This is a genomic window from Saccharopolyspora sp. ASAGF58 (assembly GCF_012277335.1).
Taxonomy (GTDB): domain Bacteria; phylum Actinomycetota; class Actinomycetes; order Mycobacteriales; family Pseudonocardiaceae; genus Saccharopolyspora; species Saccharopolyspora hattusasensis.
The window spans coordinates 2,244,209-2,357,293 of the sequence record NZ_CP040605.1 but is presented as its reverse complement, the minus strand read 5'-3'; the positions used below and the strand labels follow the sequence as shown (position 1 = coordinate 2,357,293).

The window sequence follows — 113,085 nt, the reverse complement described above, 5'->3', positions numbered from 1 at the left end:
CCGACGTCGGCGCCGGCCGCACCAAGGCCATCAAGCAGGATGACGGCTCCTGGCACCTGGACGGCGTGAAACGGTTCATCACCTCCGCTGACCAGGACATGACCGAGAACATCATGCACCTGGTGCTGGCCCGCCCCGAAGGTCCCGGCATCGAGTCCAAGCCCGGCACCAAGGGCCTGAGCCTGTTCCTGGTGCCTAAGTTCCACTTCGACTCCGAGACCGGTGAGCCCGGCGAGCGCAACGGCGCCTTCGTCACCAACGTCGAGCACAAGATGGGCCTGAACGCCTCGGCCACCTGCGAGCTGACCTTCGGCCAGCACGGCACCCCGGCCCAGGGCTGGCTGCTCGGCGAGGTGCACGACGGCATCGCGCAGATGTTCCAGGTCATCGAGTACGCCCGGATGATGGTCGGAACCAAGGCCATCGGCACCCTCTCCACCGGCTACCTCAACGCGCTGGACTACGCCAAGGAGCGCGTGCAGGGCGCCGACCTGACCAAGACAGCCGACAAGGCCGCGCCGCGGGTGACCATCACCCACCACCCGGACGTGCGCCGCATCCTGATGCTGCAGAAGGCCTACGTGGAGGGGCTGCGCGCGGTGTACCTGTACACCGCGAGCTTCCAGGACCAGGTGGCGCAGGGCCAGCACGACGGCACCGACTTCAGCGCCGCCGAGCAGGTCAACGACCTGCTGCTGCCCATCGTCAAGGGCGTCGGCTCGGAGCGCGCCTACGAGATGCTGACCCTGTCGCTGCAAACCCTGGGCGGCTCCGGCTTCCTGCAGGACTACCCGATCGAGCAGTACATCCGGGACTCCAAGATCGACAGCCTGTACGAGGGCACCACCGCGATCCAGGCCCAGGACTTCTTCTTCCGCAAGATCGTCCGCAACAACGGCGCGGCCGTCGGCCACGTCGCCGCGGAGATCCAGGCGACGCTGGAGGCCGAGGGCGCCGACGAGCGGCTCAAGGAGGAGCGCGCGCTGGTGGCCCGCGCGCTGCAGGACGCCCAGGGCATGCTCGGCACGCTGATCGAGTTCCTGACCTCTTCGCAGGAGGACGTCAAGAACATCTACAAGGTCGGCCAGCACGCCGTGTCGTTCCTGCTGAGCATGGGCGACCTGCTAGTCGGCTGGCTGCTGCTGCGGCAGGCCGAGGTCGCCCTCGCCGCGCTGGACGCGGGCGCGTCGGCCAAGGACCAGCCGTTCTACCAGGGCAAGGTGGCGGCGGCCCGGTTCTTCGCCAAGAACGTGCTGCCGGAACTCACCGGTCGCCGCAAGATCATCGAGGCGGCGGACAACTCCCTGATGGACCTCGACGAGTCCGTCTTCTGACGAGCCACGTGAACCGCAGTTTCGATTCGACGGCTTGCCGCTCGACGAGCAGCTCGACCTCCATCCAGCCGTGCTCGTCGGGCGGCCGCAGTCACCGACCTGCTGCGCCTCGGCAACGAAGCGGAAGTTCTCGGCCCGCCAGAACTCCGCGCCGCGGTCGCCGAAACCGTCACCGCGCTGGCGGCCCGCTACGCCTCCTGAGCGTGCGTCGATCAGCACCGGTCGGCAGCGCGCGGGCCCACGGCCTGGCTGATCACCGTTGCCGGGGCGTACTGGCTGGAGCGTCGTGGTCGGCGAGGTCCGGCAGAGCACGTGCTGCGCCGCTTGGTCTGCGGGGCCCGAGATCATCCACAGTGGAACGAGCGGCGAGGAACGCCACGAAAAGCCCGACCAGCAGCGCCGCCCGACCCCACACCCCGATCATCAACGCCTGCGCGGTGAAACCGTCGTGGATGCCGTTGGGCACACCCGACATGTTCAGGTAGAACCAGCGGAAGATGCTGATGCCCATCGCCACGTCCGCCACCAGGTACGCCACGATCCAGCCCCAGCGCACCGACACCAGCACGAAGAACGGCAGCAACCACAACGTGTACTGCGGCGAATGCACCTTGTGCAGCAGCAGGAAACCGCACAGCATCGCCGCCGACACCTGGATCCACGGATAGGTCCCGGCGCGCTCGTACCGCAACCAACCCACCGCGCAGGCGACCGCGGACGCCAACAAGATCAGCAGCGGCGACACCACGCCCATCGCCGACTGGAAGCCCTCGGAGTCGGTCCAGTGCCGAAAACCCCAGTACCAGACCGAGTTCGTGCTGATGTCCACCTGCCGGCGCGACTGGAAGTCGAACGACGCCAACCAACCGCCGAACCCGGCCAACATGAACGGCAGGTTCGCCAGCACCGCCGTCCCGACCGCCGCCCCCACGACCTGCAACGCACCGCGCACGTCGAACCGCCGCGCCTCGTCCCGGCCCTCGGTGAGCACGTACAACGCCAACGGCAGCACGAAAAGCGCCGGATACAACTTCAGCGCGAAACCCAGGCCCAACAACACCGCGGCCGCCGTCGCCCGACGGCGCAGCGGCGCCGACGTCCACCGATGCACGACGAACACCGCGCCGACTGCGCATGCCACGACAGGCAAATCCCAGTTGTGGAAGGCATAAAGCACCAGCGGCGGGCTGAGCGCCCACAACAACGCCCGCCAGCCGCTCAACCTGCCCAACCACCACGCGACGGCCAACCCGAACGGCGCCATCAACAACGCCGACGCGGCCAGGAAACCCGCGTCCGTGTGGGCGAAAATCGCGCCCACCCAGATCAGCACCCCGGTCAGCACCGGGTACTCGACCACCCCGCCGTACAACGTCCCGTCGGCCTCGATCCCCCCGTTCACGTAGGGGAAGACGTGCCGATCGATGTCCCGGCCGATCCACAGGTTCTGGATGTCCGAGTAGCACACATCGCCGTAGGCCCGCTCCTGGTAGGCGGGCTCCGAACGCCCCCGCTCGTCGTAGAGCGGGCCCGTGCAGCGCGCCTTGTTCGCGTAGCCCAACGCCAACGCCAACACGGTGAACATGCACAGCGCGACCAAACCGGAGATCGTCAACCCGCGGGTCGTCCTAGCGCTGATGCCGATCACTCCACCCGTTCGATACCCCGACAAGTCATTGTTTTCAGGCGACCTTGCCTCGGAGGAACGCGATGTCGTCGGCCTGGCCCTCGTCCGGGGTCTCCACCACCACCGGCGCCCCCGCGTTCGCGCACACCGCGACCAGCAGCTCCGGGTCGATGTTGCCCGCACCGATGTTCGCGTGCCGGTCCCGCGACGATCCGAACTCGTCCCGCGAATCGTTGAGGTGCACCAGGTCGATACGCCCGGTGATCGCCTTCACCCGGTCCACGACGTCCAGCAGCTCCTCGCCAGCGGCGTGCGCGTGGCAGGTGTCCAGGCAGAACCCCGCCCCGAACTCGCCGACCGCATCCCACAACCGCGCCAGCGCGTCGAACCGCCGAGCCATCGCATTCGTGCCGCCGGCGGTGTTCTCGATCAGGATCGGCACCTCGAAGCCGCCCTCCGCGGCCTGCCGCTCGAACAGCTTGCGCCAGTTCGACACGCCCTCGGCCGGCTCGTCGTCCTTCGTCACGTGCCCGCCGTGCACGATCAGGCTCTGCGCGCCCACCGCGGCCGCCGCCTTCGCCTGCTGCCCCACCGCCTTGCGGGACGGAATCCGGATCCGGTTGTTCAGCGAAGCCACGTTGATGACGTACGGCGCGTGGATGAACACCGCCACGTCGCTGTCCCGCAACTGCTCGGCCTGCGGGTGCGGCTTCGGGGCCTTCCAGCCCTGCGGGTCCGACAGGAAGAACTGCACGACCTCCGCGCCGCGCTCGGCGGCGGCGGCCAACGGGTCATCATCGCGAACGTGGGCGCCGATACGCATACCCGAAGTCTAGGCGGCGGGTGGGTCCGCCTCCCGTCGGCTTGACCAGCGGATCGCCCACCCGATCCCACCCCGATCCCACAGCGCGAGAATTCGTTCCGTTTCTCGGGCCGGGCGTCACCAACGGCGGTGTTCACGCGTTATTAATCTTGAGAGAGTGATCGGCATTCGCACTGCCTTGGGGAGGCGAGCCATGGGCGCACGGGGGAAACCCGATCCGCTGTACCGGTCGAACGCGCTCGGCCGGACCGTGTCCGCCGGACTCGTGGGCCTCGTCATCACCGCCAGCACCTTCCTCGGCGCGGGAATCGCGAACGCCGCCGATCCGCTGCTCGTCGACCAGCCCCTGGCGACGGTCAATGCGGTCCCAGGGCAGCAGATCACCATCGCGCCATCGACGCTGGACTTCAAGGTCCGCGAAGCCGTGCTGCTCGCCATGCCGCTGGCCTTCGGCCCGGCCGCCGACGCCGCGGAACGGTTCAAGGAGCTCACGCCGATCTCGCTCGGCACCGCGCCCGAGGGCCGCACCTTCTACTCCGGCAAGGACATCGCCAAGGCCGCCGCGCCACGGCTCGCCGAGATCGGGCTGCCCGCCGACAAGGTCGACGCGGTGACCTGGTACTTCACCAACTTGGTCAGCCTCGGCAACGCCCTCACGGTCAAGGCCGAGCGCCCGGAGGAACAGCCGCCACCGTCGTCCGGGCAGCCGACCCCCGGGAAGTCGAAGCCACCGACGCCCGAACCCAGCGCGACGCAGCCGCCGAGCCCGACCACGCCGCCACCGGTGGTCACGACGCCGGAACCGACCCTGACCCCCAGCATCGGGGCACCGGCCGAGATCAGCGTCCTGCCGCCCAGCCTGCGGGACCTCCAGGGGGGATCGCCGCCGTGGGGCCAGGCCCGCTACGGCCAGGTCCCCGGCCCGACCCCGAACGTCGGCGACCTAGCGAAGCAGGCCCAGGAGCAGCAGAAGGCCCGTGAGCAGCAGGAGGAGATCCGCGCTGCGGGCAGGGCGGAGGCGCTGCCTACCGAGGTGACCGAGCGGGTCGCCGCCCCGGTGCTGCTCGCCGCGATCTCGCTGGCGGTGGTCACCGCGGCCCTCGTCCGAAGCTGGGTCCTCCGCCGCAACTGACCCCGGCCTGCGGCACCGACCCACCCGACACACCCACCCCACTTGACACATCCACACACCCACCCCACCCGACACCCATCCCACCCCGAGCCGCGGTAACGGCCCCGGCCCTACCCGGTTCCGGCCCTGGCCCTGGCCCCGGTTCCGGTTCCGGTTCCGGTTCCGCAATTTCAATGGAAATCGGACCTTCGATTTCAATGGAAATTGCGGAACCACGAGCGGCGGATGGCGGAGCAGGGGTGATGCCGGTGCCGTCGGTGCCGCTTGCTAGCCTTGTCCAGTTCGTCGACGCGAACGACCCTCCTGCCACGGAGAGCCCGTGGCCGTGAGTCCACAGGAGGTGAATGGTCTTCATGCGTCACTACGAGCTCATGGTCATCCTGGACCCGAGCCTGGACGAGCGCACCGTCGCTCCGTCCTTGGAGAACTTCCTCAACGTTGTCCGCAACGACGGTGGCACCGTCGAGAAGGTCGACGTCTGGGGCCGCCGGCGTCTCTCGTTCGAGATCGAGAAGAACGCCGAGGGCATCTACGTCATCCTGGACCTCAACAGCGAGCCGGCCACCATCAAGGAACTGGACCGGCAGCTGAACCTCAACGAGTCGATCCTGCGGACGAAGGTCATCCGAAAGATCGTCGAGCCCCGCAAGGCCGCGCGCGCCGCCAAGGCCCGCGCCGCTCAGGCGTCCGCCTGACCTGCCCGATTCCGCTAAACGACCAGACTGGAGTCCCAGGTCATGGCTGGTGAGACGGTAATCACGGTGGTCGGCAACCTGACCGCCGACCCGGAGCTGCGCTTCACCCCGTCGGGTGCCGCGGTCGCGAACTTCACGGTGGCCTCCACGCCCCGGACCTTCGACCGCCAGTCCGGCGAGTGGAAGGACGGCGAGGCCCTGTTCCTGCGCTGCAACATCTGGCGGCAGGCCGCGGAGAACGTGGCCGAGTCGCTGACCCGCGGCATGCGGGTCGTCGTGCAGGGCAGGCTGCGGCAGCGTTCCTTCGAGACGAAGGAAGGCGAGAAGCGCACCGTCGTCGAGCTCGAGGTCGACGAGATCGGGCCGTCCCTGCGCTACGCGACCGCCAAGGTGAACAAGGTCAGCCGCGGCGGCAGTGGCTTCAGCGGTGGCGGGGGCCCGTCCGGTCCCCCGGCCGACGACCCGTGGGGTTCCGCGCCGCCCGCCGGTTCCGGTGGTGGGTTCAGCGACGAGCCGCCGTTCTAAACGGCGCAGCAACGCTTACGAAGTTTTCGCTCAGGAGGAAGACCGATGGCCAAGGCGCCCGTGCGCAAGCCGAAGAAGAAGGTCTGCGTGTTCTGCAAGGACAAGGCGGCGCAGATCGACTACAAGGACACGACGCTGCTGCGGAAGTACATCTCTGACCGCGGCAAGATCCGTGCCCGTCGCGTGACCGGCAACTGCAGCCAGCACCAGCGCGACGTCGCCATCGCGGTGAAGAACGCTCGCGAGATGGCTCTGCTGCCCTACACCTCGACCGCTCGCTGATCCGGAAGGAGACACGTCGTGAAGATCATCCTTACCGCTGACGTGACCGGTCTCGGCGAGTCTGGCGACATCGTCGAGGTCAAGGACGGTTACGCGCGCAACTACCTGCTGCCCCGCAGCCTGGCCATCGTGGCCACCAAGGGCGCGCAGAAGCAGATCGAAACGATCCGCCGCGTGCAGGAGAACCGCCGGGTGCGCAACCTGGAGCACGCCCACGAGCTCAAGCAGCAGCTGAAGGACCTGGGCTCGGTCACGCTGACCGCGAAGGTGTCCTCGCAGGGCAAGCTGTTCGGCTCGATCACCAGCGGCGACGTCGTCGCCGCGGTGCGCAAGGCCGGTGGCCCGAGCCTGGACAAGCGTTCGGTCTCGCTGCGCGGCCACATCAAGTCGCTGGGCAAGCACATCGTCGACGTGCAACTACACCCGGACGTGACGGCCAACGTCAGCGTCCAGGTCGCCGGCGAGCAGTGACCCGGTAGTACCGGTTTCCACAACGCAGCATCGTCCACTCCGACATTCGTGTGACGGGTGGACGATGCTGCGTCCGGTGTGCGCACCGGCGGTCATGGCGGTTGCCGAGCCCCGCCGATTCCGACACGCCGACGAGCACGACACGCCGGGACTTTTCCACGGATTTCTTCCACAGCCTGCGCACAGCTGTTGACCTGGGGTTTGTTGTCGATCACGCCCACTTGTCCCCAAGTTGTCCCCAGCCATGCGGACGGCTGACGCGAGTTATCCCCAGCTCGATTCGATCTATCCACAGGTTGTCCCGAGCTTTGTCCACAGCTTGATTTGCTTGCTCCGAGCGGGCGATCTAGCTTCGCGCGCGGGCGGTCGCGCCGACACGCGTGATCGTCTTGGCGCCGGAGGAGGTGACGGGTCCGGTGGCGGTGCCCGACGAGCGGGAGGATCCGTACTTCGCCGACGACGGCGGGTCCAGCGGCGGAACCTTCGAGCGGCAGCCCCCGCAGGACCTCGCCGCGGAGCAGTCCGTGCTCGGCGGCATGATGCTGAGCAAGGACGCCATCGCGGACGTCGTCGAGGTGCTCAGCCCCAACGACTTCTACCGGCCGGCGCACCAGGCGATCTACGACTGCGTCCTTGACCTCTACGGACGCGGCGAACCGGCGGACGCGATCACCGTGTCGGCCGAGCTGGAGCGCCGCCAGGAGCTGCTCAAGGTCGGCGGCGCGCCGTACCTGCACACCCTGATCGCCACGGTGCCCACGGCCGCGAACGCCGGCTACTACGCGGAGATCGTCTCGGAGAAGGCGATCCTGCGCCGCCTGGTGGAGGCGGGCACCCGGATCGTGCAGCTCGGTTACCACGGCTCCGAGGGTGCGGCGGTCGAAGAGGTCGTCGACCGGGCCCAGTCCGCGATCTACGACGTGACGGAACGCCGGGCCAGCGAGGACTACCACGTCCTCGAAGAGCTCCTCCAGCCGACGATGGACGAGATCGACGCCATCGCCTCCCGCGGCGGGGAGTCTCAGGGCATCCCGACGGGCTTCGCCGACCTCGACGCCCTGACCAACGGCCTCCACCCCGGCCAGATGATCATCATCGCGGCGCGTCCCGGTGTTGGGAAGGCACTGTCGCTGGACACGCCGCTGCCGACCCCGGACGGCTGGACGACGATGGGCGAGGTAGCGGTCGGGGACTACCTGATCGGCGCGGACGGCAAGCCGACCAAGGTTGTCGGGGCAACCGAGGTGATGCACGACCGCCGTTGCTACGAGGTCGAATTCTCCGACGGCACGATCATCACCGCCGATGCCCAACACCAGTGGCTGACCGACACTCGCGCGTCGCGGAAGTCGGCTCAGGCCGCCGCGGTCGGATACAACCGCACCCGCAACCAGCGAACTTTCGCGGAAGTGCGGGCGACCGAGGAAATCGCGGCGACCCTGCGCTGCAACACGGCCGATCGACGGCTCAACCACTCGGTGAACGCCGCACAGGCACTCGACTTGCAGGAACGGGATCTTCCCATCGCGCCCTACGTGCTGGGCGTCTGGCTGGGTGATGGCACGTCGATGGCGGCGGCCTTCACGAGCGCGGACCCCGAGATCGCGATGTACGTCGAAGCGGAGGGTTACCGCGCTCCGCTGGTGCACGACCGCTACTACAGGATCCAGTTTCCCGAGCCCGAGCTGGTTGCCGAACGAACGTGCGTCGTCTGCGGTGCCACGTTCGTGCCGGAGACCAGTCAAGTGCGGACCTGCGGTAGGAGCTGCGGTGGCAAGGCCCGCCTCATCTCTGAACCGGTTCCGCAGCCGACGTGTCCGGACTGCGGAAAACCGACGTGCGGGCTGCGCCAGTGCCAGGCCTGCCGGAATCAGCGCGGAACTGTTCAGGCCCTGCTCCGGACGATGGGAGTGCTGGGCAACAAGCACATCCCGGCCGAGTACCTCCGGGGTTCCGAATCTCAACGCCGCGCCGTTCTCGCGGGTCTCCTCGACACCGGCGGCACGGTGGCACCGAGCGGATCCGTTCAGTTCAGCGTGACCAGTGAGCGACTTGCACGCGATGCATACGAACTTGTCGTCGGCCTCGGCTATCGCTGCACGTCGACGACCAAGAAGGTCCGTGGCCGAACGGAAGCATCGTCCACGGCCTTCACGCTCACGTTCACCACCCAGGACGATGTTTTCCGGCTGAACCGCAAGAAGTTGGTTCACAAGGAGCGCAACGCGCGTACCCCGAGGATGGTCGGCACTCGCTTCATCACTGACGTGCGGCCGGTGGCGAGCGTGCCGGTTCGGTGCGTGGAGGTGGATTCACCGGATCACCTGTATCTGGCCAGCCGGTCGATGATTCCGACTCACAACTCGACGCTGGGTCTGGATATTGCCAGGTCAGTGTCGGTGAAGCATGGGCTCGGGAGCGTCATCTTCTCGCTGGAGATGGGGCGCACCGAGATCGTCATGCGCATGCTCTCCGCCGAGGCCCGGATCCGGCTCGGCGATATGCGCGGTGGTCGGATGACCGACGACGACTGGACGCGGCTGGCGCGGCGGATGAGCGAGATCAGCGAGGCGCCGCTGTACGTCGACGACTCGCCGAACCTGACGATGATGGAGATCCGTGCGAAGGCCCGCCGGCTCAAGCAGCGCCACGACATCCAGCTGATCGTCCTGGACTACATGCAGCTGATGACGTCCGGCAAGCGCGTCGAGTCCCGTCAGCAGGAGGTCTCGGAGTTCTCCCGAAACCTCAAGCTGCTGGCGAAGGAACTCGAAGTCCCGCTGATCGCGATTTCCCAGCTGAACCGAGGCCCGGAACAGCGAACGGACAAGCGGCCGCAGCTGTCGGACCTGCGTGAGAGTGGTTCGCTGGAGCAGGACGCCGACATGGTGATCCTGATCCACCGGCCGGACGCGTTCGAGCGGGACGACCCGCGGATGGGCGAGGCGGACCTGATCCTGGCCAAGCACCGTGCCGGCCCGACGGCCACGATCACCGTCGCCCACCAGCTGCACTACAGCCGCTTCGTCGACATGGCCCAGGAGTAGCCGCGGGGTGTAGGTTCTCGGCTCTGATGTCGCTTTCTCAAATAGCTTGTCGCCTACTTGTCGCTTGCGTCGGATCGATGAGAAAGGTCCTAGCCGACAACGATCGAGGGTGCTGTCGGCTAGCCGGTGGCGCCTGAGTTGTCAGATCGTGCCGTTCCTCCGCACATGTTGCGGTGGTCGTCTTCGCGTTCGTCCCAATCGCCTCCGTCGCAGTTGTGGCAGGTCGTGGTGCCGAACCGCGCTGGCTGACGCATCCCCTGTGTTGTGTTCATGCGGGGAAGAATCAGGAGAAAGAGATGATCATGGAATTGATGGAACAGGTTCTAAATGCTGCGACTTGATCGAGTTATTGCGCGTCCAATGAGCTCCAGTCCTGCGACATCCACGACAAGGACGAGATCGTTCTGCTGGTCAACGTCGCCGGCAGCAACCTTGATCGCACCGACGACGAGGTCGAGACGCTGAAACGGTTCGTGCAAGGCGTGAAAGAACATCCGTGGTCCGCGCACTGGCATGAACCGACCGGCTACATCACCGACTACAACAGCGGACGACCAGCCAAAACTCGGCGTAAATCCCTGCCCCTGTAAATCGTGGTGCCGGGCTACATCGACGATCAGCGTGTTGTCGAGGAGACCGGCCGGGCGGTGAGGCGCTGCGCCAGCCAGCAAGGGCAGCTCGGCGATGCGGGCGTCGGTGTCGATGCGGTAGCGGCGGCTGACTTTGACGGGTTGAAGTGACGTTCCACCACAGTCACGCCCGGCGTGCTCTGTGCACTCGCGAGTTCAGTTTTTCGGGCCTCGTGTCGGTGCGGGCAGCAGCAATGGCGCAGCTACCTGCGTGAATACAGCGGACTGCAGTTGCGCACGGCAAGCGACGCCGACGAGGGTTTGTCGTCGCCTGGTGTTAGGACTACGGGGATTCGTCCCCGATTCGATGAGGTGTCTGCTGATGCGTCCTCCGCTTCCTTTACCCCCCGACGACGGTGAGTCCCGTGTGCCCGGGATCCTGCTGGTGCGCACCGACAGCGACGACGACGTCTGGGAAGACGTGCTCTGGCGCATGGGCGAGCTCCCCGGCATGTACCGGTCCGATCAAGGGGACGCGGCCGATGCGGTGGCGCGGGAGTCGATTCCCCGGCGCCTGATCGTGGCGGAGGATCCCGCGTGGCGGGGCGCCACCTCCGAGGATGTCTCCGCGGCCCTGGAGCGGCCCGGGATCTGGGTGCCCGACCTGGTGGTGCTGACCGACGACCGCACCGTGCGCAATGCGGATTGGCGCCCGCTGCTGGCCTTCTGCGGCAGCGACGGCTACGCCTTCTGGATCACTCCGCGTCAAACAGCCATGACCTACCTGGTGCTGCATCGTCCGAACCTGGACTCCACCATCAACCACTTCACGGACACGGCTCCCGCCGAGGTGGAGTGGCTCCTTGCGGAGGACAAGGAGCGCGACGAGGAGGACCTCTGCCTTGACCCCGTGGGAGTTGAACTGGAGTCGCTGAAGGCCCCGCCCCGCTACACTCGGCCGGCCCGCGAGCTGCCTCCGCTCATCCAAGAGAACGATCTGCTCGTGCGCACCGACTTCACCGACGATGCGGCCTGGACCTCCCTGGTCGAGCGCGTGTGCCGCCCGGGCCGGGGCCACAACGACGTGATCGACGACTTCAGCGACTACGTCGACTTCGTGGACGATCCGGCCTTTGCCGGCGCCACGCCGGAGCAGGTGATGGCGGAGGTCCGCGACAGCGACACGGAAGAGGAAGAGATGATCTCCGACGTGGTGCTGATCGCTGACGCCACCACGATGCGCGAGCCCGGGCACCGCGTCCTGGTGGTCCCTCTGGTAGACCAGGTCGGGTTCGCCTTCCGGGTGGACCCCGAGGTCGTGGGGGGCATGGTGGTCAACCTGGCGCTGGGCAACATGGACATCGACGACTGGCGGGACGACGAAGCGTAGGCCGCCGAAGGGGAGCCGTGCCACCGGGACGTCGGTTGGTGAGCGGTGAGACCGCCTCTTCGGGGCGGGGCGCGGTGGTCGCTGTACGCGTGGTGTACAGCGACTACAGCCGCACCACACCTACCGGACTGTGGAGATCACCCGTGTGGAGTTAGCGGTTTGGTGCTCTCTGCTGCCGCCGTATTGACGGCATGGCTTTCGTGCGCAAGGACGGCGTGGACCAGGCTCGGGTGCGCTACCGGCGCTGCGACGGCGAGTTCCAGCACACGACCTTGGATCGGGTCGTGGTGGACGATATGGCGAGCGGACTGCCCGTTCGCGAGTTCCGCTGGTACAAGGGCAGGCGTCACTACTCGGGCTGGTACTACTCCTCGACGGTCGAGGGTCTCGTGGTGTATGAGAGCCGCCTGGAGCTGGCGCGGATCATGCTGGCGGACTTCGACCGCGACGTGATCGCTCTGGCTGCGCAACCCTTCCAGCTTGCTGGGCCGGATGGAGCCGGAATCCGCAGGCATGTGCCCGACATCCTGCTCGTCAACGCTGATGGCAGTGTCATGGTGGTGGACGTCAAGGCGCCGTCCAAAGTCGAGGTCCTGAAAGCGCCAAACCGGCGAGGAAACCCACGCGCCACGACAATGAGAAACCTCGTCGAACGACCAGCTCGCAAGCCATCCAAGGCGTCAGGAACGACGAGAACCTCCAATTGGGCATCGGACTGAGAATCGGGTTGTCGGCCGTTCTTGGAGCTGCCGCGCAAGAATGACCATTTCCGCATTTAGCTGATAGGCGTCCGATCATTTGATCAGATACTGCGGAAATCCGTTGTCCTGTCATCGCCAGATGGCCGATGACAGTACCCGGGACGTGGTGTCGCAACGTCTGCTGATGTTCTCCAGCAGCTGGCTCGCATTGTATTTTCCGGCCCGTTTTTGCGCGGCGCTGTAGCGGGTGCAGCCGATGGGGTTCTACTCGCCGCGGTCGCTCATCGCCGACGCCCCCTGCACGGGGCGCGGATCCACCGTGGCACCATCACCACCTCGCTCGCCCCGTGCTCACCACACCCAGATGGAAGCCCTTGCCTCCGCCGGAGCGCTCGCCGACCTCGAGCCCGACCGGCGATCGGCGCGCACACCGCGAATGTCTGCGGGTACAGCCTGAGCACGACGCAGTATGTCCCATAAGGACATACACGTATGGCTGATCGCGCAGGGTCTGCTCTGTGCCTGTTTTTTCATCCTGTCCAACATCGACGCTGTGGACTAGCGGCTGCGTGGTACACGCTACGCGTCATCGGCTCCGGCTGTTCCGCGGGTCACGATGTCCCGGCGAAAGTGGCCGCGCGTTTGGAGTCCCGACCGGGGGAGCGCTGGATAATTGACCATTGACTGCGAAGAAAAGGGTCGGCGGCACATACGCGAAGCCTGGGTGACCGACGTCCTGGCGGGCTACGAGAACGACCACCGACCCGCCCATGAATACCTTCGCGAAAACGGCGAATGGACCGCGGTCAGCCGGCACGACCTCCTCTGGGGCGTCCAGTCGGCCGCACGGGGGTGGCGCGAGGCTGGCCTGCGGCCCGGCGACCGGGTCGCCGTCGAGGCGACCGACCCGCACGTCTTCGTCCCGGCCTTCCTCGGCGCCCTGTGGGCTGGCGTGGTCCCCGTTCCCCTGCCACCGCCTCCCGCGGCGGGGCGTCACGCCGCGTGGAGCGCCCACGTGACGGCGATGGCGCGTACCGCGCAGCCCCAGGTGATCGCGCTGCGAGGTGACACCGAACCGCCAGCGGACAGTGGGAGGCCGGTCGCCCTCGACAGCATCGTCGCCGCGCCGCCGGAAGAGTCACCACCCCACAACCCCGAGCCGGACGCGACCGCGTACCTGCAGTTCAGCAGCGGCAGTACCGGAAATCCCCGTGCCGTCCCGGCGCGCGTAGCAGCGGTACTCGCCAACGGCCGGGCCATCATGCACGACGGCCTGCGCAGCGACCCGGCCATCGACCGAGGTCTTTCCTGGCTCCCACTCCACCACGACATGGGACTGGTCGGATTCGTGCTGGCACCCCTGCTGGCCTGGGTCCCCGTCTCCTTCATCCCGACCCGCTTCTTCGTGCGGGATCCTGGGCTCTGGCTGCGTTCGATGTCCGAACGACGCGCCACGATCAGCTTCGCGCCCAACTTCGCCTTCGCGCTGAGCGCCCGCCGGACCTCGGCCGAGCAGACCGCTGCCCTGGACCTCGGCCACGTGCGCGTGCTCGGATGCGGCGCCGAGCCCATCAACCATTCGGTGCTGGAAGGGTTCTTCAGTACCTTCGCCCCCACCGGCCTCGCTCCCGAGGCCCTGATGCCGTGCTACGGGCTGGCCGAGGCCACCCTCGCGGTCACACTCTCCCCACCGGATCGCCCGTACCGCGTGGACCATGTCCGGACGGCCGCGTTGTCCGCCGGGCAGGCCACCCCCGTCGGCGCGGATCCCACCGGTGAGACAGACCCCGCCGACAGCGGGGCCGGGCTGCCGGACCCTGCCGACGGCGTGAGCACCCTCGTCGGGTGCGGACCACCCCTGCCGGGCAACGAGATCGTCATCCGCGACACCCACGGCGACGCCCTCGGTGAGCGCGCCGTCGGTGAAGTCTGGGTGCGTGGCCCCTCCGTCGCTCGCGGCTACGTGGCGGCTCCACAGGAGACCCGCACGTCCTTCCTGCCGGGCGGCTGGCTGCGCACCGGAGACCTCGGTTACCTCGCCGAAGGGGAGTTGTTCGTCACCGGACGCGTTAAGGATCTGCTGATCCTCAACGGCCGCAACATCGACCCACAGCGCGTGGAGTGGCTCGCCGAGACCGTTCCCGGCGTCCGCGCGGGCGGCGTCGTCGCCTGCACCCGCCCCGGTCCGCAGTCCGAGGAATTGGTGATCGTCGCCGAGTGCCGCACCTCGGCCGCCCCCAGCTTGGCCCCCGCCCTGCGCGAGGCGGTGGCCGCCGCTCTGGGCATTCCCGTCCACGACGTTGTCGCCGTCCGGCCCGGCACCGTCCCCAAAACGACCTCGGGAAAGCCACGGCGGCAGGAAACCCGCCGTCAGTACCTGGAAGGTGCCCTCCATGTCCAGCAGGGCTGACATAGCCGTCAGTTACGACCTCGATCCGGAGTTCTTCCGGTTGTGGCTCGACAGCCGGATGAATTACACCTGCGGCGTCTTCGACGACACCGACGACCTCGACACCGCCCAGCTCGCCAAGCTCGGCATTCTGCACGACTTCGCCCGCATCACACCGCAGAGCCGGGTGCTGGACATCGGCTGCGGCTGGGGGAACAACCTCGCTTACCTCACCGAGGAACGCCACGTCGCCCAGGCGCACGGCATCACCCTCTCCGAAGCCCAGTACAACGAGATCCTGCGCCGCGACATGCCGGGAGTAAGCGTCTCCTGCGTCGACTACCGCGACTTCACGCCGTCCCACACCTTCGACGCGGTGCAGTCCATCTGCATGATCGAGCACGTCTGCACTCCCGAAGAGGCCCGCGCGGGCCGCGCTGTCGCGCGTTACCGCGACTACTTCCACAAGGCGTGGACGTGGACCAGCCCCGGCACCCACTTCGCGCTCCAGACCGGGCTGCGCGACCGCCTGCCCCGCCGTCCCGAGGAGGCGCGGGAGCTCCAGTGGCTCGGCAGGACTATCTTCCCCGGGGGCATGACGCCCCGTGCCGAGGACATCATCATGGCCGTAGGTCCCTACTGGGAGGTCATGCAGCTGCGCACCAGGCGCGAGGACTACGAGCGGACCACCACCCACTGGCGCACCCGGCTGCGCGCCCACGAAGAAGAAATCCGCGACCGCTGGGGCAACGATCTCTTCGAGACCTATGACCGCTATCTGACCTGCTGCGTCAACTCCTTCGCCCGCCGGCACATGACCCTCTCCCAGTGGTGCCTGCGCCGGGTCGACGATCCCGAGTGAAAGCGCTGCGGCCCACAGCCGTCGAACAGGGCGGTGGTACCCACACCGTCTCCCGGAACACCGGTACTACCGCACAGGAAAGGGAATCCCGATGACACAGGACGACCTGCTGGCCCTCCTCGGCCGTGGTCTGCGCCAGATCACGGCCGCCGAGCGACCCCCGCTCACCCCGGAATCCGACCTCCACTCGGCCGGCATCGACTCCCTGCAGCTGCTGGAGCTCGTCACCTGGACCGAGACGGAGCTGGACGTCCGCCTGCCCGACGAAAAGCTCTACTCCGTGACGGATGTCCGAGGGCTGTGCGACCTGATTTCCGCCGAACTCGCGAACCGGACCGCCTCATGAACAGGGATCTGCGCGAATCCTTCCACCGCACCTACATGACGTTCTTCGAGAACGCCGAGCGCACCCGCAGGTGGAATCTGTTCAACGACATCGACTGGGACGTGCTCGACAGGTCGAAGAGCGATCCGCAACTTGCCACCAACGCCGAGACGTTCTGCGGCGTGGAGATGTTCCTCCCCGACTATCTCAACGCCCACCTGGAACTCTTCGGCCGCAACTACGCCCAGGCCTGGTTCGCGGCTAACTGGGGGTACGAGGAATCCAAGCATTCCCTCGCCCTGCGGGAGTACCTGCATCGCAGCGGTCAGCGCACTGAAGAACAACTCCACGACTACGCCGACACCGTGCTGGCCAAACGCTGGGAGCGCCCGTACGAGAGTCCCCGCGAAATGCTGATCTACGGCATGATTCAGGAACTCACCACCTTCGTGGTCTACCGCTCCCAGCGCACCCTGGCCCTGGAGACCGATCACCAGGTCCTCGCCGACATCTACCGCCTCATCGGCCGCGACGAGATGGCCCACACCAAGTTCTACCAACAAATGGTCGCCCTCCTGCTCGACGACGACCGAGAAGGAACCCTGGCCGATCTGGCACATGTCCTGCGGACGTTCCGCATGCCCGCGGAACAACTCCTCCCGGACCCCGATGCCCGCACCGCCCTCATGCGCTCCACTGGCATCAACGGCCAGGTCTACCTCCGCGACATCGTGGCTCCCACCCTCAAGGCCCTGCACCTGACCCGCCACGACCTGCCCGTCGCCAAACCCGGCACGACGGCCCGGCCGCACGGCCAGGAGAAATGACGGTGCCCGAACCCGGAGCGCCTGTCACCGCCTTTCTCGACGAGCCCCTCTTCGATCCGCTCGCCCGGTACGAACTGGGGGTGGACGAGTTGATGCTCCTGACGGTCGAACGCGCGAAGGCATTGCACGCCAAGGGATTGGTGGGGAGCGAGGCCTGGTGCGGGGGAAGCCGGGAAACCCGGTTCCCCGACCTGGTGCGCACCCTGGGCTGGGTCAGCGCCTTCGACATCTCGCTGGTCTCCACGATCGGCAACCAGCAACTGGCCGGCAATGCACTGCTCTCGCACGGCAGTCCCGCACAGCTGGCGGAGTACCGCGACGAGATCGATCGGATGGAGCGGGTGTACGCCTTCGCGGTGACCGAGATCGGCCGGGGGACCAACCTCCTGTCCATCGGGACGGAAGTCCACTACCGGCACGAGGACCGGTCGCTGCGCGTGATGACACCGACCGATGACGCGGCGAAGTACTGGATCGGCAACAGCCTGTTCTCCGCGACGCACGCGATGCTCCTCGCCCGGTTGGTGGTCGACGGTGCCGACGAGGGCCACCACTGGTTCCGGGTACCGCTGCGGCCGACGGAAGGCGCGCTGCCGTTCCCCGGCGTGCGCATTCGCCGTGCCGACCCCAAGGGCGGGATCGCGGGGAACCAGACGGGAATGATCCATTTCGATCAGTACCGGATTCCGCCGGACTCCCTACTGAGCGCCTGGGCGCACATCGATGACTCCGGCAGGTACGTCTCCGAGATCGCCAGGCGAGCGCGTTATCTGCGCTGCCTGGAGACGTTCTCTCAGGAACGCATCTTCCCCGTGACGGGAGCGGCCGGGGTGTTGCGGCGCTGCGCGGCGATCACTCTTCGCTACAGCACTCACCGAGAGACCTTCGGCAGCACTCTCCTGAGCTACCAGCACTACCGCGAACGCCTCATGCCCGTCGTCGCCGGGGCACTCGCCCTCCACCACCTGACCGAGCACCTCGTCGAGGAATGGACCAGTCGCTACGCGGCAGAGCCGGTCGCTCGCCACCGGCAGACGCTTTACGGACTGACCTCCGGGGCCAAGGCCCACGCTTCGTGGGCGGCCAACGCGGCCCTGGTCGTTCTGCGGGAGCTCTGCGGGGGCCACGGGTTCCACAGCCACAACGAGATCGTCACGGCACGCGTGGACGGCGAGATCAACACCACCTTCGGCGGCGACAACACCGTCCTGTGCTACGAGAGCGTCCGTGTCGCCGCGAAAAACGCGCCAACTGACGACGCCTCTCCCACCGTGCCCGCCGTCACCGAGGACGGCCTGCGCTCGTGTGGCCACGGCATCGACCTGCTGGAAGCGCTGGCGGAGCGTCTTCTCCGGCGCTGGAGGACGTCGCAGCGCGGCGCACTGTGCCGACCGCAGGTCGACGCGCGCTGCGCCGCCCTGCTGCTCCGCCGGTGGACGGCCCGTTCCCGGGGCGACGTCGACGACACCGTGCGACACCTCTACGCCGTGACCTGCCTGCTGGGCCTGGCTGACCATCTGGTGGCGGAGGGACTGCTGGACGGCGCGGGGATCCGGGGACTGATGGCGCAGCGCGGCGTGCTCAGCGACCGGTGCGCCGACCGGCATGCCGAGGTACTCGATCTGCTGGACGTGCCCGCAGCACTGCTCGAGGTGCCTCTCGCGCACGCCGACTACGTCCGTCGCACGGTCACAGCCGCCCGCGACACCGACGATCGGGTACAGCCGGCCTGACGGCGCTCGCCGGCCCACCCGGTCTGCACCACTAAACCGCAGTCAACGAAGATCGACAGGTCACCAGCGGTGAGACCCTACAAGGCTGTTGTAGGGTCTCGCGGTTGACGTCGTAATCTCACGAACGATGTCGTACGGATGTCATATCCGACATCACGGTGTGTGGTCATGTAGTGCTCTTTCAGATGAGATCATCTACAACATGACCAGCAGTCGCGGCGCGGTTCTTAAAATGCGCAGATGGCCATTGATATAGCGGAGTACGATGCTTCCTGGCCCGAACAGGGAACCCAAGCCAGCGCGGAGCTGATCGACGCCGTGCCCGGGCTGTTCCTGAACGTCGAGCACGTGGGCAGCACCTCCGTACCGGGTCTGGCCGCCAAGCCGGTGATCGATTTGATGGCGTCGGTTGCGAGGCTGGACGACGTTACCGCCGACCGGGAAGCCGTGCTGGAGCGGCTGGGCTACCGGCCACAGGAGACCGGGATGACCGAGCGGTTGTTCTACTACCGGAACACTGACGTCGGGTGGCGCAGCCACCACCTGCATGTCGTTACCGCCGACACCTGGGGCACTCGTAACGAGCGGCTGTTCCGCGACCACCTGCGGATGCATCCGGAGGTGGCGGCCGAGTACGGAGAGCTGAAGCGGCGCGTCGCTGCCGAGGAAGAGAACGGACTCGCCTACACCAAGCGCAAGACGGAACTGATCCAACGCGCAGTCGACCACGAGCGTGCCGCCCGCGGCCTGCCCCTCGTGCCGGTTTGGGAGGAGTGAGCCCGGTGGGGCGGAATCGGTGACCGTCAAGGCGGTGGTGAGGTCCGGGCGTGGTGCCGCACGCGTGCTGCTTCGCGGGTGAGGTGGTCGCGTTCGGCCAGGCTGGTGGCGGCGCGGGCAGCTTCGGCGTACAGGTCGGCGGCGTCGCTGAAATCGCCTGCGCGTTCGCGGAGGTATGCCGCCACCGCGGTGTACCGGGGCAGGGCGGGGTCGATGTCGGCGAGCGCGGCGAGGCCGGCCTGTGGTCCATCGGCTTCGCCGACTGCCACGGCACGATTGAGCCGCACGATCGGGCTGCCGGTGAGGAGCAGCAGTTCGTCGTACCACTCCACGATCTGCACCCAGTCCGTCTCGGACGCGGTGCTGGCGTCGGCATGCAGGGCGGCGATCGCGGCCTGGGCTTGGTACTCGCCGAGCCGGTCGTGGACCAACGCGGTCTGCAGGATCGTCACTCCTTCGGCGATCAGATCGACGTCCCAGAGCGAGCGGTCCTGCTCGGCTAGCGGCACCAGGCGACCGCCGGGCCCGGTGCGAGAAGCCCGGCGCGCGTGGTGCAGCAGCATGAGTGCGAGCAACCCGGCCGCTTCGGGCTCGTCGGAGAGGGCGGCGAGTTGGCGGGCGAGCCGGATCGCCTCGGCCGCCAGGTCGACATCCCCGCTGTATCCCTCGTTGAACACCAGGTAGAGCACTCGTAACACGGTCGTCAGGTTGCCGGGCTCCTCGAACCGGACCCCGGCGATGCGCCGTTTGGCCCGGCTGATCCGCTGGGCCATCGTCGCTTCCGGAACCAGGTATGCCGTCGCGATCTGCCTGGTCGTCAAGCCGCCAACCGCGCGCAGGGTCAGCGCGACTGCCGAACTCGGAGCCAAGGTGGCATGCGCGCACAGGAAGTACAGGCGCAGCGTGTCGTCCGTGGCAGGCACCGGGCCGCCGGGTGGTTCGGCCTCCACTGCGAGCTCTCGCTCGCGCCGGGCCTTCTCGGCTCGGGCGGCATCGAGGAATCTGCGCCACGCGACCGAGATCAGCCACGCCCTCAGGTCGCGTGGCTGCCCCTCCGGCCAGGTTTCGAGTGCCCGGATCAGGGCCTCCTGCACGGCGTCCTCGGCCGAGGCGAAGTCAGCTCCGCGACGGACGAGGACGCCGATCACCGCAGGCACGAGCTCCCGCAGCAGCGGCTCGTTCACTCGGTCACCGCGGGCGGCTCGGTGAGGAACGGCCGCACCTCGAGCCATTCGTGAATCGGCTTGCCACCAACCCCGGGAGCCGCAGACAGCTCCCCGGCCAGTTCGACCGCGCGATCCCAGGACTCCACGTCGATGACCATCCAGCCCGCGATGAGATCCTTGGTTTCGGCGAACGGGCCATCGGTCACCGGTGGGCGTCCCGCACCGTCGTATCGCACGAAGGTGCCCTCGGGAGCCAGTGCCTGCCCGTCCACGAACTCGCCGGTCTCCTCCAGGCGGGCGGCGAAGTCCTTCATGTACCGGATGTGCGCGTCGACCTCCTGCGGAGTCCACTGATCCATCGGCGGCTGGTCCACAGCCGGTGTCGGGCCACCTCGGTAGTGCTTGAGCAGTAGGTACTTCACAATGAGCTCCTTCTCGGTTGTGCGGCCGGTTAGGGCCGATCGTGCCCCAGGGACGGAGCCGGCGCGCTGTTCTCGACGCCACCGCCGGAAATCCGCACACTTTTCTGGATGTGACGCTGACCACAGGGGCGGCGATGCCCCACCCGTGTGGCATCTCGGGAGCTCACCGGTCAACAGCACGACCGCGGCCCGCAACCGGGGCTGCGCGATTTCGCGCGAAATCGCCACTTGCCAGGCGTGGCCAACGCCGATTTCGCGCGAAATCGCCACCTCGTGCGTCGCGGGCCGCAGCCGGTCAGCCCATAGCGAAAGCCCCGGCGGCTGGGTCGGCCGCCTGCTCATGACGCGGCGCACGCCCGTCCTCGTCCTGGTGAGCGTGATCTTCGTGTGGTCGCGAGTCCCGTTGCGGCGTGCCCGATCGGCCGTTGGTGGTGCGCACCCGCCGCCGCGATGGCTCAGCCCGACTTGCTGCGCGGGCACCGCTCACGGCTGGACGTCGCGACCAGGCAGGTCACCGGCTCCGCCTAGCCTGCATTCGTGAGGTGGCGTCGGAACCACGTGGTCAGGCCGGCGTCCACCTCGCGGGCCAGTGGCAGCTGTGGCGCGGGCTCGATGCCGGGCTCGTCGGCGAGCGGGTGGGCCAACCCGGGGATCGACAGCAGTTCGGACCGTTCGCCCAACGCGTCGACGAGATCCAACGCGTCGGCCCGCAGCGCCGGGTGATCCAGCTCGCCGCTGACGACCAGCAGCGGCGCGCGACCGGCGATGGTGCCCGCTTCGGCGACGAAGTCCAGGCTGTCGACGGCTTTCTCGGACTCGGCGTCATACGGGTAGTCGCCTGGGAACAGGTCCACGACGGACCGCATCCGGATGGCGGCGTTCACGACTGCACCGGCGAAGACCGGTATCTCGGTGCCTGCGAGGATCCGCAGCGCGACGGCCCCGCCCAGCGAGCCGCCGAGCACACCGATCGGGCCGTCATCGGCCGGCAGCTGCGCACGGATCGACGCCAGTGCGGCCGGGAACTCCTCCGACGCCTGCCGGACGAACGGGTACAGAGCTGACATCAGGACGTCCTTGCGGATCAGCTCCAAGCCGGCGGCCATGCTGCCGTCGACCATGCGCGCCCCGCACATCGGCATTCCGAGGTGCACCCGCCACGCGGGCAGGTCGTTCATCGGCAGCGCGGCAGCGAACGCGGCGTCCGACCTCGGCGCATCAAGCATGTGCCAGGTGACGATCAGCGGCGCGGGGCCGTTGTCGGCCGGTGGCAGAGCGGTGAACGGCACGCCAGCGGCCGTGCCCGTGATCGGTGAGTGCATGCGGCCACGGTAGGTCGACGGCCGCGTGCCGGGAATCGGTTACGCCACGGGGGGAATCGGCGCGGCAGGCGGCCGCCCTTCTCGTGCAGGTCGGCGCCGTTCTCGTCGTCAAAGCGGTCCCCGAAACCCAGGCGCGCTCACTCGAGCGGGTCGAAGAACTCTCCGCGCAGGTAGCAATCGCGCGTCCAGCGCACGACAAGGCACCTGAGGACCATCGAAACGTTGTACGGACTGCGGCGTACGGACTGCGGCTCTGCGGCGGACAACCACGACCCTCCCTGGTGGGCGGAGAATCGGGTTGCCGGTCGCTCGCTATGCGAGTGCTGGTCAACACCACCGCCGAGGTTTGGCGCGGCGACGACCACCTGCCCGACCTGGCCGCCCTCGTCGCGTTCGCCGACCTGCACGGCGACCAGTCCGGAAGCGACGATGTCCGCGGCGTGTTGTCCGAACTCGCCCGCCGCGGACGCACAGCCGACCTCCATGCGGTCCACGCACTTCGGGTGACCGTGCGCGACCTGATCGATCACCCCGACCGCGACTACGATTGACGTCCCGCCTGCCGTTGGGGCCGGGAAACTACCGCGGCGCACGGGGTTTCCGGGATATCGGCGTTCTCCTCTGATAGGGCGGCGGTTTCTGTCACGATCGGGAATTACCGGTCCGGCAGCTCGAAGTGGCGGCGGGAGGCTTCGATGTGACCGAGGTACCGGCGGGTCCAGCCGCACATCCCGTCGATCGCGACGCCATAGCACGAGTAGCCCAAAATTGGGACAAGTGGGCGTGTTGCTGTTTCCGCAAAGGATTTTGCCGAGTTGGCCGCGGTGGGTGCACGTTGGTCGCAGGAGGTGGTCGCGATGACCCAACGGGAAGCTCAGTTCACGAACGAATCGGAAGCCCGCAACTGCGAACGCGTCATGGGCGATAGCCGGCACGGCCTAGTGCCGGAAACGAATCAGCAGGCCTGGGACCAGCGGTACCTGAGCCGCGAGCAGCTCTTCAGTGGTGAGCCGAACGGGGTGCTCGTCAGCGAGATGGTGGACCTGCCGCCGGGGCAGGCGCTCGACGTGGGCTGCGGCGAAGGCGCCGACGCCCGCTGGCTGGCCGAGCGCGGTTGGCAGGTCACCGCGGTCGACGTCTCGCGGGTGGCGCTGGAGCGCGCTGCCCGGGAGGCGGGCGGCCACGGCGTGGCTTGGACGCGCGCGGACCTGAGCGCCACTGCGCCGCCCGCCGCCGCGTTCGACCTGGTGTCGGCCCAGTACTTCCCGCTCCGGCACGAGCCCGACCACACCGCTGCGCGCGGGTTGCTGGCCGCCGTCGCGCCGGGCGGCACGTTCCTGTTCGTTGGCCACGATCCCGGCGACCTCCCGCCGGGCACCAACCACAATTTCGACCCGAGCGACTACTACCACCCGCACGAGATCGCCGGTCTCCTCGACGACGACTGGGCCGTCCTGGTCGACGAAACCCGCCCGCGAACCGCCCCGCCGCCGCCCGGCACCCACCACGCCCACGACACCGTCCTCCGCGCGAAGCGGCTGCGATAACCGTCCTGTGTGGACTAAAGATTAGGGCGGGCCGACCGCCAGCGCCGCGGCAGCGCGGGCGGCTGGCCCACCGGCTTCGATCAGGAGATTTACCGGCGCCGCAACGGAAATCGAGCGAACGGTCAAGGCACTCTAGGGCTTGACCACCCGTTTCGGCAAACGGGCGTAAATCTTCCACGGCACTGCAACCGTTGCCGCCGTACGCCTTCTGCTCATGACTACCCGACAACCCTTCACGGGAAAGGTGATCAACCGAGTTGCTTGTCCAGGCGCATGAGGAGATGGCCTCGGCGGTATCGCTCGTCCTCGCGCGGTTCGCGTAGCATCCGGCCGATTTCGGCGAATCCTGCTTCGCCGGCTAGTTCCGCGAGGTCGTCGATCGGCCACCGGTAGGCGGTCGTGACTTTGTGGTCGAACGCGGTAACCGGCTCGCCTTCTGCTTCGAAGAAGGCGAGCAAGAGGTGGCCGCCGGGTGCGAGTACCCGCTGGAACTCGGCAAGGTAGGAGGGCACGTCCTGCGGTGGGGCGTGGATGATGGAGTACCAGGACACGATGCCGTCCAGCTTGTCGTCGGGCAGGTTCAGGGCGTCCATGGAACCGACCTCGAACCGCAGATGCGGGTATGCCTCGCGGGCGAGGTCGATCATCACCGGTGACAGGTCGATCCCGAAGACGTCCAGCCCCAGCTCCCGCAGGTGCGCGGTCATGTGTCCGGGGCCGCACCCGAGTTCGGCGACGTGCCCGGCGCTGGTGTTGCGTGCGAGCTCGGCGAACGCGGCGAGCACCGCGCGATCCAGCGCAAGCCCGTCAAGTGCGTTGCGGACGTATTCGGTGTAGAGGACGGCGACGGCATCATAGGCATCCGCTGTCGCACCGAGGTGCGAGGAAGAGTCAGTCACACGCCAGGACGCTAGAGGCTCCACCCCATCGCGCGTACGACTACTCCATCGGGCAGGCCGTGTTCCGTCCCGACGCCCCATTTCATGGGACATGAGCAACTTTCGGGCCAGCGGGACGTCTTCGCGGGTATGGACACCTATCAGTTCCGGAACGACTGGAGCGCTCGCGCCGCCGAGCGCCCCCCGCATCGGCGTCGTGCCCGCAGGGGTTTGGTGCTGGTGCTGCTCGCGTTGGTGCTGCTGCCGGTGCTGTTCGCCGGGTGGCTCTGGTTCCACGTCGATTCCTCGATCCGGCGAATCGACGCCTTCCCGGACTATCCGGGCAGACCGGCCGCGGGGGCGGGCGCGAACTGGCTGATCGTGGGTTCGGACAGCCGGGAGGGACTGGACCCGGAGGTGGCGGCCGGGCTGCACATCGGCGACGCGGCCGGCCAGCGCACGGACACGATCATGATCGCGCACCTGCCGGACAACTCGACCGCCCCGACGCTGCTAAGCATCCCCCGCGACTCGCGGGTGCAAATTCCGGGGCACGGCAAGACGCTGATCAACGCGGCCTTCGAGAGCGGCGGCCCGCAGCTGCTGGCGCAGACCGTGGAAAAGGAGACGGGGCTGCGCATCGACCACTACGCCGAGGTCGGCTTCGGTGGGTTCGCGGCGATCGTCGACGCGGTCGGCGGCGTCGAGATGTGCCTGGACGAGGAGATGCACGACACCAAGACGGGCCAGACGCTCCAGGCTGGCTGCCAGCAGATGGACGGCTCGGACGCACTGACCTTCGTCCGCATGCGCTACAGCGAGTCGACGCCGCGATCGGACCTGGACCGCGTCGCGAACCAGCGCAAGTTCATCGGTGCCCTCGCTTCGGAAGCGTCGAGCTTCACGACGCTGGTCAACCCGTTCACCGACTACGCCCTGGCGGACACCGGCGCGAACGCCCTGACGATGCTCGGCGAGGACGGCACGGGCGACCTGCTCTCCCTGGCCTGGGCGATGCGCGGCATCTCCTCGGGCGGCGTGGTGACGACAACGGTCCCGGTCACCGACGGCACGGCGCACAACTGGGACAAGAAGAAGGCCGCGGAACTGTTCGAGGCCATGAACACGGACACCCAGATCCCCGAGGACCTGATCACACAGTGACGGGGATACTCGCCGGATGCTCCCGTTCCCGGAACCGACGGCGCCCGCGTCGTCGCGTTTCGAGGTGTTCCTCGGCTACCTCGACTTCTTCCGCGCCACCGCGATCGCGAAGGTCGAGGCCCTGCCGGAGGCGGACCTGCGCCGCAGCCGACTGCCGTCCGGGTGGACACCGCTGGAACTGCTCAAGCACCTGACCCACGTCGAACTGCGCTGAATCGAATTGGGTTCGAAGGCCGACAGGTCGAAAACCAATGGGGCGACTGGAAGAACGGTCGCTGGCAAGTCGACCCGGGGGAAACCCGGGAGTCCCTGACGACGTGTCTGCGGACCGAGGGCGAACACACCAGCGAGGTCGTGCGGACCATGGACCTAGCGGCGGTGAGCCAACCGGGCCCCCGCTGGAGAGGAGCGGAACCGGCAACCCTGGAGAGGGTCCTGTTCCACCTGATGCAGGAATACGCCCGCCACCTCGGCCACCTCGACGTGGTCGCAGAACTCGCCACCGGCGAGACGGGTGAGTCATTGTTTTGCCAGACGTCACCGGCCCGTCAGGTCTCGTGAGTGGTTGTTCCGGTAAGAACCGGAAGGATCACTCACGAGCGTTCAGGCGCGCAGGTGGTGGCGCCCGGTGGGCTCGTCGGGATCTGTGGTGGGGAATCCCGGTGGTATGGGGGGATGTTTTTGTTCCACCCGGTGTTCTTCGGCCGCGACGCGGGTTTCGGCTTCGATGTCGGCTATGAGGTGCCAGACCGTGTAGGCGCCTTCGCCGCCTCCGGCGTGCTGGCCGGTCGAGAACGCGATGGTTCTCGCGGGCAACTGGGTGGCGAGCATGGCGAGGATCAGCAGGTTGAACAGGACGAACGTGCTGAGCTGGATCCAGAACATCGGTGGTTCTCCTTCGGTTGGGCGAGGGGTGTCAATTTCGCGAGAAATTGGCGTTCACCCGGGTGACGGTCAATTTCTCGCGAAATTGCGCCCTCCCCGGGTGATCACAGGCGGGTGGTGAGGGTGTGTCAGCAACGCATGCAGGTGTCCTCCCGAATCGAGTCCACTTCGGACCGATCGTGCAGCTCCGCCGCGCCCGCTTCCGCCCCACAGAACGCGCCTTCACCCGCTCCTCGACCGGGACTTTCGTTGCAGCGATGGGAAACGCGTGGCGACCGCCCGTGACCGGGCGCCAGACGTAGGTCAAGTAGTCAGACATCGGGATCTCCCTTGATCGATATACTGCAAGTCTTGCAATATTTGGAAATGCTTTGCACGTAATCTTGTGTCCGTGCAGGACACACCTCGGGCCAGAGCGCTGGCGAAGGAGCTCCGTGCGGTACGCAACGCGGCTGGCGCGACGATGCGGCAGGCCGGTGATGCCTTGGGTTGGTCCGAGGCGAAGGTCAGTCGCTTTGAGACAGCACGGCGCGGCCTCACTTTGGAGAACGTGCGACTGTTCCTGGACGCACTGTCGGTCGCCGGGAAAACCCATGATCGGCTGCTGAAGATGGCTCGCGAACTTGACCAGCCGGTTTGGTGGGAGTTCGGCGGCGGGGTCCCTGTCCAACTGACCGAGCTCGCGAACGCCGAGAGCAGGGCAGTTCACATCACTTCAGTTGCCGATGTGCGTATCCCCGGCCTCCTGCAAACACGGGAGCACTCTCGCGCTCTGCTGTCGGCGTTCGGTGTCGAGCCGAGTGATCGCATTGAGCAGCTGATCGCTATTCGACAAGTACGCCAAGGGACTCACCAAGCCGGACCCTGTTGAGTACGAAGTGATCCTCGACGAAGCCGTGCTCGGCCGAGCGGTGGGCAGTAATCGGCTAATGGCAGAACAGCTCGACCAAATCGTCAAGATGGCAGCTCGCGACAACATCGCGATCCGGGTCATTCCGTTCTCCGCTGGTGAGCACACCGGGCTGGACGGCGGCTTCCACCTGCTGGAGTTCGTGAGTTCCAGTCCGGTCGTCCATCTGGAGCAACGTCGTAGCGGAGCGTTCCTAGATGACCCGGACGACTAGACCCAAAATAAGCGTGTTGTGGGCTGGTGGGTCGTGATCTTGGTGTTTGGGTTGTGTTTTGGGGTGGTCGCGGGGGCGGGGGCCTGGCCGAGCGTGCCCGGGTCCGGTTGTCTGGCGTGTTTTTGATCGTTGCTGCGTTCTCGGTGGCGGTAGCGGGCTGATGGTGGGCGCGGTCGGTGGGGGCGTCGGCTCGCGGTCGGCGCCCTGGCGGGGGTGTGTGGTTGTGACGGTGTGAGCCCGGGGGCGGGGTCGTTACCCGAAGTTGGCGCTGTGAATGTTGGCCCGGGCGGTCAAGAGATACCCGATACTTCGCGTGTAGCCGACCAATCGGATGGTGGTGGTTCTGGCGTGCCGGATGACCCGGGCAGGTATCTCGACGATCTCACGCAGGAAGCGGGGGTATTCCATGCGGATGAACGCGCGCCGGTCGGGCTTTCCGGTGCATCATCATGGCGAACCAGGATTTGATGTTCCAGGCCAGTGCCGCGATGACCATGTAGGCCCAGTTGCTGACCAGGTCGTAAAGCGGGACGCGGAGGGCGTTGACACCTTTTTGAGTTGCTCGATGTTGTTTTCGTCGTTGCAGCGTTCGTTCGCGCAGGCGACGACCTGCGCGGCGGTGAGGTCGGTGCGGGTGGTGATATAGAAAAAGTAGCGGATCTCGTCGAAGAGGGCTTGTTCACCTTTGGCTTTGGTGATGTCCTTGCGGAGGACGATCATCCGGTAGTCGCGGCGGCATTTGCCAGGCCGGTAGGAGAACTCCGCCACATGCTCACTGTTCAGCCGCAGGTTGGTGTATCCCCGGGCTGTCACGATCCGCTGTTTGTGGTTGGGGCGGCGGGCGCGGGTCGATCCGGTCGACGTCTGGTACTTCGGCTTGCGGGCCAGCGGCCGCCACGCCGTGGCGGGCAGCGCTTCGGCGCGCGAAGGCCCGGCATCGCGTCCATGCCGAAGACGAAATCAACCTTGGCGGCCCAGGAATCGAAATGTTCGGTCAGCGAGAAATCGGTGTCCCCGCGCAGGCACACCCGGGGCGCATGCGGTGTGACGAGTTCGATGGATTTGTCGATCCATTCCGCGGCACCAGTGTGGCTGGGTACGTTGGCGGGCCGGTTCACCAGATACAGCGTTTCGCGGGTGTTGGCCAACGAGATGATCAGCGGCCCGTAACCCCAGATACCCTTGTACGACAGGCCGATGCCCTGCTTGCGCTGCCCATCGGTAGGGGCGTGTGTGCCGTCGATGTCGAGGTAGGCGACCGGGCCCAGCAGATCCCGCCCCCGGCCCTGCCACAGCCTCGGGCGGACGGCGTTGATCGCCTCCATCAGCGTGACCACATCGGCTTCGGCGAACCGGCGGCAGAAATCCCCCGCCATGGTGGGATCGGGGATTAGATCCGCACCGAGCGCATTCATATACGCCACATCATGGCGTAACCGTTCGATGTCTTCCAGCCGCTTGCCGCCGGTGGCGACGTTGTACGCAAGATTGAGCACATGATCAGACTCGTGGTAAGGCAGATGCCGCACCAACAGCCGCAGCCGCTGGTCGATCTCGGTAACCAGCCCCAGCTTCGTCACCAGCTCATGCAACGCCGGCAACCCACCAAACCCCGTCACATCGGTCGTGTCGCCCACCTCGTAGTGAACCCCGCCCGCCGAGAACACCGGCTTGTCCCGGACACCCCACCGCCCCGCCATCGCGTGCCGGTCCGCGACACGCCGACGACCCTGGCTGATATTCCGACGACTCCGCTCATGCGATATCTTCTTCACCCGGAAGGCCTTTCTTGGTGGAGCAAGCGACATACCCAAGCGCCGCGAATCCCCAACAAGATAAGGCCTTTCCCCTTCTCAACCCCGCAACGACACGCCCCAACACGCTTGATCAGGGACTAGATGACCCGGACGACGTAGCCCCATTCGTGCAAGCTCGGTCTACGCTGCGGCAGACAGCGCTGGAACCGGATGACTCTCTGGAGCTCATCTCGACCTACGCGAGGCGGCACGAACGCGAAGGGTGAGCCTTGATGAACGCGATCAACTGGCGGAAGTCCAGCTACAGCGGCAGCCAGTCCGAGTGCGTCGAGGTTGGCTGGAGGAATTCGAGCCGAAGCGCCGGACAAGGAAACTGCGTTGAGGTCGGGGGCGGGCCGGGCATCGTCGGCGTTCGGGATACGAAGGACCGGGATGGGGACATGCTGATATTCCCCCGGCGGCAGTGGGTGGCGTTCGTCTCGGGGTTGCGGGATCGCCGCTGGTGAATTGGGCCGTTCGGGCATTTCGTGGAGCCGTTTCACGAATGTTGTCCGGGCCGGGCCGGGCCGGGCCGGGACCTCGCTCCTGCACTCACGAGAATCGCGGGTGTGAAGTCCGAGGTCCTGGTGACCGGTGCCAAGGACGAGGGCGACAGCGTTGTCCTTGCGGGCTTCGACCACCCGGTCCCCAACGGCACCCGCCTCTTCTGACCGGCTCCCGCAAAAGGATTCCTGGCGTTACCCGTCCGGGCTAATGATCATCACGTCATGTAGTCCAGTACCGTTGTCCACGTCCGCTGCGGCGGACCTTCACCGGTAGGCGCGGAAAACGCGGATTCTCCTAGATTTCGCAAGCCCGCCGGTCGGGCCGAGTCAGCACGAGACACCGTTGGCGCGCATTGGGTGTCTTGTGCTGACGGTCCGCATCTCCAGAGACCAGTGCTGCGCATAGCCGCGGCCTTCGTTGGAAATGAGGAACGGTGTTGGCGAAACCAATGCGTCGTGCCCTGCTCACGTCGGCCCTGATCGCCGGAACGGTGATCGCCTCCGCATCGACGGTCGCGGCGGCCCCGGCGAACGGCCCCAGCGCGCTCCGGCTCTCGCTGGACACGGGCGGCGCTTCGACGCGCAGCTTCGCGGTCCTCGAATGCCACCCGGCGGGAGGCTCGCACACGCACGCGGCGCAAGCGTGCACGGAACTCGAAGCGGTCCAAGCGGATTTCAGGCAGATGACGCCGGACCAGTCGAAAGCCTGCACCCTCCAGTACCAACCCATCACGGCGAAGCTCGAAGGCAACTGGCACGGAAAACCCGTGAGCTTCACGGAAACCTACCCGAACAGCTGCGTCCTGAAGTCCGAAACCGGAGTGGTTTTCGACCTCTGACCCGTGCCGACCCGGCAACCCGCGTCCAGTAGTACGGTCACGGCTGGTTGTGGCATGAACGCGCTGCCTCTGGAGGGGCGTTGACTTCGAACACGGCGAGCGTTCCGCGGCAGGCGAAGCGGTTGAGTTTCTTCTCACAAGCGTTCCGATTTGGCCTGGTAGGGATCGGCGGCGCGGTCGTCGACTATGGCAGCCTCAATTCGATCCTCGCTTCGGGGGTTTGGCCCGAGCTGGCCCGAGTCCTCAGCTTCATCATCGGAAGCACTGCGGTCTACCTGGTGAACCGCCGCTGGACGTTCACCTCGCGCCGAAACCGGCGCGAGGTCGTAGCGCTGACCGTCGTCCTCGTGGTGACCTTCGCCCTGGTCGGAGGGGTGAATGCACTGGCCCTCCGACTCTTCCCGGACTCGCCCTGGCAGATCACGCTCGCCTGGGCGATCTCCCAAGCGGTGGCGACAACCTTCAACTTCCTAGCCCAACGCACATTCGTGTTCAGAAACCGACCAGGAGAACGCCCGGCCCAACCCGCCGGCGAGTGAGCCGACTGCGGAAGGCTCGTCCGGCGGGTCACGGCAGCGGATGCAACCAGCGCACCGGGACGGTCAACGTCTGGTCGCTGGGCGGGCTCACGACCTGGCCGGTGCTGGAATCTTTCAGAACGCCTTCAACGACGTAGTCGACGTCAGCGGAAAGCCCCAGCTGCTGAGCGATCTCCGGAGGCAGCGGGAGCCAAGACCGTGACCCAGATGGGTCTGAAAGGCCTGCACTTCCACGATCTTCGGCACGCCGGGAACATCTGGGCTTCGAAGGCGGGCATGTCGACCAAGGACCTCATGGCGCGGATGGGGCACGACGACATGCGTGCCGCGCTCATCTACCAGCGGGCGACGAGCGACGCGGACGAGCGGATTGCGGACAGGCTGTCGGCCCTGGTCGACGAGCATCGGAACGGCACGCGGCCGGCCGACGACGATGATGACGGCACAGCGGAACGGGCGGGTTGATCGCGGCATGTTGTTGGCACGTTGTTGAGTGCCAGAGTTGATCTAGAAATGATGAAGGCCCAGGCGAAGCGAATCTAGCTCCTGACCTGGCCTTTGTGTTGGAGCGGATGACGGGAATCGAACCCGCGTATTCAGCTTGGGAAGCTGATGTTCTACCATTGAACTACATCCGCGTACCTCTTCGGCTTGCTTTGAGGCGTTGTCAGCCTAACACGGTGGCGGGCGAAGATCGTAACCGGGCTCCCGATACGCTTGGGGCGTGTTGCTGAGTGACCGGGACCTGCGCAAAGAGCTCGATGACGGTCGGCTCGAACTTGATCCGTTCGACGCTGCCATGATCCAGCCGTCGAGCATCGACGTCCGGCTGGATCGCTTCTTCCGGGTCTTCGACAACACCCGGTACACCCACATCGACCCGTCGAAGCAGCAGGATGAGCTGACGTCGTTGGTGGAGACGCCCGGCGACGATCCGTTCGTGCTGCACCCGGGCGAGTTCGTGCTCGGGTCGACCTTCGAGTCGGTGCGGTTGCCGGACGACCTGGCTGGCAGGCTGGAGGGCAAGTCGTCGCTGGGGCGGCTGGGGTTGCTCACGCACTCCACCGCCGGGTTCATCGACCCCGGGTTCACCGGTCACATCACCCTGGAACTTTCGAATGTGGCCAATCTGCCGATCACCTTGTGGCCGGGGATGAAGATCGGTCAGCTTTGCCTGTTCCGGTTGTCGAGCCCTGCGGACTTCCCGTACGGCTCGAAGGAGGCCGGGTCGCGCTACCAGGGGCAGCGCGGGCCGACGCCGTCGCGGGCCTACCTCAACTTCCGGCGCACCGACACCCGTCGCTGACTCCGGTTCCTTCGAGCATCGCCACCACCTCGGCGGTGGGGCGAACATCGCCGAATGATCGGTAGATGGTGTGCAGCGTGGCGTTGTGCTCTTCGTCGCGCCCTGCCGCGTTGCCGTCCGCAGTCATGATCACGCGGAAGCGTAGGGTGCTCGCATCGCGGGCCGAGGATTCGCAGCACACGTTCGTGACCGTTCCCGTGATCAGGACCGTGTCGATTCCGCGGCGCGTCAACAGTTCCGGCAGTGCGCGCCGGCCGGGGAAAGAAAGCGCTGGGCGCGGACTTCTCGACCAGCACATCGTCGTCGTGGATCTGAACTCCCGCCAGACGCGTTCCGCCGGCGCCCCGTGCCGCGCGCGGCTGAATCGAGTAAGCAAGTTCGTGGGCGTTGTGATGTGGGTGCTGCAGGGCGAGATCGTGGTGAAGTACCTGAAGGAGACCAAGGGTCGTTCCCTGACGGAAATGGGTCGCTGACCTGGCACGATGCCCGAGGGGCGTCCCCGCTTGGGGTGCCCCTCGAATTTTTTCCCGGGTCCGGGAACAACGCCGGGACCTTGCGCGTATTAAGTACCGTACAGCGTACGAAGGAGTGTGCATGGCCTCTCGTGACATCACCCCGTTCCGTTTCGACATCCCGCAGCACGACCTGGACGACCTCCGCGAACGGCTGGCCCGGGCCCGCTGGGCCGACGAGGTGCCGGGGCTGGGCTGGAGTTACGGCCCGCCGCTGGGCTACCTGCGGGAGCTGGCGGAGTACTGGCGCAGCGGCTACGACTGGCGGGCGCAGGAGGCGCGGCTGAACGAATTCCCGCAGTACACCACCGAGATCGACGGCGAGAACATCCACTTCCTGCACGTCCGCTCGCCCCGGCCGGACGCTTTGCCGCTGATCTTCACGCACGGCTGGCCGAGTTCCATCGCCGAGTACCTTGACGTCATCGGGCCGCTCAGCGAGTCGTTCCACCTGGTCATCCCGTCGCTGCCGGGCTACGGCCTGTCCGGGCCGACCCGCTCCACCGGTTGGGGCGCCAACCGGGTCGCGCGGGCCTGGGCGGAACTGATGAGCCGGCTCGGCTACGAGCGTTACGGGGCGCAGGGCGGCGACTGGGGCACGTGGATCTCCCGCGAGCTGGCGATTCTTAAGCCGGACAATGTGATCGGCGTGCACACCAACGGGATGATCACCTTCCCGGGCGGTGACCCGGACGAGATGACCGGGCTTAGCGCCGCCGACCACGCTCGGATGGGCGCGTGGCAGCGGTACACCGACGAGCTGTACGGGTACAAGCTGATCCAGTCCACGAAGCCGCAGGCGTTGGCGTACGCGCTGGCGGACTCGCCGATCGGGCTGCTCGGCTGGATCGTCGGCGTGCTCAAGGAGTGGACCGACTGCGAGGACACGCCGGAAGACGCGATCGGCCGCGACCGGATCCTGACCACGGTGATGCTGTACTGGCTCACCAACACGGCGGGTTCGGCGGCCCGGTCCTTTGTGGAGACTCCGGACAATTCCTCCAAGGCGGAGGAGGAAGGTGTCATCGCGGAGCTGCAGAACGGCACCGTCCCGCACGGCGTCGCGGTGTTCCCGAAGGACATCCTCGCGCCGGTCCGCCCCTTCGCGGAGCGCATCAACAACATCGTGCGCTGGACGGAGTACGACCGGGGCGGAACCTTCCCGGCCATGGAGGAACCCGACCTGTTCGCCAACGACGTCACGGCGTTCTTCGCGTCCCTGCGCGGGTGACGTTGGCGATTTCGCGCGAAATCGACACCTGCCAGGCGTGGCGAACGCCGATTTCGCGCGAAATCGCAACCCGCTGCGCGAGGCCTGGGCCGTCGGCTCGAACGGGTGCGTGCTTGGTGGGTGAAGCGAACGGCCTACTGACTCCGTCTAGCGACGCGAATGGTCCGTTCGCTCCATCCCCGACCGGTGTCACGGCCAGATGAGGGTGAGGTCGAAGAGGACGCCGAAGCGGGATTCGGCGCTGGCCGCGTCGTCGAAGACCGCGAACCGCGCGAAGAAGCCGGTATGACGCAGGAGAAGGCCGCAGCAGGCCTGGACATGTCCACGAGTGCCTTGAGCCGCAAGGAAACCGGCGAGGTAGCGACATCGGTGCACGAGATCCGCTCGATGATGGACCTCTACGACGCCTACGACCCGGACCTGCTCGACCTGGCCAGAGCAGCGCGGGAACGCGGCTGGTGGCGGGCCTACGGCGTGGAGGACCGGGGTTACGTAGACCTGGAGACCGAAGCCTGTACGGTGCGCGAGCTGTCGCTGATGTACATCCCGGGCCTGCTCCAGACCGAGGAGTACATGCGGGCGATCTTCAAGGCCGACCGGGTGCGGCGCACGAAAAAGGTTTTCGAGAACCAGGTTTCGGTCCGGTTGATCAGGCAGCAGAGGATCGTGGATGGCGAGCAGCCGTTGAGGCTGGTCGCCGTATTGGACGAGGTTGCGCTCGGGCGCCCGATCGGCGGTCCAGACGTGATGCGCGACCAGCTGAAGTACGTGCTGCAGACGGCCGAGAACAGGCAGGTGGAGCTCCGTGTGATTGGGCGGGAAACAGGACCTCATCCAGGAATGGAGGGTTCGTTCATCATCCTCAGCTTCCCAGAGCCAGAGGATCAAGACCTGCTGTACATCGCCTATCCCACCGGCTCGATCCATGTTGAGAAAGAGCCTGAAGTGCAGGAAGCTAGTCTCAAGGCCGGGTAGTTAAGGCGTGAGCCGGTTCGTCAACCCCCCGGGAACGGGCAACGGAGTCCCTGCTAGAACGGTGTCGACCAAGATCACCAGATAGCAGGAACTCCGTTGGATACCCAGTCTGTCATCACCCGCACGATCACCGTGTCCGGGGGCCGGTTCGCACCCGGCCACCTCGGTGAACTCACCCAGCACCTGCCCTTCGAGATGGTCGATGAGGCCCTGACCGCCACCCGCACCACGCAGTCCCGGCTGCGGGATCTGCCCTCACGGGTGGTGGTCTACCTGCTGCTGGCCGCGTGTCTGTTCCCCGAGATCGGCTATCCCGGCGTATGGCGCAAACTCACCGCCTCGCTCACTGGCCTGCCCCTGGTCACCCCCACCACCAGCGGACTCGCGCAAGCCCGCCGCAGGATCGGCGTCGCGCCCTTGCGATGGTTGTTCGACCTGCTCCGCGGACCGGCAGCCACGGTGGGGCAGCGCGGAACCTGGTGGCGTGGCCTGCTGGTCTGTGCGATCGACGGCACCACCCTGACCGTGCCCGACAACCCCAGAATGCTGGCCCGCTTCACCAAACACCGCGGCAACCACGGTGGCACCGGCTACCCCCAGATCCGGCTGGTGGCCCTGCTCGCCTGCGGCACACGCACCCTGATCGACGCGGTGTTCGGCCCCACCACCACCGGCGAGACCACCTACACACCACACCTGCTGCGCAGTCTGCGACCAGGGATGATCCTGCTGGCCGACCGCAACTTCGGCGCCAAAGACCTCATCACTGAGATCGCAGACACCGGCGCCGACGTCCTCGTCCGGCTGAAAAACGGCCGCAAGATGCCAGTCCTGGCCCGATACCCCGACGGGTCCTACCTGTCGATGCTGGGCCGGCTGCTGGTACGGGTCGTCGAGTGCGAGATCACCATCTCCACCACCGCCGGCCGGCACACCGGTGTCTACCGGCTGGCCACCACACTGACCGATCACCAGCACTACCCGGCCGCCGAGTTGATCACCTTGTACCACCACCGGTGGGAGATCGAAACCGCCTACCTGGAACTGAAATCGTCCATCCTCGGCGGCCGGGTGTTACGCGCCCGCACCCCGGCCGGTGCCGAACAGGAGATCTACGCCCTGCTGGTCACCTACCACCTGCTGCGCACCGCGATGGCCGACGCCACCAACACCCAACCCGACATTGATCCCGACCGAGCCAGCTTCACCATCGCCTACCAGGCCGCCCGTGACCAACTCATCCAGGCCGCCAACGTCATCGCCGACACGGTCATCGATCTGGTCGGCACCATCGGCCGCCATATCCTGGCCGACCTGCTGCCCGCCCGACGACTACGGGTATGTCCCCGCATCGTCAAACGCGCCATCTCCAAATACCAGGCCCGAGGCCCGAACATCGACCGAACCAGCTACAAAGCCACTGTCGGCGTCGACATCCTCACACCCGCAGACCCTTGACGATCACTACAACAGCCAAACTTCACGGCCGGGACTGTAATTTTAACGGTGTAACTCCTGAGATGTAGGAGGCACCAGTGACTGAGGTGAAGACCGAGCAGGCCAGCGAGGCCGCCGCGGCAGACCTGGCGGTGATGGATGAGCAGATCCAGCAGCTGGCCGATCGGGCCCGTGCCGAAGGGCTGCGGCTGACTGGTGAGGGTGGGCTGCTGGGCCGGCTGACCAAGCTGGTCACCGAGGCCGCGCTAGCCGGCGAGATGGATGATCATCTCGGCTACGGCAAGCACGACCCGGTTGGCCGCGACGGCGGCAACTCGCGTAACGGCACACGGGCCAAGACGGTGCTGACCGAGGCCGGTCCGGTGGGAATCAGCGTGCCGCGGGATCGTGACGGGAGTTTCGAGCCGGCGATCGTGAAGAAGCGGCAGCGCCGCCTGTCCGGGGTGGACGATTTGGTGATCTCGTTGTCCGCCAAGGGGTTGACACACGGCGAGATCTCGGCTCACCTGGCCGAGATCTACGGGGCCGAGGTGTCCAAGCAGACGATCTCCACGATCACCGACCGGGTGATGGACGGGATGGCCGAGTGGCAGAACCGGCCGTTGGACCCGGTCTATCCGGTGATCTTCATCGACTGCATTCACGTCAAGATCCGCGAGGGTAACGTGGCCAACCGGCCGATCTACGTCGCGCTCGCGGTGACCGTGGACGGCACCCGCGACGTCCTTGGGCTGTGGGCCGGCGAGCACGGCGACGGGGAGGGCGCCAAGTACTGGCTGCGGGTGTTATCCGAGATCAAGAACAGGGGTACCGCCGACTGCTGCATCGTGGTCTGCGACGGGCTGAAGGGCCTGCCTGAGGCCATCGCGCAGGTGTGGCCGCAGACGATCGTGCAGACGTACATCGTTCACTTGCTGCGCAACAGTTTCCGTTATGCCTCCCGTAAGGACTGGAGCGCGATCGCCAAGGACCTCAAGCCGGTCTACACCGCACCCAGCGAGCAGGCGGCGCTGGACCGGTTCGCCGAGTTCAGCGAGAAGTGGGAGTCCCGGTACCCGGCGATCGTGCGGCTGTGGACCAACGCGTGGGCGGAGTTCGTGCCGTTTTTGCAGTTCGACACCGAGATCCGCACGATCATCTGCACGACCAACGCCATCGAGAGCATCAACGCGCGCATCCGCCGCGCGGTGAACGCTCGCGGCCACTTCCCCAGCGAGCAGGCTGCCTTGAAGTGCGTCTATCTCGCAATCATGAGTCTTGATCCCACCGGGACGGGCCGCAAGCGCTGGTCCAACCGCTGGAAGAAGGCCCTCAACGCCTTCGAGATCACCTTCGACGGACGCCTGTCCGCCGGACGCCGATAAAACCGAAAACAACAGTTACACCGAAAACTTGACAGCCCCTCACGGCCTTGAAGCTAGTCTGGTGTTTGAGCACCTGCGCGAGATTGCGCTGTCTCGTGAGAAGTCGATGGAGCGGATCGAGCAGGTCGCTCGGACTCTATGAGCTCGGAGTGAGCGAGGCGAGACGCATGTACGCGGTAGACCTGATCGACGTCAGGTGGCGCAAGACCAGCCGCAGCGGCGGCGGAAACAATGGCGCCTGTGTCGAGGTTGCATCCGCAGAAGCCAAGTGGCGCAAGAGCAGTCGCAGTGTGGGCAGTGGGCAGGGCGGCAACTGCGTCGAGGTGGCGTTCGCCGGTCCGGCTGTTGCGGTGCGGGACTCGAAGGATCCGGGTGGTCCGGTGCTGGCCTTCCCGGCCTCGTCCTGGGCGGCGTTCCTTGCCCGGGTTGCGGGGCGCTGAGGTCGTGAGTGCGACACCCGGCTCTTACCGGCATTCGCACTCACGACCATAAGCACGCCTCACCCAGGAGTCCATTGTGGATGCGATTTGCGGCTGGGTGGGCCTGCCGTTGGGCGGCACGGGGTTGGACAGTGCGAAGGCCATCGCGATGGCCAGGACCAGGGCGCTGAGCAGGAGGAGCAGCCAGGGTGGAGGCTCTGCGGCTTTCCGCGGTACGGTCACCGGCCGAGGGCGGGGGCGTCGGTCGGCTGCTCCAGCGCCAGTGGCCCGATGATCGCTCGAATGCCGCTGTTGACCTCGGCGGTCTCGTCGGCCAGCGACCGGCACCGATCGCAGCCGTTCAGGCGGATTTCCACTGTGATCACGTCGCGCTTCGACAGCGCGTTGCGGGCCCAGCCGCCAAGCCGGTCGATCACCGTCCGGCAGCGCTGGTCGGACACCTCGGCCAAGTGCGCGTTCAGGTACTCCCGGCGTAATCGCTGAGCTCGGCCATCGTTCCTCCGCATCCGGTACCGGGTCGATACCGGGACTGACGCATCGCTGGCATATGACGCCGGAATCGGCAACTCGCTGTGCGGGACCGGATACCGAGGGTTTGATCTAGTGCGGTGCGAGAGCCCAGGAACCCGGCAACATCGAAAACCCGCTGGACGACGGGATGATCCGCGTGGCGGTGCAAGCCGGCCGGATCCACGGCGACGTTGGTCACACGGGCCAATGTCGCAGAGGCGCCGCGGGAGCGCGGTGAGTAGAAGCGGGCCGAAGCGGAAGTCCGTGGTGACTCGGGCCTTGGAAAGTCTCGTGACAAGACGAAGGGCGCCTCCGGGGAGGAGGCGCCCTTCGGTGTTTCTGGCGTCAGCTGCCCGCGGGTGCGGCCGTGTCTTCCGTGGACTTTTCGCCTCGCTTGACCGCCGACAGCAGCAGCTGGGCCACGTCGACGACCTCGACCGACTCCGAGGCGACCTTTTCGCTTTGGCGGGCCGTCAGGCCGTCGGAGAGCATGACCTTGCAGAACGGGCAACCGGTCGCGATCTTCGTCGGTGCCGTGCCCAGCGCCTCGTCGACGCGTTCGATGTTGATGCGCTTGCCGATGCGTTCTTCCATCCACATCCGCGCGCCACCCGCGCCGCAGCACATCGAGCGGTCCGCGTGCCGCGGCATTTCCCGGAACGTCGCACCCGAGGCTCCGACCAGGTCCCGCGGCGGGGTGTAGACCTTGTTGTGCCGGCCCAGGTAGCAGGGGTCGTGGTAGGTCACGTCCTCCGCCACCGGGGCGACCGGCACCAGGCGCTTCTCCCGAACCAGCTTGTTCAGCAGCTGGGTGTGGTGCACCACCTCGAAGTCACCACCCAGCTGCGAGTACTCATTCGCCAAGCTGTTGAAGCAGTGCGCACACGTCGCGACGATCTTGCGCTTGCCCGGTTCCCGGCCCTCGAAAACGCTGTTGAGGACCTCGACGTTCTGCTGGGCCAGCATCTGGAAGATGAACTCGTTGCCCGCGCGCCGCGCCGGGTCACCCGTGCAGGTCTCCTCCGGACCCAGCACCGTGTACTTCACGCCCGCCATGTGCAGCAGCTCCGCCACCGCGCGGGTCGTCTTCTTCGCCCGGTCCTCGAACGCGCCCGCACAACCGACCCAGAAAAGGTACTCCACGTCGTCGGCGAGTTCGCCGTCGAAGACCGGCACCTCGAAGTCCAGGTTCTCGGTCCACGCCAGGCGGTCCTTGGCGTTCTGGCCCCACGGGTTGCCCTTGTTCTCCAGGTTCTTGAACATCCCGCCCAGCTCGGTCGGGAAGTTCGACTCGATCATCACCTGGTACCGGCGCATGTCCACGATGTGGTCGACGTGCTCGATGTCCACCGGGCACTGCTCCACGCACGCACCGCACGACGTGCAGGACCACAACACGTCCGGGTCGATGACACCCATTTCCTCGGGCCCGCCGATCAGCGGCTTCTCCGCCTCCGCCAACGCCAGCACGTCGACCTTCGCCAACCGCGCTTCGGCGTCGTCACCGGTGATGCCGACCTCGTCACCGGCCATGTCCTTGCGGCCGCCCGCCAACAAGTACGGGGCCTTGGCGTAGGCGTGGTCGCGCAGCGACGTGATCAGCAGCTTCGGCGACAACGGCTTGCCGGTGTTCCACGCCGGGCACTGCGACTGGCACCGACCGCACTCCGTGCACGTGGTGAAGTCCAGCCAGCCCTTCCACGAGAAGTCCTCGATCTTGCCCGCACCGAACACATCCGTGTCCGGATCCGCCTCCTCGAAGTCCAGCGGCTTGCCCGCCGACATCATCGGCTTCACCGCACCCAGCGCCACGTCTCCATCGGCCTCGCGCTTGAAGTAGATGTTGAAGAACGCGCTGAACCGGTGCCACGCGATGCCCATCGTCATGGTCCTGGAGATCACGATCAGCCAGACCGTGGCGCTCATCAGCTTGACGAAGGCGAAGAACGCCACCAGGTTCGGGCTGGCCGGCAGCAGGGATCCGATGGGGCCGGAGATGAACTCGGCCCACAGCGGCATCTCGTGCACGCCCAGCGCGGACTTCGCGGCGCGGACGCCGAGGATGCCCACGCCCTCGATGAGGACGACCGCCTCGATGAAGTAGGCCCAGGCGAAGTTGGACCCCTGGAAGCGCGAGACGCGGCCGGCGCGGCGCGGGTGGTTGCGCTGGCGGATCGCGATCAGGACCAGGATGCCGACGACCGTGCCGACGCCGAGGACCTCCATCAGGAGGTGGAAGATCGCCAGGTCGTCCAGGATCCGCCAACCCCAGGTCGGCACGAAGACCTCGCCGTAGGCCTCGAACAGAGCCAGGGAGCCGATCAGGAAGCCCCACATGACCAGCCAGTGCCAGATGCCGACGTTGCGGAACTTGTTCATCCGCGTGTGCGCGGCGAATTCCTTTACCACGGTGGCCAGGCGGGCCAGGACGGGGCCGTTGCGGGTACCGTCCGGCTGCCCGAGGCGGATGATGCGCACGAACTTGGCGATCGTCGCGGCGAACATGCCCCAAGCGACGATGCCGAGCACGACAGCGATCCCGCCGAGCGTGATCTGTACAGCGCCCATGGTTCAGGTGCCTTTCCTCCGGGGGCGGTGGTGGTGCAAGCAGCGTACGCCGTGTTACTCGCTGGTAACTATACGGGCGTCGCTGTTGTTGGGAACAGTCGGTGATTCTGCGAGACCGCTGGGCGAAAAACTAGTTGTGCAGTCGTACAAGTTTTTCCGCAATCCTGGGCTCCGCGGGCGGTCCGCCCCGCTGCGGGGGCGTGGTGATGTTGCTGGGGTTTCGTGAGTTGTTCCTGTTAGACGCGTGCGACGCGACGGCGGGATTCTGCCGAGCCTCGGAGGTTTCCGGCGTCGGACACGGCAAAATCGGGATCGATCGTGCGATTTTCGCCACGTATTCGTTCGAGCGAACGGTCTGTTCAGTTATGTCATCAGGTGGGCGCGGATCAGGGGGTTTGGCATGACCGAATCAGGCAGTGGATCGATGCGCGCGTCGGACGCGGACCGGGAGGCGATCGCGCGGCGCCTGCGCACGGCGCTGGACGAGGGCCGGCTCTCCATCGTCGAGTTCGACGAGCGCCTGCAGCGCGCTTACGCGTCGACGACGTTCGGCGAGCTGCAGTCGTTGGTCGCCGATCTGCCGGAGCCGGTGCCCGCGAAGCCGTCCCCGGAGGTCGTCAAGCAGGAGCGGCACAAGAAGAAGATGGTCAAGGAGTGGCGGGACTGGGCGAGCGTTACCTTCATCCTGGTCGCGATCTGGGCGGTGACCTCCGTCGCCTCCGGTGAGCCGCACTTCTTCTGGCCGATGATCCCGATGGGCATCTGGGCGGCGGTCAACGTGGCCTCGATGATCTCCGGCAGTGGCGACAAGGACGGTGGCGACAAGGACGGTGGCGACAAGAAGGACAAGAAGTCCCACTTCGGCCACTAGGAACCTGCGTTCCCGCGCCGTCGGCCACCCGTATCCTGAACAAGTAGGGCAGTCGTTCAAGTTTCTGGGGAGGAAGTGTGGCCTACCTGCTGCTGGCGGTGGCGATCCTGAGCGAGGTGCTCGGCACGGTGTCGCTGAAGCTGTCCGACGGGTTCAGCAAGACCGTCCCATCGATCCTGGTCTTGGTCGGCTACGTGGTGGCCTTCAGCGCGCTCAGCGCCGTGCTCAAGCTCGGCCTGCCGGTCGGCGTCGCCTACGCGATCTGGGCCGGAGCCGGGGTCGCGCTGGTGGCGATCATCGGTGCGGTGTTCCTCGGAGAGGGGATCACCGCGGTGCAGATCGGCGGCATCGTGCTCATCATCGGCGGTGTCGTCGCGCTCGAACTGGGCGGCGCGCATTGACGGCGGCGCGGCGAAACTCCGACGAGGCGGAGACCGACGGCCGCCGCGCCAAGGGTGAACGCCGCCGCCGCGCGATCATCGACGCGACGCTTCGGGTGGTCGCCCGCGACGGCGTGGGAGCGGTGAGCCACCGCAACATCGCCCGCGAGGCCGAGGTGCCGCCGGCGTCGATCGCCTACTACTTCGCGGGCATCGACGACCTGCTGGTGGCCACGCTGCTGGAGAGCTGCGAAACCCTGATCGTCGAGATCGACCGGCTGCGCGGGCAGGTCCGGGAGAACTCCGACTGGCCGCGGCTGATCGCCGAGGCACTGGCGTCGATGGTTCGCGACCAGCGCGAACGCACCGTGGGCGAGTACGAGCTCTACCTGCTCGCCGCCCGCCGCCCGGCGCTGCGCCCGGCCGCCCGCCGCTGGATCGAGGTCGCCGCCGGCTTCATCAACGACGGCGTGGGCGGCGACGAGCCGGTGATCCGGGCGCTGTTCGCCGCCCTCGACGGCCTGCTCATGCAGGCGCTCATCGCCGACGAGCCGCCCACCGCCGACGACCTCGAACCGACGCTGCGCTTCCTCATGCAACCCGTGGACTACCTGCGGAATGCGACCGGCTGATCAGTTGCGGTTCGTGTTGTCCGGCCCCGGCCGGGCACATCGAGGACCGGGTGCACAACGTGCACGTCTGGCGCCCCTGACCCGACCCCGGATGCACGAAGACCCCGCACTCGGCGGGGTCTAAGGCGGGTTAGCAGACCCGGAGGCCTACCGGGATCCACGGTAACAGAGGGCAGTCCTGGAAAGCGGGTGAACACCCTCGGTAGGAGGGCGTAATGGGTCCGGCTCGTATCTGCCATCGATCGGCGGGTCGGCTTTCCTTGTTCCACAGGATCAGCGTTGGTTGACGACGTCCACGCTGGCTGTCTTGAGACGGTCACTACTACCGGGTACCCCTCGTAGTCCGCATCCGGGGCGTGCGGAGCCGCAGGTTTGCGCCGAACGTTGTGATTCAGGTCGCATCGAGCGGGGTTGGGCGTGCTGGCGCACACTCGCCGCATGCGGGTCACGCTGGTCCAGGGCGACATCACCGAGCAGGAAGTCGACGCCGTCGTGAACGCGGCGAACTCCTCGCTGCTGGGCGGTGGTGGCGTGGACGGCGCGATTCACCGCAGTGGCGGGCCGGCGATCCTCCAGGAATGCCGGCTGATCCGGTCCTGCGAGCTCCCGGAGGGGCTGCCGACCGGGCAGGCGGTGGCGACCACCGCCGGCGAACTTCCGGCGCGCTGGGTGATCCACACCGTCGGACCCACCTACGCCGCCTCCGAGGACCGGTCCGGGCTGCTGGCCTCCTGTTTCCGGGAGTCCCTGCGGGTCGCCGACGAACTCGGCGCGAAAGTGGTCGCCTTCCCCGCGATCTCCACCGGCGTCTACCGGTATCCGCTTGACGAGGCGGCGCGGATCGCGATGCGCGCGGTGCGCGAAGCGCCGGCCGATGTCGACGAGGTGCGCTTCGTGCTCTTCGACGCGAAGTCCCTGGCCGCATTCGAGGCCGCCTACGACGAGGTCTTCGGAGCGTGAAACTCCCGGCTGCGGCGGGAAACCCGAGGGGGCCGAAGTGGATGGACGTTCGCGCAGGTGAATGCCCGTGAGCGTTTTTTGGCGCTATAGCGCAATGCCGCTTAGCTTGAGTTGATCTTGTTGTTGGTGGCGGGGATGATCTCGGGTGTGGTGGATGATGGCGTGGTGGCTGGGGCCCGGTTGACGGATCTGGTTTCGCTGGGGGTGCTGGCCTCGTCGGTTCCTCGGGATGTGGTCGATGAAGTGATCGTCGCGGCGGGGCGGCAGGCCAAGCGCTCGGATGGGAAGCTTCCGCCGCACGTCATGGTGTATTTCGTGATGGCGATGGCGTTGTTCGCCACGGAGGATTATGAGGAAGTCGCGGCCCGGCTGACCGATACGCTGGCGGCGTGGGGCTGCTGGGATCAGCAGTGGAGTCTGCCTACTTCGGGTGGGATCACCCAGGCTCGTCAGCGGTTGGGGGCCGAGCCGCTTGCGGAGTTGTTCGCCCGGGTCGCGGTCCCGGTGGCCGGGGAGCTGACCCGGGGTGCGTTTCTCGGGCCGTGGCGGTTGATGGCCATCGACGGGTTCGAGTGGGATGCACCGGACACCAAGGCCAACGGCGCGGAGTTCGGATACGGCGGCTCGGGGGAGAGCCGGTCGGCGTTTCCGAAGGTCCGTGTGGTGTCGGTCAGCGAGTGCGGCTCGCATGCGATGGTGGACGCTGAAATCGGTGGGGTCACCGGCAAGGGCAGCGGGGAACAGACCCTGGCGAGACGGTTGTACCGGCGCCTGCAGCCTGGCTGGTTGCTGATCGCCGACCGCAACTTCTACACCTGGCAGGACTGGTGCACCGCGGCTGACACGGGTGCGGAGCTATTGTGGCGCGTCAAGTCCAACACGAGGCTGCCGGTGCTGGGATCGCTGTATGACGGCTCCTACCGCTCGGTGCTGATCGAGGCGAAAATCCGGGGCAGGGCACGGCAAGCGCTCATCGACGCCGCCGCCCGCGGCGAGGATCTCCCTCCTGATCAGGCCAGGATTGTGCGGGTCGTGGAATACACGGTGCCCGACCGCGACGGCAACGGCAAGGGCGAACTGATCCGGCTGATCACCACTATCACCGACCCCACCGCAGCGCCGGCGGCGGCGTTGGCCGAGAGCTACCACCACCGCTGGGAACACGAAACCGCCAACGGACAGATCAAAACCGTCCTGCGCGGACCGGGAAGAGTGCTGCGGTCGAAAAGCCCCGACATGGTCCGCCAGGAGCTCTACGGCTACCTGCTCACCCACTACGCGATCAGCGCGCTGATCTGCCGGGCGGCCACCGAAGCCGACATCGACCCCGACCGGGTCAAATTCACCCGCACCGTCCGCATCGTCCGCCGCCGGATCGCCGATCCGGCGGCTTTTTCCCCCTGAACACCAGAAACGATCTCTGGCCGCTATCACCTCCGACATCACCGCCGCCCGCAACCTCAATCCCCGCCGCCGCCACCGCAGCTACCCCCGCGTGATCAAACGCGGCCGCCACAACGCCTACCGAGTCAAAAAACCCACCGACACCGGAACCCGCCACGACAGCCCGCCCAGCATCCAACTCACCCACACAGCAGCATGATCAAAATAGGCTAAGCGGCATTGCGCTATAGCGACCAAAAGCGCTCACGGGCATTGATCAGGCAGCCCGGGGATCAGAGGGCGCGGACGCCGTCTCGCCCGGCGCCAGGCTGATGACCGGCCGGTCCTTGATCACGCGCATTGGTGCATCTCCTAATTAGCTCTGTTCGCCGCGCCGATCAGGAGACGCACCGGCGAGAGCGGGTTGCGCCGGGTGCGCTGGGCCACCGGCGGCGGTTTTCCGGGGCGTGGCGGAAATGTCGCCAGATGGCCGAAGGCGAAGGTTCCGGTGGCTGCGCCGAAGGCCGGATTAGGGGGAACTCCCGGGGTGTTTCCGGGGTGTCCCTGAGGTGCGGGCCGGACGCGGTGCGTAACTTCGTCGGCGCGGTAGTCGGCAAGCTGGGGGGATGACGATGGCTCGGGTTGGGCTCGCGGTGGGCGGGGCGGCGCTGGTGCTGATCGGGGGAGCAGCGCTGTTCGGGTGGCCCTCGTCATCCGCGCGGGAGCGCTCCACCGGACTGGACGGGATCGAGCGCGTCGAACTCGCCGGCGGCGCCGGCAACGTCGAGGTGCGCCACGCTCCGGGCGCCCGCGCCGAGATCGTGCAGCGCGTCCACCGCTGGGAGAGCGCCTTCTTGGGTGGTGGCGGTGGCGGCGCCACCGAGATCAAGCACCGCGTCGAGGGCGGCGCGCTGGTGCTGCCCACCGGCTGCGGCTGGAACTGCTCCGTCGACTACCAGGTCACGCTGCCGGTCTCGGTGCCCGTTCACGGCAACCTCGACTCCGGCGACCTGGACGTGGTGGGCATGCGGTCGGTGCAGGCCGAGACGGGCTCCGGCGAGGTGCTGCTGAGCGAGATCGGTGGCCCGGTCGACGTCCGCACGGGCTCCGGCGACGTGTCGGTGACCCAGGTCCGTGGTCCGGTCGACGCGGAAACCGGCTCCGGGGAGATCAAGCTGGCCGGGATCGGCGGCGAAGTCAGGGCGCACACCGGGTCCGGTGGTGTGTCGGTGAGCGACGTCGACGGTCCGGTCGATGCGGACACGGGTTCCGGGGAGATCACGCTGCACGAGATCGGCGGCCGGGTCGGGGTCGGGACCGGCAGCGGCGGGATCAGCGGGCGTGGCCTGCGCGGCCCGGGCGTCGTCGCGAAGGCCGAGTCCGGCGACGTCGAGCTGGAACTGGTCAGCCCGCAGACCGTCGAGGTGTCCACCGGGAGCGGCGGCATCGAATTGACCGTGCCCGGCGACCGCTACCGCGTCGACACGGACAGCGGCTCCGGCGACGTCGACGTGGACGTGGCGCAGGACCCGGCCGCCGGGAAGCGGCTGACGCTGTCCAGCGGCAGCGGCGAGATCCGCGTCAAGCAGGCCTGACCCGCTCCGACGCCGACATGTCGACAAGCCGACAAGCCGACAAGCCGACAAGCCGACAAGCCGACAAGCCGACAAGCCGACGTGTCGGCTTCCGGCCGCCGATTCGCCGGGTTCCGATCGCGGCGGCGGTGTCGGCCACGTCACTCCCCGGAACTCCCGTGCCTGGTCAACCGTTGTGTTGGCAGAAAGCTTGAGTGGCTCGCGCTCAATCCGGATTGACGATGATGATGAGCAGTGGGTAAAACTTGAGTGAGCAAGGCTCAAGCGCCCGGGATGGCGCTTGGGGCACAGGCAACAAGTCGGGAGGAAAGCAGCATGGCGCGAGCGGTCGGCATCGACCTGGGGACGACCAACTCCGTCGTTTCCGTCCTGGAGGGCGGTGAACCGGCGGTGATCGCCAACTCCGAGGGTTCGCGGACCACGCCGTCCGTCGTGGCCTTCGCGAAGAACGGCGAGATCCTCACCGGGCAGCCAGCGAAGAACCAGGCGGTCACGAACGTGGACCGCACCATCCGGTCCGTCAAGCGGCACATGGGCACCGACTGGAAGGTCCAGATCGACGACAAGCCCTACACGCCGCAGGAGATCAGCGCCCGCGTGCTGATGAAGCTCAAGCGGGACGCCGAGGCGTACCTGGGCGAGGACGTCACCGACGCGGTGATCACCGTCCCGGCCTACTTCGAGGACGCCCAGCGGCAGGCCACCAAGGAAGCCGGCCAGATCGCCGGCCTCAACGTGCTGCGCATCGTCAACGAGCCGACCGCCGCCGCGCTGGCGTACGGCCTCGACAAGGGCGAGAAGGAACAGACCATCCTGGTCTTCGACCTCGGTGGCGGCACCTTCGACGTCTCGCTGCTGGAGATCGGCGAGGGCGTCGTCGAGGTGCGGGCCACCAGCGGCGACAACCACCTCGGTGGTGACGACTGGGACGAGCGCATCGTCGAGTGGCTGGTGGACAAGTTCAAGTCCTCGTCGGGCATCGACCTGACGAAGGACCGGATGGCCATGCAGCGGATCAAGGAAGCCGCCGAGAAGGCCAAGATCGAGCTGTCCAGCTCCTCCACGGCGAACATCAACCTGCCGTACATCACCGTCGACGCGGACAAGAACCCGCTGTTCCTGGACGAGACGCTGTCCCGAGCCGAGTTCCAGCGGATCACCTCCGACCTGCTGGAGCGTTGCCGCAAGCCGTTCGAGGCGGTCATCCGCGATGCCGGCGTCAAGCTCGACGACATCGACCACGTGGTGCTGGTCGGCGGTTCCACTCGGATGCCCGCGGTATCCGACCTGGTCAAGGACCTGACCGGCGGCCGCGAGCCGAACAAGGGCGTCAACCCCGACGAGGTCGTCGCCGTCGGCGCCAGCCTGCAGGCCGGTGTGCTGCGTGGTGAGGTCAAGGACGTTCTGCTGCTGGACGTCACCCCGCTGTCCCTAGGCATCGAGACCAAGGGCGGCATCATGACCAAGCTCATCGAGCGCAACACCACGATCCCGACCAAGCGCTCCGAGACCTTCACCACCGCCGACGACAACCAGCCGTCGGTGCAGATCCAGGTCTTCCAGGGCGAGCGCGAGATCGCCGCGCACAACAAGAAGCTCGGCATGTTCGAGCTCACCGGTCTCCCGCCGTCGCCGCGCGGCTTGCCGCAGATCGAGGTCACCTTCGACATCGACGCCAACGGCATCGTGCACGTCTCCGCCAAGGACCTGGGCACCGGCAAGGAGCAGTCGATGACGATCACCGGCGGCTCCGCGCTGCCGAAGGACGACATCGACCGGATGGTCAAGGACGCCGAGGCGCACGCCGACGAGGACAAGAAGCGTCGCGAGGAGGCCGAGGCCCGCAACCAGGCCGAGACGCTGGTCTACCAGACCGAGAAGGTCCTCAAGGAGAACGACGAGAAGCTGCCGGCCGACGTCAAGGACAAGGTCAAGGCCGCCGTCGGCGAGGTGAACGAGGCGCTCAAGGGCGACGACGTGCCCGCCATCTCGGCAGCCGTAGAGAAGCTCGCCACCGAGTCGCAGGCCCTCGGCCAGGCGCTGTACGCCGATGCGGGTGCCAGCGCCGCGGCCGGTGCGGGTGCCGCCGGTGCCGCCGGTGCCGGTGCAGCCGGGGCGAGCTCATCGAAGGACGACGACGTGGTGGACGCGGAGATCGTCGACGACGAGGACGAGAAGAAGAAGTGACCGCGGACAGGCCGGAAATGTCGCGCAACGAAGGCGAGCAGGAGCCGGTGGTGGTCCGGGATCGGCGGCGCATCGACCCCGTGACCGGCCAGCGCCGGGTGCCTGCTCCGAGCGGAGAAGAGGCGCAGGTGGCCGAAAGCATGTCCGGCACCCTCGACGAGGACATCGTCGGGAACGCCGAGCAGGAGGCCGCGCAGCCGGCGGCCGAGCAGCCCGAGCCCGAAGAGGCGGCGGGCGACTCGGCCGGGCTGCAGCAGCAGGTCGACGAGCTCACCGCCGACCTCAAGCGGGTCACCGCGGAGTACGCGAACTACCGCAAGCGGGTGGAACGCGACCGCGAAGCGGTGATCGCCGGCGCGAAGGCGTCGGTGGCCGCCGACCTGCTGACGGTGCTCGACGACCTCGACCGCGCCGAGGCCCACGGCGACCTCAACGGCGCCTTCAAGGCCGTGGCGGACAAGCTGGTCGCGACGCTGAACTCGGCCGGGCTGGAGCCCTTCGGCGCGGAAGGCGACGAGTTCGACCCGTCGGTGCACGAGGCGGTGCAGCACGGCACCTCGCCGGACGTGCAAGGGCCGACCGTGACGACTGTTCTGCGCCGCGGTTACCGGTTCGGCGACCGGGTGCTGCGTCCGGCGATGGTCGTGGTGACCGACCACGAGCCGGCCGCCGAGCCCGCCGAACCGGCGACCGGCGAGAACCAGTCCGAGCAGGGTTGATGAGGAACGGGGGGAGGAGCGCCCGGTGAGCGCCAGGGAATGGCTTGAGAAGGATTTCTACGCCGAGCTGGGCGTCTCCTCCGCGGCTTCGGCCGACGAGATCAAGAAGGCGTACCGGAAGCTGGCGCGGGAGAACCACCCCGACGCCAACCCCGGCAACGCCCAGGCCGAAGCCAAGTTCAAGGCCGTCTCCGAGGCCTACGGGGTGCTCTCCGACCCGGACAAGCGAAAGCAGTACGACGAGGCCCGGAAGCTGTTCGGCGCCGGCGGTTTCGGCGGCGGCCAGGGCGGTTTCGGTGGTTTCGGCGGTCCGGGTGGCACCGGCGGCTTCGACATCGGTGACCTCTTCGGCGGCGCCGGGGGCGGTGGTGGCGGCGGGCTCGGCGACCTCTTCGGTGGCCTGTTCGGCGGTCGCCGCCCCGGTGCCACCACGGCGAACCGCCCGAAGCGCGGCGCCGACGTGGAGACCGAGGTGCGCATCGACTTCGCCGAGGCGGTGCGCGGGGCCACGGTTCCGCTGCGGCTGTCCAGCCCGGTGAGCTGCCCGACCTGCCACGGTTCGGGTGCCAAGCCGGGCACCCGGCCACGTTCCTGCACGACCTGCTCTGGTTCCGGGCTGGTGACGCGCAACCAGGGTGCGTTCGCGTTCAGCGAGCCGTGCCCAGACTGCCGGGGTCGAGGCCAGCTGATCGACGCCCCGTGCCCGGACTGCCGCGGCGAAGGGGTCAGCACCCGCAGCCGGACGCTGACGGTGCGGATCCCGGCCGGGGTTTCCGACGGGCAGCGGATCAGGTTGGCGGGACAGGGCGAACCCGGTCGGCAGGGCGCCGCCGCGGGCGATCTGTACGTGGTGGTGCACGTCAGCCCGCACCGGGTGTTCGGACGTTCCGGTGACGACCTGACGATCACGGTTCCGGTCACCTTCCCCGAACTGGCGCTGGGCACTACGTTGACCGTGCCGACCCTGGACGGGAAGGTGACGCTGAAGGTCCCGGCCGGGACCGGCAGCGGCCGTACCTTCCGGGTGCGCGGCAAGGGCGTGGGCAAGAAGGACGGCAGCAGCGGGGATCTCCTGGTGACGTTACAGGTCGTGGTTCCGTCCAAATTGGACGACAAGGCGGCCGAGGCGCTGGCGGACTACGCGAAGGCGACAGCCGACCACGATCCGCGCCGCGACCTGAACGAGCTGCTCGGGAGGTAGTCATGGCCGGTCGCCCAATGGATCCGGGCTTCGGGTTCCCGCCGGGGGCCAACGAGGACACGCCGATGTTCGTGATCTCGGTGGCCGCTCAGCTGTCCGGGCTGCACGCGCAGACCCTGCGCAGCTACGACCGGCTGGGCCTGGTCTCGCCCGGGCGCACCCCTGCGGGCGGCCGCCGCTACTCCCTGCGAGACATCGCCCTGCTCCGCGAGGTGCAGCGCCTCTCCCAGGAGGAGGGCGTGAACCTGGCGGGCATCAAGCGGATCATCGATCTTGAGAACGAGGTCGACGCGCTCCGCGCCAAGGTCCAGGAACTGGCCGAAGAGGTGGCGGCGGCCCATGCGGCGGCCGAACAGGCGGCGGCCGCGGTGCACGCCTCCTACCGCCGGGACCTGGTCCCGATCCGCCAGGAAACGGCCCTGGTCGTCTGGAAACCAGACCGCAAACGGCGCTGACCGCTGGCGATAGCAACGCTGGAAGGGCGCCTGATGGCCGTGAGCCGGCCAGCAGGCGCCCTTCGCGTTCGTGCCGCCTGCCGTGCTGGCTCCCGGCCCGGGCCTGCCGCGTTACCTGGACCGGAGCGTAGTGCTTTCGCGGGCGCGGCTTCCTGCTCGAACCGCGCGCTGCCGACGACTGAGGTGCGTCTTCGACCAGATCGGTCGAAGACGCCCCCCGTCGCTCGGTCGTCGGGCGGTGATCAGTCCAGGGTGAACGGGTCGTAGCGGATGTGGTCGAGGGGCGTGCCCGCGACAAGCATCCGGGAGACCGTGGCCCGGATCATCCCCGGCGAGCCGCTGACCAGGACGTCCCAGTCCTGCCACGCGCCGTAGCGGGTCACCGCCTCGGCGAGCGTGCCGTGCTCCGCACCCGAGACGCCCGGGTCGTCCTCGACCACCGGCGTGATCGTCAGCCACGGGTTGTGCATCGCGACGCGCTGCAGGTTCGCCAGGTCGTAGAGGTCCTCGCGGGTCCGGCCGCCGTAGAACAGCTGCACGCGCGGATTCTCCCCGTACTGCGCGAGGTCGTCGATGATCGCGCGCATCGGGGTCACTCCCGTACCGCCGGCGATCATCAGGACGTCCGGCGAGGTCTCCCGGTTCACGGTCAGCCGACCCATCGGCGAGCCGATCCGCCACTGGTCGCCGGGTCGGGCGTGCGCGACCAGCGCGCGGCTGACCCAGCCGCTTTCCACTGACCGGATGTGGAACTCCATGATCCCGTCGTCGCTCGGCGCGTTGGCGGGGGTCAGGTAGCGCCACAGCCGGGGCCGCTGCGGCACCTCCACGCTCACGTACTGGCCAGGCTGGTACGGGACCGGGTGATCGGGCTGGACGCGGATCACCGCGACGTCCCAGCTGAGCCGCTCATGGTGCAGAATCTGGCCGGTGTACCAGGCGGGGCCGTCGTCGGCGGCGGCCGCCTCGGTCATCGCGGAGGCCATCACGGTGTAGGCCTCGGCCCAGGCGCGCTCCACGCTGTCGGTCCAGGCGTCGCCGGCGTACCTCTTGATCGAGGCGAGCAGCGCGGTGCCCACCGCTTCGTAGTGCGCCGTGACCACGCCGAACTTGCGGTGGTCGCGGCCGAGCTGGTGCAGGAACGGCAGCAGCTCGTCCGGCCTGTCGACCATCTGGATCACGTGCACGAGCGCTCGCAGCAGCCTGCTGCGCTGCACTTCCATGTTCACCGCGAACAGGTCGCGGGTGGCCGGTGAGAGGCTGAAGAGCATGCCGTAGAAGAACCTCGACACATCGTCGGTATGCGGCTCGACGACTGCGAAGCTCTCGCGGATGAGGCGAACCATCTTGCTCACACCGGAGTTCGACGGCTCGTGGTTCGGGGGTCCGGGGCTCAGTACGGCGTTCGCTGTCATGGTTCGGGGCAGCCTTCTCCACGTTGGCGGTCGTACCCAGGCAGGCACACCACTACTTGCAAGCGTCCCCCGACACAGGGTGGACCCTAACTCGTGCCTCGTGACGCGTCTGCCTTGATGCCACTTTTGAGTGCTTCATAACTACTTCACGTAGATAATGCACGGACCTGTCGCGGGGAACCTAGTATTCACCGTTGTTAGCAGAGAGGTGGACGTGACACGGTGACGCGCGTGATCCCCGACCACCTACCCCCGACCGGTACCGCCGACGCGGCACTGTTGGAGCTGGAGCTCTCAGAACCGCCCACCCCGAACGAGCCCTGGCGGGTCACGGCCCCGATCCAGCAGCGCGGGGAGAAGCCCGACGCGCCACCGCGCGACCCGTTCGTCGAGGACGGTCCGGTCCCGCTGCCCGGCTCGGCTGGTGAACACCTGCTGCAGCGCGCCTACGGCACCGAGAAGCGCGCCCGGAAGTTCTACGACGACCAGGTGCTGGACCACCTGAACCCGCTGATGAAGGAGTTCATCGGGCGGATGGAGCTGGCGTTCGTGGCCACCTCCGACCGGCACGGCGAGTGCGACTCCAGCCTGCGCGCCGGTCCGGCCGGCTTCATGCAGGTCCTCGACGACCGGCACCTCTGCTACCCGGAGTACCGGGGCAACGGCGTGCTGGCCACCCTGGGCAACATCAGTCAGAACCCGCACATCGGGATCCTGCTGGTGGACTTCGTGACTGACCTGATCGGCCTGCACGTCAACGGCAAGGCCCGCATCGTCGAGGACGCCGGCCTGCGCGCCATCCACCCCGCGCTGCCCGCCGAGTTCGACCGCGGCCGCACGCCCGAGCGCTGGGTCGTGGTGCAGGTCGAGGAGGCGTACATCCACTGCCGCAAGCACATCCCGCGGATGATGCCGGTGCTGCGCCAGCGCAGTTGGGGCACCGACGACATCAAGCGCAAAGGCGGCGACTACTTCGAGTCCAAGGGCATGCCCCGGCCGTGGCACCGGCCCGAACCGGTGGGCAGCCACGACTGCTGAGCCCACGATCGCAACCGGCACCGCCGCGGGCTCTCAGGCGTGGTCTGGCGAGGACAGCGCCGATGCCGCGTTTTGTGTCATACGCAAGTTGGGGATCCCGCAGTCCAGGCGGCGTCTGAGGTTCCGCTACCCGCACCGTCACGCAAATTGAGTTCGAGGCAGGCGCTTAGAGTAGGGCGAAACGGACTACCGTTGGCTTGCGGGTCGGCGATTGGTGCCGCCGGGGTCGTCGGCGGTGCGGGTTGGAGAGCTGTGATCGAGGACGAGGCGCGGAGCTCGACCGGCGGGGTGCGCGAGGAAGGCGTCGACCGGCGTTCAGCGGCTGAGTCTGTCGAGCGCGAGTTGGTGCTGATGTTCCGCCGTGCCCGGAACCTGTCGACCGCCGTGGCCGCGCACGTGCACCCGGACCTGGATCCCGCCTCGTACAGCCTGCTGCTGATGGTCGACGACGCGGGGCCGCTGCGCGGCATGGACGTCGCGGACCGCACTGGGCTGGACAAGTCCACGGTGAGCAGGCAGATCGCGACCCTGGTGGACCTGGACCTGCTGGAGCGGGTGCCGGATCCCGACGACGGCCGGGCCCGCCGCATCCAGCTCTCCGACCTCGGGCGCGAGCGGCTGGCAAAGGTGCGCGCCGAGCGCCGCAAGCACCTGCACGGCGAGTTCGCCAGCTGGTCCACCCAGGACCTCAAGGACCTGGCCCGACTCCTGGGCAAGCTCAACGCCATGATGTGAGCACGTTTCACGAGGTGCGGGGCACTCGTAACCCGGTCACCGGGGCACGGGTGCCCCTCTCGCATTCCCCGACCGGGTGCCGCCCTTCGCCCATTCTTGATCCTTCCGGTGTGTGGGGTCACAGAGCCTGACAAGTTGTGTCACGCAACTAAATAGGCTTATAGTTGCGTGCGGCAACTAAAGGATTGGGCTCATGGGACCGACACACGAGACCTGTGCCGAGCTGCTCCGACCGCTTCGAGCGATGCTCGGGCTCAAACAGGTGGCAATGCAGCGGGGTCAGTTCACGGCAGAGCACGTGCCGTACGCCGCCGCAGGGTTGCTCGCCGAACTTGTCTTCCGCGGCGAATGCCGGGCCTCGGACCTTGCCCACCACCGGATCGTCGACGCATCCGTGGTGAGCCGCCAGGTCGGCCAGCTCGAACTCGCCGGCCTCATCACCCGCCGGCCCGACCCGGCGGACCGGCGCGTGGCGCTGCTGCGCGCCACGCCCGACGGCGAGCGCGCCGTGGCGGAGCTGGAACGCCGGAAGGCGGAGTGGATCGGCGCGGCGCTGGCCCACTGGGACGACGACAAGGTCCGCGAACTCGCCCGACTGCTGGGGGAAGCGATGGATGACATCCGTCGCTACACGATCAACGACGGAGTCTGCGCCGCCGGCTCCGTGACCAAGGAAGGAACTCGATGACCACCTCGACGGAGACGGCGCCGGACGCGACAGCGCCGACCCGCCGGGACGGGCGCGACGAGCCCGCCGCGGGATCGTCGATGACGCATCGGCAGATCCTGGAGGCGATGTCGGGTCTGATGCTGGCGCTGTTGGTCGCCATCCTCAGCTCGACGATCGTCTCGAACGCGCTGCCCCGGATCATCGCCGACCTCAACGGCACCCAGGGCCAGTACACCTGGGTGGTCACGGCGATGCTGCTCACCTCGACCGCATCCACCCCGATCTGGGGCAAGCTCTCCGACCTGTTCAGCAAGAAGCTGCTCTACCAGCTGGCCATCACGATCTTCACGATCGGCTCGGTGCTCGGCGGGTTCGCGCAGTCGATGGAGACGCTCATCGGCTTTCGCGCCCTGCAGGGCATCGGCATGGGCGGCCTGCAGGCGCTGATCCAGGTCGTGATCGCGGCGATGGTCTCGCCGCGCGACCGCGGTCGCTACAGCGGCTACATCGGCGCCACCTTCGCGGTCGCCACCGTCAGCGGGCCGCTGGTCGGCGGCCTGATCGTGGACACCTCGTGGTTGGGTTGGCGCTGGTGCTTCTGGGTGACCGTGCCGATCGCGGTGATCGCCTTCATCGTGCTGGGCCGGACGCTGAAGCTGCCGGTGATCAAGCGCCCGCTCAAGATCGACTGGTTCGGCGCGCTGTTCCTGGTCGGCGGCGTGAGCCTGCTGCTGGTGTGGGTCTCGCTGGCCGGCAAGCAGTTCGAATGGTGGTCGGTGGAGACCGCGTCCTACGTCGGCGGCGGCCTGCTCGCGCTGATCATCGCGGTGCTCATCGAGACCAAGGTCAGCGAGCCGATCGTGCCGCTGCGGATGTTCCGCAACCCGACGGTCACGCTGGCCACCATCGGCACCGTCGCGGTCGGCACCGCGATGTTCGGCGGCTCGGTGTTCCTGGGCCAGTACTTCCAGATCGCGCGGAGCTTCACCCCGACGACCGCGGGGCTGATGACGCTGCCGATGGTCGGCGGCCTGTTCATCTCCTCGACCGTGTCCGGCCAGATCATCTCCCGGGTCACCGGCAAGATCAAACCGTTCCTGGTGATCGGCTCGGTCGTGCTGATCGCGTCGATGTGGCTGCTGAGCAGCATCGACCACGAGACGGACCTGGTGCTCGTCGGGGTATACCTGTTCCTGATGGGCATCGGCGTCGGCATGCTGATGCAGAACCTGGTGCTGGCGGTGCAGAACTCCACCAGCGGCAAGGACATGGGGTCGGTGACCTCGGTCGTGACGTTCTTCCGGACCCTCGGCGGTTCGGCCGGCGTCTCGGTCCTTGGCGCGGTGCTGGCCACCCAGGTCTCGGACTACATCATGCGCGGCCTGTCGAAGATCCCCGGCGCGGCGCAGGCGGCAGGCTCGGGCGGCGGTGGCTCGCTGGACGTCAACCACCTGCCGGAACCGGTGCAGACCATCGTGCGGGCGGCCTACGGCGACGCGATCGGCGACATCTTCTTCGTCTCCGCCTGCATCGCGGTGGTCACCTTCCTCGCGGTGATCTTCATCAGTGAGACGCCGCTGCGCACCACGATCGACAGTCACGAGGAAAGGGAGGCGGCTGCCGTGGCCGCGCACGACGACGCTGTGGACAACTTCACCCAGCCTGTGGACAACTCGGCCGTGACGCGTGCCGCTGCGAACGGCTCTGCCCAGGTTGGGGGCGTGGGGGCGCACTCGGCGCGACTGGCCGCCGAACCTGTGGACAACTCTGTGGATGGTCGCTCGGATGCCTGGTCAGAGCCGGTCGCGCCGCGTCGCTACGCGACCAACGGCAAGCACCTGGCCGGCGACCTGACAGCCCCGGGTGACGGTGGCGGGCTGTTCGTGCACGGCACCGTCCGGAACTCCGCCGGCACCCCGGTCTCCGGGGTGGTGCTCACCCTGACCGACGCCAACGGCCGGCAGGTCGAGCGCGCCCGGACCGCCCACGACGGGCAGTTCCAGCTCGTGGTCGACCACGGCGGCACCTACGTGCTGATCGCCTCCGGCGGCGGCTACCAGCCGGCCGCGTCGATGGTCGTGGTCGGCGACCGCCCGGTGCGCCACGACGTTCAGCTGCTCGGCGCCGGGCGGCTCACCGGCCTGGTGCGCGTCGGCGGGCAGGGCGTTGCCGGGGCGATGGTGGTGCTCACCGACGCCCGCGGCGAGGTCGTGGCCAGCGCCGGCACCGGACCGGACGGGCACTACCTGTTCGCCGACCTGGTCGGTGGGGCCTACGCGCTGACCGTCACCGCGCCCGGCTACCGGCCGGTGGCGAACTCGGTCACCGTGGCCGACGGCGACCAGTCCACGCTGGACGTCGCGTTGCAGTCCGGCACGCAGCTCAGCGGCGTGGTCCGGTCGGCCAACCTCGGGGTCGCGGTGCCGGATGCGCGGGTGACGCTGCTGGACCCCGGCGGCGCGGTCGTCGGCGCGGCGACCACCGACATCGACGGCAACTACAGTTTCACCGACCTGCCGGACGGCGAGTACACGGTGATCGCGACCGGATACCCGCCGGTCGCCACCTCGCTGCGGCTCTCGGGTGAGCTGAGCACGCACGACGTCGAGCTCGGCTACCCGCAGGCCGACTGACCAGCGGTCGTGAGTGGTCGTTCCGGTTCTTACCGGAACTCCCGCTCACGACCTGAACGAGAGCCCGCGGATCGGGCCGCGCCTGCTCGTGAGTGAAGATTCCGGTTCTTACCGGAACGACCACTCACGAGCGGCAGGTGATCCGCAAGCCACGGAGGGGATGTTCTAGATGGATCTCGGCGAACAGCAGGCCGAAGCGCCCGGCGTCGCCGCCGGTTCGGGGGCGGTCACCGCGACGGTGCGCGGCGGCGACGGCTGGCCGGTGCCGGAAGCGGTGCTGACCGTCATCGACGGCACCGGCACCCAGGTCGCCAGGGTGCAGGGCGACCCGCAGGGCTCGGTGGTCGCCGCCGGGCTGAAGTCCGGCACCTACACCGCCATCGTCATGGCGGTCGGGCACGAGCCCGTCGCCCGGACCGCGCTGGTGCACGACGGGACGGCCGCCACCCTCGGCGAGGTCGAGCTGCGCCGGGTCGGCGGGGCCGACCTGCCGGCGCCCGGGCTGTGGCGGATCGACCCGGTGCACTCGTCGATCCAGGTCACCGCCAAGCACCTGGGGATCAGCAGCATCCACGGCCGGTTCAACGAGTTCGCCGGCGAGGTCCGCATCGGCAACCCGGTGGAATCGTCCGCAGTGGATGTCCAGATCGTGGCGGCCAGCATCGACACGGCCAACGGGATGCGCGACGACCACCTGCGGAACGCGGACTTCCTGGACGTCGGGCGGCACCCTGAGATCACCTTCCGGTCCACGGGGCTGCGCCCGCGCGGCAGCGACCGCTGGGACCTGGACGGCGAGCTGACGCTGTGCGGGCTGACCCGGCCGGTGCGGCTGGACACCCGGTTCGCCGGGGTCGGCCCGGACCAGTGGGGCGGCACCCGGGCCTCGGCGACGGCGACGACGCAGCTGCGCCGCGAGGACTTCGCGATGACGTTCAACCAGGCCCTGCAAACGGGTATCGCCGCGATCGGCACGACGCTGAAGGTGGAGATCGACATCCAAGCCGTCCGCGAGGACTGAGGTTCCCCGCAACTTCAATGGAAATCGGACCCTCGATTTCCATTGAAGTTGCGGCCCCCCGGCGTGTCGGGGCACGACGCGCCGTGGGTTGTGGACTACCGCAATTTCCATTGAAATTGCGGACCGGACCGGCGGAAGTCCCTGCGCGTCAGACCTTTTCGGACTTCCGGACGGTGACGGCGTCCGGGTATCGCCGCAGGCCAGCACCTGCTGCTGCGCGTCCGGTCCAGAACTGCGTCTTGGCGATGACGATGGTCAGCGCCGTCGTGGTGCAGATGATCACCGCGTCGATGAACGGCTCCAGCAGGGCGACCAGGCCCTCGGTGGCCGGGTGCCGAGCCGAGCCCGGCCTCGTTGGAGAAGGCGGTGCGCTGGAAGCCGGCGATCGGCACGCCGCTCAACGCGCCGGGCGGGCACGGCGTCGAAGTTCACGTCGATGACGAGCAGGCCGGCCGTTGATGGTCATCGCCGGGACCAGGCGGCTGGTGGCGGCGCCGAGGGTCTTGATGCCGCCGATGATGACGGCGAGCCCGGGGCATTCCACCCAAAATCGACACCTCTTCCGAATCCGCGTGCCCGAACTCACCGGCCTTGAGCGGAACTCGCTCAACTTTCCTCACGTTGAAGATGTATAAGATTACGGGTGCGGAGAGATGACAGACTCGCACCAGCCGCCCGGCGACGAGGTGAGGAATGGACGCGTTCAACCCGACGACCAAGACCCAGCAGGCGATCTCGTCCGCGGTGCAGGCCGCGACCGTGGCCGGCAACCCGGACGTCGACCCTGGACACCTGCTCGGCGCGCTGCTCGCCCAGGGCGACGGGCTGACCGCGCCGCTGCTGACCGCCGTCGGCGCCGACCCGACGGAAGTGCGCCGCGAGCTGGAACAGCTCATCAACAAGCTGCCGGCGGCCAGCGGCAGCACGGTGTCCGCGCCGCAGCTCTCCCGCGACGCGGTCAGGGCGCTGACGCACAGCCAGCGGCTCGCCACCGAGATGGGCGACGAGTACGTCTCCACCGAGCACCTGCTGGTCGGGCTCGCCGCCGAAGGCGGCCGGGTCGCCGACCTGCTGCGAAAGCACGGCGCGACGCCGGAAGCGCTGACCGAGGCCTTCAGCAAGGTGCGCGGGTCGGCGCGGGTGACCAGTCCGGATCCCGAAGGCACCTACAAGGCGCTGGAGAAGTACGGCCAGGACCTCACCGACCGCGCCCGCAAGGGCGAGCTAGACCCGGTGATCGGCCGCGACGCCGAGATCCGGCGCGTCGTGCAGGTGCTGTCCCGCCGCACCAAGAACAACCCGGTGCTCATTGGTGAGCCCGGCGTCGGCAAGACCGCCATCGTGGAGGGCCTGGCCCAGCGCATCGTCGCCGGTGACGTGCCGGAATCGTTGCGCGGCAAGCGCGTCGTGGCGCTGGACCTCGGCTCGATGGTGGCTGGCGCGAAGTACCGCGGCGAGTTCGAGGAGCGGCTCAAGGCGGTGCTCAAGGAGATCACCGAATCGGCCGGCCAGGTCATCACCTTCATCGACGAGCTGCACACCATCGTCGGCGCCGGTGCCACCGGTGAGGGCGCGATGGACGCCGGCAACATGATCAAGCCGATGCTGGCGCGCGGCGAGCTGCGCATGGTCGGCGCGACCACGCTCGACGAGTACCGCGAGCACATCGAGACCGACGCCGCGCTAGAGCGCCGCTTCCAGCAGGTGCTGGTCGGCGAGCCGAGCCCGGAGGACACCGTCGCGATCCTGCGCGGCCTCAAGGAGCGCTACGAGGTGCACCACGGCGTGCGGATCACCGACGGCGCGCTGGTCGCCGCGGCCACCCTGTCCGACCGCTACATCACCGCACGGTTCCTGCCGGACAAGGCCATCGACCTTGTCGACGAGGCCGCGTCCCGGCTGCGCATGGAGATCGACTCCCGACCGGTGGAGATCGACGAGGTCGAACGCGCCGTGCGACGGCTGGAAATCGAGGAGATGGCGCTGTCCAAGGAGGACGACCCGGCCTCGCTGGAGCGGCTGGCCGCGCTGCGCGCCGAACTCGCCGACCGACGCGAGAAGCTGTCCGAGCTGACCGCGCGGTGGCGGCAGGAGAAGGAGTCCATCGAAACGGTCCGCGACCTGAAGACGCAGCTGGAGCAGCTACGCGGCGAGTCCGAGCGCGCCGAGCGTGACGGCGACCTCGGCAAGGCCGCCGAGCTGCGCTACGGCCGCATCCCGGCGCTGGAGAAGGAACTCGAAGCGGCCGCGCAGACGCAATCCGAGCGCAAGGCGATGCTGCAGGAAGAGGTCACCGCGGACGACGTCGCGGACGTGGTCAGCGCGTGGACCGGCATCCCGGCCGGCCGCCTGCTGGAGGGCGAGACGGCCAAGCTGCTGCGGATGGAGGACGAGCTGGAGAGGCGCGTCGTCGGGCAATCCGAGGCGGTGCGGGCGGTGTCCGACGCCGTGCGCCGGACGCGCGCCGGGGTCGCCGACACGGACCGGCCGACCGGCTCGTTCCTGTTCCTCGGGCCGACCGGCGTCGGTAAGACCGAGCTGGCCAAGGCGCTGGCGGGGTTCCTGTTCGACGACGAGCGGGCGATGATCCGCATCGACATGAGCGAGTACGCCGAGAAGCACTCGGTGGCCCGGCTGGTCGGCGCCCCGCCTGGCTACGTCGGCTACGACCAGGGCGGGCAGCTGACCGAATCGGTGCGGCGGCGGCCGTACTCGGTGGTGCTGTTCGACGAGGTGGAGAAGGCCCACTCGGACGTTTTCGACGTGCTGCTGCAGGTGCTCGACGACGGGCGGCTCACCGACGGCCAGGGCCGAACGGTGGACTTCCGCAATACGATCCTGGTGCTGACCTCGAACCTCGGCTCGCAGGCGATCGCGGACCCGAACCTCAGCGAGCAGGAGCGCGAGGAGGCGGTGCGCTCGGTGGTGCGCAGGCACTTCAAGCCGGAGTTCCTGAACCGGCTGGACGACGTGGTGGTGTTCCACTCGCTGTCCACGGACGAGCTGACGTCCATCGTCGACATCCAGGTGGAGCGCCTGGCCCAGCGCCTGGCGCAGCGTCGGCTGACCCTCGACGTGCAACCGGCGGCCCGGGACTGGTTGGCGCTCAACGGTTTCGACCCGGTCTACGGGGCCCGACCGCTGCGCCGCCTGGTCCAGTCGGCGATCGGAGACCAGCTGGCCCGGAAGCTCCTGGCGGGAGAAATCCGGGAGGGCGACAAGATCCGGGTCGACACCACGGACGACAACGAATCCCTCGTGGTCACCGCGGCCTGACCTGGGAAGGCGAGGGGTGCCCGCGCCCGGCGAACCGGGTCACGGGTGCCCCTCATCCGGCATTCGCTCAGGGAGCTCTGATCTCCAGCGTGGTCGCGGCGGCGGTCAGCAGGGCCCGCGGCCGGTCACGCGGGAATTGCTCCTCCTGGCGGGCACAAGATCCGCGCCCGCTGTGGCGGAAGAACACCCGTGAGCGTTTTTGGGTGCCATAGCACCCAAAAACACGCACGGCGTCCTGCTTACCGAAACGCTCGTCGCGATCCGCATAACAGCGAACGCGCGACCTCGGCGGCGCGCTGGGGTGGTGGTCAGTGGCGGGCGAAGGTGGAGAGGGCCGCCGTCGTCACGAAGATGGCCGCCGTCGCGGTGAAGGCCAGCGTTGCCGTAATCAGGCCGAAGGCCGTGCTGAGGAATCCCAGGGCGACGCTGGGGACGCTGGCCGACAGGTATGCCACGACGTAGATCAGCGCCGCGGTCCCCGCTCGGTGTTCCGGGGCCGCCAGGCCGGTCAGCATCCGGAAACCGCCCATGAACACCAGGCCCCAGCCCGTGCCGAGCACCGCCGAGCTGACGAAGAACACCGCGGCGCCCTGTTCCAGCGCGGCGGCTGCCACCCCGGCGAGCCCGACGAGCATCAGTGGCGCGCCGAACCGAACCGCGCGCCGGGCCTCCCACCCGGACAGCAGCAGCTGCGCCAGCCCGCCGAACCCGGCCAGCACCGCGACCGCCAAACCGCCCACCAGGTAGGGGTTTCCGCTGACCAGGCCCTTGGCCACCGACGGTCCGAGGGACATGAACATCCCGCCGACGATCCAGGAGGCGAGCAGCGTCGTCGCCATCAGCGCGAACGTCCCGCCCTTGCCCGCTGGCACCGTCAGCCGCTGCGGGCGCAGCACCTCGCGCAGCGCGCTGCGTCGTGCGACCGGTTCGGGCATCAGCAGCACACCGGGGATCGCGAGCACGAACCCGAGGATGAGCAGCAGGTAGCTGGTCAGCGTCGGCCCGGGCACGAACTGCACCAGGGCACCCGCCAGCAGCGAGCCGAGCGCCATGCCCAGGCCCGCGGAAACTCCGTTGATCAGCGATCCGTGGTTCGAGCCTGGGCGCTGGAAATCGAGCAGGGCGCCGCTGATCGCGCTGGTCGCCAACCCGGTGGCCAGGCCCTGCAGCGCCCGGCCCACCAGCAGCCAGCCGACGCCCGGCGCGACCGCGAGCACCAGCATCGAGGCGATCTCCAGCACGAGCCCGGCCAGCAGCACCGGCCTACGGCCGATGTGGTCGGACAGGGAACCGAACAGCACCAGCGCGAGCAGGATGACCACCGCGTAGACGGCGAAGACCTCGGTGAGAACCGTGGTCGTGAAGTGCCAGCGCTGCTGGTAGATCGAGTACATCGGGGACGGCGCGGTGGAGCCCATCAGGAACAGGGCGTACAGCGCGCCGATGAACCAGAACGAGGCCGGCCGGGACAGGGCGCCGCGTCGGAGGAGCGCTCGGGTGCCGCTGCGGGGTTGGATGAGCTCCGTGGTGGTCATGCCTTCCTCTGCTTCCAACAGCCGCGGCGGCCTGCTCGCGCAGTCGGCCGGAGCGGAACGGATGATTCCGGTCCGGTTCAACCCGGCAGCGGAACGGATCATTCCGGTCCGGCGTATGCTGTGGCCATGGCCACACCGAACAGATCCGCGCGGTACGACGACCAGGTCATCGCCGCAGCTCGCGAGGTGTTCGCCGAGCAGAGCTTCGCGGCGCCGATGGCCGAGGTCGCCAAGCGCGCGGGGGTCGGCGTGGCGAGCGTGTACCGGCGCTACCCGAGCAAGCAGGAACTGATCGAGCAGGTCCGCATCACCGCGTTCCGGCGGATCGTCGACGAGGCGGAGTCCGCCCGCGCCGAGGAAGCCGATCCGTGGCAGGCCCTCGTCCGGTTCATGCGCCGCTGCCTGCGGGAGGGCGCCGGGATCGGTACCGTGCTGCCGCCGATGGACCAGCAGCACACCTACTCCGGGGAGTTCCGGGAGCTGCAGCAGCGCGTCGCGACGGAGATCGAGGACCTGGTCGACGCCGCCAAGCGGGCGGGCGAACTGCGCTCGGACGTGGACTGGACGGACATCCTGATGCTGTTCAAGCACCTCAACCCCGCGCTGCCGACCAGCGAGTCCCGCCGCGCCGAGCTCCGCGCCCGCTACCTGGGGCTGGTGCTCGAAGGCCTGCGCTCGGGAGGCGCGGAGCTGCCCGGGCCAGCCCCGGAGCGGGACGAGTGGCAGACCCTCTGCGACAACTTCGCCTCTTCCTGATCGGCCGGCCTAGCTAGGGCTGGTTTTCGCAGGTCAACGCCAGTGAGTGCGTTCGGGTGCCATGGCACCTCAGCATGGCTACGGGCTTTGACCAGGCAAAACACCATCTCATTGGTGCAGGTTTCTGCGCCTCAGCGCCGGCTGGGGCGTTGTGCTGTTCAGCGGGCATCGCCGTGCACGTCCAGGTGTGCGGCGACGAGGCCGACATCTTCGCCGACCCGGTGGTGGTCCGGGACTGGATCGGCCAGTCAATCGGCGGCCGAATCACCTGATCGGAGGTGCGGTCGGAGCACATCGCCCCGACCGCACCTCTCCGTGATGCGTTTTCCCAGGTCACGTTCAGCCGATGGGGCGGTTCCGCACCGGATGTCCAGGTGATCTTCGTGTTCGGCGATGATCGGACTACCCTGCGCAGTGTGGGCATACCTGCGTGGCTCTGGTTCGTCATCGCCGTCGTCGCCATCGGTGCGGGCGTCGCGCTGCTGATCGCCGACCGATCCCAGCGCGCGTCGAACAACCGGGAGCGGCGCCGCTGGGCCGCATTGCGCGGCTGGCAGTTCGCCGAGGCCGACCAGGTCCTGCCGACCAGGTGGGAGCACGGCGTGCTCGCCCAGTGCAACGGGGTGACGGCCACCGACGTGGTGGCCGGCTCGACCTTCACCACCGACGGGCGCCGCCAGGTGTACGTCCTCGACCTCGACGTCAACGGCAAGGTCGCCGCGGTGCTGGTCGCCATCCGCTGCCGGCGGAGCTGCCCGGCCACCATCGAGCTGTGGCTGCCCGACGTGCCGGTGCCGCAGGACTCCGGGCTGGACCTGCTCGGCCCGGTCGGCTCGCGGTACGCCTTCGTCACCGAGGTGGCGGCGGCCCGGACGCTGGTGACGCCGGACCTGGTGGACGCGACCGAGGAGATCGGCCACGACGTCACGGTGGTGTGGCTGGAGAACGACTGGGTGCTCGCGGCCATGCACCCCGACGACGCCGACCCGGCGCGCCTGGAGCGCCTGCTGCGCGACCTCGGCGACCTCGCCGACCTGATCGACCCGTTCGGCACCGACCCGAACGAGATCGACCCGAACGAGATCGACGGCGCGAACGACGTGGCCGAACTCGTCGACGCCGAGGCGGAGCCGTCGGCAGACCGCTCGCGCTGACCCCGACTCCAGCGCAGGCGGTTTGTCGGGTAGGACCGGCGGGTTTCCCCGCAGGCCCCCCTCTAACACGATCATTCGACATAGACACGCATATGATCAACAAGAGCCGCACCCGCTCTTTACTCAGAGCAGAAAGACTTTTACCGGAACCCTGCCGGCGGATGGGCGGGGCGGGTGAAGGTGCCGGTAGGTTCGGCCCATGGCTACCGCACTCGTCACCGGCGCCACCGCGGGCATCGGGCGCGCCTTCTCCCGCCGACTCGCCGCCGAAGGCCACGACATGGTCCTGGTGGCCCGCGACGCCGAACGGCTCGCCGAACTCGCCGATCGCCTGGAGGCCCGGCACGGGGTCCGGGTCGAGGTGCTCCCGGCCGACCTCGCCGACGCGGAGCAGCGCGCCAGGGTCGAGGAGCGCCTCGCCGACGCCGAGCGCCCGGTCGACCTGCTGGTCAACAACGCCGGATTCGGCACGGCCGGCTCGTTCTGGGAAACCACCGGCGCCGAGCTGCAGCGGCAGCTGAACGTCAACGTGGCCGCCGTGCTCGCGCTGACGCACGCGGCAGTGCGCGGGATGCGGGAGCGCGGCCGCGGCGACGTGATCAACGTGTCCAGCGTCGCCGGGTTCTTCCCGGTCGCCGGCTCCACCTACGGGGCGACCAAGGCTTACGTGACCGCCTTCTCCGAGGGCCTGTCGGTGTCGCTGGCCGGAACCGGGGTGCGGATCATGGCACTGTGCCCGGGCTTCACCCAGACCGAGTTCCACCAGCGGGCCGGGCTGGAGATGGGGCGGCTGCCCAGGGCGTTCTGGCTGCAGGCCGACCAGGTGGTGCACGAGGCCCTGGCCGACCTGCGCCGCGACAAGATCGTGTCGGTGCCGGGCGTGCAGTACAAGGCGCTGGTCGCCCTCGGCCGGTTGGTGCCGCATAAGCTCCAGCGCATGATCGTCACCCGCACCGTCCCCGACCGCACCTGAGCCGCCGCCCACCGGCCCCGGCAACCCGGCCGGTATGCTGAAAACTCGTGGTCAAAGTGGATGAACAGCAGCGCACCGAGCTCGCCCGCCTGATCCGGGAAATCGCCGTGGTGCACGGTCGGGTCACCCTGTCCTCCGGGAAGGAAGCCGACTACTACGTCGACCTCCGCCGCGCGACGCTGCACCACCAGGCGGCGCCGCTGATCGGCAGCCTGCTGCGCCAGCTCACCGACGACTGGGACTACGTCGCCGTCGGCGGCCTTACCCTCGGCGCCGACCCCGTCGCCACCGCGATGATGCACGCCGAGGGCCCCGCGCTGGACTCGTTCGTGGTCCGCAAGAGCACCAAGGCGCACGGCATGCAGCGGCTGATCGAAGGCCCGGGCGTCACCGGTCGCCGGGTGCTCGCGGTTGAGGACACCTCCACCACCGGCGGGAGCGTCCTCGCCGCCGTCGAGGCGCTGCGCGCGGCAGACGCCGAGGTCGTCGGGGTGGCCACCGTGGTCGACCGCGACACCGGCGCGCGTGAGGCGATCGAAGCCGCCGGGCTGCCCTACCGCTCGCTGCTCGGCCTGGCCGACCTCGGGTTGGCGTGAGCGAGGAAGTCGGTCCCACCGAGTGGGGCACCACGGTCGGCGTCGGTCCCTGGACGGGGCCGTGGCCGACCGACGAGCGCTACGACCCGGAGTTGCTGGAGCACGGCGACCGGCGCAACGTCGTGGACCACTACCGGTACTGGCGGCGCGAGGCGATCGTCGCCGACCTGGACCTGCGGCGGCACGACTTCCACGTGGCCATCGAGAACTTCCAGCACGACCACAACATCGGCACGGTCGTGCGCACTGCGAACGCGTTCGCCGCGAAGGCCGTGCACATCGTGGGGCGGCGGCGCTGGAACCGGCGCGGCGCGATGGTCACCGACCGGTACCAGCACATCCACCACCACCCCGACGTGGAGTCGCTGCGCGGCTACGCGACCGAGCACGACCTCGCGCTGGTGGCGGTGGACAACACCGTCGGCGCGGTGCCGATCGAGCGGACTGCGCTGCCGCGCCGCTGCGTGCTCCTGTTCGGTCAGGAAGGCCCGGGCCTGCGGGCTGACTCGCGACAGGACGCGGACCTGGTGGTGTCCATCGCGCAGTTCGGTTCGACCCGCTCGATCAACGCCGGGGTCGCCGCGGGCGTCGTGATGCACACCTGGATCGAGCAGCACGCGGACCTAGCCGGAGCCTGGTGATCAACCGCGGGTGGCCAGCCACTCCTGCAGCTCGATCAGGTTCCCGGCGGGGTCCTTCAGGTGCGCGACGCGCATCCGGTCCGTCATCGGCGCCGGGCCGTTGAGCAGTTCGGCGCCGCGCGCGGTGATCTCCGCGCAGTAGCCGTCGAGGTCGTCCAGGTGCAGCACGACCAGCGACCGGTATGCCGTAGGCGGCTCGCCGAGTTCGCCGAGGACCTCGGCCATCTGCGCGCGATCCTGCAAGGCGATGGCCGCCGTGCCGCCGTCCGGGCTGAACTTCGCGTACGGCCCGTCCGGGGCCTCGAACTGCGGTTCCAGCCGCAGCACGTCCCGGTAGAAGCGGTAGCAGCTTGGGAAGTCCGCGACGAGGAGGCGAACCTGGGAGAGCTCCATCGGGGTCGCTTTCTGCCGTGTTGGGTGGCGATCTTCTTCCCGGAACTGACCCGGAAAGCAGTTCGCGCGGACCCGGCGAATCGGATCCGCGCGAACGTGGCGACTGGTCAGCCTGCGGCGTTGCGGGCCTTCTCGCGACGGCCCTTCAGGTACTCGATGATGATCGGGATGACCGAGACCAGCACGATCAGGATCGCCATCGCTTCGAGGTTGTTCCTGATCCACGGGATATTGCCCAGGAAGAAGCCGAGCATCGTCATGCTGACGGTCCATGCGATGCCGCCGATCGCAGAGAAGCTGAAGAACTTCTTCTGGTCCATCTGCGCGACGCCCGCGACCGCGGTGATGAACGTCCGCACGATCGGCACGAACCGGGCCAGGATGATCGCGCGAGCCCCGTACTTCTCGAAGAACTCGTGGGTCTTGTCCACGTGCTCCCGCTTGAACAGCTTCGAGTCCGGCTTGCTGAACATCGACGGCCCGACCTTGCGGCCGATCCAATAACCGGTCACGTTGCCCACGAACGCGCACACGGCCAACAGCAGGCAGACCAGCCAGACCGGGGTGTCGATCGCGCCGGTCGCAACGAACAGGCCGGTCACGAACAGCAGCGAGTCACCGGGCAGGAAGAAGCCGATGAGCAGGCCGCACTCGGCGAAGATGATCAGGCATACGCCGATCAGGGCGAACGGCCCCATCGACTGGATGATGTGCTCCGGATCCAGCCAGTCCGGCAGCAGAGCGAGCGCGGGAGTGTTCGCGGCGGCGTCGACAATCGCGGGCAGTTCGGTCGTCACGCTTGCCAACGGTACCGTGACTGCCCCCGGCCCAGCCCCCGGGCGAGAAACCCGCCGACTTCCCCGGGCAACACCGCCGATCACTCGGTCGCGTGAATATGGCCTTCACCACACGGGATGGAGCAGCGTCAGCGCCCCGACGATGCCGCCGGCGAGGAGACCGAGGACCAGCGCGAACAGCAGCACGCCGATCACCGGGAGGCGCTTGCGGGGCGGAGCGGGCGGAATGGGTGAGGCAGGCGGCGCAGCCGGGCCCGGGCTGCCCCCGGCCTGGGCGCGAAGCGCCGCCGACAAGAGGTGGGCGGGGTCAGGTCGGGTCACACCCCGAGCGTAGCGAGGGGCGACCGACCCCCCGGCGTTCCGGCGGTCACCGGAGCGCCGGGGCGTGAGTGGTCGTCCGCGGTCAGTTCGGTTTGGTCACCCAGGTGCCGTCCTTCATGACCGCGTCCAGCTCCAGGTCGGCGTCCAGGACGACCAGGTCCGCCGCTAGGCCCGGCCGGATCTCGCCGATGCGGTCGCCGAGGCCGAGCAGGCGCGCCGGTTTCGTCGACGAGGCCGCGACCGCTGCAGGCACCGTCAGCCCGCAGGACTCGACCAGGTTCCGGAACGCCACGTCCATCGTCAGCGTGCTGCCAGCCAGCGAGCCATCCGCCAGGCGCGGTTCGCCGTCGATCACGGTGACCGGCAGACTGCCCAGCTCGTAGGTGCCGTCGCCCGCCTCCGTGGCGCTGATCGCGTCCGTGACCAGCACCGTCCGCCCGGTGCCCGCGTGCGAGGCGGCGAGCTTCACGACCGCCGGGTGCAGGTGCACCAGGTCGCAGATGAGCTCGACGGTCACCCGCTCGTCCTCGAGCAGGACCCCGATCGGGCCCGGTTCCCGGTGGTGCAGCGGCCGCATGGCGTTGAACAGGTGCGTGGCCACCGTCGCGCCCGCCTCCACCGCGGGAACCACCTGGTCCAGCACCGCGTCAGTGTGCCCGACCGCGGCGATCACGCCGTTGTCCACGAGCTGCCGGATGGCGTTCAGCGATTCCGGAAGCTCCGGCGCCAAGGTGATCATCCGTACCGCGCCCCGCCCGGCGTCCAGCAGCTGCTGGACGGCCGTCTTCTCCGGCGGCCGGAGGATCGCCGGGTCGTGCGCGCCGCAGCGCGCCGCGGACAGGAACGGTCCCTCCAGGTGGATGCCCGCCAGCGGGCCGTCGGTGACCAGTTCGCTGAGCGCGCTGATCTGCTTGGTCAGGTCGGGCAGCGGCGCCGACACGAGGCTGGCCAGCATTGTTGTTGTGCCGTGCGCGCGGTGGGTGTTGATCGCGGCGTGCGACTGGTCGACCTCGATGCCCGTGAACGAGCCGCCGCCACCGCCGTGGCAGTGGATGTCCACGAAGCCGGGCACCAGCCACCGCCCGGCCAGGTCGACGGCGGGCCCGACCGGCGCCGGGCCGGTGCCGGTCGCGGCGATCGTCCCGCCGGAAACGCGGACCCAGCCTCCGTCCAGCACTCCGTCGGCGGTGACGACCTGCCCACCAGCGAGGATCAGTTCGGGATCGTTCACGTTGTTTTCAACCCTTCCGTCGCCAGCAGAGCTGCGCCGAGGCAGCCCGCGGTGTCGCCGAGCTCGGCCAGTTTGAGATGGGGGCGACGGTGGTACGCCGCCAGCATGCCGTCCAACCGGGCGCGCAGCGGCTCGATGAGCAGCTCCCCGGCCTGCGCGAATCCGCCACCGAGCACGATGCACTCGGGCGCCGCGACCGTCACGAGCACCAGCAGGCCCTTAGCCAGCGCATCGATCGCGTCCTGCCACACCGCCTGCGCGTCCGGATCGCCCGCGCGCACCGCGGCGGCGACGTCTGCCCCCGAGACTTCCCGGCCGGTCCGCGCCCGGTAGCGCCTGGCCACCGCTGCCGACGATGCCACGGCCTCGACGCATCCGCTGCTCCCGCACCCGCATGGTTCGCCGTGCCCGATGTCGATGTGCCCGATTTCGCCGGCGAAGCCGCCCCCGGCGTAGAGCCGGCCGTCCAGCACTATCGCGGCGGCGATCCCGGTGCCGATCGGCAGCACGACCACGTCGCGCATCCCGCGGGCGGCGCCGAAGCGCACCTCGGCGAGCCCGCCGGCGCGGACGTCGTGGCCGAAGCCCAGCGGCAGTCCGATGCGGGCGGCGAGCCGGTCGCGCAGCGGCACGTCCCGCCAGCCGAGGTTGGCGGAGAACACCCCGACGCCGCGCACCTCGTCGACCACGCCGGGCACCACCACCCCGACGGCGTCCACCACGTCCGCGCCGGAACGCAGGTCGGACACCACCTCGGCGACGGCCTCGACGACGAGATCGGCGGTCGCGGCACCGTCCGCGCCGCGCGGGGTCGGGCGCCGCGCGTGGCGCAACGGCCGCGCGGTATCGCGGTCGACGGTCACCAGGGCTGCCTTCATCTCGGTACCGCCGACGTCTACGGCGATGGCGTGTGCGGTCACGCCGACGATCCTCCGCTACCAGCCACCCATTGGTCTACACCAAATAGGTGTGTTGTTCGCCGTGGATTTCGCGGACTTCCCTATCGATCAGTTGCCCATCAGCTTCTGCAGGGCCCCCAGCCCGCGGCTCGCGGTCGACTTCACGGTCCCCCGCGACACCCCCGTGGCCTCGGCGATCTCCGCCTCCGAGAGGTCCCCGTAGTAGCGCAGCACCAGCACTTCGCGCTGCCGGCGTGGCAGCTGCCCCAGCGCGGCCACGACCGCCTGGTGCTCGGCGGTCAACATCGCCAGCGACTCCGCCGACCGGGCATCGGTCTGGTGCGGCGGCTGGTACTCGCGGGCCGTCTTGCGGCGCCGCAGCACCGAGCGGCTGCCGTTGACGACCGCGGTCCGCAGGTAGCCGATCGCGGCCTTGGCGTCGCGCAGCCCGGACCAGTTGCGGTACAGCCCGGTGAACGCCTCCTGCACCACGTCCTCGGCCGTCGCCGGGTCGTCGACCAGTAGGATTGCCAGGCGCACCATCCGCATGCGCTGCTGGCGGTACAGGTCTTCCAGGGTCAGCGGCAGCGCCGGGATCTGCGCGGACGGGCTGTCCAACGTGCGCAGGTGCCCGAGGGTCCGTTCGACGCTGCGTTCGGCGCTGTGCGAATCACCGGCCATGATCGAGCAACCTACCGGCTGGCCACTGGCGGGTGTACCACGACCGGGTAGCGTCGATATCGATCGGTGATCCGCAACGGAGGTGTCGGAATGTCCAAGTTCGTGGTCGATCTGGTGTACGGCGAGGACGAGGAGCGCCGCCTGGAGGTGCGTCCCGCGCACCGGGAGTACTGTCGCGAGCTCGCCGACCGCGGCGTGCTGCTGGCGGGCGGCCCGTTCGCCGACAAACTCGGCGCGCAGCTGATCTATGAGGCGGCCGACGCCGACGAGCTCCAGAAGGTCCTCGACGCGGACCCCTACACGGAGGCCGGCGTGATCGCCAAGACCACCGTCCGCGAGTGGAATCTGCTCAGCGGGGCGTGGGCGTAGCAGCGGCCTTCAAGATCAAATCGGTGGCCTCCCTGGCCGCCGAACCTGCAGCGTGTGAGGATGTCCACAGGATTCGTCCTATTCTGAATCCTGTCACCGGCTTTCCAAAAGAGCCCCCGCTGGGGCACTGTGACGCGAAAGTGTGGCACCGGGCCGGAAGTGCCCGCTGGTAGCGGGCACGAGCTCGTAGGATGCTGCGCGATCCCCGTCACCATGACAAGACTCCACCCGAGGAGGACGACCGATGCCCATCGCGACCCCCGAGGTCTACGCGGAGATGCTGGACCGGGCGAAGGCGGGCGAATTCGCCTACCCGGCCATCAACGTGACCTCGTCGGAGACGCTAAACGCGGCGCTGCGCGGGTTCGCCGAGGCCGAGAGTGACGGCATCATCCAGTTCTCGACCGGCGGCGCCGAGTTCGCCTCCGGCACCAAGGTCAAGGACATGGTCACCGGCGCGACCGCACTGGCCGAGTTCGCGCACGTGGTGGCCGCGAAGTACCCGGTGAACATCGCGCTGCACACCGACCACTGCCCGAAGGACAAGCTGGACGGCTTCGTCCGGCCGCTGATCCAGATCAGCCAGGAGCGGGTCAACCGCGGCGAGCACCCGCTGTTCCAGTCGCACATGTGGGACGGCTCCGCGATCGACCTGGACGAGAACCTGGAGATCGCCCAGGAACTGCTGGCCGCCGCGGCCCAGGCCAAGATCATCCTGGAGCTGGAGGTCGGCGTCGTCGGCGGCGAGGAAGACGGCGTCGCCAACGACATCAACGAGAAGCTCTACACCGCGCCCGGCGACTACGAGAAGACCGTGGACGCCCTCGGCGCCGGTGAGAAGGGCCGCTACCTGCTGGCCGCCACGTTCGGCAACGTGCACGGCGTCTACAAGCCGGGCAACGTCAAGCTGCGCCCGGAGATCCTCAAGCAGGGTCAGGACGTGGTGACCGAGAAGCTGGGCCTGCCGGCCGGCTCGAAGCCGTTCGACCTGGTCTTCCACGGCGGCTCCGGCTCGCTGCTGGAGGAGATCCACGAGGCGGTCTCCTACGGCGTGGTGAAGATGAACATCGACACCGACACCCAGTACGCCTTCACCCGGCCCGTCGCGGACCACATGTTCAAGAACTACGACGGCGTGCTGAAGATCGACGGCGAGGTCGGCAACAAGAAGGCCTACGACCCGCGCAGCTACTTGAAGGTGGCGGAGCAGGCGATGGCCGCCCGCGTGGCCCACGCCTGCGAGAACCTCAAGTCCGCTGGCCGCATGCTCGCCGGCTGACGTCACCCGGAGGGCGCGCAATTTCGCGAGAAATTGACCGTCACCGGGGTGAACGTCAATTTCTCGCGAAATTGGCCCGGCCCCATGGCGGGGAGCCCGGGTGGTGACAGAGCGTTGCGGCGCCCGTCACCCGAGGATGGCGCAATTTCTCGCGAAATTGGCACCTCGCGGAGCGCGACGGCCCGTTCGCCTGGTGGCGGACGGGCCGTCTTCGCGCCTGGGAGTATTGGGGCATGACGAGGAACCTGTTGGAACCGCCGGAAACCCTGCTGCCGGAGAACGAGGCGGCGCAGGGCGAACTGGCCGCGGGCACCGACCCGGCCGAGGTCGCCGCGCACCACCCCACCTTCAGCGCCGCTTGGGCCGCGCTCGCGGAGTCGGCGCTGGCCGCGGGCGAGAACATCGCCGCCTACGCCTACGCCCGCACCGGCTACCACCGTGGCCTGGACGCCCTGCGCAAGGCGGGCTGGAAGGGCTTCGGGCCGGTGCCGTGGCGGCACGCCCCGAACCAGGGCGTGCTCCGCTCGATCGCGGCGCTGGCGAAGGCCGCGAAGGCGATCGGCGAGGCCGACGAGTTCGACCGCTGCCGCCAGCTGCTCGCCGACAGCGACCCGGCGTCCCTGGAAGCGAACGGCCTGGCCTAAGCGGAGTCCTCGGGTGCGCGACCCGGTCCGGTCGCGCATCCGAGGATCAAGCGAGGATCACTTCGGTGACGCTCGGATTGCGCCGGGATCTGTCGGACAATGTCCACCGTGCACCGATTGCGCGAGGAGCTCGTCCGCCGCTTGCGCCGCCTCATGCGCACCGGCGTTCCGATCGCCCAGTGCGCGATCGCGGCCGGCCTCTCGTGGTTCCTGGCGCGCCACTTGTTCGGGCACCCGGCCCCGTTCTTCGCGCCGATCGCCGCCGTCATCTCGCTCGGCGTCTCGCTGGGCCAGCGGATGCGGCGGGCCCTGGAGCTGGTGGTCGGCGTCAGCATCGGGATCGGCGTCGGCGACATCCTGATCTCGTTCATCGGCACCGGCGCCTGGCAGATCGCGCTGGTCGTCGCGCTGGCCATGAGCACCGCGGTGCTGCTGGACAGCGGAGTCGTGATCGTGCTGCAGGCCGCGTCGTCGTCGGTGCTGGTCGCGACGCTGCTGCCACCGGCCAGCGCGGGCGGGCTGACCCGCATGATCGACGCGGCGATCGGCGGCCTGGTCGGCTTCGTCGTCGCCGCACTGCTGCCGGCGAACCCGCTCGCCGTGGCGCACCGCAACGGGCGCCTCGTGCTCGGTGCCCTCGCCGACGCGCTGCGCGGTGTCGGGAACGCGGTGGCGCGGCAGGACCGCGATCTCGCCACCGATGTGCTCGCGAAGGCCCGCAAGAGCCAGAAGCACGTGGAAGAACTCCGCACCGCGCTGGAGGCCGGGCAGGAGATCGCGCGGTTCGCGCCCATCCGGTGGCGGCGGCGCGGCGACCTGGAGCGCTACGAGACGGCGGCGACGCCGATCGACCGCGCGCTGCGCAACACCCGCGTGCTGGCGCGACGCGCGCTCGCCGCGCTACGGGACGGCGAGCCGGTGCCCCGCCCGCTGCCGGGGCTCCTGGAGGAGTTGGCGGGCGCCGTGGTGCTGCTGCGCGACGAGCTGGCCAGCGGTGTGGATCCGCTGCAGACCCGCGAGGCCGCCCGGTCGGTTGCCAAGAAGTCCACAGTGGAGCTCCTCGGCGAGGGGGACTTCTCGATGCAGGTGGTGGTGATGCAGGTCCGCTCGATCGCGGTGGACCTCCTGCAGGCCACGGGCCTCAGCCGAATCGAAGCGATCGCCGCCCTACCGCCCCTGCACCCCGAGGAGAAGTCCGGGTGAGGGCCCCTCGCTCAGCCACGTAGGCCGGCATCGGGGCGGTGCAGGACCGCTACCAGGGCGGTGTGCAGCGCCCCGTGATCGCGCGGGTCGTGGAGGTGGCAGTCGGCTGCCGAGAGCCGGTACCACTCGGCGGCGCCCGCATAGCGCACCCACACGGTCACGTCACCGTCGGCGCATTCGGTGGCCAGCTCCAGGTCGCCGGTGATCACCCCGACCTCGTCGGTCATCACCCCGCCCGGCGGCGCGGTTACCTCGGAACGCAGCACCGCTGCGCGCTCTGCGTGGTCTGACATCGAATCGCCCTCTTCACGACGCCTCGGATGTCCCAAGTATGTCCTGCCAGGACCCGACGCGTTCGGACGGCGATTTCGCGCAGTGCCGCGCCAGCCAGGTCCGGACGGGGTGGTGCCCCGCTGGTCGGGCGGGGCACCGGTGATCAGCAGCCGTCGAGGGCCTTCTGCAGCGCGGACTTCTCCGCGTCGGTGACGGTCAGCTCGTACTTGTGCTTGGTGCCGACCCACATCGACGCGTACTTGCAGTGGTAGCCGGCCTCCGGCGGCATCCACTCGTCCGGGGTCTGGTCGCCCTTGGACTGGTTGACGTTGTCGGTGACCGCGATCAGCTGCGGGCCTTCCAGGTCGTTGGCGAACGCCTGGCGCTGGTCCTGGGGCCACTTCGCGGCGCCGGAGCGCCACGCGGCGGCCAGCGGCACGACGTGGTCGATGTCCAGATCGGACGGTTTGGTCCAGGTCGCACCGTCGTAGGGGCTGAACCAGCTGCCGGAAGTCGGGTAGCAGTCCGAGCCGACCGCCACGTCCTTCCCGTCGCGCTTGAGCACCGCCTCGCGGGTGTTGCAGCCGTCCGGGCCTTCGATCCAGTGCGGGAACTTCTCCCGGCTGTAGCCGTCCATCGAGCCCTCCGGCGCGACGGTCAGCTCAGCGAGTTCGGTCTTCGCCGTCTCCGGGCTGGGAATGCCGGGCGGCTCGGCGCTGGCTGGAACGGCCAGCGCGAGGCCGAGGGCACCCGCCAGGGGCAGGGCGGTCAGGGTCGCGCGCAACGATCGGTGGCCTCTCATGGCTTCCCTCCGCATGGGCGTCTCGCCGGTGTCCTTGTTGACCATTGCCCACGCAGGTGGCCGAGACAATGCCGGAGCGTGACCGACGGATAACTTGACGTGAAACCGCCACCGATCGTGCCACCGCCTGGTTAATTTCGCACCAATCCGGCACGCCGGTTCCGAAAGTCACCGGAATTGCGGCTCGCCGAGTTAATTCCGTCGGCGCTCGTCCCGTTTGGAATGGGTGATTTTCGGGCCCATCCGGCCCGGATTGGCGCAGGTCAGCGCGTTGTGCGTCGGAGGATCCCGATTTCGGGTGAAATTGGATCCTATTTGGTCGAAATGCGGAGTTCTGATTTCAGTGGGCCAGTTGGAGGTCCTCGGTGTGCCGGTACCAGACCCACTTCTCCATCGGGCGCGGATGGGCCACGCCGTCGCGGCGCACCGTCGCCGAGCGGAACGACGCCTGCACCGCGCGACCGCGCGTGACGTCGCGCCGACGGCGCAGCAGGCCGCGGCGGATGGTGGTGACCAGCAGGCCGTCGGCGGCCGGCTCGAGCATGGCGCTCAGCGGATCCGCGGTGGGCTCCGGCAACGGCGTGGCGGCCGGGTCCGGCGAGATGGTGATGCTTACCGCAGCGCCGTTGAGTACCTGCTCGTCGTCGCAATACACCTGGCCGGTGATCGGCTCGATCGTCCCCTCGCCGAGCAGCACGCCTCCCGAATCGTCCCTGATCAACGCCGCCGGGCGCGGCGCCCCGGTGAGCGCGCGGTCGAAGTCTCCGACGCGGAGCCCCCACAGCCGCGCGGCCGGCGAGTCGGCGACCGGGACGTAGCCGACGACCAGGTCGGCCAGCCGGTTCTTGCGGAGCAGGCGCAGCACCACCGCCGCGAGGTCGGCGTCGGTGCCGTGCACCACCAGCCGCTCCTCGGTGTCGGCGACCAGCGGATCCACGTCGTCGCGGCCCGGCGTGGCCGGGACGCTGAACCATTGCACTCCGTCACCGGACGGGCGCGCTGCGCACTCGACGTTTCCGCAGGACAATGCGGTGGTACTCACGTTTCGCTCCTGGTTTACCCTGATCGACCGGCATACCCCGTGGTGGGAGCGGGCGAAGCGTGCGGTCACGCTGGCGACCACCCAATCCAGGTTGGAGTTTCACATGCCGGCGATCGTGCTGATCGGCGCCCAGTGGGGCGACGAGGGCAAGGGTAAGGCGACCGACCTGCTCGGTGAGCAGGCGCAGTGGGTCGTCCGTTACCAAGGCGGCAACAACGCGGGTCACACCGTGGTGCTGCCGGACGGGCAGGACTTCGCGCTACACCTCATCCCGTCGGGCATCCTCACCCCCGGCGTGACCAACGTGATCGGCAACGGTGTAGTCGTCGACCCCGGCGTGCTGCTGGAGGAGCTGGCCGGGCTGGAGGGCCGCGGCGTGGACACCTCGCAGCTGCTGGTGTCGGCCGACGCGCACCTGATCATGCCGTACCACGTGGCCATCGACCGGGTCACCGAGCGGTACCTCGGCAAGAAGCAGATCGGCACCACCGGGCGCGGCATCGGGCCCTGCTACCAGGACAAGATCGCCCGGGTCGGCGTGCGGGTGCAGGACCTGCTGGACGAGAAGATCCTGCGGCAGAAGGTCGAGGCCGCGCTGGACATCAAGAACCAGATCCTGGTCAAGGTCTACAACCGCCGAGGGCTGGACGTCGACGAGGTCGTGGACACCGTGCTGTCCCAGGGCGAGCAGTTCGCCAGCCGCATCGCCGACACCAAGCTGCTGATCAACGAGGCGCTGGAGCGCGGCGAGACCGTGCTGCTGGAGGGCTCGCAGGGCACCCTGCTGGACGTCGACCACGGCACCTACCCGTTCGTGACCTCGTCGAACCCGACCTCCGGTGGTGCCTGCGCCGGTTCCGGCATCGGCCCGACGAAGATCAACGCGGTGATCGGCATCCTGAAGGCCTACACCACCCGCGTCGGCGCCGGTCCGTTCCCGACCGAGCTGATCGACGAGGCCGGCGAGAACCTGCGCAAGCAGGGCGGCGAGTTCGGCGTGACCACCGGCCGGTCGCGGCGCACCGGCTGGTTCGACGCGGTGATCGCGCGCTACGCGACCCGCGTCAACGGGATCACCGACTACTTCCTCACCAAGCTGGACGTGCTGTCCGGGCTGGAGACGATCCCGATCTGCGTCGCCTACGACGTGGACGGCGAGCGGGTCGACGAGATGCCGATGACGCAGACCGGCGTGCACCACGCGGTGCCGGTGTACGAGGAGATGCCGGGCTGGTGGGAGGACCTCAGCGGGGCGCGCACCTTCGAGGACCTGCCGGCCAACGCCCAGGCCTACATCGAGCGGATCGAGGAGCTCGCCGGGGCGCGGATCTCGGCGATCGGCGTCGGCCCCGGCCGCGACCAGACCATCGTCCGCCACACCATGGCGTGAGTGGAACCGCAATTTCAACGAGCGTTTCCAGGTGGCGGAACCTCAACGGCCTTCTCGGCTGCAGGATCCCGGACACGTCCGGGCTGTCCTGGCGAGAAGGCCGCTGAGCACCCGCGGCGGTGCCGGTTGCGAGGGTGGGCCAAGGCGGCAGCCCCGCCTGCGGCAGCCCCGCGCCACGGGCTTCCAGCATCGCGGCCCCGGATCGGCCACGCTGAAAAGGCCCAAGGAAACCGGATCTTCGATGTCAATGGAAATCATGGATCATCGGCGTGTCGCACGCCGACACGCCGACGGCTGTGGACAACTTCCGCAATTTCCATTGAAATCGGACCTTCGATTTCAATGGAAATTGCGGGGAACTGGGGTCAGCGGTTTCGCCAGGAGCTGTCCAGGGCGGCTTCCTGTAGGTCCAGTTCGCGCAGGACGCGGCGCAGCACCCCGTCGTCGAGGTTGCCCGCGTCCCGCTCGTCCGCCATCGCCGAGCGCTGCACCTCGATCAGGTCGCGGCGCAGGTCGGAGAACACTTTGCTCGCGGTGTCCGCCCGCTCGTCGGGCGTGCGCCCGACCTGCTCCGCCGCCGCCATCCCCTGGTGCTCCACCAGGGCCCGCATCCGGCCGATGATCCGGTCGAAGTGCTCCGGGCTGGTGTGCAGGTCGTCGGGCGTGAGCCCGTCCAGGTAGCGCAGGGCGGCGTTGGTCGCGGTCACGCGGGCCTCCGACTCAGCCTGGTCGTCGCGCGCGGCCTCGTCCGGGTCGGTGACGCCGAGCTTGCGGATCAGCCACGGCAGCGTCGTCCCCTGCACCAGGATCGTGCCGACCGCGATCACGAACGCCATGAACTGGATCAGCTCCCGTGCCGGGAACGGCTCACCGGTGCCGGTGGTGTGCGGGATCGCGCCCGCGGCCGCGAGGGTGACCACGCCGCGCATCCCGGCCCACGAGAGCACGGCCGTGCGCCGCCACCGGGCGCCACGCTTCATGGTGGTGGCCAGCAGCTGCGACAGACCTGGCAGGTAGTTGGAGCAGAACATCCACACGATCCGGATGCCGATCGTCGTGGCCAGGATGATCAGTGCGTCCACCAGCACCGCGCCGATGTTGCGCCCGGAAGCGACGAGCGTTGCGACGACGGAGTGCAGCTGCAGCCCGATGTAAGCGAACACCAGGCTTTCCAGCAGGAGGTTGATCGACGCCCAGACGGTGTGCTCCTGGAGCCGCCCGGCGGCCCGGGCACGCGGCTGGTTGTGGCCGACGTACAGCCCGGCGGTCACCACCGCGAGCACGCCGGAACCGTGCAGCTGCTCGGCGGTGAGGTAGGCGATGAACGGCACGAGTACGCCCAGCACGGTCGCCACCTGGACGTCCGGCACGCGGGTCCGGGCGATCTGCGCGAGTATCCCGAACACCAGCCCGAGGACGACGCCGTCCACCACGGCCAGCACGAACACCAGCGCCCCCTGGGCCAGGGTCGGCGTGGTGCCGACGACTGCGGCGATCGCCATCCGGTAGATCGTCAGCGCTGCGGCGTCGTTGATCAGGCTTTCCCCGCCGAGGACCGTCATCACGCCCCGCGGCAGCTTCAGCTGGCGGCCGACCGCGGCGGCGGTGACCGCGTCCGGCGGCGCGATGACCGCGCCGAGCACGATCGCCGAGTTCAGCGGCAGTTCCGGGATGAGCGTGTAGGCCAGCCAGCCGATCAGGAACGACGTGGCCACGACCTGCAGCACGCCATGGTGCACGATCGGCGCGATCCGCGCCCGGAAGTTGGTGTAGGAGCTCTCCAGCGCGGCGGCGTAGAGCAGCGGCGGGAGCACGACGGTCAGCAGCAGCTCGGAATCGATCTCCAGCTGCGCCGTGGCGGGAATCAGCGACGCGACGAGGCCGACTAGGACCAGCAGCAGCGGGGAGGCGATCTCGCGGCTCCGCGCGACAGCGGTGACCAGGAGCGCGCCGATCAGGACGAGCAGCAGTTGGGCCACCGAGCACCTCCGTCCATCATGGACAGCTTAGGCGGCCCGATGGCCGTGGTACCTGTGAAAGAACAGCCCCGTGAGTGGTTCTGGGGGTTGGGGCACCCGAAAACACTCACGGGGCTCGAGCAGCGGAAGCGGAGTTCCGATCAGCGGTGCGTCGCGGCGAACTCGTCGCGGGCGGTGACGGCGATGTCCGGCTGGTCGCTGAAGATCCCGTCGATGCCCTGGTCGAACAGCGCCCGGAAGAACCCGAAGACATCGCCGAAGGCGGCCGGGGCGGCCGAGGACCGGAAGTCGGCCGGCAGGAAGTTGTTCTCCGCGCGGACCGTGTACGGCACCACCTCGAGCCCGGCCGCGTGCGCGTCGGCGACGACGGTGGTCGGCTTGGTGAGGAAGCCGTCGGCGTTCACCGGCAGGACCACCTTGGTGTCCGGGCCGATCACGTCCGCGTACCCGGCGATCTCCCGCAGGCCCTCCGGCTTGACCAGGTCGGTGTAGGTGCGCGGGTCACCGGACTCGATGAAGTCCCGCGGCGCGCCGGAGTTGCTGATCAGCTGCACGAGCTGCACCCGCAGCACCTGGTCGAGCTCCTTCAGGTTGCCCACCTCGAAGGACTGCACGGCGACCTTGGCGTTCGGCCGGTTCAGGCCGCTGCGGGTCAGCGCCTCGACAACGCCGGGCTCCAGCGGCAGGCCGAGCTTGGCGAAGTAGCTGGGGTGCTTGGTCTCCGGGGCGACGCCGATCTCGCGATGCAGCTCCCGGGACAGCCGCTCGCGCAGGTCCAGGACCTCCTGGAACGTCGGCACCTCGTAGCGGCCGTCGTAGATCGTGTTGTCCGGCCGGATTGCCGGGATGCGCTCCTTGGCGCGCAGCGTCTTGAGCTCGGCGAGGGTGAAGTCCTCGGTGAACCACCCGATGAGCGAGGTGCCGTCGATGACCTTGGTGGTCTTGCGGTCGGCGAACTCGGGGTGCGCGGCGACGTCGGTGGTGCCGCCGATCTCGTTCTCGTGCCGCGCGACCAGCACGCCGTCCTTGGTGGGCACCAGGTCCGGCTCGATGTAGTCGGCACCCATCCGGGCCGCCAGCTCGTAGGAGGCCAGCGTGTGCTCCGGCCGGTACCCGGAGGCACCTCGGTGCCCGAAGACCGCCACCTGGTCGGTGTCCTGCGGCCGGTTCGGTGCGGCGATGGCGGGCGCGGTGATCAGCCCCAACGCCGCTGCACCCGCGACGGACAGAGCCGTCAGGCGTCCCCGGATCGTCATTTGCCCTCCTGTGTCTCGCGCAGCATGTCGATCAACGCTGCACATTCGGGCAAAACACTGACCGCCGCAATCGACCAATCACGCAAGGCGCGGCGACCCGGCGACAACGGTCAGGTGAACTACCGGGATCGGCCGGATGATCCAGCCCACGTGAGGCATCCGCGCGAGGATTGGCGGGGGCATTGCCGACGTGGCGTGCCGCACGCTCTACGCTCACGTTTTGTGCGAATCCTCGTGATCGGTGGCGGTGGTCGGGAACACGCGATCGTCCTGGCGCTGTCCCGCGACCCGTCCGTGACCGCGCTGGCCTGCGCGCCGGGCAACGCGGGCACCGCTGCCCTCGCCGAGACCTACGGCGTCGACGTCGCGAAGCCGGACGAGGTGGCCGGGCTGGCCACCAAGTGGCAGGCCGACCTCGTCGTGTTCGGCCCAGAGACCCCGCTGGTCGCGGGCGCCTCCGACGCGGTCCGGGCGGCTGGCATCCCCTGCTTCGGCCCGTCGAAGGAGGCCGCGCGCATCGAAGGCTCCAAGGCGTTCGCCAAGGACGTCATGCTCGCGGCCGGTGTGCCGACGGCGCACAGCGAAGTGGTGGACAACCCGGCGAAGCTGGACGCCGCGCTGACGCACTTCGGCCCCACCTGGGTGGTCAAGGACGACGGACTGGCGGCCGGCAAGGGCGTGCTGGTGACCTGTGACTTCGACGCGGCTCGGGCGCACGCGCTCAAGCTGCTCGACGGCGGGCACCCGGTGCTGCTGGAGTCGTTCCTGGACGGCCCCGAGGCGTCGCTGTTCTGCCTGGTCGACGGCACCACGGTGGTCCCGCTGCTGCCCGCGCAGGACTTCAAGCGGGTCGGCGACGGCGACGCGGGCCCGAACACCGGCGGCATGGGTGCCTACGCGCCGCTGCCGTGGGCACCGGATGACCTGGTCGAGACCGTGGTGCGCACCATCGTGCAGCCGACGGTCGACGAGCTGGCGCGACGCGGCACGCCGTTTTCCGGCCTGCTGTACGCCGGTCTGGCGCTGACTTCCAGCGGCCCGCAGGTGATCGAGTTCAACTGCCGCTTCGGCGACCCCGAGACCCAGGCCGTGCTGGCGCTGCTGCGCACGCCGCTGGCGTCGCTGTTCAACGCCGTCGCGCGCGGCGAGCTGGCCGAGCAGCCGCTTGAGTGGGAGTCCGGTGCCGCGGTGACCGTCGTGGTGGCCGCGGAGGGCTACCCCGGGCGGCCGCGCGTCGACGACGTGATCCAGGGCGGCGACGTCCAGGGCGTCCTGCACTCCGGCACCCGTCGCCGGGAGGACGGCGCGGTGCTTTCCGCCGGCGGCCGCGTGCTGTCGGTGGTGGCCACCGGCGCGGACCTGGCGGCGGCCCGCGAGGAGGCGTACCGCCGGGTCGAGGGCGTGCACCTGCCCGGCTCGCACTACCGCACCGACATCGCGCTCCGCGCGGTGCAGGGCGAAATATCCGTTCCGACCGCCTGACCGGCCCGAAACTTCGCTGAAATCCGCCCGGTGATAGGGAATTCCCCGACACCGGGCGGGTTTTTCTGATGTCCTTGCTCTGGCCCGCGGAACCGGGCCGCGGTGCCCGCCGTCGAACGTGCGGGGTTGAGCGCGAGGAGGAGCGGTGACCCAGGCGGGCTACAACATGCAAGCCCTGGAGGACTGCCGAGCGGTGCTGGACGGCAAGGCCGGGCCGGTCGGGGCGGTCGGAGACGGCTTCGAAGGCCAGCACGTTGACGGCGCGATCTTCGGCGAGCTGGAGACGGCGGGTTCGTTCGCGTCCGCGATCACTGAGCTCGACGCCACGGGCAAGCGGGAGCTGGACGCCGGGGAGCAGTTGTTGCGCAGCGCGAGCAGCGCGCTCGACGCGGTGCGGACCACCGTCGAGGACATCGACCAGGCGAACGTCGAATCGTTCCGCTGAGCTGGGGACCAGATGGGGATTTCGGGAGAGGTGGCGAGCAAGCCCGGTGGGGGCGAGCTCGCCGAGCAGCTTCGCAAGATCGAGGACAGCAGGCCGGAGGACATCCGCGCGATCGGCAACCGCTGGCGCGAGGCGGCCGGTAAGACCGGCGACCACGGGCGGGATCTAGACCAGTCGGTGCGCAGTCTCGACGGGGCGTGGGAGGGTGCCTCTGCGGACGCCTTCGTCGCCTACATGGGCAAGATGACCGGCGGGTTCGACAAGGCCCGCGAGGCGTTGCAGAGCTCGGCCGACGTGCTGGACCGAGCGGCGGAGGCGGTGCGGTCCGCCAAAGACCAGGCCAACGCGATCGGCGAGCGGGCGCTGGCCGATGCGCGGCGCGCCGAGGACGCCTACCAGAAAGAGATCGCCGGAACGACCGACCAGGCCGCCAAGGAGGAGGCGGCGGGACGGCGCGACGAGGCCATCAGGAAGGCCATGCAAGACCATGCCCAGGAGGCCACCGGCAAGATCGACGAGGCGAACTCGAAGCTCGGCGCCGCGCTGGGCGAGTTGCGCGGCGCCGCGGCAGGGCTCACCGGAGCGTTGTCCTCGTTACCGAAGGCGGGCGAGCAACCGTTCACGCCGACCCCGGGTCGGCAGGTCGACTGGGACATGACCTCGCCGTCGCAGACCAACCAGCAGTCCGCCACGCCCGGCGGCGAGTCGAGCTCGTCCGGTGGCTCCGGCGGTTCTGGTGGTGCCGGTGGTGGCGGGGGCGGTGGTGAATCCGGCGGCTCAGGCGGCTCCGGTGGCGGTGGCGACGGTGGCCTCGGGCCCAGCGGTGGCCCGCCCAGCAGCGGTCCGCCGCCCGGCAACGTCGAGCAGTGGATCCGGGAGGCCATCAAGATCCTGCAGGCCAACGGCATCCCGGTCACCGAGGACAACATCGACGAGATCTGGACGATCATCCAGAAGGAGTCGGGCGGCAACCCGCACGCGATCAACGACTGGGACTCCAACGCCGCGAAGGGAACGCCGTCGAAGGGCCTGATGCAGTGCATCGACCCGACGTTCCAGGCGCACAAGCTCCCCGGGCACGACGACATCTGGAATCCGGTGGACAACATCATCGCCGGGGTCCGCTACACCTTCGACCGCTACGGCGGCTTCGAAGGGCACCCGGGCCTGAAGTCCATGTCCCAGGGCGGCGGCTACCAGGGCTACTGACGGGCACCTGTTTCCAGGCCCGTTTTGCATGGCGGTGCCGGCGGCGGACTCCCGAGGCCTTCTCGGCTCCGGGATCCCCGACGCGCGGTATGTCCAGTACTCGGTATGTCCAATACGTCGCGTCGGGGCTGTCCTCGCGAGATAGCCCGGGTGCGGGGGTGTTGTCCCCGCAGGCCTCCTGGTCGTGAACGTGGTTACTCGACATCTGCACCTCACAACCGGAGGACAGCGAGGGGCGGCCAGGTGGCCGGGGCCGACCGGGCACCTGGCAGGCTGGGGGCATGTTCGAGCTGGCCGGGCTCGCGCGGTGGTGCGAGACCAACGGCGTGCAGCTGATCAGCGACGAGATCTACCACGGCCTCAGCTACGGGGATCCGCTGCACTCTGCGTGGGAGTTCTCAGCAGCTCAGGGCCGTCGTCCGGGACTTCAACGAACGCGGCATCCCGACACCGCAAGCTCGGGCGAAGGAGGGGACCGGGGACTACGACAGTCGACGGTGGCAGACCACGAACGCGATGCGTCTCCTCCGATCTGAGGGGATGCTCGGGGCCGTCCGACACAAGGGCGTTCCCGTCCTCGGCCCCGACGGTCAGCCGGTCCAGTACGGCCCGCCGCTGGTCGACCGGGAGACGTGGCGAGACCTTCAGGCGGAGCTGGCCTCCCGTAAGGACCCGAACCAGCGCCAGAAGGGACGGAAGGCGCTCCTGGGACGTCGCGTTCTGTGGGCACTGCGGCGGGAAGCTGTACATCACGGGGACTGACAACAGGGACGGGCGCTCGAGGAAACGGTACGGGTGCATCTCGAGGCGGAAAGGCGTGGACTGCCCGGGACCGGCTCTGTACGCGGACCTCCTGGAACCGTGGGTCGAGAAGAAGTTCCTGCGGGCCGTCGGGCGGATGATGCTCATCGAGCGGATCGATACCGCCGGAGAAGACCACCGAGCCGAGATCGCGGATCTCAAGGCGCAGCTCTCTCGTCTACGCGAGCACGGCCGGAAAGGGCTCTACGATGATGCCCCCGAGGAGTTCGCCACAGCCGTAGGGGCGCTCCAGAGACGACTGAAGGATCTCGAATCCAGGCCGACGGAGACCACCGTCGAGGAACGAATCACGGGCGAAACGTACGCGCAGCGTTGGGCAAGCGACGGGACCAAGGGGAAGCGGAACACGCTCATCTCGGCGGGCGTGCGCGTCGAGTTGGCACCGGGGCGGAAGGGCTCGAAAGCGTGGGAGGACCGGCTCACGTTCGACATGCGCGGAGCTCCTCGTCACAGGGACGGACGACCCGCTCCTGTTCGAGTAGGACGCCAAGCCTGGCCGGAGATGGAGGGGTTCCCTGTGGCGATCAATCCTCGTCGAGCCGGGCACGGATGCAGTCCCGACACGCGCGGGGGCTGGGGGCCTTGTTCGAGACCCCCGCGCTTAGTTCGCAGTACGTCTCATGCCGTCGGCCCGGCCTGCGTTCATGGACAACCCCTGTGTGATCGACCCAGGCGATTGCGAGCCGAGCTCCGAGCGTGGGCGCACTCACTTCGGTTTCCTCCCTGCGCACTGGTTCTCATGTTCGGCGAGCTCCTTCGGAGAGCCCCTCCCGATCTCGTCGAGAGGGGCTCTCGGTCAGGTTTTCTGCATTCCCCCGGCGACCCCGCACCAAAAACAAGTGTCAGCAGCTACATGCGCTTGCCGCACTGGGTGCAGACCCAGATCCCATCTCCATCGGGCTGGTAGGTGTGGTCGCACGACAATGCATTATCTCCTTATGTGTCGGTGCGTTTCCTGAGATCGACCAAACTGGGGTTGTTAAAAGCCCACTCGCGTGCAGTGTTGACGAAGTATCGGTCTTTTCCCCACTGGGCGGGATTAACGGGGATGGTCGTTACCCAGGTCTCCTTGTCGTTCTGGGGGTCCTCGTCCGGCCTGTCCATGACCTCGTACGGCGATTGCTGGATGACGACGAACGCGCGACCCTCGCAGACGTAGCCACGTTTCACGGCGATGTGGGATTCGCCTTTGATCCACCGGAACGTGACGCCGAAGTTGTAGTAGCGAGTAATGGGCTGCTTCGTCATGTTCTGAACAATATGAGCACTACCTCCTTATGCGCCGTAGTTGCCCGCGAGGTTCGGGGCAGCTTTCAGTAGACGGTCGGTTGCCTACCGGTCGTTTTCGAAGCACTTCAGGGGAACGGTCGGTTAGCTACCGGTCGTCGCAGAAAGCCAGCACGGGGTTACGGCACCTCCAGTCGGACGGAAGGGCAGCCCCACCGGGGCCGGGGGAATTTCGGGTTTTCTCCCGAAGGGGCCACCCACGAAGTAGTCTTGCGATTACTGATCGTTCGCGGAAGACGTTGAGGTTTTCAGGTGTTTTCAAACGGGGAGGTAGGTTCGACACTGCGGCAGGCGCGCAAGGAGGCTGGGGTCAGCCTCACGGCGATGGCGCGAGAGCTGTACGTCTCGAAGTCGCACCTGAGCAACATCGAGGCAGGACGAAGGCCCGCCACGGTAGATATCGTGAGGGGGTACGAGAAGCAACTCGGCCCGATTGGAGACGACATGCTTCGTCGTCGCGACATCACGCACCCGCGAGTCATGACCGCTGACCGGCCCACGTTGACCGAACTGGCCAGGTCGATTGACAACGGCGACCCCGGAGTACTCGCTACCGCGCCGAGTAGCCGTACGGTTGACTTCTTCCTGGCGGCGAAGCTCACCGAGCCCGGCATCGAGCATATGCGGGTGTGGGTCCGTACCGGACACACGTCGACGCTGCGCGCAAACGCCTTGGCCGTGCTCGCGAAGCTCAACAAGGCACAAGACACGGCGCTGATCATCGACGTTCTGGAGAGCGACAAGAAGGTCAAGTTCCTGAGCCTGGTCTCCGAGGTCTCGAAGCTCACGCAATGGGACTGGGAGATCTCGAAGCAAGTCGTGCGGGAACCGGCGACCGCTCCCGACGCGCGGAAGCTCGCCAAGGCGTTGACCAAGGAGGCACTACTCGACAACGACACGGAGTCGCGCTGGTGTGGCGCATACCTGCTGAAGGAACTTGTGCCCGTGCTCGGGAAGTAGTTCAGAAACGAAAAAAGCCCCCTCCCGGCCCGGAAGCTGGAAGGGGGTTTCGTCGTGATGGCGGCCATTGGGCCTCCAGATCGGCCACCGTCGCCAGGGGCGCAAGAGACATCGGGGTCACCTCCTACTGGGTGCCCGTGGACTTCGTCCGGGGTCGTCGGGTTGGGGTCTTCTTGGGGGTGGAAGCCTCTTTCGGCGCGGGCTCGGTGGCCTGCGGTTCGGGCGCGTATTCGTAACCTCGGCCACCGTCCCCGACGAGAGATCGAGCGATCTCGTCGGGGACGTAGGTCACGACGCCGTTCGGCCCGACAACCTGAGCCATCAGGCAGTCGTGTCCGTGAAGACGGCCACGCCCGACGGGCGGATGATCTTCCCGCCGTAAACGTGGAGACCACGATAGCGCGCAGAAACCTTGCGCCACTTCGTGTCGTCCCAAGCCTTGCGGTGGGGCTTCCTCTTCGTGCTGGCTGTTTTCTTACAACCCGTGCACCGACCCCCGACAGTCAGTTCAGGACACCCCGGGGTGGGGCAAACAGACAGTGCCCTTCTCGCCACAATCAACCACGCCTCGACTCGATCGGCGGGGCGAACCCGAACGGCATGCCTTCGTCGCTGTCCTCCACCAACTCGGTATCGAGGGACGCGTTGCTCACGTACTCGATGCCGTTCTCCGGGAGCCGGCCGACGTAGACCGACAGACCTGGTGGCCGAATAGGCTCAGCTCGAACAGCACGCTTGCCTCCTCGGCTGTGGTTGGTTGGCACCCCGCCCCTGGACGTGGACACAGAGACGGGGCGCAAGTTTGAGCCCGATATGTGAGAGCAGCCCTCGGGACCGGGGCGCGGCTCGTCCCTGCTATGGGCGAGGGACGGAAGTTAGAACCGGCTGGGGTGCGCTCAACGCAGGAGCGGACGCGGCGCACTCGCCAGCCGGAAACCCTTAGTTCCTTCACCTACTAAAGAGGGGCAGGCGCGAAATCTGTGGTCCCGGTGAACTCGTTCGGTCCCGAGTACGGTGTCACCGGCACTGAGTCGGTCACTTGATCCCCGATCGGGCTATCTCTTCTGGCACGCTGGCTCACATGGTGAAGCCCTATGCGCTTGTGGCAGCCCAACGCGCCAACATTCCGCCGTTCCAGGTCATGGAGGTACTTACGGCCGCAGCCGCCCGGCAACGGATTCACGGTGATGTGGTTTCGCTGGCTGCGGGGCAGCCGTCGACGCCTGCGCCGAAGGCGGTCCGTGAAGCCGCAGCAGTCGCACTCGACCGACACTCTCTCGGCTACACCGAACAACTTGGGTTACCAGAGCTACGAGACGCGATCGCGGAGCACTACAGCAGCACCTATGGACTCTCGGTTGGTCGCGGCGAAGTCGTGGTGACCACCGGGGCATCCGGTGGCTTCCTGCTCGCATTCCTGGCCGCGTTCGACGCGGGGGACCGGGTGGCTTTGGCGCGTCCGGGCTACCCCGCGTATCGCAACATCCTGTCGGCCCTGGGCTGCGAGGTCGTGGAGCTGCCCTGCGATGAGACGACCCGGTTTCAGCCAACGGTAGAGATGCTGGAGGTGCTGAAGCAACCGGTACAGGGCTTGATCCTCGCCAGTCCAGCGAATCCCACGGGAACCTTGATTCCCGCTGATGAGCTGGCACGTCTCGTCGAGTGGTGCGACCGCAACGGCGTGCAGTTGATCAGTGATGAGATCTACCACGGGATCACCTTCGGGGAGCCCGCTCGCTCGGCGCGGGAGTACTCGGCCAACCCGGTGACTATGCAATCGTTCTCCAAGCTCTGGTCCATGACGGGCTGGCGGCTGGGCTGGATGCTGGTGCCGCCACGGCTGCGCCGCGCGGTGGACTCGCTGACCGGGAACTTCACGCTCTGCCCGCCCGCGCTGTCCCAGCACGGGGCGGTCGCTGCGTTCTCCGAAGGCGCCTACGCCGAGGTCGGCGCGCACGTCGAGCGTTACCGGATCAATCGGGAGCTGCTGCTGAACGGACTCGCGGACCTCGGCATCACCCGGGTCGCCCCGGCCGACGGGGCGTTCTACGCCTGGGCGGACATCGGGCACCTCACCGACGACGCGACGGGTTTCTGCGGGCGGCTGCTCGACGAAACCGGTGTCGCGGTGGTGCCGGGTGTCGACTTCGACCCGGTGCTGGGCAACCGCTTCCTGAGGATGTCGTTCGCCGGGAGCACCGAAGACATCGCCGAAGCCCTGGACCGCCTGGCCCGCTGGCTCCCAAGCGCCTCCTGACTTCGGGGCTGTCAAAGGCGGTTCCGGAAGACGTTGGTTGGAGCGAACTGACTGTTTGTGTCGTCTATCGAGGTGAACGGGCCGTTCGCTTCCCGCTAGAGACGCTGTGGCGCGCAGAAACGCTCATGGGTTCCGGCCGGTGGGAGCGGCTGATCTCGGGGTTCCCTGAGTTTTCCCTGGTATGGGCTTTCGGGAGGCCGCTGCGGGCCGGTTATCTGGCACGCTGGAGGCAGTACGGGATCCGGCGCGGTCGAGCTGAGGTGCTTGCGATGTTGTGGAAGGTGATCGGCGGCCTGTTGCTGCTGTGGCTGGTGATCTCGGTGGCGGGTTTCGTCATCAAGGGGCTGTTCTGGCTCGCCGTGATCGGCGGCGTGCTCTTCGTCGCGACCGCCGCGATCGGCTGGGCCCGGGACCGCAAGCAGATCAAACCCTGACCCTCGATTGGAACGCGGTGAGGGGCGCCTTCGAGCGGCTGTGCCGCCGGCTGTGCCGCCCAAGGGTGCCCCTCACCGCACCGCTTCATCCGATCAAGTGATGAGTGAAGGGCACCGTTGACCTAGTAAGCCCTTCGGTACTCGGGGTTAAGGGAGGACGCCGCGGGTTCGGAGGGTGGCTCGGGCTGCTTCCGCGCCCTGCCAGCGCTCCGCGTGGAGGCCCGCTTCGCTGGCTCCGTCCACGTTCTCCGGGCGGTCGTCGAAGAACAGGCACTCCTCCGCCGGGGCGTCGAGCGCTTCGAGCAGGGCCCGGTAGATCCCCGCGTCCGGCTTTGCCAGGCGCAGGTCGCCCGAGAAGATCAGGTGCTTGAACAGCCGCGCCCAGTTCGTCTGCTCCGCCGCTCGCCCGAACGACGACGGCGCGTTGGACAGCACCGCCATCGTGACGCCCTGCCGGTGCAGGTCTTCCAGCAGCTGCACGGATTCCGGCACGGTCTCCGACCAGCCGACGACGTCGGCGCGGGTCAGCCGCTCGGACAGTTCGGCGTCGACGCTCTTGCCCAGCCTCGCCGCCACGGCCTGCCAGTACTCCAGGTCGGGGCGGCCCCAGTCGTAGGCGACGCGCTCGGCGAAGTAGGCCTCCTCGAACTCCGGTTGAGCTGCGTCGAGCAGCGCCGCGATCGCGGGCAGCGCCGTCGTGCGTCGGCTGATCACCTCGCCGTAGTCGAACACGACCCAGCGCACCATGCGTCCTCCAGACTGGAGCCCAGTACCCGTTCTCGATCCTTCTCGGCCCACCTGTTCTGCACCGCGGTGCAGAACAGGTTCTCAGACCCGAGCTTCGCTGATCCGGTGCAGCGCTTCCTTGATGTCGGCCGTGGACACGTCGCGGTGCGTCACGAACCGGACCTGCCCGCTCATCGGCACCGCTTGCACCCCGGCCGCGCGCAAGCGTTCCAGGGTCAGCCGCACATCGGGAACCGCCGCAAGAACGATGTTGGTCTGCGGTCGGGTGACGTCCCAGCCGATCTCGGCCAGTCCTTCGGCGAGCGCGCGGGCGTTCTCGTGGTCCTCGGCGAGCGCGTCGATCCGGTCCAGCGCGACGAGTCCGGCCGCCGCCAGCACGCCGCCTTGCCGGACCCCGCCGCCGAGCATCTTGCGCACCCGGCGGGCTTCCCCGACGAAGTCCTCGCTACCTGCGACGACGGAACCGACCGGGGCGCCGAGCCCCTTGCTCAGGCAGGCCTGCACGGTGTCGACGCCGACGGTCAGCGCGGCCGGCGGCACGCCGAGCGCCACCGAGGCGTTCCAGACCCGGGCGCCGTCGAGGTGGACCCGCAGCCCGCTGTCGCGCGCAGCCGCCGCCAGCTGGGCGTGCTCGTGCAGCGGGATCACCGCGCCGCCCGCGCCGTTGTGCGTGTTCTCCAGGCACAACAGCGTCGTGTTCAGCTTGTCGTAGCCCATGGCGACGTTGGCTTGCGCCCGCACCGCCTCGGCCGTCGGACGTCCCGGGCCAGCGCTCCACTCCAGCGGGTCCGGCATGCCGCCGGCCAGCCAGGCGGCGGAGCCGAGCTCGTGGTGCAGCACGTGCGAGCCGCGCGGCGCGAGGAACCGATCGCCGCGTTTCAGGTGCAGCATCAGCGCGATCAGGTTGCCCATCGTGCCGCTCGGCACCCACAGCGCTGCGGTGGTGCCGAGCAGTTGCGCGGCACGTTCCTCGAGCGCGCGCATCGTCGGGTCGTGGTCTAGCACGTCGTCGCCGACTTCCGCGGCGGCCATGGCCGCGGACATCTGCTCGTCGGGACGCGTGACCGTGTCGGAGCGGAGGTCGATCGGTGCCATGTTGGTCACGAACAGATCACATCACATCCACCCGGGGTTAAGGCAACAACCCTGCGGACACGGATGCGGCGACTGCGGTATCAATCTCGGGGTGGATCGACGGCATCGGGCGTGCAACGGTTGGGGTCGGCGATCCCGTCCTACAGGTGCAGGCACGAAACGAGCGGAGAGTTCCGCGTGGACCAGCGCGACGAGCAGGAGTTCGCGGAGTACTTCGTGGCTCGGCGGGAGGCGGTGCGTCGAATGGCGTACATGATGTGCGGTGACTGGCACCGCGCGGACGATCTCGCCCAGATCGCCTTCATCGCGTTGCACCGGCATTGGCGCAAGGTTCGCGACAAGGGCGCGCTGGACGCGTACGTGCGCCGGACCTTGACCCGCGCGGTGATCGACGAATCCCGGCGGCCGTGGCGGCGGGAGCGCGCCGCGGAGGTGCTGCCGGACCGCCCGGTGGATTCGCCGGACGTCGACAACGCGGTGGCGACCAAGCAGACCCTGCTCGCAGGCCTGCGGAAGGTGCCGCCGAAGCAGCGCGCGGTGCTGGTGCTGCGATTCCTGGAGGGGTTGGACGTCGCGGGGGTGGCGGCGGTCATGCGGTGCAGCGAGGGAACCGTGAAGAGCCAGTGCGCCCGGGGGCTGGCGGCGTTGCGGGAAGCGCTGGGCGACGAGCTCGGCGACCTGCGGTCGGCGTGAGGAGGTGCGGGTAGGTGGACGAGCGCAAGCTTGAAGAGCTGTTTCGCGATTCGGTGCAGTCCGTTCCTCCGTCGTCGTTCGACGAGCACGACGTGGCGCGGGCCTCGCGGCGGATCACGGCTCGCCGCCGGATGGCGGCGGTGGGGGGCACGGTCGTCGCGGCAGCGGTGCTGGTGGGCGGCGTGGGCCTGGGGACCGGCCTGTTCGGGCAGTCGGAGACCAGCAACGTCGCGGGCAAGTCGGTGCCGCAGAGCGCCTCGATCTCCCCGCGCGACGACGGGCCGGTCGTCCTGGGCGACCGCTCGGGGTGCGGGCCGGACGCGCAGCTCGTGGCCGCGGTGGCCAGGCAGCTGCCGGAGGCGGCCGGGACGGCTCCGGCCGCCGCCAAGCCCTGCCCGTCCGGCGCGCGGACGGCTTCGTTCGCGCTGCGCGACGGGGCTTCGACGGGCAGCGTCACGGTGATCGTCGGCCCGGTGGGCGCGATGTCGCCGGACCAGACCTCGCCCGGCGACGTGCGGCGCCCGGACGGCACCGAGCAGTCGGTGCGCCAGGCGCGTAGCGGCAAGTTGGTCGTCGTGCTCAGCGACCCGGACGCCGGTTCCCCTGCTGCGCCGTACGGCGCTCGGATCGCGTCGATCGCGGGCGACCTCGCCGCCCAGTACTGACTGGTTCGGCCTGCTCACCGCCCGTGAGCGGTTTCGGGTGCGAAAGAGGTCGTTGCGCTTGGTTTGCGCAGCGGTGCAGGTGGCGGAACCTCAGGCGCCGTCTGGACTGCGGGATCCCCGACTCATGAATGCCACGGGGCCGTCCTCGTCAGACGACATCTGAGAACCCGCGGCGGTGCAAGCTGCGTGCTTGGGTTAAGCGGCTTCGCCGCCTCAAAAGGCGACCCTACCGCGGTGACCAGCGGGAACGTTGTTCCGCGACCCGGCGCGTCCGGTTTGTGGTGTCTTCCATCACCAGAACGGTACGTTCGTACCAGATTATAGGTACGTTGGTGCCAGAAACTCCGGTGGATGGTTCCGCTGCAAGACCGAGGGAAGGGCGACCAGCGATGATGGCCTGGATCATTTTGATGGTGTCGGGAGTGTTCGAAGCGGGTTGGGCGATCTCGCTGAAGCTCTCGCACGGCTTCAGCCGCCTGATCCCGACGGTGTCCTTCTTCGTGCTGGCCGCCGTGAGCTTCGCGGGCCTGGCGTACGCGATGCGCGAGCTGCCCGCGGGCCCCGCCTACGCGGTGTGGACCGGCATCGGCGCCGCGCTGACGGCGATCGCGGGCATGGTCTGGCTGGGCGACGGCTTCTCGGTGTTGAAGCTGGTTTCGATCGTGCTGATCGTCGCCGGTGTGATCGGCCTGAACCTCGCCGGCGTCGGCCACTGACCGGACACCCTGATTCGTGGACGTCCGGGCGCAAGCGGCGCGAGAACGCCTCCCGGTACGGGGTGGCCTCGCGAGAAGGCGTCGAGACCACGCGGCGGTGCGGCGGCCAAGCGGTTGCACCGCCGCGAACGAGGACCGAAATCGAGTTCCGGGCCGGGTACCCGACGTTTCGCGGGCAGTCTCAGGCAAACTGCTCGCCACGAGAACGGGAGGTCGGGACCGGCTTTCCGAAATGTCCGGGCAATGCCCGGCGGCGCTTAGGATCGGCAGACATGACAGCGGCCAGTACTCCGAAGGGTGCGCGGCGGCGGCAGGCCTTGGTGGTGGCTGCCGCCCAGCTGCTGGCCGAGGGCGGCTTCGACGTGGTGCGGCACCGCGCGGTCGCCGAACGCGCCGGCCTGCCGCTGGCGTCCACCACCTACTACTTCTCGTCCCTGGACGACCTGATCACCGCCGCCGTCGAGTACGAGTCGAGGCAGGAGCTCGCCACCGGCCGGGCGCGGCTCGACGAACTCGCCGAGCATCCCCGCAGCACCGAAGCCGTGATCGAGCTGCTGCTGGACCTGCTGCTGGGCACCGGGTCGCGGGACGGCGGCGCGGAGCCGGTGCTGCTGCGGTATGAGCGGCTGGTCGGCTCGCCGCGCCGCCCCTACCTGGCTCCGCTGATGCGCGAGCTCAGCGCCGAACTGCACCAGCTGCTAGCGGAGATCTTCGCCCGCAGCGGCATGGAGGTCAGCCGCGAGCGGCTGCTCGAACTGATCGCGCTCGTGGACGGCGCGGTGGTGAACGCGCTGATCGAGAGCGACCCCGATCCGCGCGCGGCGGCGCGCCGGATGCTGCGAGCTCAGCTGGGCTGAGATGCTCCTCCCATAAGTGGCGGTAGCCGCCTTGCCGTACGGGGCTCAGCTTTGGCTCAGCTTGCACCGCCGTGGGTCCTCAGGCTGTGCTCACCCTGTCGACTCTCGGCGAGGGCGCCGCAATTTCCATTGAAATGGGTTAGGGCGTAGACCTTGATCATCTGTCGGTAACCCGGACAAGATCACTAAAATTCGACACAACGTAACCATTCGTCACGTTCTGCTACTCCACTGTGGTGGTGCTTCGCGGCGGTGGTTACGTTGTGTCGCCGCCGCTGGGGTTGTTCGCTGGGTACATCCCTGCGGGAAGCGTTCAGCCGTCACCGTTGATTCTTCGCTCTGCGGCCACTGGCGGCTGTGGGACCGACGTGTTTATCCGGGGAGTCCGAGCCAACCGGCGAAGTTGGTGAGATCGGGGTTTGACCTGCGGTGATCGTGGACCAGCAATGCGGCGGTTTGGCGGACCATCGGATGTAACCGGGTTTGCTGCGGTGCGATCCGTCGAGCCTCCTGCAAGGACCGCAAGGCGTTCTTGCGGTCTCCGTGCATGTGGTAGGCCCGTGCGAGGTCAATGAAGTGGTGGCTTTGTCGTTGCTTGGGCATGGCCCTTGATGGACGCCATCGCTGTGCCGCCTCCAATGCCGCTGTGGAGTCCTGGAACTCTACGAACGCCCCGGTTTCGTGGGTAGCAATGTTGCTGATGCCGAACACCAGCCCGTAATGCACTTCGTCGGTTGGCAGTGACCGTGCGAGGTCGCTTGCGGCTGCGACGTGCTCGCGGGTCGCGTCCTGGTCTTTGTTGCGTGCAGCGAGCGTCACCGCTCGCAGGTGCAGGCTTCCGGCGACGGTGAGGGTTGCGGAGTCCGGGGAGCGAAGTTCGGACTCCAGGTCGCGAAGGGCACCTGCCATCAGGGTCAGGCCATGGCCGTATTCGCCCACGTCTTGGAAATGCTGCGCCCGAACCCACTCGGACAGGGCCCCGGCCAGCGGATCTCCTGTTTTCGCTGCGGCTTTGGCCAAGAGGTGTTCAACAGCGTGGGCGAGATCCGGGAACCCGAGCCGATGCACCAATACGTGCGTGGCCCGGTAGACCGACACCAAGAGCGAATGCAGGCGTCGTGCCTGCGTGTCGGGCGACAGCAGGACTGCCGCGAATAGTTCTTCGAGCAACGCCGGAAGCCGAGCGGCGAGCTTGCGGTACTCGGCGTCTCGCCGAAGCTTCTCGATGCTGGTTACATCGGCGGCTATCGCGTCGATGTCGCGGGGGGTGACGTCGCTGGGGAGATCCACTCGGTGAAGCACGCCCCGAAGAACGTCGATGTCGGCGTGAACGGCCTTGTCGCGTTTGTTGTCAACATAGGGCTGACCGGTCAAGTCCTCGACCGTGCACCGCAATACTCGTGCGGCGGCGGCAACGGTGGAATGACTTGCCTCTCGTTCTCCACGCTCCACTTTGGTCAGCATGGATGAGGAAATTCCTATCCGTGCGGCGAATGCGTGCTGGGTGAGCCCTTTCGCCTTGCGCCGGAGAGCGATGTTCGAGCCGATGTGCTCGGGACCGGTGGTGGTCATGGTGAACGTCCTCTCGCCCGGAGTTGTTCGTGCGCCTGGTCTGCCCGAGACCCCCGGGGGCCTAGTCCGGGGGCCGGTCCCTCCGGGCAGGAGGCATGATCCAAGGGTAACGCTGATCTTTGTGTCAATTCTGTGTCAGTTCGAGCCGCTGACCGGTTGCACACTCTCAGTGCGTGAGTGATCACGTAGAGCCGCAATGGCGTGGCTGGCGAGGCTGCCGCCGGAAGATTCCGGCGTTTTCTTCCCATTGGCCCGTCCAGCCCGTCCTCCAAACGAACCGGCGCGGCCTGGCGGGGGATCGGCACCGCATCGGGTACATGGACGCCGATCCCCCGCCACCTAGACCACAAGCCAGGGGTGATCAGTAATGCCACGTCGAACTCTCGGCCCTGACGGTGCCACCGTGTGGCGATGCAGCCAGTCCACGTGCCTGCACACCGATCCGATTTACCTCGAAGTCCGCGAACACGAACGCTGGACCCATTACGACGCTGAGTGGCAGACCGCCTATACCGAGGCGTCCGCCGCAACCGCCGGCAGCGGGGTTTCACGCAGCAGTCTGTGGCCCACGATTAGCGGGGTGATCCCGTCGTGACCGGCTACCGGAAGCTTGTCAGCCGCAACGGAGTCGAGCACTACGTTCTCTACGGGGCGCTCGAGTCCTTGTGCGGAGTGCCGCTGGGTGTCCTCGCGCCTGCGGACCCACACGGACCGGCCCCCGTGCCGTGCACGGGGTGCCCTGGCGTGTTGAAGCGCCTTCAAGGAGCGGAGGGGCCGCGATGATCGGTGGTCTCCCTGTCCGGACCCCGGGGGCCACGATCGCTCTGCCACAGGCCCGGACGCCGGTCGCGTGGTTCCTCTCCGACGACACCGACCCCGATCCCGTCTTGATCTGGGTCGATCACCATCGCACTGCCCACGAACGCGACCCCGCTCGGCGTGGGTGGACGTTGTGCGGCATGCGGGTGGTCGGTGGCGATGCACCGTCACACGCTCAGGTCAGCGTGGTCGGATGCCGGAACTGTGCTGCCCACTGCGCTGTTCTCAGCAAGCCCGCAGCGCTCGTCGAGACCCCGGTGCGGGTGTCGCATGTTCGCCCCCCGACCGGCACCCGCACCGGAAGACCGTTACTCGATACCGGTGATCCGGCTACGCGGAGTCGATGATTCAGCGGGCCCCACGATTCACCCGGATTGCGGCTGTCACGCCGTAGCCAGGGTGGAAGGAAGGAAGAGCGGCGCAAGCCGCATGGAGACAGGAGGGAGGGAATCCTCATGGAAGACCAGGAAGAGTTGGTGATCGGCGTCCGACGGCTGCCGATCGTGCAGGACCGATTGAACCTCGTGCACGGTGACCCATCCAAGTCCGGTGGTGGCGATGGCCACGGCGACCAGGGCGGCGACGGGTTGAACATCCCGGAGTGATCCGCAACAAGTGATCGGCGGCGACAGGGCGCACGCCTACCTGTCGCCGCCGTTCTCTTTGGTACACAAACAAAGGATGATCATCCGTGGACCACACACTTATTTCATCAATCGAAAAAGCTTTGGGATGGAAAGATTCTCGCCCGCTCGGTGCTGGTGTCGCTTACGGCACGATGCCGAATCCTGAGCTGTGCCAACAGATCCTCACTTCAACCCGACTGTTGGACGTCATCATGCGCCGGTCGTTGGAATTCCCGCAACTGAGGGTCTTCCAACACGGTGAAGAGCTGCACCCCGACCAGTACACGCGCGCCGTCACAAGCCGTAGAGGGCAAGCTCGGCAGATGGCACGCATGGACCGAATAGCCTCCTTCATCAGAGAGGGATGCACGCTCGTCCTGGATACGCTGGATTCGTTCGATCCCGCAATGAGGTGATCTCAGTAAGAAGTCTCTGGAGGGCGGCCTGCCGGAATGGGTGTGTGATCGGGTAGGGCTGGCCCGGGGAGAGTGGGACGTGGGGTCCCTGGTAGAAGAAGTTCGACCAAGAAAGGATCTTCGACCAGGGAGGGCCCCACGTGGTCACGTATTCTGCCAAACTCGATGTTCCCCGTGAACTGGTGGTCTTCCTCAGCCGGCTGTTGGCCGGTGAACGCCGCCGGAAAGGGACCCGCAAGGGGCGCCGGGCGTTGACCACGTTCTGGCAGGCTGTGCTGGTCCTGCGGTGGTTCCGGGACGATACCGACATCACCAAACTGGCTCGCGATCACGGTGTCGCCCGTGCCACCGGCTACCGGTATGTCGACGAGGGCATCAAGGCACTGGCCGCGCAGGCCCCGGATCTGCACGACGCCCTGCAACGGGCCAAAGACAACGGCGACGCCTATCTGATCCTGGACGGCAAAAACTTCTCCTCCGACCGTCTCGGCGAAAAGACCACCAGCGCCAAAGGCGCCGAGATCGACCTGTGGTACTCCGGGAAAACCCGCGAACAAGCCGGCAACATCCAAGCACTGACAGACCCGGACGGGTTCCCGCTGTGGGCCTCCGACGTCGAGCCCGGGTCCATCCACGACATCACCGCCGCTGAAAACCACGTCCTCGGCGCCCTGTACTGGGCTTACTCCCAGCTCAACCTACCCACCCTGGCCGACGGCGGCTACCAGGGTGCCGGAGCCGGGGTCCTCACCCCGATCAAACGCCCCAAAACCAGCAAAGGCCGCCCACTCGACGTCGACAACCAGACCTACAACAAACTGCTGCGCGGCCTGCGCGCCCTCGGCGAACGTGGATTCGCCCTGCTCACCGGCCGTTGGCGCGTCCTACGACACTTCACCACCAGCCCCCGCAAAATCGGCCTCATCGTCAAAGCCGCACTCGTACTCACCCAATTCGAACACGGCCGACTCGCATAACCCCCTACTGAGATCAATTCAATGAGGTGATCTCAGTAAGAAGTCTCTGGAGGGCGGCCTGCCGGAATGGGTGTGTGATCGGGTAGGGCTGGCCCGGGGAGAGTGGGACGTGGGGTCCCTGGTAGAAGAAGTTCGACCAAGAAAGGATCTTCGACCAGGGAGGGCCCCACGTGGTCACGTATTCTGCCAAACTCGATGTTCCCCGTGAACTGGTGGTCTTCCTCAGCCGGCTGTTGGCCGGTGAACGCCGCCGGAAAGGGACCCGCAAGGGGCGCCGGGCGTTGACCACGTTCTGGCAGGCTGTGCTGGTCCTGCGGTGGTTCCGGGACGATACCGACATCACCAAACTGGCTCGCGATCACGGTGTCGCCCGTGCCACCGGCTACCGGTATGTCGACGAGGGCATCAAGGCACTGGCCGCGCAGGCCCCGGATCTGCACGACGCCCTGCAACGGGCCAAAGACAACGGCGACGCCTATCTGATCCTGGACGGCAAAAACTTCTCCTCCGACCGTCTCGGCGAAAAGACCACCAGCGCCAAAGGCGCCGAGATCGACCTGTGGTACTCCGGGAAAACCCGCGAACAAGCCGGCAACATCCAAGCACTGACAGACCCGGACGGGTTCCCGCTGTGGGCCTCCGACGTCGAGCCCGGGTCCATCCACGACATCACCGCCGCTGAAAACCACGTCCTCGGCGCCCTGTACTGGGCTTACTCCCAGCTCAACCTACCCACCCTGGCCGACGGCGGCTACCAGGGTGCCGGAGCCGGGGTCCTCACCCCGATCAAACGCCCCAAAACCAGCAAAGGCCGCCCACTCGACGTCGACAACCAGACCTACAACAAACTGCTGCGCGGCCTGCGCGCCCTCGGCGAACGTGGATTCGCCCTGCTCACCGGCCGTTGGCGCGTCCTACGACACTTCACCACCAGCCCCCGCAAAATCGGCCTCATCGTCAAAGCCGCACTCGTACTCACCCAATTCGAACACGGCCGACTCGCATAACCCCCTACTGAGATCAATTCAATGGAAATCGCCTGCCAAGCGTTGCAATGGTGGTCCCGTGAGTTGGTCCAGGTGAATACCTACCTGACGACCAGCAATGCGGCCGGTTTCAATCTGCATTGGGACGACCATGACGTTGTGGTCGTGCAGCTCGGCGGCGAAAAGTCCTGGGAAGTGCGCGGACCCTCGCGGGTAGCGCCGATGTACCGCGACGTTGAACGCGCCGACGCACCGCCCGACGAAGTTCTCTGGGCGGGCACGATGCGGGCCGGGGACGTGCTTCACATTCCACGCGGCTACTGGCACCGGGCGACTCGCACCGACCGAGCAGACGACCGAGCCGGTTACTCGCTTCACGCCACGTTCGGATTTGTGAAGCGAACCGGGGTGGACTGGCTGTCATGGATTGCTGACCGGTCCCGCCAGGACGAGGCGTTCCGGCTTGATCTGGACCGCGACGGCAACACCGACACGCTAGCGGAACTGGTGCCGCAACTCATCGCCCGCTGCCCGCAAGATGCGTACCTGTTGGCGCGTGAGACCGAGCGACCGCCGCGACGTCGGGTCATCACTGGGGGCGTGTTCGGCGAGTTGACCGACGTGGTGTGCCTGACTGATTTTCCGCCGCACATCATCACCGGCCCGGACGACGTGACGGTGTGGGCAGTCGGCAAAGAACTTGTGTTCGCGGCGAAAGCCGAATCGGTTGTTCGCACGCTGCTGTCCGGTAACCCGGTCAACATCGAGCAGGTCACGGCCGAAACCGGCGTTCCTGCCGACGCCATCGCGCGCATGCTCGTAGACGAGGGTGTCTGCGCCGAGTTGACGCCTGAGCTGGCTGCCGGGTTTCTACAGCTCGGCAAGTAGCTGATCGGCCGCTGCCCGCGCAGGCCCCGACAATGGTGTCGGCCCGCCGAGCCGGGCAGCGGCCCTTACCGCGTTTGCCGCCTGTAGCAGCATGGCCAGCTTCCCCGAACGCGTATCCAGATCGGCGGCGAATACCTGCCGGACCCGTTCGGCCAGCTCCGGGACCGGCAATGACGCCTGCCACAAACATGCCGCGTCAAGTCCACGTGGCGCACGGCCCCAATCCTCCCAATCGATCAGATATCCGTCCGTGGTCACGTTGTCCCAGTGAACATCCGTGTGGGCCGTGCTCCACTCGTCCACCGTGGTATCCGCACCGTCGCCGAAAACCTCGGTAATGCGGCGGGTCACGTGCTGCTGACTCATGCCGATGCGCGTGGTCGAGTACGCGGCGAGCTGATCAAGCGATGACGACAGGCCAGCCCACCACGAATCCGGCAGGGTCAGGGCGGTATCGAGACTACTGACCGTCGGGGCGGTGACGAGCTGCACCTCATCTGCACGCCACACCACCCCCCGCGCTTTGTCGTCCCACGTCGCCGACTGGAACCACGAGGGCTTACGGACACCGGGAATGGTGGCGGATTCTTCGAGGCCGATCCACGCTTGCCCGCCAGCACGTTCGCGGTTGCGGCGCTCAAGGCGCACCCATGTGCCGGCCGTGGTGCGGTAGCCCTCAGACGCGCCGGACTCCCCATACACGACAGAGGTCCGATCAAGCCGGACGGAAAGGGCGTGTTCGGCGCGTTCTACCACGTCGTCGTGCGCGGTGTGGCGAACATCAATCACAGCGGTCACGGTAGCCGAACCGTCATCACGGAGAAACCAGACCGGTCGGGGGACATCGCCGTCACCCCGACCGATCTGTCGTGTCTACGTCCTGATCACGCCAAGGCTGGTACCCACAGGGGGTAGTTCCAACCGGATCAGATTCCGCGGTTCCTTGTAACGCCTGATCAGAGCGTTTCAGTCGGGAACCCGGAACGGATACCCCCATGCACGACGCGGCGGTTCATGCCGGGGTGGCGTTGGCTTCGGTGCGTAGTTGGCGGATGTGGTCGCTGTTTTGGAGGACGCGTTCGATAGCGGGCCAGATGTCTGTTTGCTGCCAGGTATCGAGTCGGATGCGGCAGGTTCTCGCACTGGTTTCAATGGGAACAAACGAGAAGCCGATCCTAGTCGCGACCCCGCCACCAGTACGGTGCCCCGCACCACAGGTGCGGGGCACCGTCATACCTCAGCAGCACCGACGCCCGACGCCGACATACCCCCGCACCGCCACCGCAACGGCACACTTGTGCTCACTGTGCATGAGACGATTTTTTACTTCTGTTGTCCACACCGGACAGTCGAGGGTTGCCGCAGGACGGAAATTGCGTAGGACGCCGTCTTGACGGCGTCTGAGGTTCCGCTACCCGCACCGTTGCGGAAACCCCTTTCAGAACCTTCTTTGAGCCACCTGGTACAGCCGCGCGTACGAACCGTCGGCGGCGAGCAGTTCCGCGTGGCTGCCGAGCTCGACGATGCGTCCTTCCGCCATCACGGCCACCTGGTCGGCGTTGCGCGCGGTGTGCAGGCGGTGCGCGATCGCGATCACCGTGCGCCCGGCAAGCAGCGTCGAAAGCGCCCGCTCCAGTTCCCGTGAAGTGGTGTTGTCCAGCAGTGACGTCGCTTCGTCGAGGACGACGGTGTGCGGGTCGGCCAGCAGCACCCGGGCCAGCGCGAGCTGCTGCGCGCGGGCTGCCGGAACCGCGTGACCGCCGGCGCCCAGGACGGTGTCGAGCCCGTCCGGGAGCGCTTCCACCCAGTCCAGCAGCCCGACCGTCTTGAGCGCGTCGGTCAGCTGGTCGTCGGACGCCTCGCCGTCCGGCAGGGTGAGGTTGTCCCGCAGCGTGCAGGCGAACACGTGCTGTTCCTGGGTCAGCAGCACCACTTCGCGGCGCAGCTGCTCGGCGGGCAGCTCGGTGATCTCGGTGCCGCCGAAGGCGACCGACCCGGAGTCCGGGCGGCTGATCCCGGCGATCAACCGGCCGAGCGTGGACTTCCCGGCCCCGGACGGACCGACGATGACAAGCCGCTGCCCGGCAGGCACCGTGAGGTCGACGCCGTGCAGCACCTCCCGGTCCTGCCGGTAGGAGAAGCGCGCGCCGCGGATCGACAGGTCGCGGCCAGTCGTCTCGCCGTTGCGCCGTGGGGAGTCGCCGTCGTCGGCCGCCGGGACCTCGCGGACACCGAGGATGCGCTGCAGCGCCGTGTGCCCGGTCTGCAGCTCTTCGAGCCACATGAACAGCTCGTCGAACGGGTTCGACATCGCCTGGGCGTAGAGCACGACGGTGATGATGGTGCCGAGCTCGGCGAACCCGGATTGGTACGCCCAGCCGCCGATCAGCAGGATCGCGCCGATCGGCAGCACGTACGACAGCTCCAGGAACGGCAGCCACGCGGTGAGCAGAAACCGGTGCCGCTTCTCGGCTTCCAGGGCCCGGCCCAGCACCTGCTCGTTGCGCGCGGTGCGGCGCCCGGCCAGCCGTAGGGCGGCGATGGTCCGCGCGCCCTCGACGGATTCGTGCGTGCTCGACTGGACTTCCGACCAGGACTCCGCGATCTGCTGGAAGTTCGGCAGTGATCGCGGCAGGTACCACCGCGTGCTGAGGACCATCAGCGGCACGGCGACCAGCATCCCGCAGGCGAGCAGCGGTGAGGTGACGATCATCGCGCCGCCGGTCAGCACGATCGTGATCAGCGCGGTGGTGATCTCGGGCGCGGCGTTGCGGATCGTGTAGTCGAGCCGGTCGACGTCCGTGGTGGCACGGCTGAGCAGGTCGCCGGTGCCGGCCGCCTCGACGGTGCCCAGCGGCAGCCGCAGCGCGTGGCCGACCATGCTCTCGCGCGATTCCGCCAGCAGGTGCTCGCCGAGCATCGTCGCGCGCAGCCGGGCCGAGCGCGCCAGCAGCGCCTGCGTCACGAGGACCACCAGGAATGCCGCGGCGAGCAGGTCGATGTGCCCGGTGGTGGTGCCGGTGATCACCGAGTCGACGAGGTCGCCGAGGACCTGTGGGCCGATCAGTCCGACCAGCGTCGCCAGGCCGAACAGCAGCATCATCACGGCGAACCGGCGTCGGTGCACCAGGAGGGTTCGCCAGACCCAGCGGCGAACCGCCGTCCCGTCCGCCAGCGGGAGCTTCGTCGTCATGCGCCGACCCCCGCGCGCCTCACCTGATCCGCCACGGCTGTCCAGAGTGGACTTTGGCTGAGTACCACCGTGGTGCGGCCCCGGCGGAATTCGCTGACCCGCTCGGCGATCCGCGCCTCGGTGTGCGCGTCGACCGCCGAGGTCGGCTCGTCGAGGATCAGCACGTCGGCGTCCGCGCACAACGCGCGGGCGAGCAACAAGCGCTGGCGCTGGCCGCCGGACAGCGAGCGGGCGCGCTCGTCCAGCAGCCCGTCGGCCGGCAGCGCGGACATCACGTCGTGCGCATCGGCCGCATGCAACGCGCTGTCGACATCCACATCGGACTCCAGGTCAAGTTCGGCCCGCGCCGGTCCGGCGAACAGCAGGTCCTGGTTGTGCGCCAACACGATTCGATGGCGCGCCTCGTCCCAATCGACCTCGCACAGCGGCACGCCGCCGGCGATCGCCTCGGCGGCCAGGCGCTCGGCGAGTGCTTCCGCCTGCTCGCCAGCGTCGATCACGGTCAGCTCGCCCGCCGGGATCCGCAGCCCGGTCGCTTCGTCGAACAGGTCCAGCGGGCCCGGCGGCAGCGACTTCGGGTGCCTCGGCGGCGGTGGTTCGGGCTCCAGCCGCAACAGTGCACGAATGTGTTCAGCCGCGACTTGCCCGGCCGACAACGCGTAGGCCGCCTCGGTGGCGGTGCGGACCGGGATCACCAGGAACGCCGACACGCCGTAGAACGCGACCAGCTCGCCGACGCTGATGGTGCCGTCCAGCGCCAGCCGCGCGCCGAGCCAGGTCACCAGCACCGTGACCAGGCCGGGCAGCAGGATCTCCGCACCGGCCAGCAGTGCCTCGAGCCGCCCGGCGGCGATCCCGGCGTCCCGGACCCGCCGGGAGGCGTCGACGAACCGCACGTGAAAGCGGGACTCGCCGCCGACGCCGCGCAGGATCCGCAGGCCCGACACGATGTCCGACGCCTGGGCGCTGACCTGCGCCAACTGCTCCCGTTGCGCCTCGTTGCGGCGGCGCAGCGGGTTCAGCAGAGGCCCGATGCCCACGGTCGCCAGCGGCACGCCGATCAACACGACGACGCCCATTACGGGCGAAATCCACAGCACCATGATCGCGGCGACCGCGAAGGAAACCAGCGACCCGGTCGCCCGGCCGATCACCTCGAACAGCCCGCCGACGCGGAAGATGTCCGACGCACCGACCGTGACCACCTCACCGGCCCGCACCTTGCGGGTCAGCGTGCCGCCGAGGCCCACCACGTGGTTCAACGCGATCCGCTGGGCGCCCGCCGTGCCGTGCAGCCAGAGCGTGTGCGCCGCCCAGTTCAGCACGCCGGCGGCGACCATCAGCGTGACGCCGAGCGCCAGCACGACCAGCACCCAGCGCAGCAGCGCGCCGCCGTCGGCGCCGCGGATCCCGGTGTCGATCGCCTGGCCGACGACCAGCGGCATCAGGGCGGTCGGCAGCATCCACGACGCGCCGGAAATCGTCGCGAGCGTTAGCAGGCCCGGCCGCTGCACCAGCAGGGACCACAGGAATCGGAGCGAACTGGCACTGTTCGGAGTCATGGCGCGTTCAACGGTAGTGCGCGCCTCGGCTCCGTGGCGATCGATTTTCCGCCGCCTGCCGGGGTCAGAAGTCCCAGGTCGTTTCCACGAAATTCGCCTCGGTCGCTTCCCTCGAGCATTCCGGGCATTTGTCGGTGATCGGCTTCGAGTTCGGCATGCGGCCGCTCGGGGTGGGCTGCGGAACCTTCATCGAAACCCCGCACAGGGACGGTATCGATTGCCCGGCGTACACCGCACCGGGGCGAAGGGTGGTGGCATGCCTCACGACCAGGCCCATGCCGACGATCCAGAAGACACCCTGCCGTTCATCGTCGAACACGTCGATGACCATCCGTTCGAGTCCTTTTTTCGCGCCAACTCGGTGGCCCAACGACATGGCCGGAATTTCTCGCCGTCCAGCGCGGGCCGAATTATTTAGCTCTGGATTAATGTACCGCCTGCCGTCGTTCGGGGATTTCCGGACTCGCTCCGGGGATTACCTGCCGTAATCTTCGGCCGCACGTGCAGAAGCGGGCGGCCGGATGCACGTGCAGGGCTGGACCGAATGGGTGGGTGCCGAGTAAGGATGCGGTCATGGCGACTCCGCCGGTAGCATTTCACCCGCCTCGAATGCACCGACCGCGGACAGACCTGCGAACCGGACGTACGGCGCGGGTTGTGCGCGGAATGCGGGAAAGTGCTCTGCCCGCGCTACGACCCTCCTCAAGCTCTACCGGGCTTGGCGACGAATAGGAAAGTCCACTGTGGACGAGTATGACCGCAAGGCGCTGCTCCGGGTGTGGCTGGACGAGAGCCGCCGCCCGTGGCGCGCGCGGAACAGCGCGGCGGCTCGCTGCCGGACTCCGGTGACATCACCGCGGACCCGGCCGAGGCGGAATTGTGCTTGTGGAACCGGGATCTGGTGCTGCGCGCTGTCCGAGGTGCCGCCGAAGCAGCCGACGGTGCTCGTCCTGCGATCGTCAAAACCGATCCCGACCTGGCCGGGACCTCTGCGAGGAGGAGCGAGTGGGGTAGGAACAGTTGCTGCGCGAGGGAAAGCGGGCTGCCGTCGTGGACGAGCCGCCGCTGGGATTCTCGGCCGGAAGGGTTGGTCGCCGAGGCCAAGCGGCGGCAGCGCAGACGGCACGATCGGTGCGGTGGCCGCCACCATCGTCGTGGCCGCCACCATCGTCGTGGCCGCCAGCGCCGCCGCGGTGATGAGCATGATGAGCGGCTCCGCGCCGATCGTCTCGGCGACACCGCAGGTCAGCGGGTCAAACCGATCGAATGGCCACCGAAGGGCATGAGGCCGGTGCAGCTGTCCGAGCCGCAGCAGGTGCACATTGACCGCCTCGACCGGATCGCGACCGACCCGAATTGGCGCTGAAGAGCTGACGCCGAATCCATTTCCCATCCCGAATTACCGACTCGACCGAATAGTCGAACGGGTGGGTTAAGAAGGGCGCCAGGTGTCCCGCAGTTTCAATTGCACTGGTGCTGGGGCCGGGGGACCCCGGGAGACCGGGAGACCGCGGTTTCAATTGAGACTGCCGTCTGCCGAGGTGCCCTTCACCTGTCCCGCGTCCCACCCGTCGCGTCGGTTGCGGCTTCTGGCATGGCGCGACCGGGTGAGCCCAACGGCGACACCCCGCCGGTATCCTGGCTGTTCGTGACGGTCAAGCCCAGCATCCCGAACGTCCTCGCCGCCCGCTACGCCTCGCCCGAACTGGTCGAGCTGTGGTCCCCGCAGCACAAGATCGTCCTGGAGCGCAAGCTCTGGCTCGCAGTGCTGCGCGCCCAGGCCGACCTCGGCATCGATGTTCCCGCGCAGGCGGTCGCCGACTACGAGCGGGTGCTGGAGCAGGTCGACCTCGACTCCATCGCCGCCCGCGAGCGCGTCACCCGCCACGACGTCAAGGCCCGCATCGAGGAGTTCAACGCCCTCGCCGGCCACGAGCAGATCCACAAGGGCATGACCTCCCGGGACCTGACCGAGAACGTCGAGCAGCTGCAGGTCCGCCGCAGCCTGGAGCTGGTCCGCGACCGCACGGTCGCCGTCCTGGCGCGGCTGGGAAAGCTCGCCGGCGAGTACGGCGAGCTCGTGATGGCCGGTCGCTCGCACAACGTCGCCGCGCAGGCGACCACGCTCGGCAAGCGCTTCGCCACCGCCGCCGACGAGCTGCTCGTCGCCTTCCACCGCGTGGAGGAGCTGCTCGCGCGCTACCCGCTGCGCGGCATCAAGGGCCCGGTCGGCACCGCGCAGGACATGCTCGACCTGCTCGGCGGCGACCCGGCGAAGCTCACCGAGCTGGAGCGCCGCGTGGCCGGCCACCTAGGCTTCGGCAGCACGCTGACCAGCGTCGGCCAGGTCTACCCGCGCTCGCTGGACTTCGAGGTGCTCACCGCGCTCGCCCAGCTCGCCGCCGCACCGTCCAACGTGGCCACCACGATCCGGTTGATGGCCGGGCACGAGCTGGTGACCGAGGGCTTCAAGCCGGGGCAGGTCGGCTCCAGCGCGATGCCCCACAAGATGAACACTCGGTCCTGCGAGCGGGTAAACGGCCTCGCGGTAGTGCTGCGCGGCTATGTGTCGATGGTCGGCGAGCTGGCCGGCGACCAGTGGAACGAGGGCGACGTGTCCTGCTCCGTGGTGCGCCGGGTGGCGCTGCAGGACGCGTTCTTCGCCTTCGACGGCCTGCTGGAGACGTTCCTGACCGTGCTCGACGAGTTCGGCGCGTTCCCCGCGGTGGTCGCCCGCGAGCTCGACCGCTACCTGCCGTTCCTGGCCACCACGAAGGTGCTGATGGCGGCGGTGCGGGCCGGTGTCGGCCGGGAGACCGCGCACGAGGCGATCAAGGAGAACGCGGTCGCGGTCGCGCTGGCCATGCGCGAGCAAGGCGCGCAGCGCAACGACCTGCTGGACCGGCTCGCGGCCGACGACCGGCTGCCGCTGGACCGCGCCCAGCTGGACGCCCTGCTGGCGGACCGCCTCGCCTTCACCGGCGCGGCAGCCGCCCAGGTCGGCGACATCGTCGGGCAGATCGAGAAGATCACGGCCCGTCACCCGGAGGCCGCGGCGTACCGCCCTGCCGACATCCTCTGACAGGTTTCTTTGAGCTGGTCGGCGGTCCTGATCATTTTTGTTGATCGTTTGTCGGCGGGTGATTTCGAGGTTGATCAGCACGAGCAGGGCTCGTAGTCGGCCGGTGGCGTTGCGGGTGTGCACCGGCAGCGCCACACCGACGCTGGGTGGATGGAGCGAACGGGCCGTTCACCTCGGCTAACGAGGCAAACAGGCCGTTCGCGCCACACCGGCCGGCGAGGATCCGCCACTTGGCAAGACGAGCTTCCGAAGACCTGCCGTCACGACCAGTGGGTATTGAAGAAGTCGAGTTCGCAGCGGGTCGCGTGCTGGAACAGGCGCAGGCAGCGGGCCCGGTCGCGCTCGTCGAGGTCCGCACCCACCCGGTCCAGTTCCCGGCACAGCCACCGGACCCAGGACCGGAAATCCGGGTTGTTGTGCAGCGTGATCCACTCGGCGTGCACGAAGTTCTCCGGCAGCGCGGCCGGCGCGCGCATCGCCCACTCCAGGTAGGTCCACTCCGCGACGGTCAGCACCGTCAACACCTCGACGTAGCTGCCGCGCGCATTGGTGTCGCTCATCAGCTCCCGGAAGGCCACGGTCGCCTCGTCCAGCTTCGGACGCACCCGGTCCGCCTCGCCGACGCCCAACGCATCGAAAGCGCGCCGGAAGTAGGTGTTCTCCTCGCTGGTGACCACGGCGATGCTGCCCGCGATCGCCAGCCGCGACGAGTACCGGTCGGCCTTTGCCAGCGCGGAACCGAGCAGCGCCAGGAAGTCGTCGACGAACTGGTAGTCCTGCACAAGGTAGGAGCGCATCGACGCGACCGGCACCAGCCCGTCGAACAGGCCCTGGGTGAACGGGTGCGTGACGACCGCGGTCCAGTCGGGCTCGCTGCGCTGACGGAGCCAGTCGGTGAATGTCCTCACGAAGTCCTCCTGTGCTCGGGCTGGTCCGGACGACCCACGTCGGGTTCTTACCACCGCCCGTGTGCGAGCACCCGGGGCCCGGTGCGAGACAATCCGCACGTGGTTGCACTCGCCGATTACCCCCAGATCGCGGCAGGCAAGGTTCGCCAGCTGCACGCCGTGGACGACGAACACCTGCTGCTGGTCGCCTCCGACCGCATCTCGGCGTACGACCACGTGCTCGACACCCCCATCCCGGACAAGGGCCGGGTGCTGACCGCGATGAGCGTCTTCTGGTTCGAGCTGCTCGCCGACGTGACGCCGAACCACCTGGTCGCCGCCGACGACCCGCGTATCCCCGCCGAGGTGCGCGGCCGGGCCCTGCTGGTGAAGCGGCTGGAGATGCTGCCGGTGGAATGCGTGGCGCGCGGCTACCTGACCGGCTCCGGGCTCGCCGACTACCAGCGCACCGGCGCGGTGTGCGGGGTGCAGCTGCCGGCCGGGCTCACCGAGGCGTCCGAGCTGCCCGAGCCGATCTTCACCCCGGCGACCAAGGCCGAGATCGGCGAGCACGACGAGAACGTGAGCTTTGAAGCGGTTGCCGCGCAGCTAGGGGCGGGGCGCGCCGCGGAGCTGCGCGACCTGACGCTGCGGGTGTACCGCCAGGCGGCGGAGCACGCGCGCAGGCGCGGGGTGATCCTGGCGGACACGAAGTTCGAGTTCGGCCTCGCCGGCGACGGTTCGCTGGTGCTCGGCGACGAGGTGCTCACGCCCGACTCGTCGAGGTACTGGCCGGCGGACGGGTACGAGTCCGGAAAGGTTCAGCCGTCGTTCGACAAGCAGTTCGTGCGCAACTGGCTGACCTCGCCAGCCTCCGGGTGGGACCGCGCGGCCGACACCCCGCCGCCTCCGCTGCCGGACGACGTCATCGACGCCACCCGCGCCCGCTACGTCGAGGCCTA

General features: G+C 68.1%; 113 protein-coding genes, 1 tRNA gene and 2 pseudogenes (2 of these 116 only partly in view). 78 read left to right on the top strand and 38 right to left on the bottom strand.

Going from position 1 to position 113,085, the window contains the following annotated elements; genetic code table 11:
• Positions 1 to 1,334 carry the 3' portion of an acyl-CoA dehydrogenase gene (locus FDZ84_RS11150; protein WP_168585835.1) on the top strand. The gene continues 511 nt to the left of window position 1, outside the view, so only the last 1,334 of its 1,845 coding nucleotides appear in the window; its start codon lies off the left edge, out of view; its stop codon occupies positions 1,332 to 1,334.
• Positions 1,335 to 1,587: 253 nt separating this feature from the next.
• Here FDZ84_RS11150 and FDZ84_RS11145 read toward each other — a convergent pair whose 3' ends face one another.
• Together FDZ84_RS11145 and FDZ84_RS11140 are read right to left on the bottom strand one after the other, a co-directional pair.
• Positions 1,588 to 2,982 carry a glycosyltransferase family 87 protein gene (locus tag FDZ84_RS11145; protein WP_371812833.1) on the bottom strand — a complete coding sequence of 465 codons (1,395 nt, stop codon included), beginning with the start codon at positions 2,980 to 2,982 and terminating at the stop codon, positions 1,588 to 1,590.
• A gap of 34 nt (positions 2,983 to 3,016) precedes the next feature.
• A complete protein-coding gene (locus tag FDZ84_RS11140; RefSeq protein WP_168585834.1) occupies positions 3,017 to 3,784 on the bottom strand; it encodes a deoxyribonuclease IV in 768 nt (255 codons plus the stop codon).
• Between the two features lie 193 nt (positions 3,785 to 3,977).
• Between FDZ84_RS11140 and FDZ84_RS11135 the strand changes: the two genes are divergently transcribed.
• From FDZ84_RS11135 to dnaB, 6 genes are all read left to right on the top strand, one after another.
• The gene (locus FDZ84_RS11135) at positions 3,978 to 4,916 is read left to right on the top strand and encodes a hypothetical protein (protein ID WP_168585833.1); all 939 of its coding nucleotides are present in this window, start codon (positions 3,978 to 3,980) and stop codon (positions 4,914 to 4,916) included.
• A 344-nt stretch (positions 4,917 to 5,260) separates the two neighbouring features.
• Positions 5,261 to 5,611, top strand: coding sequence for a 30S ribosomal protein S6 (rpsF, locus tag FDZ84_RS11130; RefSeq protein WP_210435509.1), 351 nt, complete (start codon positions 5,261 to 5,263; stop codon positions 5,609 to 5,611).
• 42 nt (positions 5,612 to 5,653) lie between these two features.
• On the top strand, positions 5,654 to 6,136 hold the full coding sequence (locus FDZ84_RS11125) for a single-stranded DNA-binding protein (RefSeq protein ID WP_093263833.1): 483 nt from the start codon (positions 5,654 to 5,656) through the stop codon (positions 6,134 to 6,136).
• A gap of 45 nt (positions 6,137 to 6,181) precedes the next feature.
• Complete coding sequence (rpsR, locus tag FDZ84_RS11120; RefSeq protein WP_093151213.1) at positions 6,182 to 6,418, top strand: 30S ribosomal protein S18; 237 nt, start codon at positions 6,182 to 6,184, stop codon at positions 6,416 to 6,418.
• An 18-nt stretch (positions 6,419 to 6,436) separates the two neighbouring features.
• Complete coding sequence (gene rplI / locus FDZ84_RS11115; RefSeq protein WP_168585832.1) at positions 6,437 to 6,889, top strand: 50S ribosomal protein L9; 453 nt, start codon at positions 6,437 to 6,439, stop codon at positions 6,887 to 6,889.
• Between the two features lie 422 nt (positions 6,890 to 7,311).
• Positions 7,312 to 9,936 (top strand): replicative DNA helicase, encoded by a 2,625-nt coding sequence (gene dnaB, locus FDZ84_RS11110; protein ID WP_371812884.1) that lies wholly within the window; start codon positions 7,312 to 7,314, stop codon positions 9,934 to 9,936.
• Between the two features lie 323 nt (positions 9,937 to 10,259).
• On the opposite strand, the gene FDZ84_RS11105 is transcribed toward dnaB, so the two are convergent.
• The gene (locus FDZ84_RS11105; RefSeq protein WP_168585830.1) at positions 10,260 to 10,607 is read right to left on the bottom strand and encodes a hypothetical protein; all 348 of its coding nucleotides are present in this window, start codon (positions 10,605 to 10,607) and stop codon (positions 10,260 to 10,262) included.
• A gap of 280 nt (positions 10,608 to 10,887) precedes the next feature.
• Here FDZ84_RS11105 and FDZ84_RS11100 point away from each other — a divergent pair, with 280 nt between their 5' ends.
• The 8 genes from FDZ84_RS11100 to FDZ84_RS11065 all read left to right on the top strand — a co-directional run bounded on the left by FDZ84_RS11100 (position 10,888) and on the right by FDZ84_RS11065 (position 19,509).
• Positions 10,888 to 11,895 carry a hypothetical protein gene (locus tag FDZ84_RS11100; RefSeq protein WP_168585829.1) on the top strand — a complete coding sequence of 336 codons (1,008 nt, stop codon included), beginning with the start codon at positions 10,888 to 10,890 and terminating at the stop codon, positions 11,893 to 11,895.
• Between the two features lie 191 nt (positions 11,896 to 12,086).
• Positions 12,087 to 12,614, top strand: a complete 528-nt coding sequence (locus FDZ84_RS11095) for a TnsA-like heteromeric transposase endonuclease subunit (RefSeq protein WP_168585828.1) — start codon at positions 12,087 to 12,089, stop codon at positions 12,612 to 12,614.
• A gap of 706 nt (positions 12,615 to 13,320) precedes the next feature.
• Positions 13,321 to 15,006 (top strand): AMP-binding protein, encoded by a 1,686-nt coding sequence (locus FDZ84_RS11090; protein ID WP_168585827.1) that lies wholly within the window; start codon positions 13,321 to 13,323, stop codon positions 15,004 to 15,006.
• Positions 14,990 to 15,847, top strand: a complete 858-nt coding sequence (locus tag FDZ84_RS11085) for a class I SAM-dependent methyltransferase (RefSeq protein ID WP_168585826.1) — start codon at positions 14,990 to 14,992, stop codon at positions 15,845 to 15,847. The genes FDZ84_RS11090 and FDZ84_RS11085 overlap by 17 nt, the downstream gene beginning before the upstream one ends.
• Before the next feature lie 91 nt (positions 15,848 to 15,938).
• A complete protein-coding gene (locus FDZ84_RS11080; protein WP_168585825.1) occupies positions 15,939 to 16,193 on the top strand; it encodes an acyl carrier protein in 255 nt (84 codons plus the stop codon).
• A complete protein-coding gene (locus FDZ84_RS11075; protein ID WP_168585824.1) occupies positions 16,190 to 16,999 on the top strand; it encodes an acyl-ACP desaturase in 810 nt (269 codons plus the stop codon). The genes FDZ84_RS11080 and FDZ84_RS11075 overlap by 4 nt, the downstream gene beginning before the upstream one ends.
• 2 nt (positions 17,000 to 17,001) lie before the next feature.
• Positions 17,002 to 18,732, top strand: coding sequence for an acyl-CoA dehydrogenase family protein (locus FDZ84_RS11070; RefSeq protein WP_168585823.1), 1,731 nt, complete (start codon positions 17,002 to 17,004; stop codon positions 18,730 to 18,732).
• A 240-nt stretch (positions 18,733 to 18,972) separates the two neighbouring features.
• Positions 18,973 to 19,509, top strand: a complete 537-nt coding sequence (locus FDZ84_RS11065; protein ID WP_168585822.1) for a GrpB family protein — start codon at positions 18,973 to 18,975, stop codon at positions 19,507 to 19,509.
• A 26-nt stretch (positions 19,510 to 19,535) separates the two neighbouring features.
• Here the strand turns inward: FDZ84_RS11065 and FDZ84_RS11060 are convergent, their stop codons facing one another.
• The 3 genes from FDZ84_RS11060 to FDZ84_RS11050 form a co-directional block, all read right to left on the bottom strand.
• Positions 19,536 to 20,693: an RNA polymerase sigma factor gene (locus tag FDZ84_RS11060; RefSeq protein WP_168585821.1), complete on the bottom strand. Its 1,158-nt coding sequence runs from the start codon at positions 20,691 to 20,693 to the stop codon at positions 19,536 to 19,538.
• Positions 20,690 to 21,100, bottom strand: a complete 411-nt coding sequence (locus FDZ84_RS11055; protein WP_210435681.1) for a YciI family protein — start codon at positions 21,098 to 21,100, stop codon at positions 20,690 to 20,692. The genes FDZ84_RS11060 and FDZ84_RS11055 overlap by 4 nt, the downstream gene beginning before the upstream one ends.
• Before the next feature lie 521 nt (positions 21,101 to 21,621).
• Entirely contained in the window at positions 21,622 to 22,419 is a 798-nt protein-coding gene (locus tag FDZ84_RS11050; protein ID WP_168585819.1) for a S9 family peptidase, read from the bottom strand.
• Between the two features lie 314 nt (positions 22,420 to 22,733).
• Between FDZ84_RS11050 and FDZ84_RS11045 the strand changes: the two genes are divergently transcribed.
• Together FDZ84_RS11045 and FDZ84_RS11040 are read left to right on the top strand one after the other, a co-directional pair.
• Complete coding sequence (locus FDZ84_RS11045; RefSeq protein ID WP_168585818.1) at positions 22,734 to 22,970, top strand: hypothetical protein; 237 nt, start codon at positions 22,734 to 22,736, stop codon at positions 22,968 to 22,970.
• A 306-nt stretch (positions 22,971 to 23,276) separates the two neighbouring features.
• Positions 23,277 to 23,966 carry a bifunctional 2-polyprenyl-6-hydroxyphenol methylase/3-demethylubiquinol 3-O-methyltransferase UbiG gene (locus tag FDZ84_RS11040; RefSeq protein ID WP_246868931.1) on the top strand — a complete coding sequence of 230 codons (690 nt, stop codon included), beginning with the start codon at positions 23,277 to 23,279 and terminating at the stop codon, positions 23,964 to 23,966.
• A 248-nt stretch (positions 23,967 to 24,214) separates the two neighbouring features.
• Here FDZ84_RS11040 and FDZ84_RS11035 read toward each other — a convergent pair whose 3' ends face one another.
• The gene (locus FDZ84_RS11035) at positions 24,215 to 24,865 is read right to left on the bottom strand and encodes a class I SAM-dependent methyltransferase (RefSeq protein WP_168585817.1); all 651 of its coding nucleotides are present in this window, start codon (positions 24,863 to 24,865) and stop codon (positions 24,215 to 24,217) included.
• 129 nt (positions 24,866 to 24,994) lie between these two features.
• Between FDZ84_RS11035 and FDZ84_RS11030 the strand changes: the two genes are divergently transcribed.
• The 3 genes from FDZ84_RS11030 to FDZ84_RS11025 are packed head-to-tail and all read left to right on the top strand — an operon-like array spanning position 24,995 to position 26,569.
• On the top strand, positions 24,995 to 26,008 hold the full coding sequence (locus FDZ84_RS11030) for an LCP family protein (protein ID WP_210435679.1): 1,014 nt from the start codon (positions 24,995 to 24,997) through the stop codon (positions 26,006 to 26,008).
• 16 nt (positions 26,009 to 26,024) lie between these two features.
• Positions 26,025 to 26,222, top strand: a complete 198-nt coding sequence (locus FDZ84_RS39955; protein ID WP_210435508.1) for a DUF664 domain-containing protein — start codon at positions 26,025 to 26,027, stop codon at positions 26,220 to 26,222.
• Positions 26,171 to 26,569 (top strand): DUF664 domain-containing protein, encoded by a 399-nt coding sequence (locus tag FDZ84_RS11025; RefSeq protein WP_210435507.1) that lies wholly within the window; start codon positions 26,171 to 26,173, stop codon positions 26,567 to 26,569. Before FDZ84_RS39955 ends, FDZ84_RS11025 begins: the two co-directional genes overlap by 52 nt.
• 42 nt (positions 26,570 to 26,611) lie before the next feature.
• Here FDZ84_RS11025 and FDZ84_RS11020 read toward each other — a convergent pair whose 3' ends face one another.
• Entirely contained in the window at positions 26,612 to 26,893 is a 282-nt protein-coding gene (locus tag FDZ84_RS11020) for a DUF2457 domain-containing protein (RefSeq protein ID WP_168585816.1), read from the bottom strand.
• 385 nt (positions 26,894 to 27,278) lie between these two features.
• On the opposite strand from FDZ84_RS11020, the pseudogene FDZ84_RS11015 reads away from it, so the two are divergent.
• Positions 27,279 to 28,017: pseudogene (locus FDZ84_RS11015) on the top strand (helix-turn-helix domain-containing protein).
• A gap of 447 nt (positions 28,018 to 28,464) precedes the next feature.
• Here FDZ84_RS11015 and FDZ84_RS11005 read toward each other — a convergent pair.
• Entirely contained in the window at positions 28,465 to 28,830 is a 366-nt protein-coding gene (locus FDZ84_RS11005; RefSeq protein WP_168585813.1) for a hypothetical protein, read from the bottom strand.
• Positions 28,827 to 29,684: a transposase gene (locus FDZ84_RS11000; protein WP_168585812.1), complete on the bottom strand. Its 858-nt coding sequence runs from the start codon at positions 29,682 to 29,684 to the stop codon at positions 28,827 to 28,829. The genes FDZ84_RS11005 and FDZ84_RS11000 overlap by 4 nt, the downstream gene beginning before the upstream one ends.
• 362 nt (positions 29,685 to 30,046) lie before the next feature.
• Here FDZ84_RS11000 and FDZ84_RS10995 point away from each other — a divergent pair, with 362 nt between their 5' ends.
• The 4 genes and pseudogenes from FDZ84_RS10995 to FDZ84_RS10975 all read left to right on the top strand — a co-directional run.
• Positions 30,047 to 30,280 (top strand): DUF397 domain-containing protein, encoded by a 234-nt coding sequence (locus FDZ84_RS10995; RefSeq protein ID WP_168585811.1) that lies wholly within the window; start codon positions 30,047 to 30,049, stop codon positions 30,278 to 30,280.
• Positions 30,281 to 30,753: 473 nt separating this feature from the next.
• A complete protein-coding gene (locus tag FDZ84_RS10985) occupies positions 30,754 to 31,158 on the top strand; it encodes an SSI family serine proteinase inhibitor (protein ID WP_168585810.1) in 405 nt (134 codons plus the stop codon).
• An 80-nt stretch (positions 31,159 to 31,238) separates the two neighbouring features.
• Positions 31,239 to 31,697, top strand: coding sequence for a GtrA family protein (locus FDZ84_RS10980; protein WP_168585809.1), 459 nt, complete (start codon positions 31,239 to 31,241; stop codon positions 31,695 to 31,697).
• Positions 31,698 to 31,853: 156 nt separating this feature from the next.
• A pseudogene (locus tag FDZ84_RS10975) lies at positions 31,854 to 32,162 on the top strand (tyrosine-type recombinase/integrase); the annotation flags it as partial.
• A gap of 99 nt (positions 32,163 to 32,261) precedes the next feature.
• On the opposite strand, the gene FDZ84_RS10970 reads toward FDZ84_RS10975, so the two are convergent.
• A tRNA-Gly gene (locus FDZ84_RS10970) sits at positions 32,262 to 32,335 on the bottom strand.
• Positions 32,336 to 32,421: 86 nt separating this feature from the next.
• Here FDZ84_RS10970 and dcd point away from each other — a divergent pair.
• Entirely contained in the window at positions 32,422 to 33,003 is a 582-nt protein-coding gene (gene dcd / locus FDZ84_RS10965; protein ID WP_168585808.1) for a dCTP deaminase, read from the top strand.
• On the opposite strand, the gene FDZ84_RS40610 is transcribed toward dcd, so the two are convergent.
• Positions 32,972 to 33,235: an isochorismatase family protein gene (locus FDZ84_RS40610; protein ID WP_210435506.1), complete on the bottom strand. Its 264-nt coding sequence runs from the start codon at positions 33,233 to 33,235 to the stop codon at positions 32,972 to 32,974. The genes dcd and FDZ84_RS40610 overlap by 32 nt on opposite strands.
• Here FDZ84_RS40610 and FDZ84_RS37700 point away from each other — a divergent pair.
• The 6 genes from FDZ84_RS37700 to FDZ84_RS10935 all read left to right on the top strand — a co-directional run bounded on the left by FDZ84_RS37700 (position 33,150) and on the right by FDZ84_RS10935 (position 38,983).
• Positions 33,150 to 33,476 carry a hypothetical protein gene (locus FDZ84_RS37700; RefSeq protein ID WP_210435833.1) on the top strand — a complete coding sequence of 109 codons (327 nt, stop codon included), beginning with the start codon at positions 33,150 to 33,152 and terminating at the stop codon, positions 33,474 to 33,476. The two genes, FDZ84_RS40610 and FDZ84_RS37700, sit on opposite strands and share 86 nt — an antisense overlap.
• Before the next feature lie 121 nt (positions 33,477 to 33,597).
• Entirely contained in the window at positions 33,598 to 34,746 is a 1,149-nt protein-coding gene (locus FDZ84_RS10955) for an epoxide hydrolase family protein (RefSeq protein WP_168585807.1), read from the top strand.
• Between the two features lie 186 nt (positions 34,747 to 34,932).
• Positions 34,933 to 35,721 carry a helix-turn-helix transcriptional regulator gene (locus tag FDZ84_RS10950; protein WP_246868929.1) on the top strand — a complete coding sequence of 263 codons (789 nt, stop codon included), beginning with the start codon at positions 34,933 to 34,935 and terminating at the stop codon, positions 35,719 to 35,721.
• A 96-nt stretch (positions 35,722 to 35,817) separates the two neighbouring features.
• The gene (locus tag FDZ84_RS10945; RefSeq protein ID WP_168585152.1) at positions 35,818 to 37,179 is read left to right on the top strand and encodes an IS4 family transposase; all 1,362 of its coding nucleotides are present in this window, start codon (positions 35,818 to 35,820) and stop codon (positions 37,177 to 37,179) included.
• Positions 37,180 to 37,313: 134 nt separating this feature from the next.
• On the top strand, positions 37,314 to 38,543 hold the full coding sequence (locus FDZ84_RS10940; protein ID WP_168589965.1) for an IS256 family transposase: 1,230 nt from the start codon (positions 37,314 to 37,316) through the stop codon (positions 38,541 to 38,543).
• A 149-nt stretch (positions 38,544 to 38,692) separates the two neighbouring features.
• Positions 38,693 to 38,983, top strand: coding sequence for a DUF397 domain-containing protein (locus FDZ84_RS10935; protein ID WP_371812831.1), 291 nt, complete (start codon positions 38,693 to 38,695; stop codon positions 38,981 to 38,983).
• 218 nt (positions 38,984 to 39,201) lie between these two features.
• Here the strand turns inward: FDZ84_RS10935 and FDZ84_RS10930 are convergent, their stop codons facing one another.
• Positions 39,202 to 39,489, bottom strand: a complete 288-nt coding sequence (locus FDZ84_RS10930; RefSeq protein WP_210435505.1) for a hypothetical protein — start codon at positions 39,487 to 39,489, stop codon at positions 39,202 to 39,204.
• Positions 39,490 to 39,838: 349 nt separating this feature from the next.
• Positions 39,839 to 42,061 (bottom strand): (Fe-S)-binding protein, encoded by a 2,223-nt coding sequence (locus FDZ84_RS10925; RefSeq protein WP_168585806.1) that lies wholly within the window; start codon positions 42,059 to 42,061, stop codon positions 39,839 to 39,841.
• A 400-nt stretch (positions 42,062 to 42,461) separates the two neighbouring features.
• Here FDZ84_RS10925 and FDZ84_RS10920 point away from each other — a divergent pair, with 400 nt between their 5' ends.
• From FDZ84_RS10920 to FDZ84_RS10875, 10 genes are all read left to right on the top strand, one after another.
• Positions 42,462 to 42,932 (top strand): DUF1707 domain-containing protein, encoded by a 471-nt coding sequence (locus FDZ84_RS10920; protein ID WP_246868928.1) that lies wholly within the window; start codon positions 42,462 to 42,464, stop codon positions 42,930 to 42,932.
• Between the two features lie 77 nt (positions 42,933 to 43,009).
• Positions 43,010 to 43,333: a multidrug efflux SMR transporter gene (locus tag FDZ84_RS10915; protein WP_168585805.1), complete on the top strand. Its 324-nt coding sequence runs from the start codon at positions 43,010 to 43,012 to the stop codon at positions 43,331 to 43,333.
• Positions 43,330 to 43,944 carry a TetR/AcrR family transcriptional regulator gene (locus FDZ84_RS10910; protein WP_168585804.1) on the top strand — a complete coding sequence of 205 codons (615 nt, stop codon included), beginning with the start codon at positions 43,330 to 43,332 and terminating at the stop codon, positions 43,942 to 43,944. The genes FDZ84_RS10915 and FDZ84_RS10910 overlap by 4 nt, the downstream gene beginning before the upstream one ends.
• A gap of 438 nt (positions 43,945 to 44,382) precedes the next feature.
• Positions 44,383 to 44,904 (top strand): O-acetyl-ADP-ribose deacetylase, encoded by a 522-nt coding sequence (locus FDZ84_RS10905; protein WP_168589963.1) that lies wholly within the window; start codon positions 44,383 to 44,385, stop codon positions 44,902 to 44,904.
• Positions 44,905 to 45,039: 135 nt separating this feature from the next.
• Positions 45,040 to 46,308 (top strand): IS4 family transposase, encoded by a 1,269-nt coding sequence (locus FDZ84_RS10900; RefSeq protein WP_168585803.1) that lies wholly within the window; start codon positions 45,040 to 45,042, stop codon positions 46,306 to 46,308.
• 605 nt (positions 46,309 to 46,913) lie between these two features.
• Positions 46,914 to 47,882 (top strand): DUF4097 family beta strand repeat-containing protein, encoded by a 969-nt coding sequence (locus FDZ84_RS10895; RefSeq protein WP_246868927.1) that lies wholly within the window; start codon positions 46,914 to 46,916, stop codon positions 47,880 to 47,882.
• Between the two features lie 315 nt (positions 47,883 to 48,197).
• Entirely contained in the window at positions 48,198 to 50,069 is a 1,872-nt protein-coding gene (gene dnaK, locus FDZ84_RS10890) for a molecular chaperone DnaK (protein ID WP_168585802.1), read from the top strand.
• 17 nt (positions 50,070 to 50,086) lie between these two features.
• Entirely contained in the window at positions 50,087 to 50,788 is a 702-nt protein-coding gene (gene grpE, locus FDZ84_RS10885; RefSeq protein WP_168589961.1) for a nucleotide exchange factor GrpE, read from the top strand.
• A gap of 25 nt (positions 50,789 to 50,813) precedes the next feature.
• Positions 50,814 to 51,989 carry a molecular chaperone DnaJ gene (gene dnaJ / locus FDZ84_RS10880; protein WP_168585801.1) on the top strand — a complete coding sequence of 392 codons (1,176 nt, stop codon included), beginning with the start codon at positions 50,814 to 50,816 and terminating at the stop codon, positions 51,987 to 51,989.
• Positions 51,990 to 51,991: 2 nt separating this feature from the next.
• Positions 51,992 to 52,444 carry a heat shock protein transcriptional repressor HspR gene (locus FDZ84_RS10875; RefSeq protein ID WP_044576061.1) on the top strand — a complete coding sequence of 151 codons (453 nt, stop codon included), beginning with the start codon at positions 51,992 to 51,994 and terminating at the stop codon, positions 52,442 to 52,444.
• A 242-nt stretch (positions 52,445 to 52,686) separates the two neighbouring features.
• Here the strand turns inward: FDZ84_RS10875 and FDZ84_RS10870 are convergent, their stop codons facing one another.
• Positions 52,687 to 53,859, bottom strand: coding sequence for an FAD-binding oxidoreductase (locus FDZ84_RS10870; RefSeq protein ID WP_246868926.1), 1,173 nt, complete (start codon positions 53,857 to 53,859; stop codon positions 52,687 to 52,689).
• A gap of 222 nt (positions 53,860 to 54,081) precedes the next feature.
• Between FDZ84_RS10870 and FDZ84_RS10865 the strand changes: the two genes are divergently transcribed.
• The 5 genes from FDZ84_RS10865 (at position 54,082) to FDZ84_RS10845 (ending at position 59,956) form a co-directional block, all read left to right on the top strand.
• Complete coding sequence (locus FDZ84_RS10865) at positions 54,082 to 54,897, top strand: pyridoxamine 5'-phosphate oxidase family protein (RefSeq protein WP_210435504.1); 816 nt, start codon at positions 54,082 to 54,084, stop codon at positions 54,895 to 54,897.
• 252 nt (positions 54,898 to 55,149) lie between these two features.
• Positions 55,150 to 55,632, top strand: coding sequence for a MarR family winged helix-turn-helix transcriptional regulator (locus FDZ84_RS10860; protein WP_168585800.1), 483 nt, complete (start codon positions 55,150 to 55,152; stop codon positions 55,630 to 55,632).
• A gap of 193 nt (positions 55,633 to 55,825) precedes the next feature.
• The gene (locus FDZ84_RS10855) at positions 55,826 to 56,320 is read left to right on the top strand and encodes a MarR family winged helix-turn-helix transcriptional regulator (RefSeq protein ID WP_168585799.1); all 495 of its coding nucleotides are present in this window, start codon (positions 55,826 to 55,828) and stop codon (positions 56,318 to 56,320) included.
• Positions 56,317 to 58,935, top strand: coding sequence for an MFS transporter (locus FDZ84_RS10850; protein WP_210435503.1), 2,619 nt, complete (start codon positions 56,317 to 56,319; stop codon positions 58,933 to 58,935). Before FDZ84_RS10855 ends, FDZ84_RS10850 begins: the two co-directional genes overlap by 4 nt.
• 169 nt (positions 58,936 to 59,104) lie before the next feature.
• Positions 59,105 to 59,956, top strand: a complete 852-nt coding sequence (locus FDZ84_RS10845; RefSeq protein ID WP_168585798.1) for a YceI family protein — start codon at positions 59,105 to 59,107, stop codon at positions 59,954 to 59,956.
• A 148-nt stretch (positions 59,957 to 60,104) separates the two neighbouring features.
• Here the strand turns inward: FDZ84_RS10845 and FDZ84_RS40605 are convergent, their stop codons facing one another.
• Entirely contained in the window at positions 60,105 to 60,248 is a 144-nt protein-coding gene (locus FDZ84_RS40605) for a hypothetical protein (protein ID WP_371812883.1), read from the bottom strand.
• A gap of 401 nt (positions 60,249 to 60,649) precedes the next feature.
• On the opposite strand from FDZ84_RS40605, the gene clpB reads away from it, so the two are divergent.
• Entirely contained in the window at positions 60,650 to 63,232 is a 2,583-nt protein-coding gene (gene clpB, locus FDZ84_RS10835; protein WP_168585797.1) for an ATP-dependent chaperone ClpB, read from the top strand.
• 308 nt (positions 63,233 to 63,540) lie between these two features.
• Here the strand turns inward: clpB and FDZ84_RS10830 are convergent, their stop codons facing one another.
• Positions 63,541 to 64,767 (bottom strand): MFS transporter, encoded by a 1,227-nt coding sequence (locus tag FDZ84_RS10830; RefSeq protein ID WP_168585796.1) that lies wholly within the window; start codon positions 64,765 to 64,767, stop codon positions 63,541 to 63,543.
• A gap of 126 nt (positions 64,768 to 64,893) precedes the next feature.
• On the opposite strand from FDZ84_RS10830, the gene FDZ84_RS10825 reads away from it, so the two are divergent.
• The 5 genes from FDZ84_RS10825 to FDZ84_RS10805 all read left to right on the top strand — a co-directional run bounded on the left by FDZ84_RS10825 (position 64,894) and on the right by FDZ84_RS10805 (position 68,887).
• Positions 64,894 to 65,523, top strand: coding sequence for a TetR/AcrR family transcriptional regulator (locus FDZ84_RS10825; protein ID WP_168585795.1), 630 nt, complete (start codon positions 64,894 to 64,896; stop codon positions 65,521 to 65,523).
• A gap of 374 nt (positions 65,524 to 65,897) precedes the next feature.
• Entirely contained in the window at positions 65,898 to 66,677 is a 780-nt protein-coding gene (locus FDZ84_RS10820) for a hypothetical protein (protein WP_246868925.1), read from the top strand.
• 199 nt (positions 66,678 to 66,876) lie between these two features.
• Positions 66,877 to 67,650 carry an SDR family oxidoreductase gene (locus FDZ84_RS10815; protein WP_168585793.1) on the top strand — a complete coding sequence of 258 codons (774 nt, stop codon included), beginning with the start codon at positions 66,877 to 66,879 and terminating at the stop codon, positions 67,648 to 67,650.
• 47 nt (positions 67,651 to 67,697) lie between these two features.
• Positions 67,698 to 68,246: an orotate phosphoribosyltransferase gene (gene pyrE, locus FDZ84_RS10810; RefSeq protein ID WP_168585792.1), complete on the top strand. Its 549-nt coding sequence runs from the start codon at positions 67,698 to 67,700 to the stop codon at positions 68,244 to 68,246.
• Positions 68,243 to 68,887 (top strand): RNA methyltransferase, encoded by a 645-nt coding sequence (locus tag FDZ84_RS10805; protein ID WP_168585791.1) that lies wholly within the window; start codon positions 68,243 to 68,245, stop codon positions 68,885 to 68,887. Before pyrE ends, FDZ84_RS10805 begins: the two co-directional genes overlap by 4 nt.
• On the opposite strand, the gene FDZ84_RS10800 is transcribed toward FDZ84_RS10805, so the two are convergent.
• The 6 genes from FDZ84_RS10800 to FDZ84_RS10775 all read right to left on the bottom strand — a co-directional run bounded on the left by FDZ84_RS10800 (position 68,888) and on the right by FDZ84_RS10775 (position 73,209).
• Positions 68,888 to 69,280 (bottom strand): VOC family protein, encoded by a 393-nt coding sequence (locus FDZ84_RS10800; protein ID WP_168585790.1) that lies wholly within the window; start codon positions 69,278 to 69,280, stop codon positions 68,888 to 68,890.
• A gap of 107 nt (positions 69,281 to 69,387) precedes the next feature.
• The gene (locus FDZ84_RS10795) at positions 69,388 to 70,077 is read right to left on the bottom strand and encodes a DedA family protein (RefSeq protein ID WP_246868924.1); all 690 of its coding nucleotides are present in this window, start codon (positions 70,075 to 70,077) and stop codon (positions 69,388 to 69,390) included.
• A gap of 105 nt (positions 70,078 to 70,182) precedes the next feature.
• Positions 70,183 to 70,398, bottom strand: coding sequence for a hypothetical protein (locus FDZ84_RS10790; RefSeq protein ID WP_168585789.1), 216 nt, complete (start codon positions 70,396 to 70,398; stop codon positions 70,183 to 70,185).
• An 82-nt stretch (positions 70,399 to 70,480) separates the two neighbouring features.
• Positions 70,481 to 71,629 (bottom strand): N-acetylglucosamine-6-phosphate deacetylase, encoded by a 1,149-nt coding sequence (gene nagA, locus FDZ84_RS10785; protein WP_168585788.1) that lies wholly within the window; start codon positions 71,627 to 71,629, stop codon positions 70,481 to 70,483.
• A complete protein-coding gene (locus FDZ84_RS10780; RefSeq protein ID WP_168585787.1) occupies positions 71,626 to 72,549 on the bottom strand; it encodes an ROK family protein in 924 nt (307 codons plus the stop codon). Before FDZ84_RS10780 ends, nagA begins: the two co-directional genes overlap by 4 nt.
• Positions 72,550 to 72,636: 87 nt before the next feature.
• The gene (locus tag FDZ84_RS10775) at positions 72,637 to 73,209 is read right to left on the bottom strand and encodes a SigE family RNA polymerase sigma factor (protein ID WP_168585786.1); all 573 of its coding nucleotides are present in this window, start codon (positions 73,207 to 73,209) and stop codon (positions 72,637 to 72,639) included.
• A 90-nt stretch (positions 73,210 to 73,299) separates the two neighbouring features.
• On the opposite strand from FDZ84_RS10775, the gene FDZ84_RS10770 reads away from it, so the two are divergent.
• The 4 genes from FDZ84_RS10770 to FDZ84_RS10755 all read left to right on the top strand — a co-directional run bounded on the left by FDZ84_RS10770 (position 73,300) and on the right by FDZ84_RS10755 (position 76,704).
• Entirely contained in the window at positions 73,300 to 73,578 is a 279-nt protein-coding gene (locus tag FDZ84_RS10770) for a YciI family protein (protein WP_168585785.1), read from the top strand.
• 244 nt (positions 73,579 to 73,822) lie between these two features.
• Positions 73,823 to 74,857, top strand: coding sequence for a class II fructose-bisphosphate aldolase (gene fbaA / locus FDZ84_RS10765; protein ID WP_168585784.1), 1,035 nt, complete (start codon positions 73,823 to 73,825; stop codon positions 74,855 to 74,857).
• 233 nt (positions 74,858 to 75,090) lie between these two features.
• On the top strand, positions 75,091 to 75,501 hold the full coding sequence (locus FDZ84_RS10760; RefSeq protein ID WP_168585783.1) for a DUF3151 domain-containing protein: 411 nt from the start codon (positions 75,091 to 75,093) through the stop codon (positions 75,499 to 75,501).
• A gap of 99 nt (positions 75,502 to 75,600) precedes the next feature.
• On the top strand, positions 75,601 to 76,704 hold the full coding sequence (locus FDZ84_RS10755; RefSeq protein ID WP_210435502.1) for an aromatic acid exporter family protein: 1,104 nt from the start codon (positions 75,601 to 75,603) through the stop codon (positions 76,702 to 76,704).
• Positions 76,705 to 76,715: 11 nt separating this feature from the next.
• On the opposite strand, the gene FDZ84_RS10750 is transcribed toward FDZ84_RS10755, so the two are convergent.
• The 3 genes from FDZ84_RS10750 to FDZ84_RS10740 all read right to left on the bottom strand — a co-directional run bounded on the left by FDZ84_RS10750 (position 76,716) and on the right by FDZ84_RS10740 (position 78,821).
• Positions 76,716 to 76,997, bottom strand: a complete 282-nt coding sequence (locus tag FDZ84_RS10750; RefSeq protein WP_168585782.1) for a hypothetical protein — start codon at positions 76,995 to 76,997, stop codon at positions 76,716 to 76,718.
• Between the two features lie 143 nt (positions 76,998 to 77,140).
• Positions 77,141 to 77,779, bottom strand: coding sequence for an HNH endonuclease family protein (locus FDZ84_RS10745; protein ID WP_168585781.1), 639 nt, complete (start codon positions 77,777 to 77,779; stop codon positions 77,141 to 77,143).
• Positions 77,780 to 78,119: 340 nt separating this feature from the next.
• Complete coding sequence (locus FDZ84_RS10740; protein ID WP_246868923.1) at positions 78,120 to 78,821, bottom strand: hypothetical protein; 702 nt, start codon at positions 78,819 to 78,821, stop codon at positions 78,120 to 78,122.
• Between the two features lie 103 nt (positions 78,822 to 78,924).
• Between FDZ84_RS10740 and FDZ84_RS10735 the strand changes: the two genes are divergently transcribed.
• Positions 78,925 to 80,211: an adenylosuccinate synthase gene (locus tag FDZ84_RS10735; protein ID WP_168585780.1), complete on the top strand. Its 1,287-nt coding sequence runs from the start codon at positions 78,925 to 78,927 to the stop codon at positions 80,209 to 80,211.
• A gap of 365 nt (positions 80,212 to 80,576) precedes the next feature.
• On the opposite strand, the gene FDZ84_RS10730 is transcribed toward FDZ84_RS10735, so the two are convergent.
• Together FDZ84_RS10730 and FDZ84_RS10725 are read right to left on the bottom strand one after the other, a co-directional pair.
• Positions 80,577 to 82,190 (bottom strand): Na+/H+ antiporter, encoded by a 1,614-nt coding sequence (locus tag FDZ84_RS10730; RefSeq protein WP_168585779.1) that lies wholly within the window; start codon positions 82,188 to 82,190, stop codon positions 80,577 to 80,579.
• 140 nt (positions 82,191 to 82,330) lie between these two features.
• A complete protein-coding gene (locus tag FDZ84_RS10725) occupies positions 82,331 to 83,446 on the bottom strand; it encodes a glycerophosphodiester phosphodiesterase (RefSeq protein ID WP_168585778.1) in 1,116 nt (371 codons plus the stop codon).
• A 222-nt stretch (positions 83,447 to 83,668) separates the two neighbouring features.
• Here FDZ84_RS10725 and purD point away from each other — a divergent pair, with 222 nt between their 5' ends.
• The 5 genes from purD to FDZ84_RS40600 all read left to right on the top strand — a co-directional run bounded on the left by purD (position 83,669) and on the right by FDZ84_RS40600 (position 88,311).
• Entirely contained in the window at positions 83,669 to 84,928 is a 1,260-nt protein-coding gene (purD, locus tag FDZ84_RS10720) for a phosphoribosylamine--glycine ligase (RefSeq protein WP_168585777.1), read from the top strand.
• Between the two features lie 145 nt (positions 84,929 to 85,073).
• Complete coding sequence (locus FDZ84_RS10715; RefSeq protein ID WP_168585776.1) at positions 85,074 to 85,373, top strand: hypothetical protein; 300 nt, start codon at positions 85,074 to 85,076, stop codon at positions 85,371 to 85,373.
• Positions 85,374 to 85,385: 12 nt separating this feature from the next.
• A complete protein-coding gene (locus FDZ84_RS10710; RefSeq protein WP_168585775.1) occupies positions 85,386 to 86,582 on the top strand; it encodes a WXG100 family type VII secretion target in 1,197 nt (398 codons plus the stop codon).
• 372 nt (positions 86,583 to 86,954) lie between these two features.
• Positions 86,955 to 87,344: a recombinase family protein gene (locus FDZ84_RS38740; RefSeq protein WP_371812882.1), complete on the top strand. Its 390-nt coding sequence runs from the start codon at positions 86,955 to 86,957 to the stop codon at positions 87,342 to 87,344.
• Positions 87,325 to 88,311 (top strand): hypothetical protein, encoded by a 987-nt coding sequence (locus FDZ84_RS40600; protein WP_371812881.1) that lies wholly within the window; start codon positions 87,325 to 87,327, stop codon positions 88,309 to 88,311. Before FDZ84_RS38740 ends, FDZ84_RS40600 begins: the two co-directional genes overlap by 20 nt.
• A gap of 29 nt (positions 88,312 to 88,340) precedes the next feature.
• Here FDZ84_RS40600 and FDZ84_RS10695 read toward each other — a convergent pair whose 3' ends face one another.
• Complete coding sequence (locus FDZ84_RS10695; protein WP_168585773.1) at positions 88,341 to 88,652, bottom strand: hypothetical protein; 312 nt, start codon at positions 88,650 to 88,652, stop codon at positions 88,341 to 88,343.
• A 291-nt stretch (positions 88,653 to 88,943) separates the two neighbouring features.
• Between FDZ84_RS10695 and FDZ84_RS10690 the strand changes: the two genes are divergently transcribed.
• Positions 88,944 to 89,651, top strand: coding sequence for a helix-turn-helix domain-containing protein (locus FDZ84_RS10690; protein WP_168585772.1), 708 nt, complete (start codon positions 88,944 to 88,946; stop codon positions 89,649 to 89,651).
• A gap of 124 nt (positions 89,652 to 89,775) precedes the next feature.
• Here FDZ84_RS10690 and FDZ84_RS10685 read toward each other — a convergent pair whose 3' ends face one another.
• Positions 89,776 to 89,973, bottom strand: a complete 198-nt coding sequence (locus FDZ84_RS10685; protein ID WP_168585771.1) for a hypothetical protein — start codon at positions 89,971 to 89,973, stop codon at positions 89,776 to 89,778.
• A gap of 759 nt (positions 89,974 to 90,732) precedes the next feature.
• Here FDZ84_RS10685 and FDZ84_RS10680 point away from each other — a divergent pair.
• Both FDZ84_RS10680 and FDZ84_RS10675 read left to right on the top strand, forming a co-directional pair.
• Entirely contained in the window at positions 90,733 to 91,908 is a 1,176-nt protein-coding gene (locus tag FDZ84_RS10680; RefSeq protein WP_168585770.1) for a pyridoxal phosphate-dependent aminotransferase, read from the top strand.
• A gap of 269 nt (positions 91,909 to 92,177) precedes the next feature.
• Complete coding sequence (locus FDZ84_RS10675) at positions 92,178 to 92,342, top strand: hypothetical protein (RefSeq protein WP_010312751.1); 165 nt, start codon at positions 92,178 to 92,180, stop codon at positions 92,340 to 92,342.
• Positions 92,343 to 92,489: 147 nt separating this feature from the next.
• Here the strand turns inward: FDZ84_RS10675 and FDZ84_RS10670 are convergent, their stop codons facing one another.
• Together FDZ84_RS10670 and FDZ84_RS10665 are read right to left on the bottom strand one after the other, a co-directional pair.
• Positions 92,490 to 93,089, bottom strand: a complete 600-nt coding sequence (locus tag FDZ84_RS10670) for an HAD family phosphatase (protein ID WP_168585769.1) — start codon at positions 93,087 to 93,089, stop codon at positions 92,490 to 92,492.
• 81 nt (positions 93,090 to 93,170) lie between these two features.
• The gene (locus FDZ84_RS10665) at positions 93,171 to 94,184 is read right to left on the bottom strand and encodes a low specificity L-threonine aldolase (protein WP_371812830.1); all 1,014 of its coding nucleotides are present in this window, start codon (positions 94,182 to 94,184) and stop codon (positions 93,171 to 93,173) included.
• Between the two features lie 177 nt (positions 94,185 to 94,361).
• On the opposite strand from FDZ84_RS10665, the gene FDZ84_RS10660 reads away from it, so the two are divergent.
• The 4 genes from FDZ84_RS10660 (at position 94,362) to FDZ84_RS10645 (ending at position 97,115) form a co-directional block, all read left to right on the top strand.
• The gene (locus FDZ84_RS10660) at positions 94,362 to 94,877 is read left to right on the top strand and encodes a SigE family RNA polymerase sigma factor (RefSeq protein WP_168585767.1); all 516 of its coding nucleotides are present in this window, start codon (positions 94,362 to 94,364) and stop codon (positions 94,875 to 94,877) included.
• A gap of 14 nt (positions 94,878 to 94,891) precedes the next feature.
• Positions 94,892 to 95,542 (top strand): hypothetical protein, encoded by a 651-nt coding sequence (locus FDZ84_RS10655; RefSeq protein WP_168585766.1) that lies wholly within the window; start codon positions 94,892 to 94,894, stop codon positions 95,540 to 95,542.
• Between the two features lie 392 nt (positions 95,543 to 95,934).
• Positions 95,935 to 96,258, top strand: a complete 324-nt coding sequence (locus tag FDZ84_RS10650; protein ID WP_168589954.1) for a multidrug efflux SMR transporter — start codon at positions 95,935 to 95,937, stop codon at positions 96,256 to 96,258.
• A 272-nt stretch (positions 96,259 to 96,530) separates the two neighbouring features.
• On the top strand, positions 96,531 to 97,115 hold the full coding sequence (locus tag FDZ84_RS10645; RefSeq protein WP_168585765.1) for a TetR/AcrR family transcriptional regulator: 585 nt from the start codon (positions 96,531 to 96,533) through the stop codon (positions 97,113 to 97,115).
• 372 nt (positions 97,116 to 97,487) lie between these two features.
• On the opposite strand, the gene FDZ84_RS10640 is transcribed toward FDZ84_RS10645, so the two are convergent.
• On the bottom strand, positions 97,488 to 98,687 hold the full coding sequence (locus tag FDZ84_RS10640) for a helix-turn-helix domain-containing protein (RefSeq protein WP_168585764.1): 1,200 nt from the start codon (positions 98,685 to 98,687) through the stop codon (positions 97,488 to 97,490).
• A 1,274-nt stretch (positions 98,688 to 99,961) separates the two neighbouring features.
• Here FDZ84_RS10640 and FDZ84_RS10635 point away from each other — a divergent pair.
• The 5 genes from FDZ84_RS10635 to FDZ84_RS10615 all read left to right on the top strand — a co-directional run bounded on the left by FDZ84_RS10635 (position 99,962) and on the right by FDZ84_RS10615 (position 103,399).
• On the top strand, positions 99,962 to 100,111 hold the full coding sequence (locus tag FDZ84_RS10635) for a hypothetical protein (protein WP_168585763.1): 150 nt from the start codon (positions 99,962 to 99,964) through the stop codon (positions 100,109 to 100,111).
• Positions 100,112 to 100,197: 86 nt separating this feature from the next.
• Positions 100,198 to 100,548 (top strand): hypothetical protein, encoded by a 351-nt coding sequence (locus FDZ84_RS10630; protein WP_168585762.1) that lies wholly within the window; start codon positions 100,198 to 100,200, stop codon positions 100,546 to 100,548.
• A 140-nt stretch (positions 100,549 to 100,688) separates the two neighbouring features.
• The gene (locus tag FDZ84_RS10625; protein ID WP_168584616.1) at positions 100,689 to 101,525 is read left to right on the top strand and encodes a transposase family protein; all 837 of its coding nucleotides are present in this window, start codon (positions 100,689 to 100,691) and stop codon (positions 101,523 to 101,525) included.
• A 170-nt stretch (positions 101,526 to 101,695) separates the two neighbouring features.
• Positions 101,696 to 102,532, top strand: coding sequence for a transposase family protein (locus FDZ84_RS10620; RefSeq protein WP_168584616.1), 837 nt, complete (start codon positions 101,696 to 101,698; stop codon positions 102,530 to 102,532).
• Between the two features lie 72 nt (positions 102,533 to 102,604).
• A complete protein-coding gene (locus FDZ84_RS10615) occupies positions 102,605 to 103,399 on the top strand; it encodes a cupin domain-containing protein (protein ID WP_246868921.1) in 795 nt (264 codons plus the stop codon).
• On the opposite strand, the gene FDZ84_RS10610 is transcribed toward FDZ84_RS10615, so the two are convergent.
• The 4 genes from FDZ84_RS10610 to FDZ84_RS10595 form a co-directional block, all read right to left on the bottom strand.
• Positions 103,382 to 104,188 (bottom strand): hypothetical protein, encoded by an 807-nt coding sequence (locus FDZ84_RS10610; RefSeq protein WP_168589953.1) that lies wholly within the window; start codon positions 104,186 to 104,188, stop codon positions 103,382 to 103,384. The two genes, FDZ84_RS10615 and FDZ84_RS10610, sit on opposite strands and share 18 nt — an antisense overlap.
• A gap of 649 nt (positions 104,189 to 104,837) precedes the next feature.
• The gene (locus FDZ84_RS10605; protein WP_168585760.1) at positions 104,838 to 106,592 is read right to left on the bottom strand and encodes an ABC transporter ATP-binding protein; all 1,755 of its coding nucleotides are present in this window, start codon (positions 106,590 to 106,592) and stop codon (positions 104,838 to 104,840) included.
• Entirely contained in the window at positions 106,589 to 108,154 is a 1,566-nt protein-coding gene (locus FDZ84_RS10600; RefSeq protein ID WP_168585759.1) for an ABC transporter ATP-binding protein, read from the bottom strand. The genes FDZ84_RS10605 and FDZ84_RS10600 overlap by 4 nt, the downstream gene beginning before the upstream one ends.
• Before the next feature lie 64 nt (positions 108,155 to 108,218).
• The gene (locus FDZ84_RS10595; protein WP_210435501.1) at positions 108,219 to 108,485 is read right to left on the bottom strand and encodes a hypothetical protein; all 267 of its coding nucleotides are present in this window, start codon (positions 108,483 to 108,485) and stop codon (positions 108,219 to 108,221) included.
• A 471-nt stretch (positions 108,486 to 108,956) separates the two neighbouring features.
• Here FDZ84_RS10595 and FDZ84_RS10590 point away from each other — a divergent pair, with 471 nt between their 5' ends.
• Entirely contained in the window at positions 108,957 to 109,520 is a 564-nt protein-coding gene (locus FDZ84_RS10590; RefSeq protein WP_168585758.1) for a hypothetical protein, read from the top strand.
• Positions 109,521 to 109,802: 282 nt separating this feature from the next.
• On the top strand, positions 109,803 to 111,236 hold the full coding sequence (gene purB, locus FDZ84_RS10585) for an adenylosuccinate lyase (RefSeq protein ID WP_168589951.1): 1,434 nt from the start codon (positions 109,803 to 109,805) through the stop codon (positions 111,234 to 111,236).
• A 260-nt stretch (positions 111,237 to 111,496) separates the two neighbouring features.
• On the opposite strand, the gene FDZ84_RS10580 is transcribed toward purB, so the two are convergent.
• Positions 111,497 to 112,144 (bottom strand): TenA family protein, encoded by a 648-nt coding sequence (locus tag FDZ84_RS10580; RefSeq protein WP_168585757.1) that lies wholly within the window; start codon positions 112,142 to 112,144, stop codon positions 111,497 to 111,499.
• 99 nt (positions 112,145 to 112,243) lie between these two features.
• Between FDZ84_RS10580 and FDZ84_RS10575 the strand changes: the two genes are divergently transcribed.
• Positions 112,244 to 113,085 carry the 5' portion of a phosphoribosylaminoimidazolesuccinocarboxamide synthase gene (locus tag FDZ84_RS10575; protein ID WP_168585756.1) on the top strand. The gene runs 52 nt beyond the window's last position, so only the first 842 of its 894 coding nucleotides appear in the window; its start codon is at positions 112,244 to 112,246; the stop codon falls past the right edge of the window.

Bases quoted from the DNA above. Each gene is read 5' to 3' on its own strand.
- FDZ84_RS11140 (WP_168585834.1), bottom strand. From the start codon at position 3,784: ATGCGTATCGGCGCCCACGTTCGCGATGATGACCCGTTGGCCGCCGCC.
- FDZ84_RS11135 (WP_168585833.1), top strand. From the start codon at position 3,978: ATGGGCGCACGGGGGAAACCCGATCCGCTGTACCGGTCGAACGCGCTC.
- rpsF (WP_210435509.1), top strand. From the start codon at position 5,261: ATGGTCTTCATGCGTCACTACGAGCTCATGGTCATCCTGGACCCGAGC.
- FDZ84_RS11125 (WP_093263833.1), top strand. From the start codon at position 5,654: ATGGCTGGTGAGACGGTAATCACGGTGGTCGGCAACCTGACCGCCGAC.
- rpsR (WP_093151213.1), top strand. From the start codon at position 6,182: ATGGCCAAGGCGCCCGTGCGCAAGCCGAAGAAGAAGGTCTGCGTGTTC.
- FDZ84_RS11100 (WP_168585829.1), top strand. From the start codon at position 10,888: ATGCGTCCTCCGCTTCCTTTACCCCCCGACGACGGTGAGTCCCGTGTG.
- FDZ84_RS11095 (WP_168585828.1), top strand. From the start codon at position 12,087: ATGGCTTTCGTGCGCAAGGACGGCGTGGACCAGGCTCGGGTGCGCTAC.
- FDZ84_RS11085 (WP_168585826.1), top strand. From the start codon at position 14,990: ATGTCCAGCAGGGCTGACATAGCCGTCAGTTACGACCTCGATCCGGAG.
- FDZ84_RS11080 (WP_168585825.1), top strand. From the start codon at position 15,939: ATGACACAGGACGACCTGCTGGCCCTCCTCGGCCGTGGTCTGCGCCAG.
- FDZ84_RS11075 (WP_168585824.1), top strand. From the start codon at position 16,190: ATGAACAGGGATCTGCGCGAATCCTTCCACCGCACCTACATGACGTTC.
- FDZ84_RS11065 (WP_168585822.1), top strand. From the start codon at position 18,973: ATGGCCATTGATATAGCGGAGTACGATGCTTCCTGGCCCGAACAGGGA.
- FDZ84_RS11050 (WP_168585819.1), bottom strand. From the start codon at position 22,419: ATGCACTCACCGATCACGGGCACGGCCGCTGGCGTGCCGTTCACCGCT.
- FDZ84_RS11045 (WP_168585818.1), top strand. From the start codon at position 22,734: ATGCGAGTGCTGGTCAACACCACCGCCGAGGTTTGGCGCGGCGACGAC.
- FDZ84_RS11040 (WP_246868931.1), top strand. From the start codon at position 23,277: ATGACCCAACGGGAAGCTCAGTTCACGAACGAATCGGAAGCCCGCAAC.
- FDZ84_RS11030 (WP_210435679.1), top strand. From the start codon at position 24,995: ATGGACACCTATCAGTTCCGGAACGACTGGAGCGCTCGCGCCGCCGAG.
- FDZ84_RS39955 (WP_210435508.1), top strand. From the start codon at position 26,025: ATGCTCCCGTTCCCGGAACCGACGGCGCCCGCGTCGTCGCGTTTCGAG.
- FDZ84_RS11020 (WP_168585816.1), bottom strand. From the start codon at position 26,893: ATGTTCTGGATCCAGCTCAGCACGTTCGTCCTGTTCAACCTGCTGATC.
- FDZ84_RS10995 (WP_168585811.1), top strand. From the start codon at position 30,047: ATGAACGCGATCAACTGGCGGAAGTCCAGCTACAGCGGCAGCCAGTCC.
- FDZ84_RS10955 (WP_168585807.1), top strand. From the start codon at position 33,598: ATGGCCTCTCGTGACATCACCCCGTTCCGTTTCGACATCCCGCAGCAC.
- FDZ84_RS10940 (WP_168589965.1), top strand. From the start codon at position 37,314: ATGGATGAGCAGATCCAGCAGCTGGCCGATCGGGCCCGTGCCGAAGGG.
- FDZ84_RS10930 (WP_210435505.1), bottom strand. From the start codon at position 39,489: ATGCGGAGGAACGATGGCCGAGCTCAGCGATTACGCCGGGAGTACCTG.
- FDZ84_RS10925 (WP_168585806.1), bottom strand. From the start codon at position 42,061: ATGGGCGCTGTACAGATCACGCTCGGCGGGATCGCTGTCGTGCTCGGC.
- FDZ84_RS10920 (WP_246868928.1), top strand. From the start codon at position 42,462: ATGACCGAATCAGGCAGTGGATCGATGCGCGCGTCGGACGCGGACCGG.
- FDZ84_RS10905 (WP_168589963.1), top strand. From the start codon at position 44,383: ATGCGGGTCACGCTGGTCCAGGGCGACATCACCGAGCAGGAAGTCGAC.
- FDZ84_RS10900 (WP_168585803.1), top strand. From the start codon at position 45,040: ATGATCTCGGGTGTGGTGGATGATGGCGTGGTGGCTGGGGCCCGGTTG.
- FDZ84_RS10895 (WP_246868927.1), top strand. From the start codon at position 46,914: ATGACGATGGCTCGGGTTGGGCTCGCGGTGGGCGGGGCGGCGCTGGTG.
- dnaK (WP_168585802.1), top strand. From the start codon at position 48,198: ATGGCGCGAGCGGTCGGCATCGACCTGGGGACGACCAACTCCGTCGTT.
- grpE (WP_168589961.1), top strand. From the start codon at position 50,087: ATGTCGCGCAACGAAGGCGAGCAGGAGCCGGTGGTGGTCCGGGATCGG.
- FDZ84_RS10875 (WP_044576061.1), top strand. From the start codon at position 51,992: ATGGCCGGTCGCCCAATGGATCCGGGCTTCGGGTTCCCGCCGGGGGCC.
- FDZ84_RS10870 (WP_246868926.1), bottom strand. From the start codon at position 53,859: ATGACAGCGAACGCCGTACTGAGCCCCGGACCCCCGAACCACGAGCCG.
- FDZ84_RS10855 (WP_168585799.1), top strand. From the start codon at position 55,826: ATGGGACCGACACACGAGACCTGTGCCGAGCTGCTCCGACCGCTTCGA.
- FDZ84_RS10850 (WP_210435503.1), top strand. From the start codon at position 56,317: ATGACCACCTCGACGGAGACGGCGCCGGACGCGACAGCGCCGACCCGC.
- FDZ84_RS10845 (WP_168585798.1), top strand. From the start codon at position 59,105: ATGGATCTCGGCGAACAGCAGGCCGAAGCGCCCGGCGTCGCCGCCGGT.
- clpB (WP_168585797.1), top strand. From the start codon at position 60,650: ATGGACGCGTTCAACCCGACGACCAAGACCCAGCAGGCGATCTCGTCC.
- FDZ84_RS10830 (WP_168585796.1), bottom strand. From the start codon at position 64,767: ATGACCACCACGGAGCTCATCCAACCCCGCAGCGGCACCCGAGCGCTC.
- FDZ84_RS10825 (WP_168585795.1), top strand. From the start codon at position 64,894: ATGGCCACACCGAACAGATCCGCGCGGTACGACGACCAGGTCATCGCC.
- FDZ84_RS10815 (WP_168585793.1), top strand. From the start codon at position 66,877: ATGGCTACCGCACTCGTCACCGGCGCCACCGCGGGCATCGGGCGCGCC.
- FDZ84_RS10800 (WP_168585790.1), bottom strand. From the start codon at position 69,280: ATGGAGCTCTCCCAGGTTCGCCTCCTCGTCGCGGACTTCCCAAGCTGC.
- FDZ84_RS10775 (WP_168585786.1), bottom strand. From the start codon at position 73,209: ATGGCCGGTGATTCGCACAGCGCCGAACGCAGCGTCGAACGGACCCTC.
- FDZ84_RS10770 (WP_168585785.1), top strand. From the start codon at position 73,300: ATGTCCAAGTTCGTGGTCGATCTGGTGTACGGCGAGGACGAGGAGCGC.
- fbaA (WP_168585784.1), top strand. From the start codon at position 73,823: ATGCCCATCGCGACCCCCGAGGTCTACGCGGAGATGCTGGACCGGGCG.
- FDZ84_RS10760 (WP_168585783.1), top strand. From the start codon at position 75,091: ATGACGAGGAACCTGTTGGAACCGCCGGAAACCCTGCTGCCGGAGAAC.
- FDZ84_RS10755 (WP_210435502.1), top strand. From the start codon at position 75,601: ATGTCCACCGTGCACCGATTGCGCGAGGAGCTCGTCCGCCGCTTGCGC.
- FDZ84_RS10750 (WP_168585782.1), bottom strand. From the start codon at position 76,997: ATGTCAGACCACGCAGAGCGCGCAGCGGTGCTGCGTTCCGAGGTAACC.
- FDZ84_RS10745 (WP_168585781.1), bottom strand. From the start codon at position 77,779: ATGAGAGGCCACCGATCGTTGCGCGCGACCCTGACCGCCCTGCCCCTG.
- FDZ84_RS10735 (WP_168585780.1), top strand. From the start codon at position 78,925: ATGCCGGCGATCGTGCTGATCGGCGCCCAGTGGGGCGACGAGGGCAAG.
- FDZ84_RS10725 (WP_168585778.1), bottom strand. From the start codon at position 83,446: ATGACGATCCGGGGACGCCTGACGGCTCTGTCCGTCGCGGGTGCAGCG.
- FDZ84_RS10710 (WP_168585775.1), top strand. From the start codon at position 85,386: ATGGGGATTTCGGGAGAGGTGGCGAGCAAGCCCGGTGGGGGCGAGCTC.
- FDZ84_RS10695 (WP_168585773.1), bottom strand. From the start codon at position 88,652: ATGACGAAGCAGCCCATTACTCGCTACTACAACTTCGGCGTCACGTTC.
- FDZ84_RS10685 (WP_168585771.1), bottom strand. From the start codon at position 89,973: ATGGCTCAGGTTGTCGGGCCGAACGGCGTCGTGACCTACGTCCCCGAC.
- FDZ84_RS10680 (WP_168585770.1), top strand. From the start codon at position 90,733: ATGGTGAAGCCCTATGCGCTTGTGGCAGCCCAACGCGCCAACATTCCG.
- FDZ84_RS10675 (WP_010312751.1), top strand. From the start codon at position 92,178: ATGTTGTGGAAGGTGATCGGCGGCCTGTTGCTGCTGTGGCTGGTGATC.
- FDZ84_RS10670 (WP_168585769.1), bottom strand. From the start codon at position 93,089: ATGGTGCGCTGGGTCGTGTTCGACTACGGCGAGGTGATCAGCCGACGC.
- FDZ84_RS10665 (WP_371812830.1), bottom strand. From the start codon at position 94,184: ATGGCACCGATCGACCTCCGCTCCGACACGGTCACGCGTCCCGACGAG.
- FDZ84_RS10650 (WP_168589954.1), top strand. From the start codon at position 95,935: ATGGCCTGGATCATTTTGATGGTGTCGGGAGTGTTCGAAGCGGGTTGG.
- FDZ84_RS10645 (WP_168585765.1), top strand. From the start codon at position 96,531: ATGACAGCGGCCAGTACTCCGAAGGGTGCGCGGCGGCGGCAGGCCTTG.
- FDZ84_RS10640 (WP_168585764.1), bottom strand. From the start codon at position 98,687: ATGACCACCACCGGTCCCGAGCACATCGGCTCGAACATCGCTCTCCGG.
- FDZ84_RS10635 (WP_168585763.1), top strand. From the start codon at position 99,962: ATGGAAGACCAGGAAGAGTTGGTGATCGGCGTCCGACGGCTGCCGATC.
- FDZ84_RS10605 (WP_168585760.1), bottom strand. From the start codon at position 106,592: ATGACGACGAAGCTCCCGCTGGCGGACGGGACGGCGGTTCGCCGCTGG.
- FDZ84_RS10600 (WP_168585759.1), bottom strand. From the start codon at position 108,154: ATGACTCCGAACAGTGCCAGTTCGCTCCGATTCCTGTGGTCCCTGCTG.
- FDZ84_RS10595 (WP_210435501.1), bottom strand. From the start codon at position 108,485: ATGGTCATCGACGTGTTCGACGATGAACGGCAGGGTGTCTTCTGGATC.